Annotated in this window: 72 protein-coding genes, 3 tRNA genes, 1 pseudogene and 1 riboswitch (1 of these 77 only partly in view); of the genes and pseudogenes, 17 read left to right on the top strand and 59 right to left on the bottom strand. The window is 73.8% G+C overall.

The annotated features are described in order from the left end of the window. Both ACLWS4_RS25060 and ACLWS4_RS25055 read left to right on the top strand, forming a co-directional pair. A pseudogene (locus ACLWS4_RS25060) lies at positions 1-79 on the top strand (ABC transporter ATP-binding protein); the annotation flags it as partial. Between the two features lie 48 nt (positions 80-127). Beyond that, on the top strand, positions 128-2,683 hold the full coding sequence (locus ACLWS4_RS25055; RefSeq protein WP_380781680.1) for an ABC transporter permease: 2,556 nt from the start codon (positions 128-130) through the stop codon (positions 2,681-2,683). Between the two features lie 177 nt (positions 2,684-2,860). Here ACLWS4_RS25055 and ACLWS4_RS25050 read toward each other — a convergent pair whose 3' ends face one another. The 7 genes from ACLWS4_RS25050 to ACLWS4_RS25020 form a co-directional block, all read right to left on the bottom strand. After that, positions 2,861-4,228 (bottom strand): NAD(P)/FAD-dependent oxidoreductase, encoded by a 1,368-nt coding sequence (locus ACLWS4_RS25050; RefSeq protein ID WP_049651966.1) that lies wholly within the window; start codon positions 4,226-4,228, stop codon positions 2,861-2,863. A 428-nt stretch (positions 4,229-4,656) separates the two neighbouring features. Continuing rightward, complete coding sequence (locus tag ACLWS4_RS25045) at positions 4,657-5,598, bottom strand: Ppx/GppA phosphatase family protein (RefSeq protein ID WP_074001299.1); 942 nt, start codon at positions 5,596-5,598, stop codon at positions 4,657-4,659. Further along, positions 5,595-6,266, bottom strand: a complete 672-nt coding sequence (locus ACLWS4_RS25040) for a DUF501 domain-containing protein (RefSeq protein WP_079271855.1) — start codon at positions 6,264-6,266, stop codon at positions 5,595-5,597. The genes ACLWS4_RS25045 and ACLWS4_RS25040 overlap by 4 nt, the downstream gene beginning before the upstream one ends. Beyond that, a complete protein-coding gene (locus ACLWS4_RS25035; RefSeq protein WP_079271918.1) occupies positions 6,238-6,759 on the bottom strand; it encodes an FtsB family cell division protein in 522 nt (173 codons plus the stop codon). The genes ACLWS4_RS25040 and ACLWS4_RS25035 overlap by 29 nt, the downstream gene beginning before the upstream one ends. Positions 6,760-6,853: 94 nt before the next feature. Continuing rightward, entirely contained in the window at positions 6,854-8,140 is a 1,287-nt protein-coding gene (gene eno / locus ACLWS4_RS25030) for a phosphopyruvate hydratase (RefSeq protein WP_049651968.1), read from the bottom strand. Between the two features lie 355 nt (positions 8,141-8,495). Continuing rightward, positions 8,496-9,401, bottom strand: a complete 906-nt coding sequence (locus ACLWS4_RS25025; protein WP_074001297.1) for a transglycosylase family protein — start codon at positions 9,399-9,401, stop codon at positions 8,496-8,498. A gap of 5 nt (positions 9,402-9,406) precedes the next feature. Beyond that, positions 9,407-9,576, bottom strand: a riboswitch (cyclic di-AMP (ydaO/yuaA leader). A gap of 221 nt (positions 9,577-9,797) precedes the next feature. Beyond that, positions 9,798-11,135: a cytochrome P450 family protein gene (locus ACLWS4_RS25020; RefSeq protein WP_074001296.1), complete on the bottom strand. Its 1,338-nt coding sequence runs from the start codon at positions 11,133-11,135 to the stop codon at positions 9,798-9,800. Between the two features lie 288 nt (positions 11,136-11,423). Between ACLWS4_RS25020 and ACLWS4_RS25015 the strand changes: the two genes are divergently transcribed. Beyond that, positions 11,424-11,846: an SDR family NAD(P)-dependent oxidoreductase gene (locus ACLWS4_RS25015; RefSeq protein ID WP_049651970.1), complete on the top strand. Its 423-nt coding sequence runs from the start codon at positions 11,424-11,426 to the stop codon at positions 11,844-11,846. A gap of 4 nt (positions 11,847-11,850) precedes the next feature. On the opposite strand, the gene ACLWS4_RS25010 is transcribed toward ACLWS4_RS25015, so the two are convergent. The 4 genes from ACLWS4_RS25010 to ACLWS4_RS24995 all read right to left on the bottom strand — a co-directional run bounded on the left by ACLWS4_RS25010 (position 11,851) and on the right by ACLWS4_RS24995 (position 19,641). Then, complete coding sequence (locus ACLWS4_RS25010; RefSeq protein WP_241852759.1) at positions 11,851-12,894, bottom strand: MazG family protein; 1,044 nt, start codon at positions 12,892-12,894, stop codon at positions 11,851-11,853. 1,940 nt (positions 12,895-14,834) lie between these two features. Next, positions 14,835-16,490: a serine/threonine-protein kinase gene (locus tag ACLWS4_RS25005; protein ID WP_416875269.1), complete on the bottom strand. Its 1,656-nt coding sequence runs from the start codon at positions 16,488-16,490 to the stop codon at positions 14,835-14,837. Beyond that, a complete protein-coding gene (locus ACLWS4_RS25000; RefSeq protein ID WP_416875268.1) occupies positions 16,487-17,170 on the bottom strand; it encodes a hypothetical protein in 684 nt (227 codons plus the stop codon). The genes ACLWS4_RS25005 and ACLWS4_RS25000 overlap by 4 nt, the downstream gene beginning before the upstream one ends. 305 nt (positions 17,171-17,475) lie before the next feature. Continuing rightward, complete coding sequence (locus ACLWS4_RS24995) at positions 17,476-19,641, bottom strand: N-6 DNA methylase (protein ID WP_416875267.1); 2,166 nt, start codon at positions 19,639-19,641, stop codon at positions 17,476-17,478. A 243-nt stretch (positions 19,642-19,884) separates the two neighbouring features. Between ACLWS4_RS24995 and ACLWS4_RS24990 the strand changes: the two genes are divergently transcribed. After that, a complete protein-coding gene (locus ACLWS4_RS24990) occupies positions 19,885-20,475 on the top strand; it encodes a DUF4352 domain-containing protein (RefSeq protein WP_375877760.1) in 591 nt (196 codons plus the stop codon). Positions 20,476-20,592: 117 nt separating this feature from the next. Here ACLWS4_RS24990 and mfd read toward each other — a convergent pair whose 3' ends face one another. From mfd to ACLWS4_RS24960, 6 genes are all read right to left on the bottom strand, one after another. Beyond that, positions 20,593-24,222, bottom strand: coding sequence for a transcription-repair coupling factor (gene mfd / locus ACLWS4_RS24985; RefSeq protein WP_074001293.1), 3,630 nt, complete (start codon positions 24,220-24,222; stop codon positions 20,593-20,595). Between the two features lie 730 nt (positions 24,223-24,952). Beyond that, a complete protein-coding gene (locus ACLWS4_RS24980; RefSeq protein ID WP_416875266.1) occupies positions 24,953-26,317 on the bottom strand; it encodes a hypothetical protein in 1,365 nt (454 codons plus the stop codon). Positions 26,318-26,582: 265 nt separating this feature from the next. Further along, positions 26,583-29,279 carry an SUKH-4 family immunity protein gene (locus ACLWS4_RS24975; protein ID WP_416875265.1) on the bottom strand — a complete coding sequence of 899 codons (2,697 nt, stop codon included), beginning with the start codon at positions 29,277-29,279 and terminating at the stop codon, positions 26,583-26,585. 103 nt (positions 29,280-29,382) lie between these two features. Beyond that, positions 29,383-30,384, bottom strand: coding sequence for an SMI1/KNR4 family protein (locus ACLWS4_RS24970; RefSeq protein WP_049660184.1), 1,002 nt, complete (start codon positions 30,382-30,384; stop codon positions 29,383-29,385). A gap of 343 nt (positions 30,385-30,727) precedes the next feature. Further along, positions 30,728-31,876, bottom strand: coding sequence for a DegT/DnrJ/EryC1/StrS family aminotransferase (locus ACLWS4_RS24965; protein ID WP_416875264.1), 1,149 nt, complete (start codon positions 31,874-31,876; stop codon positions 30,728-30,730). Beyond that, positions 31,873-33,033, bottom strand: coding sequence for a Gfo/Idh/MocA family protein (locus ACLWS4_RS24960; RefSeq protein WP_416875263.1), 1,161 nt, complete (start codon positions 33,031-33,033; stop codon positions 31,873-31,875). The genes ACLWS4_RS24965 and ACLWS4_RS24960 overlap by 4 nt, the downstream gene beginning before the upstream one ends. 387 nt (positions 33,034-33,420) lie before the next feature. Between ACLWS4_RS24960 and ACLWS4_RS24955 the strand changes: the two genes are divergently transcribed. Both ACLWS4_RS24955 and ACLWS4_RS24950 read left to right on the top strand, forming a co-directional pair. Further along, positions 33,421-33,882 carry a YwqJ-related putative deaminase gene (locus ACLWS4_RS24955; RefSeq protein ID WP_049653632.1) on the top strand — a complete coding sequence of 154 codons (462 nt, stop codon included), beginning with the start codon at positions 33,421-33,423 and terminating at the stop codon, positions 33,880-33,882. 76 nt (positions 33,883-33,958) lie between these two features. Next, on the top strand, positions 33,959-34,486 hold the full coding sequence (locus tag ACLWS4_RS24950; RefSeq protein ID WP_049653631.1) for an SUKH-3 domain-containing protein: 528 nt from the start codon (positions 33,959-33,961) through the stop codon (positions 34,484-34,486). A gap of 67 nt (positions 34,487-34,553) precedes the next feature. On the opposite strand, the gene ACLWS4_RS24945 is transcribed toward ACLWS4_RS24950, so the two are convergent. Next, positions 34,554-35,822 (bottom strand): sensor histidine kinase, encoded by a 1,269-nt coding sequence (locus ACLWS4_RS24945; RefSeq protein WP_049653628.1) that lies wholly within the window; start codon positions 35,820-35,822, stop codon positions 34,554-34,556. Positions 35,823-36,081: 259 nt separating this feature from the next. Here ACLWS4_RS24945 and ppc point away from each other — a divergent pair, with 259 nt between their 5' ends. Then, positions 36,082-38,886, top strand: a complete 2,805-nt coding sequence (gene ppc / locus ACLWS4_RS24940; protein ID WP_049653627.1) for a phosphoenolpyruvate carboxylase — start codon at positions 36,082-36,084, stop codon at positions 38,884-38,886. A gap of 67 nt (positions 38,887-38,953) precedes the next feature. On the opposite strand, the gene ACLWS4_RS24935 is transcribed toward ppc, so the two are convergent. The 6 genes from ACLWS4_RS24935 to ACLWS4_RS24910 form a co-directional block, all read right to left on the bottom strand. Beyond that, complete coding sequence (locus ACLWS4_RS24935) at positions 38,954-39,277, bottom strand: hypothetical protein (RefSeq protein WP_143204483.1); 324 nt, start codon at positions 39,275-39,277, stop codon at positions 38,954-38,956. 145 nt (positions 39,278-39,422) lie between these two features. After that, the gene (pth, locus tag ACLWS4_RS24930) at positions 39,423-40,001 is read right to left on the bottom strand and encodes an aminoacyl-tRNA hydrolase (RefSeq protein ID WP_416875262.1); all 579 of its coding nucleotides are present in this window, start codon (positions 39,999-40,001) and stop codon (positions 39,423-39,425) included. A gap of 108 nt (positions 40,002-40,109) precedes the next feature. Continuing rightward, positions 40,110-40,697 (bottom strand): 50S ribosomal protein L25/general stress protein Ctc, encoded by a 588-nt coding sequence (locus tag ACLWS4_RS24925; protein ID WP_049653621.1) that lies wholly within the window; start codon positions 40,695-40,697, stop codon positions 40,110-40,112. 278 nt (positions 40,698-40,975) lie between these two features. Continuing rightward, positions 40,976-41,953: a ribose-phosphate diphosphokinase gene (locus ACLWS4_RS24920; protein ID WP_049653615.1), complete on the bottom strand. Its 978-nt coding sequence runs from the start codon at positions 41,951-41,953 to the stop codon at positions 40,976-40,978. 201 nt (positions 41,954-42,154) lie between these two features. Next, positions 42,155-43,609 carry a bifunctional UDP-N-acetylglucosamine diphosphorylase/glucosamine-1-phosphate N-acetyltransferase GlmU gene (gene glmU / locus ACLWS4_RS24915; protein ID WP_375876031.1) on the bottom strand — a complete coding sequence of 485 codons (1,455 nt, stop codon included), beginning with the start codon at positions 43,607-43,609 and terminating at the stop codon, positions 42,155-42,157. A gap of 143 nt (positions 43,610-43,752) precedes the next feature. Continuing rightward, positions 43,753-43,823, bottom strand: a tRNA-Gln gene (locus tag ACLWS4_RS24910). 248 nt (positions 43,824-44,071) lie between these two features. Here ACLWS4_RS24910 and ACLWS4_RS24905 point away from each other — a divergent pair. Next, positions 44,072-45,151 (top strand): fatty acid desaturase, encoded by a 1,080-nt coding sequence (locus ACLWS4_RS24905; protein WP_079271852.1) that lies wholly within the window; start codon positions 44,072-44,074, stop codon positions 45,149-45,151. 212 nt (positions 45,152-45,363) lie between these two features. Continuing rightward, positions 45,364-45,966, top strand: coding sequence for a TetR/AcrR family transcriptional regulator (locus tag ACLWS4_RS24900; protein WP_063780418.1), 603 nt, complete (start codon positions 45,364-45,366; stop codon positions 45,964-45,966). Between the two features lie 44 nt (positions 45,967-46,010). Here ACLWS4_RS24900 and ACLWS4_RS24895 read toward each other — a convergent pair whose 3' ends face one another. Further along, entirely contained in the window at positions 46,011-46,811 is an 801-nt protein-coding gene (locus tag ACLWS4_RS24895) for a methyltransferase domain-containing protein (protein WP_416875261.1), read from the bottom strand. 111 nt (positions 46,812-46,922) lie between these two features. Between ACLWS4_RS24895 and ACLWS4_RS24890 the strand changes: the two genes are divergently transcribed. Then, positions 46,923-47,420: a MarR family winged helix-turn-helix transcriptional regulator gene (locus tag ACLWS4_RS24890; protein WP_049660288.1), complete on the top strand. Its 498-nt coding sequence runs from the start codon at positions 46,923-46,925 to the stop codon at positions 47,418-47,420. A gap of 38 nt (positions 47,421-47,458) precedes the next feature. On the opposite strand, the gene ACLWS4_RS24885 is transcribed toward ACLWS4_RS24890, so the two are convergent. From ACLWS4_RS24885 to ACLWS4_RS24865, 5 genes are all read right to left on the bottom strand, one after another. Next, positions 47,459-48,460, bottom strand: coding sequence for a LuxR C-terminal-related transcriptional regulator (locus ACLWS4_RS24885; protein ID WP_416875260.1), 1,002 nt, complete (start codon positions 48,458-48,460; stop codon positions 47,459-47,461). A gap of 282 nt (positions 48,461-48,742) precedes the next feature. Next, entirely contained in the window at positions 48,743-49,705 is a 963-nt protein-coding gene (gene galE / locus ACLWS4_RS24880) for a UDP-glucose 4-epimerase GalE (RefSeq protein WP_049653698.1), read from the bottom strand. A gap of 141 nt (positions 49,706-49,846) precedes the next feature. Continuing rightward, positions 49,847-50,515, bottom strand: a complete 669-nt coding sequence (locus tag ACLWS4_RS24875) for a response regulator transcription factor (protein WP_049653699.1) — start codon at positions 50,513-50,515, stop codon at positions 49,847-49,849. A gap of 169 nt (positions 50,516-50,684) precedes the next feature. After that, positions 50,685-50,760: transfer RNA gene (locus ACLWS4_RS24870), tRNA-Thr, on the bottom strand. A 143-nt stretch (positions 50,761-50,903) separates the two neighbouring features. After that, complete coding sequence (locus ACLWS4_RS24865; protein ID WP_416875259.1) at positions 50,904-51,410, bottom strand: winged helix-turn-helix transcriptional regulator; 507 nt, start codon at positions 51,408-51,410, stop codon at positions 50,904-50,906. Between the two features lie 177 nt (positions 51,411-51,587). Here ACLWS4_RS24865 and ACLWS4_RS24860 point away from each other — a divergent pair, with 177 nt between their 5' ends. Next, a complete protein-coding gene (locus ACLWS4_RS24860; protein ID WP_049653702.1) occupies positions 51,588-52,184 on the top strand; it encodes a flavodoxin family protein in 597 nt (198 codons plus the stop codon). Positions 52,185-52,196: 12 nt separating this feature from the next. Here ACLWS4_RS24860 and ACLWS4_RS24855 read toward each other — a convergent pair whose 3' ends face one another. From ACLWS4_RS24855 to ACLWS4_RS24830, 6 genes are all read right to left on the bottom strand, one after another. After that, complete coding sequence (locus tag ACLWS4_RS24855) at positions 52,197-53,603, bottom strand: MFS transporter (protein ID WP_416875258.1); 1,407 nt, start codon at positions 53,601-53,603, stop codon at positions 52,197-52,199. A 171-nt stretch (positions 53,604-53,774) separates the two neighbouring features. Continuing rightward, positions 53,775-54,983, bottom strand: a complete 1,209-nt coding sequence (locus ACLWS4_RS24850) for a S8 family serine peptidase (protein ID WP_416875257.1) — start codon at positions 54,981-54,983, stop codon at positions 53,775-53,777. Positions 54,984-55,139: 156 nt separating this feature from the next. Further along, positions 55,140-56,411: a S8 family serine peptidase gene (locus ACLWS4_RS24845; protein WP_416875256.1), complete on the bottom strand. Its 1,272-nt coding sequence runs from the start codon at positions 56,409-56,411 to the stop codon at positions 55,140-55,142. 57 nt (positions 56,412-56,468) lie between these two features. Then, positions 56,469-57,863: a S8 family serine peptidase gene (locus ACLWS4_RS24840; RefSeq protein WP_416875255.1), complete on the bottom strand. Its 1,395-nt coding sequence runs from the start codon at positions 57,861-57,863 to the stop codon at positions 56,469-56,471. A 98-nt stretch (positions 57,864-57,961) separates the two neighbouring features. Continuing rightward, positions 57,962-59,593: a WXG100 family type VII secretion target gene (locus tag ACLWS4_RS24835; RefSeq protein ID WP_416875254.1), complete on the bottom strand. Its 1,632-nt coding sequence runs from the start codon at positions 59,591-59,593 to the stop codon at positions 57,962-57,964. A 70-nt stretch (positions 59,594-59,663) separates the two neighbouring features. After that, a complete protein-coding gene (locus ACLWS4_RS24830) occupies positions 59,664-60,146 on the bottom strand; it encodes a hypothetical protein (RefSeq protein ID WP_117489285.1) in 483 nt (160 codons plus the stop codon). Positions 60,147-60,688: 542 nt separating this feature from the next. On the opposite strand from ACLWS4_RS24830, the gene ACLWS4_RS24825 reads away from it, so the two are divergent. Further along, on the top strand, positions 60,689-62,716 hold the full coding sequence (locus ACLWS4_RS24825) for an FUSC family protein (RefSeq protein WP_416875253.1): 2,028 nt from the start codon (positions 60,689-60,691) through the stop codon (positions 62,714-62,716). Between the two features lies 1 nt (position 62,717). On the opposite strand, the gene ACLWS4_RS24820 is transcribed toward ACLWS4_RS24825, so the two are convergent. The 7 genes from ACLWS4_RS24820 to rsmI form a co-directional block, all read right to left on the bottom strand. Continuing rightward, positions 62,718-64,556: an ABC-F family ATP-binding cassette domain-containing protein gene (locus ACLWS4_RS24820; RefSeq protein ID WP_375876020.1), complete on the bottom strand. Its 1,839-nt coding sequence runs from the start codon at positions 64,554-64,556 to the stop codon at positions 62,718-62,720. A 120-nt stretch (positions 64,557-64,676) separates the two neighbouring features. After that, a complete protein-coding gene (locus ACLWS4_RS24815) occupies positions 64,677-65,594 on the bottom strand; it encodes a 4-(cytidine 5'-diphospho)-2-C-methyl-D-erythritol kinase (RefSeq protein WP_074001277.1) in 918 nt (305 codons plus the stop codon). Then, on the bottom strand, positions 65,591-66,655 hold the full coding sequence (gene rsmA / locus ACLWS4_RS24810) for a 16S rRNA (adenine(1518)-N(6)/adenine(1519)-N(6))-dimethyltransferase RsmA (protein WP_380740786.1): 1,065 nt from the start codon (positions 66,653-66,655) through the stop codon (positions 65,591-65,593). Before rsmA ends, ACLWS4_RS24815 begins: the two co-directional genes overlap by 4 nt. A gap of 117 nt (positions 66,656-66,772) precedes the next feature. Next, a complete protein-coding gene (locus tag ACLWS4_RS24805; protein WP_416875252.1) occupies positions 66,773-67,651 on the bottom strand; it encodes a TatD family hydrolase in 879 nt (292 codons plus the stop codon). A gap of 1 nt (position 67,652) precedes the next feature. Continuing rightward, positions 67,653-69,275, bottom strand: a complete 1,623-nt coding sequence (gene metG, locus ACLWS4_RS24800; RefSeq protein WP_375876017.1) for a methionine--tRNA ligase — start codon at positions 69,273-69,275, stop codon at positions 67,653-67,655. A gap of 85 nt (positions 69,276-69,360) precedes the next feature. Further along, positions 69,361-69,786: a hypothetical protein gene (locus ACLWS4_RS24795; protein ID WP_181970659.1), complete on the bottom strand. Its 426-nt coding sequence runs from the start codon at positions 69,784-69,786 to the stop codon at positions 69,361-69,363. A gap of 235 nt (positions 69,787-70,021) precedes the next feature. Beyond that, a complete protein-coding gene (rsmI, locus tag ACLWS4_RS24790; RefSeq protein WP_416875251.1) occupies positions 70,022-70,891 on the bottom strand; it encodes a 16S rRNA (cytidine(1402)-2'-O)-methyltransferase in 870 nt (289 codons plus the stop codon). 106 nt (positions 70,892-70,997) lie between these two features. Here rsmI and ACLWS4_RS24785 point away from each other — a divergent pair, with 106 nt between their 5' ends. After that, the gene (locus tag ACLWS4_RS24785) at positions 70,998-72,779 is read left to right on the top strand and encodes a dolichyl-phosphate-mannose--protein mannosyltransferase (RefSeq protein WP_082345966.1); all 1,782 of its coding nucleotides are present in this window, start codon (positions 70,998-71,000) and stop codon (positions 72,777-72,779) included. A gap of 186 nt (positions 72,780-72,965) precedes the next feature. Further along, positions 72,966-74,735 carry a penicillin-binding transpeptidase domain-containing protein gene (locus tag ACLWS4_RS24780; RefSeq protein ID WP_074001273.1) on the top strand — a complete coding sequence of 590 codons (1,770 nt, stop codon included), beginning with the start codon at positions 72,966-72,968 and terminating at the stop codon, positions 74,733-74,735. Between the two features lie 52 nt (positions 74,736-74,787). Here ACLWS4_RS24780 and ACLWS4_RS24775 read toward each other — a convergent pair whose 3' ends face one another. The 6 genes from ACLWS4_RS24775 to ACLWS4_RS24750 all read right to left on the bottom strand — a co-directional run bounded on the left by ACLWS4_RS24775 (position 74,788) and on the right by ACLWS4_RS24750 (position 82,651). Then, entirely contained in the window at positions 74,788-76,224 is a 1,437-nt protein-coding gene (locus ACLWS4_RS24775; protein ID WP_416875250.1) for a glycosyltransferase 87 family protein, read from the bottom strand. 128 nt (positions 76,225-76,352) lie between these two features. Further along, positions 76,353-77,912 (bottom strand): amino acid permease, encoded by a 1,560-nt coding sequence (locus ACLWS4_RS24770; protein ID WP_416875249.1) that lies wholly within the window; start codon positions 77,910-77,912, stop codon positions 76,353-76,355. 178 nt (positions 77,913-78,090) lie between these two features. After that, positions 78,091-79,599 (bottom strand): penicillin-binding transpeptidase domain-containing protein, encoded by a 1,509-nt coding sequence (locus tag ACLWS4_RS24765; RefSeq protein ID WP_082346127.1) that lies wholly within the window; start codon positions 79,597-79,599, stop codon positions 78,091-78,093. Next, the gene (locus ACLWS4_RS24760; protein ID WP_380775264.1) at positions 79,599-80,930 is read right to left on the bottom strand and encodes an FtsW/RodA/SpoVE family cell cycle protein; all 1,332 of its coding nucleotides are present in this window, start codon (positions 80,928-80,930) and stop codon (positions 79,599-79,601) included. The genes ACLWS4_RS24765 and ACLWS4_RS24760 overlap by 1 nt, the downstream gene beginning before the upstream one ends. 186 nt (positions 80,931-81,116) lie before the next feature. After that, positions 81,117-81,803, bottom strand: coding sequence for an ABC transporter (locus ACLWS4_RS24755; RefSeq protein ID WP_416875248.1), 687 nt, complete (start codon positions 81,801-81,803; stop codon positions 81,117-81,119). Further along, positions 81,800-82,651 (bottom strand): ATP-binding cassette domain-containing protein, encoded by an 852-nt coding sequence (locus ACLWS4_RS24750; protein WP_416875247.1) that lies wholly within the window; start codon positions 82,649-82,651, stop codon positions 81,800-81,802. The genes ACLWS4_RS24755 and ACLWS4_RS24750 overlap by 4 nt, the downstream gene beginning before the upstream one ends. Before the next feature lie 331 nt (positions 82,652-82,982). On the opposite strand from ACLWS4_RS24750, the gene ACLWS4_RS24745 reads away from it, so the two are divergent. Next, positions 82,983-84,311 (top strand): VWA domain-containing protein, encoded by a 1,329-nt coding sequence (locus ACLWS4_RS24745; RefSeq protein ID WP_074001269.1) that lies wholly within the window; start codon positions 82,983-82,985, stop codon positions 84,309-84,311. A 2-nt stretch (positions 84,312-84,313) separates the two neighbouring features. Further along, complete coding sequence (locus ACLWS4_RS24740) at positions 84,314-85,186, top strand: peptidase (RefSeq protein ID WP_416875246.1); 873 nt, start codon at positions 84,314-84,316, stop codon at positions 85,184-85,186. Between the two features lie 64 nt (positions 85,187-85,250). On the opposite strand, the gene ACLWS4_RS24735 is transcribed toward ACLWS4_RS24740, so the two are convergent. The 10 genes from ACLWS4_RS24735 to ACLWS4_RS24690 form a co-directional block, all read right to left on the bottom strand. Continuing rightward, positions 85,251-86,870 carry a DUF2079 domain-containing protein gene (locus ACLWS4_RS24735; protein WP_416875245.1) on the bottom strand — a complete coding sequence of 540 codons (1,620 nt, stop codon included), beginning with the start codon at positions 86,868-86,870 and terminating at the stop codon, positions 85,251-85,253. Positions 86,871-86,914: 44 nt separating this feature from the next. Next, the gene (locus ACLWS4_RS24730; protein WP_375876008.1) at positions 86,915-88,117 is read right to left on the bottom strand and encodes a glycosyltransferase 87 family protein; all 1,203 of its coding nucleotides are present in this window, start codon (positions 88,115-88,117) and stop codon (positions 86,915-86,917) included. 351 nt (positions 88,118-88,468) lie between these two features. Beyond that, positions 88,469-88,542 (bottom strand) — tRNA-Ala (locus tag ACLWS4_RS24725). A gap of 185 nt (positions 88,543-88,727) precedes the next feature. Beyond that, positions 88,728-89,723 (bottom strand): hypothetical protein, encoded by a 996-nt coding sequence (locus ACLWS4_RS24720; RefSeq protein ID WP_416875244.1) that lies wholly within the window; start codon positions 89,721-89,723, stop codon positions 88,728-88,730. 150 nt (positions 89,724-89,873) lie between these two features. After that, the gene (locus tag ACLWS4_RS24715; protein ID WP_369808369.1) at positions 89,874-90,458 is read right to left on the bottom strand and encodes a GNAT family N-acetyltransferase; all 585 of its coding nucleotides are present in this window, start codon (positions 90,456-90,458) and stop codon (positions 89,874-89,876) included. Between the two features lie 38 nt (positions 90,459-90,496). Continuing rightward, positions 90,497-91,015, bottom strand: a complete 519-nt coding sequence (locus tag ACLWS4_RS24710) for a MogA/MoaB family molybdenum cofactor biosynthesis protein (RefSeq protein ID WP_049660037.1) — start codon at positions 91,013-91,015, stop codon at positions 90,497-90,499. Further along, entirely contained in the window at positions 91,012-91,452 is a 441-nt protein-coding gene (moaC, locus tag ACLWS4_RS24705; RefSeq protein ID WP_241852779.1) for a cyclic pyranopterin monophosphate synthase MoaC, read from the bottom strand. Before moaC ends, ACLWS4_RS24710 begins: the two co-directional genes overlap by 4 nt. Positions 91,453-91,579: 127 nt before the next feature. Continuing rightward, complete coding sequence (gene glp / locus ACLWS4_RS24700) at positions 91,580-92,917, bottom strand: gephyrin-like molybdotransferase Glp (protein ID WP_416875243.1); 1,338 nt, start codon at positions 92,915-92,917, stop codon at positions 91,580-91,582. A 32-nt stretch (positions 92,918-92,949) separates the two neighbouring features. Next, a complete protein-coding gene (gene galU, locus ACLWS4_RS24695; RefSeq protein ID WP_416875242.1) occupies positions 92,950-93,870 on the bottom strand; it encodes a UTP--glucose-1-phosphate uridylyltransferase GalU in 921 nt (306 codons plus the stop codon). A gap of 51 nt (positions 93,871-93,921) precedes the next feature. Next, positions 93,922-94,842 (bottom strand): GGDEF domain-containing protein, encoded by a 921-nt coding sequence (locus tag ACLWS4_RS24690; RefSeq protein WP_074001263.1) that lies wholly within the window; start codon positions 94,840-94,842, stop codon positions 93,922-93,924. 63 nt (positions 94,843-94,905) lie between these two features. On the opposite strand from ACLWS4_RS24690, the gene ACLWS4_RS24685 reads away from it, so the two are divergent. Then, positions 94,906-94,965, top strand: partial view of a 5-formyltetrahydrofolate cyclo-ligase gene (locus tag ACLWS4_RS24685; RefSeq protein ID WP_074001262.1) — the 5' portion only. It continues 531 nt past the right edge of the window; 60 of the gene's 591 nt are visible here — the first part of the coding sequence; it begins with the start codon at positions 94,906-94,908; its stop codon lies beyond the right edge, outside the window.

The following is a 94,965-nucleotide window of genomic DNA, read 5'->3' as shown; positions in this document are numbered from 1 at the left end:
CGACGAACTCCACCAGCCCACCGCCGACACCGTCCTGGACCGCATGCGCCGCTTCGACGCCAAGGGCCGCACCAGCTAGTCCGGCGCAGCAGTCGCAGCCCGCTCACCGACCTTCCCAGGACACCCCATGTATCGCACCGCACTGCGCAACGTGCTGGCCCACAAGGGCCGGCTGCTGATGACGGCCCTGGCCGTCATGCTCGGCACCGCCTTCGTGGCCGGCACCATGGTCTTCTCCGACACCTTCGGCAAGGCCATGCGGGACAGCAACTCCAAGAGCTACTCGGACGTCTCGGTCCAGGTGGTGGACCGCGCGGCCGGCTCCAACGCCTCCGCCCGGCAGAAGAGCGAGGGCGGCTCCGCCACCCTCACCGACGCCACCGTCCAGCAGCTGGCCGCCCTGCCGGGCACCGCCGGCGCCCGCGGCGTGGTCAGCGGCTTCACCGGCGTGGCCGACAAGAAGGGCAACCTGATCGGCCAGGTCTGGGCCGCCAAGGGCGCCAACTTCGCACCCGGCCAGGACGGCAAGGACCCGCGCTACCCGATGGCCGAGGGCCAGGGCCCGAAGGCCGCCAAGGAGGTCGCGCTCGACCGCAAGACCGCCGACAAGGCGGGCTACAAGGTCGGCGACACCGTCCGGGTCGCCGCCAACGGACCGGTGATCGAGGCGAAGCTCACCGGGATCTTCACCACCGACGACCCGGTGGTGAACACCGGCGGCTCGCTCACCCTGTTCGACCGGGCCACCGCCCAGCAGACCCTGCTGGAGCCCGGCCGCTACAGCAGCGTCGTGCTCACCGCCAAGCCCGGCACCAGCCAGGACGCGCTGCTCGCCCAGGCCCAGCCCGTGGTGCCCTCCGGCCACCAGTTCGACATCGAGACCGGCGCCAAGCTCAAGGCCGACGAGCAGGAGATGATCACCAGGAGCACCAGCAGCATGCGCACGATGCTCCTGGTCTTCGCCTTCATCTCGCTCTTCGTCGGCATCTTCATCATCGCCAACACCTTCACCATGCTGGTCGCCCAGCGCACCAAGGAGCTGGCCCTGATGCGGGCCATCGGTGCCAGCCGCAAGCAGGTCACCCGGTCCGTGCTGATCGAGGCGCTGCTGATCGGTACCGTCTCCGCGGTGGCCGGTCTGGTCGCCGGCATCGGGATCGGCGCCGGGATGCAGTCGCTGATCGGCGCGATGAACGAGAACATGCCGAACGGCTCGCTGGTGATCAAGCCGCTCACCGTCGTGGTGACGGTCGTGGTCGGCGTCCTGGTGACGGTCACGTCGGCCCTGCTGCCCGCCATGCGCGCCTCCCGGATCGCCCCGGTGGCCGCGATGAGCAGCGGCGACCAGCCGGTCTCCCAGAAGAGCCTGGTGGTCCGCAACACGATCGGCTCGGTGCTCGCCGGCGGCGGCCTCGCCCTGATCGGCTACGGCGCCTCCACCGGCAACGACAGCGGCCGGCTGCCGGTCGGCCTGGGCGCCTTCCTGGCCCTGATCGGCGTGTTCGTCCTGCTGCCGCTGCTCTCCCGTCCGGTGGTCGCGCTGGTCGGCCCGCTGCTGCGGCTCGGCGGCACCCCGGGCAGGCTCGCCCAGCGGAACGCGGTGCGCAACCCGCGCCGCACCGCGGCCACCGCCGCCGCGCTGACCATCGGTCTGACCCTGGTCACCGGGCTCACCGTGATCGGCGCCTCGGTCAACGACACCATCGACCGGGCCGTCACCGGCTCGATGAAGGCCGACTTCATCGTCGGGGCCGCCAACGGCATGAGCCTGTCCGCGCAGGTGCCCGCCCAGATCGCCAAGGCCCCCGGGGTGGCCGCCTCCTCGGCGATGACGACCGCGTACTGGGAGCTCGACGGCACCAGCAGGACGGTCAACGGCCTGGACGCCGCCGTCCTGGACCAGCTCGCCGACGTCGAGCTGACCAGCGGCTCCACCGCCGGCTTCGGCCAGGGCCAGCTGCTGCTCGACGAGGACGCCGCCAAGAAGCTGAACGTCACCACCGGCTCGGTGCTGACCGTGGCCTACCCGGACGAGTCCACCGGCAAGGTCACCGTCGGCGGCGTGTACAAGACCGGCGGCATGCTCGGCCCGGTCATGCTGGCCAACAGCGAGATCGCCAAGCACGAGCCGAAGCCGTACATCTCCGACGTCCTGGTCAAGGGCAAGGACGGCGCCACCGACGGCCTCAAGCAGGCCCTCAAGGACGCCACCGGCGCCAACCCGGTGATCGAGGTGAAGTCCAAGCAGGACGTCCGGGACGAGTTCAGCCAGACCATCACCTTCGCGCTGAACCTGATGTACGGCCTGCTGGGGATGGCGGTCCTGATCGCGATCCTGGGCGTGGTCAACACGCTGGCGATGTCGGTCTTCGAGCGCAAGCGCGAGATCGGGATGCTGCGGGCGATCGGCCTGGACCGCGGCGGCATCAAGCGGATGGTCCGTCTGGAGTCCGTGGTGATCTCGCTGTTCGGCGCCGGCATCGGCCTGCTGCTCGGCTGCTTCATCGCCTGGGCGATCAACGGCACCCTGAAGTCCAGCCTCTCCGGCCTGACCACGGTCCTGCCGTTCGGCCAGCTGGCGCTGTTCCTGGCGCTGGCCGGGGTGGTCGGCCTGGTGGCCGCGATCTGGCCGGCCCGCCGGGCGTCCAAGCTGGACATCCTGGAGAGCATCAAGACCGACTGACCGGTCCCGCAACGAGAGAGGTCCCCTGCCGGAGGGTTCGGCAGGGGACCTTCTACTTCTGTACTCCGCCCGGTCGCACGGCCGGCTGAGCACCACGGAGGTCGTGGTCCGGCAACGCTGCCGGGCGGAGAGCCTCCGACTCATACCCCGGTGCTCCCACACCGGGGTCTCAGTCGCTTACTTGCTGGCGAGTTCCTTGTCGGCGGCCGGCTTGGCGGCCTCGACGGGCTTGGTGGGCGGAGTGACCTCCTGGATGGGAAGCTGCGGCTTCTCCATCTGGGCGAGGCCGACCATCTCGCGCTTGAGGAACATCGCGAGGGTCCAGTCGGTGAAGACGCGGACCTTGCGGTTGAAGGTCGGCACCATCGCACCGTGGTACAGGCGGTGGAACCACCAGGCCGGACGGCCCTTCAGCTTGTACTTGCCGAAGAGGATCGCCACGCCCTTGTGCAGGCCGAGACCGGCGACCGCACCCAGGTTCTTGTGCTTGTACTCCTTCTGCGGGAAGCCGCGCATGCCGGAGATCACGTTGTCGCCGAGGACGACGGCCTGACGGCTGGCGTGCTGGGCGTTCGGCGGGCACCAGGCGCCCTCGCCCGCGGCGAGGTCCGGCACCTGGGCGTTGTCGCCGGCGGACCAGACGTAGTCGAAGCCCTGGACCTGGAGGGTCGGCGCGGTGTCGACGTGGCCGCGCGGGCCCAGCGGCAGGCCGAAGTTGGCCAGCACCGGGTTCGGCTTCACGCCGGCCGTCCACACGATGGTGGAGGCGTCCATCTCCATGCCGTTCTTCAGCATGACGTGGCCGTCGACGCAGGAGTCCATCGAGGTCTCGATGTAGACCTCGATGTTGCGCTCCTCGAGCTTCTCCTTGGTCCACAGACCGAGGTCCGGGCCCATCTCGGGGAGGATGCGGTTGGCCGCCTCGACCACCACGAAGCGCATGTCCTCGCGGCTGACGGTCTTGTACAGCTTGGCCGCGTCGCGGGCCATGTCCTCGACCTCGGCGACGGTCTCGATGCCGGCGAAGCCGCCACCGATCACCACGAAGGTCAGCGCCTTGCGGCGGATGTCCTCGTCCGTGGTGGACTCGGCCTTGTCGAGCTGGGCCATGACGTGGTTGCGGAGGCCGATGGCCTCCTCGACCGTCTTCATGCCGAGGCCGTTCTCCGCCAGACCCGGGATCGGGAAGGTGCGGGAGACCGAGCCGGTCGCGACGACCAGGTACTCGAAGGGCAGCTCGTAGCTGTCACCGGCCGCGGGCTGGATGGTGGCAACCTTGCGGGCGTGGTCGATGCCGGTGACGGACCCGGTCAGCACCTCCGCCTTCTTCAGGGTGCTGCGCAGCGGCGCGATGAGGTTGCGAGGCGCGACACTGCCGCCGGCCGCCTCGGGGAGGAAGGGCAGGTACGTCATGTACGACCGCGGGTCGACGACCGTGACGGTCGCTTCGCCGTAACGCATCTTCTTGAGGATGCGCATCGCGGCATACAGGCCGACGTAACCACCGCCGACAATGAGGATGCGAGGACGCTCCGTGGTGCTCATATCCGAAAGTATCCAGCACCGTCCGGAGCAGCCTTCGTGAGCCCGGTCACAAGTTGACGGACCCCCCGTGCTACACTGCGCGGCCGCAAAACCGGGCCCGGCGCGGTGGCCCCCACCCCTGGGCGGCCCCGCGCGAACGCACGGCGGAGCACCACCGGCCTGAGCAGCAACGATCCGCACAACGCCCGGGTTCCCGCACGTGATTTCGATTTTCAAACCTCAAACGAGGCCTGACCTGCGATCCCATGGGCCACCCGGCCGACGGGCCTTCGGTCCCACATTTCGGACGTAGTGGGCGGGCCGGTGCGGCGAATGGCCGGATCCCCATGTGAAGAAATTCACGAACTTTCCCACCCGCGCTCGGGCGCGCCCCGGCCCCGGCCCCCCGAAAGGGGTGCCGGGGCCGGTCGGGTAAGCCCCGCACGGGGTCAGGAGGCGATACCGAAGGCGATTCCGTCCAGGATGTCGTGCTCGCTCACGACCACCTCGGCGGCGCCGGTGCGCTCCATGATCTCCAGCAGTTCCAGCGCCCCGGCCGCGATCACGTCCACCCGGCCCGGGTGCATCGACGGGATGGCCGCGCGCTCGGCGTGGGTGGCGGCCAGCAGCTCCCGGGCGATCCCGGCGACCCGCTCCCGGCTGATCCGCGAGTGGTGGATCGCCGCCGAGTCGTAGCCGGGCAGGCCCTGGGCGATCGCGGACACCGTGGTGACCGTCCCGGCCAGGCCCACCAGGGTGGCCGCGCCGGTCAGCGGGACGACCTCCTCGGCCCGGTCCAGCTCGGCCCGCACGTGCGCCCGGGCGGCCTCGACCTGCGCCTCGGAGGGCAGCTCGGCGTCGCCGAAGTACCGCTCGGTGAGCCGCACGCAGCCGATGTCCACCGAGCGCGCCGCCTGCACGTCGTCCGTGCCGAGCACGAACTCGGTGGAGCCGCCGCCGAGGTCGAACACCAGGTACGGGCCGGGGAACTGACCGCCGGTCAGCTCCTTGGTGGCGCCCACGAAGGACAGCCGTGCCTCCTCCTCGCCACTCACCACCTCGGGCTCGACGCCCAGGATGTCGCGCACGCCCTTGACGTACTCGTCGCTGTTCTCGGCGTCCCGGGAGGCGCTGGTGGCGACGAAGCGGACCCGCTCGGGGCCGACCCCGAAACCGGAGATGACCTCCTGGTACTCCCGGCAGGCCGCGAAGGTGCGGGCCAGCGCGTCCGGGTGCAGCCGGCCGGTCCGGTCCACGCCCTGGCCCAGCCGGTTGACGATCATCCGGCGGTCCAGGTCGGTGATCTCCCCGGTCTCCGGGTCGAGGTCGGCGACCAGCAGGCGGATCGAGTTGGTGCCGCAGTCGATCGCGGCCACCCGGGTCGCGCTCACTCGGACTCCCGCTCCGCCGCGGCGTCCTCGGCGGCCCGCTTCTTCGCGGCGCGCTCGGCGGCCTTCTGCTGCTTGGCGGCGATCACGGCCTCGTGGTCCTGCTCCTTGGCGCGGTTGCGGGCGACCCGCTCACCGGCCGCCTCGACCTCGGCCGGGGAGACGCACGGGCCCTTGGCCCACCAGTCCTCCAGCATGCCGATCGCCTCGTCGCCGAGCGGGTTGACGCCCTCGCCGGCCGCCAGCGAGTGGCCGACCAGCACGTGCAGGCACTTCACCCGGTCCGGCATGCCGCCGGCGCTCGGGAAGCCCTCCAGCACCTCGATCGCGTCGCGCCGGGCGATGTAGTCCTCGTGCGCCTTCTGGTAGGCGGCGGCCAGCTCCGGGTCCTCGGCGAGCCGGGCGCTCTGGTCCTTCATCACGCCCTCCGCCTCCAGGGTGCCGATCAGCGAGGCGGCCTTGGGGCAGGTCAGGTAGTAGAGCGTGGGGAACGGCGTGCCGTCCGGCAGCCGGGGAGCCGTCTCCACGACGTCCGGGTTGCCGCAGGGGCAGCGGTGCGCCACGCCGCGCAGGCCGCGCGGCACCCGGCCGAGCTGGGCGGCGATGGCCGCGACGTCGGCGTCGGAGACGGTGGGGTGGTTCTCAGTGGTCATGGGGGGAGGTGTCTCCAACGGGGGACGGTGGGAGGGGAAGGGGGGTGGCGGGGGCCGCCGCGGCGGTGTCGGCGGCGTCCACCGAGTCCCAGATGCTGGCGTACCAGGGCTTGGCGGCCTTCGCCTGGCCGGCGGCGCCGCCGGGCGCCGCATTCGGCCCGGAGGCGGCCCCGCCCGCGGACGAGGAGGTCCTGGCGGAGGCCTGGCCGGCCGGGTCCACCGCGATGTACGGGGTCTCCCCCGGCACCGCGTAGTGCAGCCGGGCGCGGGCCTGCGCCTTGACGTACTCCGGGTCCTGCCAGCGGGCCTTCTCCCGGCGCAGCTGCTCGACCTGCTGGCGCGCGTGGTCGGCCTTCGCCCGCTGGGCGGAGATCTCGGCGCGCTGGGAGATGAACTGCCGCGTCGGGTAGGCGAGGATCGCCACCAGCGAGCAGAGCACCAGGACGAGGACGGTCGCCCGGCTCGTGAACCGGGGCCGGGCCGCCAAGCCCGGGATCCTCCAGCCAGCCATCTCCCGTATCCCCTCCTGGTCGCGACGGTGCCCCGCCGTCCACCCTACGGGGTGAACGGCGGGGCACCGGTCAGGCGTGCGCTACCGGGAGCGCTCAGCCCTCGTGGCGGAAGCGCGGGAAGGCGCCGCGGCCGGCGTACTCGGCGGCGTCGTCGAGGATCTCCTCGATGCGCAGCAGCTGGTTGTACTTGGCGACGCGCTCGGAGCGGGCCGGGGCACCGGTCTTGATCTGGCCGCAGTTGGTGGCGACGGCCAGGTCGGCGATGGTGACGTCCTCGGTCTCGCCGGAGCGGTGCGACATCATGCAGCGGTAGCCGTTGCGCTGGGCCAGCTCGACGGCGTCCAGGGTCTCGGTCAGCGAACCGATCTGGTTCACCTTCACCAGCAGCGCGTTGGCGGTGCCGGTCTCGATGCCGCGGGCCAGACGGGCCGGGTTGGTGACGAACAGGTCGTCGCCGACCAGCTGGACCTTGTCGCCCAGCTTGTCGGTCATGGCCTTCCAGCCGGCCCAGTCCGACTCGTCCAGCGGGTCCTCGATGGAGACCAGCGGGTAGGCGGCGACCAGCTCGGCGTAGTACTCGATGAGCTCGGCGGCGGTGAGGTCCTTGCCCTCGAACCGGTAGGCGCCGTCCTCGTAGAACTCGGAGGAGGCGACGTCCAGGGCCAGCGCGACGTCACGGCCGGGCACGTAGCCGGCCTTCTCGATGGCCTCGACGATGAGGTCCAGGGCCTCGCGGTTGGAGTCCAGGTTCGGGGCGAAGCCGCCCTCGTCGCCCAGACCGGTGGACAGGCCGCGCTCCTTCAGCACGCCCTTGAGCGTGTGGTAGACCTCGACGCCCCAGCGGACGGCCTCGGAGAAGGACTCCGCGCCGATCGGGGCGATCATGAACTCCTGGATGTCGACGTTGGAGTCCGCGTGCGACCCGCCGTTGAGGATGTTCATCATCGGGACCGGCAGGACGTGCGCGTTCGGGCCGCCCAGGTAGCGGAACAGCGGCAGGTCGCTGGCCTCGGAGGCGGCGTGCGCGACGGCCAGCGAGACGCCCAGGATGGCGTTGGCGCCGAGCGAGGACTTGTCCGGGGTGGCGTCCAGGTCCAGCATGGCCTGGTCGATCAGGCGCTGCTCGGTGGCGTCGTAGCCGACCAGCTCCGGGCCGATCTGCTCGATGACGGCCAGGACGGCCTTCTCGACGCCCTTGCCGAAGTAGCGGTTCTTGTCGCCGTCGCGCAGCTCCAGCGCCTCGAAGGCACCGGTGGAGGCACCCGACGGGACAGCGGCACGACCCGTGCTGCCGTCGTCGAGGCCGACCTCGACCTCGACCGTGGGGTTGCCGCGGGAGTCGAGGATCTCACGGGCTACGACGACATCGATGGACGGCACGAGGCATCTCCTTGCGAGAGCAGGGTCCGGTCTGACGGTGGTGCTGCCAGCAGGACGATTGCGGAGTCGTTACGACCAGAGCCTAACCGCCCGGGCTGCCGTGGCCGCGTCGGCCTCGGTCCCGTCTCACCGTGTGGCCCTGCTACCCACCGGTAGTTCACCTGCTTGTCCCAGCTTGTCCCACCGGAGCGGGCGAATGCGGACGAAGGGGACCGGTAGGACCGGCCCCCTTCGGACGGCGGGGTGGAGCGGCGTCGGCGCCGAGCGCTCCGGCGCGGCGGCGGGCGCCCCCGGCGGGCACCCCGGTCTCGGGGTACTGCCGGCCGCGGGCGCTCCCGGCGTCGGGCGGGGCGGCTCAGCCGAGGTGCAGCACCTGGCCGGGCATGATCAGGTTCGGGTCGCCGCCGACGGTGGAGTGGTTCTGCTCGTACAGCGCGCTCCAGCCGCCGGACACGCCCTGGGCGGCGGCGATGGTCGACAGGGTGTCACCGGCACGGACGGTGTAGTCGTGGCCGGCGGCCTGCGGGGCCTGCTGCGCGGCGCGCGGGGCGTACTGCGGCTGGGCGGCGGCCTGGCCGGCGTACTGCTGGTAGACGCTCTGGTGGCTGGTCCAGTACCAGCCGCCGTTGTTCTGGTACCAGTACACCTTGGCGTCGGCGTCCCAGCCGGCCTTGCCGGAGAAGCCCGGGGTCTGCGGCTGCGCCTGCTGCTGCGGGGCGACCTGCTGGACCGGCTGCGCGGCGGGCTTCTGGGCCGGCTTCTGGGCGGCGGGCTTCTGCGCGACCGGCTTCTCGGCGGGCTTGGCGGCGGGCTTCGGGGCCTGCTGCTTGGGGGCGGACTGCGGCTTGGCGTCCGAGGAGGTGTCGACCGAGGCCGGGGCACCGCCCTTGGTCAGACCGGCCTTCTGGGAGCAGACCGGCCAGGCGCCCGGACCCTGCGAGGCCAGCACCTTCTCGGCGACCGAGATCTGCTGGGCCTTGCTGGCCTGGTTGGCCTGCGCCGCGTAGGCGGTGCCGCCGTACGCCTTCCAGGTGCTGGACGTGAACTGGAGGCCGCCGTAGAAGCCGTTGCCGGTGTTGATGCTCCAGTTGCCGCCGCTCTCGCACTGGGCGACGGAGTCCCAGGTGGAGGCCGGGGCGGCGGAGGCGCCGGTGGCGGTGAGGAGCGGCATCGCGAGTCCGACGCCGGCCACACCGGCGACGGCGATGGCCTTCTCGGCCTGGGTGCGACGACGGTGACGGCCAGTTCCAACGAACAGCATGAAGAGGTCCCTCTCCGTACGCCTGCGAGGTGAGCTGTCGGGTTCGGACCGGGAGGTGGCCCGGCCGCCGTACGCGGAAACGATTTCCGCTCGGGCGGCTTCACCCCAAGCCGTGGGGAGACGGCAACAAACCTGGTTCCCCCGCCCCTGCCCAGGGTTCTGGTCGGTTTCCCGTGACGCGGCGGGCAGGATTCGGCGTTCCGCGTACGAGGTCCGCAGCTGCGAACTCCAGGGAGAGTAGACAGATCATCAGACCAATCACAAGCTCATATCACCGATATCACACAACAATTACGGCCCGTGTCCGATCGCCTACCAACAGCGGCGTTATGTCCGGATTGATGGGTGTTCACACCCCCGTCGGCGGGCGATCGGCGACGTCCCGTCAGCGTGATCTCAGCAGGTCGGAGGCGTCGAAGAGGCATCCGGAACGGGGTGCGGAGGGGCGTGCGGGGAACGGCTCTCCGGACTGAATTCCACCGGGAGTTCGCGCAGGCCACGCATGATCAGACCACCCCGCCAGCGCAGATTCTCCGGGCTTTCCGCGAGCCGCAGATCGGGCAGCCGGGAAAGCAGCGTGGCCAGCGCGGCACGCCCTTCGAGCCGCGCCAGCGGAGCGCCGATGCAGTAGTGGATGCCGTGCCCGAAGCCCAGGTGGGGGTTGTCCTTCCGGGCCAGGTCCAGGGTGTTCTCCGCCGCGAACCGGGCCGGGTCGCGGTCCGCCGCGGCCAGCACCACCAGCACCGGGTCGCCGACCGGGATGTCCACCCCGCCGATGGTCAGCGGACGGGTCGCGAACCGCCAGGTCGCCAGCTCCACCGGCCCGTCGTAGCGCAGGAGTTCCTCGATCCCGGTCTCTAGCAGCGCGCTCTCCCCGCGCACCACCGACTCCTGCAGCAGCCGGCGCTGCTCCGGATTGCGCAGCAGCGCGTAGGTGCCGTTGCCGATCAGGTTCACGGTGGTCTCGAAACCCGCGAACAGGAGGATGAAGGCCATCGCCGCGGCCTCGTTCTCGGTCAGGTGCTCACCGTGGTCGCCGGCCCGGATCAGGCCCGAGATCAGGTCGTCCCCGAGGTCCGCCCGCTTGCGGTGGATCAGCTCCAGCAGGTACGCCCGCATCCGCTTCACCGCCCGCCCCACGCCGCCGCGTTGGCCCCCGCCGTGGCGGATCATCATCCCGGCCCAGTCGCGGAAGTCGTCCTGGTCCTCGGCCGGCACCCCGAGCATGTCGCAGATCGCGTAGATGGGGAGCGGGAACGCGAACTCGTGGATCAGGTCCGCCGAACCGCGCTGCGCGAAGCCGTCGATCAGCCGGTCGGTGAGCTGCTGCACCCGCGGCTCGAACTCGGCCACCCGGCGCGGGGTGAACGCCTTCGACACCAGCCGGCGCAACCGGGTGTGGTCCGGCGGGTCGATGTTCAGCAGGTGGGTCATCAGGTCCGCCTGCCGCTCCCCCGGGATGCCCACCCGGCCGGTGCGGTGCGCCTGCCCGCTGTGGTGCGCCGGGTTCTTCGACAGCCGGCTGTCCGCGAGCGCCTGCCGGGCGTCCGCGTACCTGGTCACCAGCCAGGCCTCCACCCCGCTCGGCAGGGTGGTGCGGTGCACCGGGGAGTGCTCGCGCAACCAGGCGTAGGCGGGGTACGGGTCGGCGGCGAACTCCCAGGTGAACAGCTGCGGAGCGGGGGCGTCGGACGACGGGGCGGCGGGCCGGGCGGGGACGGGCTGAGCTGGCATGGACCGACCGTATCCGGTGCGACGGGCGCGCCCTCCCTCCGGCGGGGCGCCGCTTCCCCGCCACTCCTCCGCCGCGCTTCCGCCGCGCTTCCGCAACCGGACGCGTCGGGCGCGCCAACACTCCGTGGCCGGTCCGTGGACAGCTCTTGGCCGACTCTTGGCCGCGGGGCGGGCGTGAGCCTGGTCACCTGAGGGGTAATCCCTGTTGCGGAGGGTCAGGACGTGCCTACGATCCTCCGCAGTACGCGTGGGCGCCGGTGCGGTGTCGCCCACAGGGAGGAGCAGACCATGCGGGTCAGCGGGTCAGTCGTCGTCATCGCGGTCCTCGACGGCGGGTCGGGCGCGGGCCTCGCCCGCCGGTTCGCCGCCGCCGGCACCGCCGGAATGCTCATCGCCGACCAGTACGCCGGCATCGCCGAGGACCTCGCCGCCGAACTCGACCGGCCGGGCTGCCCCGTCGTCGGCGTCTGCGGCGACATCCGCCGCCCCAGCGACGTCGCCGCCCTCGTGGACACCGCCGAGAAGCACCTCGGGCCGATCGACCTGTTCGCCGTGGCCGGCCCCGACGGCGAGCGGATCATCTCGCTGGCGGACCTGCCCGACCACCTCGACCTGGAGCGGCTCGCCGAACTCGTCCTCCTCGTCGGCGAGGCCATCGGCGAACTCGTCCCGCCGCAGCGGCGCCCCGAGCGCACCGCCACGGCGGCCTGAGCGCCTACTCCCCGACCGGACCGAGGCCCTCGGCCGCGCGCACCGCGTCCCGGTAACCGCGCGCGGCCGACCGCAGCGCGGCGTCCACGTCCACCCCCGCGTCGTGCGCCCGCTGCACCACCGCGAGCAGCAGCCGGCCCGCCGAATCGGCCGTCAGCTCGGCCGGCAGCCCGTACGCCTCGTCCGGTACCCCCGTGAAACCCGCCCGGCGCACCCGCGACACCAGCTTCGCCGCGTACGCCAGCGAGGGCAGCCCGGCCGGCACGCCGTCCAGCACCGACTCGCGGTCCGCCTTCTCGGCCGCCTTCAGCTGCTCCCAGTTCGCCTCCGCCTCCGTGGCGCCCTCGACCTCGACGTTCCCGAACACGTGCGGGTGCCGGTACATCAGCTTCTCGACGATGTCCCCGGCCACGTCGTCGACGGTGAACGGCTCCGTCGGGTGGTCCTCGGCGATCCGGGAGTGGAAGAACACCTGGAACAGGACGTCGCCCAGCTCCTCGCGCAGCGTCTCCCGGTCCCCCGCCTCGATCGCCTCGACCAGCTCGTACGCCTCCTCGACCAGGTACTTCACCAGGCTCTCGTGCGTCTGCTCGGCGTCCCAGGGGCAACCGCCCGGGGAGCGCAGCCGGTCCATCACCGTCACCAGGTCCAGCAGCCGCGACCCCGGCAGGTCGTACGAGCCGGGCAGCACCTCGATCTCCGGCACCTCGCCGGCGTGCTCCACCGCCAGCCGCGCCAGCGCGTCGGTCAGCCCCGGGTCCCCGTCCGGGCTGCCCAGCCACACCGTCGGCCCGGCCCCCGCGGGCTGCCCCGTCAGCAGCCGCGCCAACGCGGGCGCCGACCCGGCCGGCACCGCCTCCACGACCACCCCGGCCTGCCGCACCGCCGCCACCTGCGGATGCCCCTCGTCCCCCACCAGCACCCGCCCCGCCGACCGCAACGCCTCCCACGCCGGCCACGCCAGCAGGCCGGGAGCCACCCGGTGGGTGGTGGTCAGCAGGATCAACTTCGCGCCCGGAGTCTCCGTCGGCACAGCATTCGTCGTCACCCCCCGAACCTACCCCCGCACCCCCACCCCGGGCCGGGCCGGGAAGCCACCACTCCGCTGTCCCCCACCCCGCCCGGACGAGCACGGGAAGTCGACCCGGCCGACTTCCCACTTCCCCAAACCGGCCAGACCACCATCCCCGAGGCCCCCCACACACCCACGCGAGCACAGGAAGTCGACCCGGCCGACTTCCCACTCCCGCACCCCCACCCCGCGCCGGGAGGCGCCGCCCAGGGAAACACCACATCCACACGGTCGTCCGGCGGCCGGTGAGCCCGAGCCGCAACCAGCCACGACGGACGCCGTCCAGGGCAGCGCGGGAAGCCACCGCCCCGCTGGCCTCCCCTGCCCCCTCCTGCCGTCCCCCACCACGCCCACACGAGCACAGGAAGTCGACCCGGCCGACTTCCCACTCCCAGCCGCCCCGCACCGGTCGGCGCCCGCCCAGGGAAACACCACATCCACACGGTCGTCCGGCGGCCGGTGAGCCCGAGCCGCAACCAGCTACTGGAGACGGCATCCCAGGCAGCGCGGAAAGCCAACCTCAGCCGCCGCTACCCGACGCCCCAGCCCTGCCGTCCCCCACCACGCCCGCACAAGCACAGGAAGTCGACCCGGCCGACTTCCCACTCCCAGCCGCCCCGCACCGGTCGGCGCCCGCACGGGGAACGCCACGCCCACGCGGTCATCCGGCGGCCGGTGCGCCAGAGCCGAACCGGCCACGGAGGACGGCGTCCAGGAGGGGGAAGGCGCCGGGTGCTGGCGTGGCGGTTGCTGGCGGTTGGCGTGACAGCCGACGGCATGCACACGGCGCCTCGAACCCGGCCCGGCGCAGCCGACGGACCCAGCCGCCTTGCCAGTCACCGCGACGGCCCCAACAGCGCGGAGCCACCTCCCGGCATGACAGCCGACGGCACGCCCCGGCCGCCAACCGTCACACGGCGCTCCGGATTCGAATCGGCGCAGCCGACCGGACCCGACCCCCGTGCGGGCCATCGCGACGAACCCAACGATGCGAGCCGCCGGTCGGCATGACGCTCCTGACCACCAGCCGCCACATGCCGCTCCGAGCCCCGCACGGCACGGCACGGCACGGCCGACCGGACCCGCTCCCGTTGCGGGCCGCCACGGGTGGGCCCGCCGATGCGAGCCGTCGATCGCCGCCCGCGACCGGTCCACGTCACCGACACGGTGCTGCCCGGTCGACGGCAGCTGCGGCGGCCGCTCCCCCGTCCCGGTGCGTGCCAGTACCGAAGCCGCACTCCTGCGGCAGATGGCTCCGGTCCTCCAACGGCGGGCGGCCGGATCCGTGGAGCCGCCGCTGCCGCACCGGCAGCGGCGGATCGGTCCTGCCCCACAGGTCGTCCGGCACCGACCACGGCGGTCCCCTCTCCACAGCCCGCCCGACACCCCGCCCCCTCAGCGGCGGGATGGGAGCCAGGGGGCGGCGGTGAGAGTAAGGGTGAAGCGGTCCCCTCCCCACAGCCCGCCCGACACCCCGCCCTCTCAGCGGCGGGATGGGAGCCAGGGGGCGGCGGTGAGGGTGAGGGTGGCGCGGTCTCCTCCCCATGGCCTGCCCGATGCCCCGCTCGCTCAGCGGCGGGGCGGGGGCCGGGGAGTGGCAGTGAAAGTGAGGACGAAGCAGTCCCCTCCCCACAGCCCACCCGACGCCGCGCCCCCTCAGAGACGGGGCGCGGTCCAGGAAGCGGCGGTGAAAGTGAGGGTGAAGCGGTCCCCACCCCACGGCCCGCCCGACGAGCCACCGCCTCGGCGGCGGGATGGGAGCCAGGGGCGGCGGTGGGAGTGGGGGTGGAACGGTCTCCTCTCCACGGCCTGCCCGATGCCCCGCCCCTCAGGGACGGAATGGGGGCCAAGGGGCGGCGGTGGGGGTGAGGGCGAAGCGGTCTCCTCCCACACGGCCCGCCCGACGAGCCACCGCCTCAGAGGCGGGGTGGGGGCCAGGGGGTGGCGGTGGGGGTGAGGGTGGAGAGGGATTGGCGGAGGCGGCGGACGGTGGGGTGGTGGGGGCCGTCGCGGCGTTCGCGTTCGAGGAGGAGGGGGAGGAGCCACTGCCAGGCGTTCTGGGGGGCTCCGGTGGCGGCGAGGTGGAGGCCGATGCGTTCGCGGAGGTCGTAGCCGCGCTCGGGGTCGGTGTCGAGGCCGGATTCGAGGCGGGTGGTGTGGGCGGTGAGGAGGGCCTGGTACTCGGCGAGGGCTTCGGGGCCGTGGCCGAGCCGGTCGAGGCAGATCGCGGCGCGGTAGCGGTGGTCGAGGCCCTGGAGGCCGTGCGGGCCGCCGTCGGCGGTGGCGGCGAGGCGGCGGTACTCGGGGAGGGCCTGCTGGGGGTGGCCCTCGTGCAGGAGGGTGCGGGCGTAGATGCTGCGGATGGTGCGCACCAGGGGCGCGGCGTCGCCGAGTTCGGCCTCGGCCCGGGGCAGCAGGCGGGCGGCGAGGCCGAGTACCTCGGTGTGGCGGCCGGCGTCGACCAGGTCGGAGAGCCGGGCGCACTCGGCGCCGAGGTCCGGGCCCGCGGGAACCGGGGGTGGGGTCGGAGGGGTCGAAGGCGCGGGCGGGATGAGGAAGGGTCGCGGCTCGGAGCGGACCACCGACGGCGGGGCGGCCGGGGCAACCGGGGCGACCGCCTCGGCCGGCGGCTGCGGCTGGTGCGGGTAGCGGAAGGGCCGGGCCGGGTCCGGCAGCGGGGTGTAGCGGGGCTGCGGGGCGCCGTCGGCCGGGGGCAGCAGCGGGAGCAGCCGCGCGTACACGGTCCGGGCGTCGGCCGGGCGGTCGGCGGGCTGCTTGGCGAGCAGGTCGAGCACCAGCTGTTCCAGCGGCTGCGGCACCTCGGGGCGCAACTCCCGCAGCGGGACGGGCGGTTCGTCGACGTGCCGGCGCAGGACGCCGAGCGCGGTGGGGGCCCGGAACGGCTCCTCCCCGGCCAGCATCTCGTGCAGCAGGCAGCCGAGTGCGTAGAGGTCGCTGCGCGGGTCGGTGGTGGCGGCGAGGGCCTGTTCGGGGGCCATGTAGGAGGGGCTGCCGACGGGCACGCCGGTGAGGGTGAGCCGGGTGGTCTCGGTGTCGAGGGCGGTGGCGATACCGAGGTCGAGCAGGACGGTGCGGCCGTCCTCGCGGACCATGACGTTGCTCGGCTTGAGGTCGCGGTGGACCACCGGGATGGCGTGGACGGCGGCCAGCGCGGTGCACAGCTGCGCGGCGACGGCCGCCGCGCGCTCGATCGGGAAGGGCGCGTCCTCGGCGATGAGGTCGGCCAGGCTGACGCCGGGGATGCGCTGCATGACGAGGTAGAGCTCGCCCTCGTCCTCGCCCGCGTCGAAGACGGTGACCAGCCCGGGGTGGTCGAGCGCGGCCGTGACCCGGCACTCGCGCAGGAAGCGGCGGCGCAACTCGTCACCGTGGCGGGCCCGTTCGCCGCCGGAGCCGGTCCCGCCGGGGACCAGGTGCTCGGGGCGGAGCAGCTTGACCGCGACCGGACGGTACAGCCGTTCGTCCTGGCCGGCCCAGACCTGGCCCATGCCGCCGTGGCCGATCTTCTCGGTGAGCCGGTAACGGCCGGCGATCAGCCGGGTGGCGGTCACGGCCGGTCCTCGCGGGCCTGGCGGCGCAGCAACTCGCCCAGCTCGCGCAGGTCGTGGGCGGTCTCGGGGGCCGGGGTCACCGGGCCCTGGGCGGCGGGAGCGGGCACGCCGTACCCCGGCACGGTCGCCGCGTACGGCGAGACGTCGGGCACCGCGTACGGCGAAACGGCCTGCGGTACGCCCGGCGGTACGGCCCGCGGCGCCGGCCGCCCGGCCAGCCAGACCGCGCGGCTGTCCATCACCAGGAAGTGCGCCGTCGGCAGGAGCCAGAGCACGGCCAGAGTGATCGAGCCGGTGGTGTCGGCGGCCGGATTCTTCAGGGTGCCCGCGATCCCGGCGGAGACGATCATGGTGAGCAGCAGCGCGCAGAACACCGCCGCGCCGAGGATGTCGTACGCCCGTCGGCGCCGGACCGCCAGCAGCAGCGAGGGGACGGCCCCGAGCAGGCCGAAGGTGAGCAGTGGGGCCAGCGCGCAGAGCACCCGCGCGACCACCCCGAACCGCCCGGGTACCGGAGCCTGTCCGGCCACCGCCACCGGCCGGGGCAGCCCACCCGGCAGTCCGCCCGGCACCGTTCCCGGCGCCGTTCCCGGCGCGTACCCCGGCCCCTGCCCCGGCCCCGGCCCGTACGGCGTTCCGCCGGGCGGCGGTCCGAACTGCCCGGGGTACTGCCCTGACATGCGCGCTCCTGAGCTGGTGAGGACCGGCACCGACGGACGGTGCGAACGGCTGCGCCCACCGTACCGCCAGGCCCGGTCGCCCCGGAGGGCTTCCGTCCGCCTGCTGCCGCATCGGTATCACGCCGGTACCGCGCCGGTACTGAGCCGTGGTCACCTCCGGGAACGGACCCCTTCCCTCCCTCGGCCACCGCCGTCCACCGGAGCGGACGCGACGCCTACCCGAGGACGGGCCCCGGGGCGGGACCAGTCGTCCACGCCGGAGCCGCACGCGGCCTCGGGGTGCGTGCACCGCTGGGAGGTGTGCCCTACTCCGGCGGCGCCAGGGCGCCGGTCGCCAGGGCGTCGGTGGCGGCCCGGGTGAGGCCGCGGCCGAGGGCGGCGGCCTGGGTGAGGGCGGCGTCGAAGGCGGCGAGGCGGGCGAAGGCGGTGCCGAGGCGGTGCTGGGCGGGGAGGGGGAGGCGGGGCAGTTCGACGCGGCGGATGTCGAGGCGGGCGGTGGTGGTGGCGTGGCTGGCGGCGCGTCGGGTGCCGGCGGTGGAGCGGAACTGGCCGGCCAGGAACTCGGGGTCGAGGGCGGCGGGGTCGGGCCGCAGGAGGTGGAGTTGGCGGCCGAGGGCGGCGCCGACCAGCGGGCCCTCGGCGGGGACGACCCGGGCGGTGCCGCCGCCGAGGGCGGGGACCAGGACGTCGCCGGGGCGGGTGCGGACGTCCCCGGCCGGGCCGGGGCCGGTGGCGAGGACGGCGCTGGGGTCGGCTCCGGTGGCGAGGTCCTGGTCGGTGACGACGGGGGTGCCGCCCGAACCGGCCGGCCGGGTGGCGGCGCCGGTGCCGGAGGAGTACACCTCCAGCGCGCCGCCGCGGACCAGCTCGCCGATGGTGACCACCCCGACGGGCGCGGCACCGGAGGCGCCGTCGGTCGCGGCGCCCGGCCGCGGCAGCAGCGTGACCGGGTCGGGCAGGTCGGCCAGCAGTTCGGCGAGCCGGCCGCCGAGGTGGGAGAGTTCGGCCGCGCCGCCGAGCGGGGCGGCGGGCGGGACGTGCCGGGCCGGGGAGAGGTCGGTCTCGTCGTCGAGCAGGTCGATGGCGGCCATCACCCGGTGGACGCCGGGGCGGTCGGCGGGGACGGGCAGGCCCTCGCGCGCGGCGAGGTCGAAGCCGCGCCAGGCGTCCAGGACGGTGCGGCGCAGCCCGGTCCAGTCGACCTTGTCCCGGCCCCCCTCGGCGGCCTGCGCCCCGGCGGCCCCGCCCGGTCCGGTGGGCACCGGGCCGGAGGCCGACGCCCCGGCGTCCAGCATCAGCACCTGGCGGAAGTCGCTCCCCGGCAGGGGCGCGCGCAGCACCCACAGGTGCAGCGGGACGCCGTACGGCGGGGCGGCGCCGGCCGGCAGCGCGATGACGGCCCGCAGCGCGCCGGAGCGGAGCAGTTCGGCCCGGATGCGGCGGCCGGCCCGGCGGGCGGCGACGGTCGGCGGGAGCAGCAGCGCGGCGAGGCCGCCGGGGCGGGTGTGGGCGAGGCAGTGCAGCACCCAGGCGAGTTCGGACTCGCCGCGCGGCGGGACGAGCCCGCCGGGCCAGCGGGTGTCGTACTGCAGCTCGTCGTGGCCCCAGTCGCGCTCGTTGTACGGGGGCTGGCAGAGCACCGCCTCGAAGGTGTCGCCGGGGAAGCCGTCGGCGCGCAGGGCGTCGCCGGCCCGCAGGTCGAGCGGCAGCGGGCCGGGCTCGTCGGCGGGGGTGTGCAGGGCGATCCGGAGCCGGGCGAGGGCGGCGGCGACCGGGTCGGCGTCCTGGCCGTAGCGGCCGGTGGTCGGCGGGTGGGCGAGCAGGACGGAGCCGAGGCCGACGGCCGGGTCGAGCACGGTGGCGGGGACGCCGGCGACGGCGGCGAGCAGCTCGGCGGCCTCCGGCGGGGTGGGGCTGAGCTGGCGGGTGTTGGCCTCGGCGTACCGGGTGAGCAGCTGCTCGTACGCGCCGACCGGGCCGGCCTGGGCGGCGAGTTCGGCGAGCAGCCGGGCGAGGTCCAGCTGGGTGCTGCCGAGCAGGCCGGGGAGGCCGAGGGTGCGGGCGCCGTCCGGGCCGAAGGCGTGCACGGCGGTGCCGGCGACGGCCCGGGGCAGTGCGAGGGCGAGCCGGGTGTCGGGCCGGTCGGCGAGTTCGGCCCACTGTCCGGGCTCGCGGTGCAGCAGCAGGAGCAGGGCGCCCGCCTCGACCAGCGGGGCGGCGGGGTGGCCGGCCGGGTCGCGGAGGGTGTCGACGAGCTGCCAGACCCGCTCCAGCAGCGGGAGTTCGGCGATCTTGCCCTGGGCGCGCAGCCAGGACTCGACCTCGGCGAGCGCGAAGGCCGGGCTGGCGTCGGTGCCGCCGACCGGGCGCGGGAAGTCGGGGTGGCGGCGGCGCCAGTTGCTGACCGCGGCCCGGCCGACGCCGGCCAGCCGGGCGATCTCGGCGGCGGTCACTTCGGGACGGTCCGGCACGGGGGCTCCTTCGGTGGGGCTGCGACCGCACGGCGGGCGGGGGCTGGGCGCCGGGCCGGGGGTGGGCGGCTCGGGGCTGTGACCGCACAGCATAGCGACGCGCCCCTCGATCCCAGTTCACATGTGAACAGAGCTCTTTTGTGAAATCGCATTGACATGGTTCACGCCCGAGTGGTGTGATCTCTCCGTCGCCACCGAACGGGGGCGGCGCCAGGAAGACCACCGATCACCGGGAGAACACCCATGTCCGCGACCACCCGCCGCCGCACCGCCTCCCTGCTGCTGGGCGCCGCCCTGATCACGCTCACCGCGACGGCGTGCAACTCCACCGGCGGCCCGTCCGTCGCCACCGAGCCCAAGCAGAGCGCCGCCGCGAGCGCGCCCGCCGGCGGCGGCAAGCCGGCCGACGCCCCCAAGGTGGCGCAGGTCGGCGACACCATCCCGCTCAAGGGCAACGACCCGGCCGACACCGCCGAGGTGACGCTGGTGAAGGTGGTCGACAACGCCGAGGCCGACAACGAGTACGTCCACCCGGCCGACGGCAAGCGCTTCGTCGCGGTCCAGTTCCGGATCAAGGCCAGCGGCAAGAAGGCCTACAGCGACGCCCCGGGCAACGGCGCCAAGGTGCTGGACGCCCAGGGCCAGGCCTTCGGCACCACGGTCGCCGACACCAAGGCCGGCCCGAGCTTCCAGGTCCCGGCCACCATCGCCCCCGGCGAGAGCGCCCTCGGCTTCGTCACCTTCGAGGTCCCGAAGGACGTCAAGCTCGACAAGGCCCAGTTCGGCCTGGACAGCGGCTTCGCCCCGCAGACCGGCCAGTGGAAGATCGGCTGACAGCCCTGTTCACAGCCCCAGTCCCACCCCGCTCAGGCGGACGGACAGACAGGCAGACACGAAACGGCGGCCCCGGGCAGAGCCCGAGACCGCCGTGGACCACCCGAGGGGCGGACGCTACTTCTTCGCCCCCGCCAGGTCGTCGAACATCGCCGACAGGAACTCGCTGCACCAGCCCAGCAGCTCCCGCCCGACCAGCGGCTTGCCGCCGATCCGCCCGGTGCTCGGGCGCGGCACCAGCAGCTGCTGGGCCGCCGCCTTCACCTGGCTGCGCGGGTAGAGCCGGTTCAGCCGCAGCTGCTGGGACTCCCGCAGCTCCACCGGCCCGAAGCGGACGTTGGAGCCCTGGAGGGTGATGTCCGAGATCCCGCACCGCCGGGCGTACAGCCGCAGCGCCGCGACCAGCAGCAGGTTCTCCACCGGCTCGGGCAGCTTGCCGTAGCGGTCCACCAGCTCGTCCCGGACCTGCTGGATGTCCTCCTCCGAGTTGACCGCGGCGATCGAGCGGTACGCCTGCAGCCGCAGCCGCTCGCCGGGCGCGTAGTCGTGCGGCACGTGGGCGTCGACCGGCAGCTCGATCTTCACCTCCAGCGGCTCCTCCTCCGCCTCCCCGCCGCCGGCCAGCGACTCGCGGAACTCCGCCACCGCCTCGCCGACCATCCGCATGTAGAGGTCGAAGCCGACGCCCGCGATGTGCCCGGACTGCTCGCCGCCGAGCAGGTTGCCCGCGCCGCGGATCTCCAGGTCCTTCATCGCGACGTACATGCCCGCGCCCATCTCGGTGTGCTGGGCGATGGTGGCCAGCCGCTCGTGCGCGGTCTCGGTGAGCGGCTTCTCCGGCGGGTACAGCATGTACGCGTAGCCGCGCTCGCGGCCGCGGCCGACCCGGCCGCGCAGCTGGTGCAGCTGGGAGAGGCCGAAGGTGTCGCCGCGCTCCACGATCAGGGTGTTGGCGTTGGAGATGTCGATGCCGGACTCCACGATCGTGGTCGACACCAGGACGTCGAACTCCTTCTCCCAGAAGTCGACGACGACCTTCTCCAGCTGGGTCTCCCCCATCTGCCCGTGCGCGGTGGCGATCCGCGCCTCGGGCACCAGGTCCTTCAGCCGGGCGGCCGCCTTGTCGATCGACTCCACCCGGTTGTGGATGTAGAACACCTGGCCCTCGCGCAGGAGTTCACGCCGGATCGCGGCCGAGATCTGCTTCTCGTCGTACGGCCCGACGAAGGTCAGCACCGGGTGCCGCTCCTCCGGCGGGGTGGTGATGGTGGACATCTCGCGGATGCCGGTGACCGCCATCTCCAGGGTGCGCGGGATCGGGGTCGCGGACATGGTGAGCACGTCCACGTTGGCGCGCAGCTTCTTCAGCTGCTCCTTGTGCTCGACGCCGAAGCGCTGCTCCTCGTCGACGATGACCAGGCCGAGGTCCTTGAACCTGGTCTCGGAGGAGAACAGCCGGTGGGTGCCGATGACGACGTCCACCGAGCCCTCGAACAGCCCCTCCAGGACGGCCTTGGCCTCGCTGTCGGTCTGGAAGCGGGACAGCGCCTTCACCGTCACCGGGAAGTTGGCGTAGCGCTCGGCGAAGGTCGAGAAGTGCTGCTGCACCAGCAGCGTGGTCGGCACCAGCACCGCCACCTGCTTGCCGTCCTGCACGGCCTTGAACGCGGCCCGCACCGCGATCTCGGTCTTGCCGTAGCCGACGTCGCCGCAGATCAGCCGGTCCATCGGGACGGACTTCTCCATGTCGGACTTGACCTCGGCGATGGTGGTCAGCTGGTCGGGCGTCTCCGCGTACGGGAAGGCGTCCTCCAGCTCGCGCTGCCACGGGGTGTCCGGGCCGAAGGTGTGGCCGGGGGCGGCCATCCGGGCCGAGTACAGCTTGATCAGGTCGGCGGCGATCTCCTTGACCGCCTTCTTGGCCCGCTGCTTGGTCTTCGCCCAGTCCGCGCCGCCGAGCCGGTGCAGCGTCGGGGCCTCGCCGCCGACGTACTTGGTGACCTGGTCGAGCTGGTCGGTCGGCACGAACAGCCGGTCGCCGGGGTGGCCGCGCTTGGCCGGGGCGTACTCCAGCACCAGGTACTCGCGGGTGGCACCCTGGACGGTGCGCTGCACCATCTCGACGTACTTGCCGACGCCGTGCGCCTCGTGGACGACGTAGTCGCCGGCCACCAGCGCCAGCGGGTCGATCGCGTTGCGGCGGCGCGAGGGCATCCGGCGCATGTCCTTGGTGGAGGACTTCTGGCCGGACAGGTCGGTCTCGGTGATGACCGTGAGCTTCAGGTCCTCGTCGACGAAGCCGTGCTCGATCGAGCCGCAGGAGACGTGGACGACGTCCCGGGTGGGCGCCTCGGCGAGGTCGGCGACCAGGCGGGCCGGGATCCCCTCGTTGCCCAGCACCTCGGCGAGCCGGGAGGCCGGGCCGTGCCCCTCGGTCACCATGACGACCCGCCAGTCGGCGGCCAGCCGCTCCTTGGCGTCGGCGATCGCCCGGGCGGTGTCGCCCCGGTAGGCCTCGACGGCGTGCATGCCGAGGGTCAGCGTGTTGGCGTCGAACTCCAGAATGCCGTCGACGGTCGACTCGCTGGTCGCGAACGGGCTGACCGACCACCAGGGCAGTCCGATCTCGGCGGCGTGCTCGCGCACCTCGGCGAGCGAGCGCAGCGAGGCGGCGGAGACGTCGATGGCCTCCAGGTCGATCGGCCGGTCCCCGCCCGCCGCGGCCGCGACCCAGGACGCGTGCAGGAACTCCTGGCTGGTCGCGACCAGGTCGGCGGCCCGGGTGCGGACCCGCTCCGGGTCGCAGACCACCGTGACGGAGCCGAGCGGCAGCACGTCCAGCAGCAGCTCCATGTCGTCCACCAGCACCGGCGCCAGCGACTCCATGCCCTCGACCGCGATCCCCTCGGCGATCCGGTCGAGGATCTCGGCCAGCCCGGGGTGCTCGGCGGCCAGCTCGGCGGCCCGGGCCCGCACCTCGTCGGTGAGCAACAGCTCCCGGCAGGGCGGCGCCCACAGGCCGTGCTCGGCGATCTCCAGCGAGCGCTGGTCGGCGACCTTGAAGTACCGGACCTCCTCGACCTCGTCGCCCCAGAACTCCACCCGCAGCGGGTGCTCCTCGGTCGGCGGGAAGACGTCCAGGATGCCGCCGCGGACGGCGAACTCGCCGCGCTTCTCGACCAGTTCGACGCGCGCGTAGGCGGCGGCGGAGAGCCGGCGGGCCACCTCCTCCAGGTCGTACGACTCACCGCGCCGGACGGCCACCGGCTCCAGCTCGGCCAGCCCCTTGACCTGCGGCTGGAGCACCGAGCGGACCGGGGCGACGATCACCTGGACCGGCCCCGCCGCCGGGTCGTCCGCCCGCGGGTGCACGATCCGGCGCAGCACGGCCAGCCGGCGCCCGACGGTGTCCGAGCGGGGCGACAGCCGTTCGTGCGGCAGGGTCTCCCAGGCCGGGAACTCGGCGACGGCGTCGGCGGGCAGCAGCGAGCGCAGCGAGGCCGCGAGGTCCTCGGCCTCCCGGCCGGTCGCGGTGACGGCGAGCACCGGACGGCCCCGTTCCCCGGCGGCCTGCCCGGCGAGCGCGCGGGCCAGCGCGGCGATGGCGAACGGCCGGGCGGCGGGCGGCCCGACCAGGTCCAGGTGGCGGCGTCCGCCGGCCGCGGCTCCGGTGGCGGTGGCCGCCTCGATGGCCTCGGCGAGCGCCGCGTCCCGCGCGACGACATCGAGCAGTCCGGTCAGACTCATCTGGGGTCTCTTCTTCGTCCCGTGGCTGGTGCTGTCCCGGGGCGGCGAAGGCCCGCCGGGGCAACGCGAACGGCCCGGCACGCCGAGCGGCCGGGGGTCTCCAGCCTACGCCGCGGCACGGACACGCACGCGGTCCACGGCTCCGGCGGGGCCGGACCCGAGCCGGACCGGGGGCCACGCCAGGACCGCGCCGGGGCCGTACCGGGGCCCGGGACGTCGACCCCCCACTCGCCCGCCCCCCAAGTTTTGTCAGGAACACATCCGGGAACGAACGGCTGGACGGACCACCGGTCCGGCCGGTGGACGAACCGACCGGAACCCGCACCGAACCGGGCACGGCCATCCGCCACGAACTGGACATACTCCTGTCACTGGCCGTCCATGGAGATCGCGCACCATGGTGAACGTGCCCGCCGCACCCAACCGTGGGGGATGGCTGTGGGGGCACTGTCGCACCCCCGATGGGGGTCGGAGGTGCGAGGCCGGGCGGCCCTGGGTGGGGGCGCCCGCCCAAGCGCCGGGAACCGTGGCGCCCTTTCCTGGAGGGCGCCACGGGTCTCGGCCTCTTTCGTTCCCGGGGCCTACCCCGTCGGCCGCCGTCCTATCCCGAACCCGGCCCCCTGTTCCGCCCCGCCCCGCCCCGGCACGACCGGTACCCCGGCACGACGAAGGCCCCGGCCCGCCCGGTGGGGGCGGTCGGGGCCTTCGCGGCGCGCGGTCGGGCGCCCGGTCAGCGGCGGTTGTAGCTCACCGTGTGCGGGGTCGCGTAGTCGCTGCCGTCGTCCACGATGATGATCTTCGGGACGATCCGGGTCTCGTCCTCCGACGGCTTCCCGGCGCCCTTCTCCACCGCGGCCGTCCCGTCGGCGGTCCCGCCGACCGTCTCCTCGGCGGGCGGCGCGGCCGGCTTCGGCGGCACCGGGCCGGTCGCCACGGGCCCGCCGATGGCCCTGGTGGCACTGCTGCCGACCACCGGCGTCCGCAGCACGGTCGCCGCCCCCTCCCGGGCGGCGGGGGCCTTGGCCCCGGCCGGAGCCGCGGGGGCCAGGGCCTTGCGCAGGTTCGCCACCGGGATCTCCCCGGTGTCCGCCTCCGAGTCCACCGGCGCGGCGTCGACGACGGCGTCCGCGACGGCGTCCCGCGGCGCGGGGGTCGTGGCGGCCGCGCCGGAGGCCTGGACGGCCGCGGCGGCCGCGGCCGCCACCTCGGGCTCGATCTGGCCGACCGCCGCCCCGGTGAGCGAGGCCAGCGTGGCCTTGATGTGGTCCAGGTGCTGCTGCACCGTGTCCAGCCGGGTGTCGAACTCGCGCTGCTCGCGCTCGCTCTCCGCGTTGATCTTCTCGGCCTCCCGGCGGGCCTGCTCGATCAGCTGGTCGGCCTTGGCCTGGGCGTCCGTCTCCAGCTGCTTGATCCGGTTCAGCACGGTCTCCCGCTGCTGCTCCGCCTCCTTGACCCGGCGCTCGGCGGTCGCCGAGACCTCGGTGTCCTCGGCGTCGGCCTTGGCCTGGGCGGCGGCGAAGGTCTCGTCGGCCTTGCGGCGCCGGGTGGCCAGCTCGGCCTCGGCCTGCTCGCTGGCCTCGGCGGCGGCCACCCGCACCTTGGCGGCGTAGGCGGTGGCGGCGTCCCGGGCGGAACGGCTCTCCCGGTCGGCGTCGGACCGGATGCCCTCGGCCTCGGCCCGGGTCCGCTCCTCGGTGCGGCGGGCGGCCGCGTCGGCGTCGGTACGGGTCGTGGTGCCGTACTCCTTGGCGGCGCGGTCGGCGGCCTGGCCGGCCTCGTAGACCTCGTCCCGCAGGTCCTCGGCGAAGCGCTCGGCCTTCTCCCGGACGGCGCGCGCCTCGTTCTCGGCCATCGCGGCCAGTCCGGCGGCCTGCTCGCTGAGCACCTGGTAGTCGGGCTCCGGGGCGTCCTCGGCGGTCCGGCGGATGTCGGCCAGTCGGGCCTCCATCTGCCGGATGCCTGCGCCCAGGACGCTCAGCCGCTCCCACGCCTCGTCACGCTGCGCGGTGAGGGCGGCCAGGGCTCGGTCGACCTGCTCGGGCACGTAGCCACGGCGGGCCTGGGTGAAGCCGTACTGGGGGACGGCGTCGCTCATGGGCTCTTCCCCTCGTTTCGCGGGCTGCGGAGCCCATGATCGGACGGAACGGACGGATCCGGAACCGGTTCGGAGGCCGGGGCCGGATTCCGCCGTCGTACGGACCGGAATGTGTCGAGGACCGGACGAATAGACCCATCCTCTTGACCTATTTTGCGCAGATCCGGGCGAAACCCCAACGAGGCACGGCTGCGTCGGCATGCCGAAGGGGTCGTTCCGGACACCGGAACGACCCCTCCCACCTGCGAGGATCAGCGACGACCCGCTACAGCAGGCCGTCCCAGAACTGCTCCAGCAGCACGGCCCACCACGTGTCCGCGTTCTGCAGGGCCGCCGGGTCGATCGCGGCGAGCTGGGCCTGGAAGTCGGTCGTCCATCGACCGGCCTGGTCCGGCGTCAGCCCGTACCGGAGCCGCCACATCCGGCCCAGCAGGGCCAGCGAACGGACGAACTCCGGTACACCGCTGTTGACGAACCGGGGCGGCTGGCCGGTTCCATCGATGTCCACGGCCACCACGTGCGCGGTGCCGTACTGGACGCACAGCTGGCGGCCGTAGTCGTTGCCCAGCACCAGGTAGCCGCCGAAGTCCGGGCCCGCGGCGAGGCCGCGCTCGGCGGCCAGCTCGGCGAGCGTCGGGATCGGACGGCCCTCCTGCGCCTGCGCCCAGAAGAACGGCCCGAAGTCGCGCGGCAGCCCGGCCCACATCAGGGTCTGGGACACCGGCTCGGGCACGCCCTGGCGGGAGACGGCGCGCTGCTCGTAGCGGAACAGGTTCTGCCCGAAGGCGGCCCCGGTCTCCTGGGCGAGCTGCTGCGGCGGGAGCGGCGGCAGCGCCTGGACCGTCCCCGGCGCGGGCGGCGGCACCCGGAACGGGCGGACCCGCTGGGCGCCGGACGCCAGCTGGTGCAGCTCGTCCAGGTGGTCGAGCAGCTCGGCCATCCCGGCCTGCCGGGACGCGTGGTCGCGGCCGTACGGGGCGGTGTGGGTGAGCCGGACGTTCGGCCAGGACGCGGCGATCATGCGGTTGCAGTAGCCGCCCGGCAGGTCGCAGGACTCCAGCTCGGTGTAGAGCTCCAGCACCTGCTCCGGCGGCACGTTGAGCCGGCGCAGGTCCTGGAGGATCTTCCACTCCGGGTGCGGGGTGCCGGGCTCGCTGCGGTGCAGCAGCTTCTGCTCCGAGCCGTCCGGGCCCCGGTAGCTGAGCGCGGCGAAGTACCCCGGGCCGACCGCGGGCACGCCCGGCGGCACCGGCGCGGGCGGCGGCGAACCCGGCACCACCGCCGGCGGGACGACCCCGGCGGCGCCGGGCGCGTTCGGGTAGCCGTAGCCGGCCGCGGGCGCGGCGGGGGCCGCCGGACCGCCGGGCGGCGGCGGGACGGCGGGGCCGCCGGACGGCGGGGTGCCCGGGTCCGCCGGGGCGCCCAGCAGCGCCGGGTCGATCGCGCCCGCCAGCTGGGTCGCCTCGTACGACGGACCGGACGCGGCCGGGCCGGCGGCCTGCGCGGCCTGCGGGGCCACCGGGGCCTCGCCGCCCCGCAGGCCCGCCGGGGGCGGGGGCGGCGGGGCGGAGGCGGCGCCACGACCACCGGGGTGGGCGGCGGGCGTGCCGGAGCCCGGGGTGTGCTTCAGCCCGGCGGGCGGAGGCGGCGGCGGACCCGAACCCGCACCGCGCCCCAGCCCGGCGGAGGCGGCGGGGCCGGGGGAACCGGCGGGGCCACCGCGCAGCGCGGCCGGCGGGGGCGGCGGCGGACCCGAACCCGCGCCACGGCCCAACCCGCCCTGCGGCGCGGCGGCCTCCGGGGCGACGGGGACCGGGGCGCCGGGAGCCGGCACACCGGGGGCCGGAGCGCCCGGGGCCGGAGCACCGGGCAGCCCGGCGAGACCGGGCAGACCACCGGGCGGGGCCAGCATCGTCGGCGCGTGCTCCACCTGCGGACCACCGGCGGGCGGACCACCGGCGGGCGGGGCCACCGGGGCACCCGGCAGGCCCATCAGCCCGGGCATGGCGTCCGGCGAGGCGAGCAGCGTGGGCGCCGGCTCGGCGGCCGGGGCGGGCGCCGGCACTGGCGCCGGTCCCGGGGCCGGCGGCGCGACGGGCGGCGCCGGGGGCTGCGCGGCGGGCGGCTGGGCGGCGGGCGGCGCGACCGGGGGCATGCCGTAGCCGCCACCCGTCGGCGGCATCAGCATGGTCGCGGCCTCGGCACCCGCCGACGCGGCGGGCTCGGGCAGGTCCGAGCCGGTGGTCCGCAGCCCTTCCGACATCAGGACGGTCGCGGCCTCGCCCTCGACCGGCGGCCGGCCGGGCACCCCAGGCGCGACGGGCGCGACGGGAGCCGCGACCGGCGGCACCGGCGCGACGGCCGGCTCGTCGTGCCCGGCCGGCGGCGCGAGCATGGTCGGCGCGTCCCCGGCGGGCCGGTCGGAGACCGGCGGCTCGGTCAGCACGGCCGGCCCGGGCCGCGGCGCCGCGGCGGGCGGCTCCTCGACGGGCGCGACAGCCGGAACGGGAGCGGGCGCGGCAGCGGCGGCAACAGCGGCCGGAGCCGTCCCGAGCCGCTCCGCCTCCGCCGCGATCGCCGCGGCCCCCGCCTCCTGGAGCCACTGCGGCGGGCTGAGCAGGAAGGAGGTCGCCTCCACCGGCCCGGGCGCGGGCTTCGCCGCCCCCGCCGGGTTGGCCGCCACCGGCCGCCCGTAGACCTCCTCGTACTGCCGGACCACCTCGTTGACGGGCAGCGCGGGCCAGAGCGTGCTGGCGCCGGAGTCCCGGGCGATCACCAGCCGCGCCTCCCCCGAGCCGCCGCCCGCACCGCCCGAGCCGTCGGCCGGGCCCGTGGGCGCCACCGCCCAGCAGACGAAGCCCAGGTCGAACTCCCGGACCCGCACCTCGCGCTGCTGCGAGCGCGGCACCCCGCCGTTGATCCACTCCTCGGCGAGCTCCTGCGCCTGCGCGTACGTCACCACGCCCGGTTCACCCCTGTCCGCATCCTCTTCGTCCCCCGTTCCACCGCGACCACCTCGGCCACCGACACCACCGCGAGCACCACGAGCACCGCGCCCACGCGCCTCAGCCGACCGGGACGGCCCGGGCGAACCCGCCGTCCACCATCAGCTCCGCGACCGTCTCCAGCTCCGGCGGGCTGCCGGCCAGCCGCAGCAGGAAGGCGTCGAAGTCCTCGCCGCAGGGCAGCAGCAGCCGGGCGCAGCGGTCCTCCGGCGCCTCCGGGCCGCCGGCGTCGCGGGCGTCGTCGTACAGGTGGAACCAGACCGAGCCGGTCCGCTCGCCGCGCACCTTGAGCGCGACCAGGCCGCCCTGCGCGTAGGCGATGCCCAGGTAGTCCTTGGTGAGGTGGTCGCGCAGGCACTTGTTGGCGTACACGACGTCGTCGGTGCCGTACTCCTCGGTGAGCGTCAGGAACGGCTGGTCGAGCAGCAGTCCGAGCTCGGTGTCCAGCGCCACGCCGACCGGGGCGCGGCCGCCGCCCAGCTTGAGGAAGGTGCGGTAGGCGTCGGGCAGCCGGTAGCCGAGGCGCTCCTCGGCGCGCTGCACCAGGTCCTCGGGGACGCCGATCGGGTCGCCGCCGTCCCCGGCCAGCGAGAAGTGCACCGGCCGGCGCTCCTGCAGCGGGCGGGTGCCGCGGCGGGTGTGGTCGGCGGCGGAGGTGGCCAGGCCGCCGTGGTGCCGCAGCAGCGCCTTGACCTCGACCGGGACGAGCTCCATCCGCCGCCAGCCGGGGGCGGCCCGGCCGACCGCGTGGTGCCAGGTCCAGCCGGGCGGGGTGGCGACGGCGGTCGGGAGGTCGGCCCAGAGCGGGTGGCCCTGGGTGTAGAGCGCGGCGTTGGCCGAGACGTAGTCGGTCAGCCGCAGTTCGTCCACGCCGAAGCCCGCCGGCGGGTCGGCCACCTCGGCCGCGGCGGCGGCGTACGGACCGAAGTCCGGGAAGCCGTACTCGTCCACCCTGACCCCGGCGGGGTGCCGCTCCGCGCGGACCGGGTCCGGGAACTGCACCACCTGACCTGCGTACGCCGCGTTCGGTGCGGCGGCGACGCCGGGCCGACCTGTCGTCATCTGGGAGCCCCCACTGGCTGCTGCAAAATACGGTGCTTGCTGGGCACCAGCCTAGGGCCTGCCCTCGAACTCCCGTCGTCCGCCCGGAGGGCGGGCGGGGCGGCGTTGGGGTGTGTGCATCGCAAGGCGGAGGAGGGAGCCACTGCGGTGGGGGCACCTCCCGGCCGAAGGCTGGGGGCCATTGGCGACCGACGACAACGCGGCGAGGTGCGTGCCCCAACGCCGCCCCGCAGACGCGAGTTCGAAGGCAGGCCCCCTGTGGCCTGCCCTCAACCCCCGGTCAGCCAGGCGGACGACGGGCTCCTGCCCCGGAGAGCCCGGAGCGCAGGCAGTGCCCCCGCCGTCACAGCCGCCCGCCCAGCGCCCGCGCCAGCGCCTCGGCCACCCGCAGCTGCCGGGCCTCGGTGAGGTGCGGGTGCAGCGGCAGGCTGAGCAGTTCGCGGGCGGCCCGCTCGGCGACCGGGAACGTCCCCTCGCGGTGGCCGAGGTGACGGAACGCGGGTTGCAGGTGGACCGGCACCGGGTAGTGCACCCCGGCGCCGATCCCGGCGGCGTGCAGCGCGGCCAGCACCGCGTCGCGGTCCCGGCCGGGGCCGATCCGCACCGGGTACAGGTGCCGGACGTGCTCGTTGCCGGGCGCGGTACGGGGCAGGGCGAGTCCGTCCAGCCCGCCCAGCAGCGCGTCGTAGCGGGCGGCGGCGGCCCGGCGGGCGGCGTTCCAGGCGGGCAGCCGGCGCAGTTTGGCGCGCAGCACGACGGCCTGCAGCGCGTCCAGCCGGGAGTTGCAGCCGAACCGTTCGTGCCGGTACCGGTCGCGGGCGCCGTGGTCGCCGGTCAGCCGGACGGCGTCGGCCAGGGCGTCGTCGTCGGTGAGCACCGCCCCGGCGTCGCCGTAGGCGCCGAGGTTCTTGCCCGGGTAGAAGCTGGTGGCCGCGATCCGCCCGTACCAGGTGCGCCCGTGCTGCCGGGCGCCCTGGGACTGCGCCGCGTCCTCCACCACCGGACGGCCGTCGGCCGCCGCCAGCAGCGGGCCCATCGGGGCGAGTTGGCCGAAGAGGTGGACGGGCAGCAGCGCGACCGCGCCGGGCAGCGCAGCGGCGGCCCGTTCCGGGTCCATCAGCAGGTACTCCGGGTCGGCGTCGACGAGCACCGGGCGCAGCCCGGCCCGCAGCACCGCCTCGGCGGTGGCGACGAAGGTGTTGGCGGGCAGCACCACCCCGCCGCCGGGCGGCAGGTCCAGGGCGCGCAGGGCCAGTTCGAGCGCGTCGGTGCCGTTGGCGGCGCCCACGCAGTGCCGGACGCCGACGAAGGCCGCGTACTCCCGCTCGAAGGCGGCCACTTCGGGGCCCTTGACGAAGGCTCCGGAGGCGAGCACCCGGTCGAAGCCGGCCCGCACCTCCTGCGCCACCTCGGCGTGCGCCGCCGCCAGATCGACCAGCGGGACGCCGTCCCCCGCCGCGCCGCTCCCCGAACCGTGCACCACCCCGCTCACCGCGCCTCCGCCCCGGCCCGGACCGCCGCGCCCACTGGCACGGTGACCCCGCCGAGTTCGAGGCTGAGCGAGGCCGCCTCCAGCAGCTGCAGCACCCGCACCCCGGCCCGGCCGTCGGTGAGCGGGGCCCGGCCCTCGGTGATGGCGGCGGCGAACTCGGCCATCACGTTGCGCAGCGCCTCCTGCTCGACCAGCGCCGGCGCGACCATCTCGCCGACCCGGTAGGAGATCAGCGCCCGGTGCCGGATCTCGTCGGTGAGCTGGTCGGGCGGGGTGAGGTCGACGCCCCGGTCGTGCACCGCCAGCCGGGCCTGCGGGTTGAGGTCGTCCCAGACCAGGGTGCGCCGCGAGCCGCCGATCAGGGTGGTGCGGACCTTGGTCGGGGAGAGCCAGTTGACGTGGCAGTGCGCGAGCGCGCCGTTGCTGAGCCGGACCGTCAGGTACGCGACGCAGGCGCGGCCGGCCCCGATCGGGTCGGCGCCCTGGGCGGACACCCCGACCGGTTCGACCCCGGGCGGCAGCACGAAGTCCAGGATCGACAGGTCGTGCGGGGCGAGGTCCCACAGCACGTCGACGTCCGGCTGCACCAGGCCGAGGTTGATCCGCACCGAGTCGAAGAACTGGACGTCCCCGATCTCCCCGCCGTGGACCAGCTCGCGGATCCGCCGCACCGCCGGGGTGTAGCAGAAGGTGTGGTCGCACATCAGCACCAGCCCGCGCCGCTCGGCCAGGTCGACCAGCTCCTCGGCCTCGGCGGCGGAGGTGGTGATCGGCTTCTCCACCAGGACGTGCTTGCCGGCCTCCAGCGCCGCCCGCACCAGCGTGTAGTGGGCGCCCGCCGGTGTGGCCACCGCGACCGCGCCGACCCGTTCGTCCGCCAGCACCCGCCGGTAGCTGGCGGTCGCCCCGACGGTGCTGTACTCCCCCAGCACCGCGCGGGCCTTGGCCTCGTCCAGGTCGCACAGCCAGTGCAGCCGCAGCGCCCGGGTCTGCTGCGCGTTGCGGACCAGCTTCGGGCCCCAGTAGCCGGCCCCGACCACGGCCAGCCCGACGGGGCGCGCGGGCACCGGCCGGGGCGGCTCGTCCGGTGCGGGTACGTGGCCGCCGGGTGCCTGGTTGGCGGCCTGCCAGTGGTCGTCCTGCGGTTCCGACGTCATCGCACGGGCCCCTTCGCTCAGCGCCGGGGTGGGCGGCAGGCCCTCCCCGGTGGCCTCAACGTCCGGCGCGGGCACGGGAGTCGGGCCCGCCCGGCGGTTGCTCCGCGCGGTCGGCCGCGTCCCCCTTCGGCTCGCTGCCGGAACGGTACCGGCCGCGTACCGGCCTCCGGGGCTGTTTCGGTAAATCGGCGGACAAGTCGTGACGGACGCGTGCGCGTTCGGCCAGCATCGGGTGACCGCCGGGCCGGTCCGTGGCGCCACCGGCCGCCGCCGCACCCCGGTTGCGCGGTTGTCAGTGCCGTTTGACAGGCTTGCCCCTGAACAGGCTTGCCCCGGACGGGCCCGGTCACTCCGGCCGACACCGGGTTACCAGGAGGAGGACGACGGATGACCACCGGTGAGCCGGCGGGCCCGCCCGTGCTGCGCCACCACCGCGACAGCCTGCTGCCCGCCGTCGCCGCCGCGCTGTCGCTCAAGGGCGGCGAGGTGCACACCCTGGCGGGCGACAAGGACCCGCGCCGCCCGGTGCTGCACCACCTGGTCGCCGATTTCCTGGACGCCCTGCCGACGGAGGCCCGCGAGCGGTTCACCGGCCGCTGCCCGGAGGCCGTCCTGCTCTCCCAGCACCTGGCCGCGGTCGACGGACGGCGCTCCAAGCGCGCCGCCCGCAAGCCGATGACGCTGCACGAGGCCCGCAAGGCGCTCAAGGGCTCCCGGATGACGACCGTCCGCATCCGCGAGGAGGGGGATCCGGCGCACGGCAGCCACGCGCCGCCCTGCCGCTCCTGCGCTCCGATGCTGGAGCACTTCACCGTGCGCAGCGTCGCCGTCGGGCCGCCCGCGCACTGACCGCCCGCGCACCGGCCGGCCGAGCCGCCGGCACGTCCCCCGTCCCCCAGCCCTGGAGCCCGCCCTGAACCCGCCCATCCCGCCCGCACCGGCCACCCTCTCCCCCGCCGGCGCCCGGACCCGCCCGCGCTTCCCCGCCGACGTCGCCGCCGAGCTCAAGGCGGCCGGCTGGCACCCCGGCCGCTGGCAGATCCGGCAGGCCGAGGAGTGGGCCGACGCCCTGGTCGGGTACGGCGCGCCCACCGGTGTGACGCACGCGGTGTTCCCGGCGGCGGTGGAGGCCTGGGCCGAGTTCGGCGGCCTCGCCTTCGACCTGTCCGGCCCGGGCCGCCAGCTGGCCCGCACCCCGTTCCTGATCGACCCGCTGTGCGGCCTGCACCAGCCGCGCACCCTGCTCGACCTCGGCCGGGCGCTGGGCACCCGGCTGGCCCCGCTCGGCGAGGAGGCGTACGGGCAGGCGCTGCTGGCCGTCGACGAGGAGGGCCGGGTCTACAGCCTGGACCACACCGGCGAGTGGTTCCTCGGGCACGGCATCGACCAGGCGGTCTCCGCCCTGGTCCTGGGCACGGCCCCGGAGCGGCTGCGGACCCCGGACGAGTACTGACGAGTACTGACGGGCACCGAGGCGTACGGAGGAGGAGCACCGGGAGCGCCGGAGTGCCGGGCCCGGCTCAGCGCAGCCGCTCGGCCCGCACCGCCAGCCGGGACGGCAGCACCGCCTCGATCCGGAACCCGCCGTCCGCCTCCGGCCCGGAGGAGAAGGTGCCGCCCAGCGCGATCACCCGTTCCCGCATCCCGACCAGCCCGTTGCCCCCGCTGGGCAGCTTCGCCGCGCCCCGCTCCCCGCCCGGGCAGGCGTTCACCACGGCCACCCGCACCCCGTTCGGCGCGTACGAGAGCAGGACGGACACCTGGGCGCCGCCCGCGTGCTTGTGCGCGTTGGTCAGGCCCTCCTGGACGACCCGGTAGGCGGTCTGCTCGGCCTCGCCGGTGAACTCCTGCCGGCTGCCGCTGACCGTCAGGGTCACCGCCATCCCGGCCACCCGGGACTGGTCCACCAGCCGCGGCAGCCCGGCCAGCGAGTCCGGCTCCGGCTGCCGCTCGTCGTCCATCCGCAGCACCCCGAGGATCTCGCGCAGTTCGTTCAGCGCCTGCCGGCCGACCTCGCCCATCAGCTTGGCGCTCTGCGCCGCCTTCTCCGGGTCCTTGCCGACGATCCGCTCCAGCGCCCCGGCGTGCACCACCATCAGCGACACCCGGTGCGCCACCACGTCGTGCATCTCCCGGGCGATCCGGGTGCGCTCCTCCAGCCGGGCCCGGCGGGCGCGCTCCTGCGCCTGCTCGGCCAGCAGGTCCAGTTCGGTCTCCAGGCCGTGCGCGCGGTCCTTGAGCGACTCGATCAGCCGCCGCCGCGCGCCGACGTACAGTCCGGTCAGCACCGGGGCGACCGTCAGCCCGACCGCCACCAGCAGCGACAGCAGGATCTGACCCCACAGCGGCGGCGGGTCCACCGGCCCGTCCCCGGGCGTCATCAGCGACACCGCCATCACGGCGGCCGCCTCGGCGAAGGCCAGCGCGGACAGCGCGACCACCCGGCGGCGCCGCGAGGGCCACTCCCAGGTCGACGCCAGCGTGTACAGCGCCACCACCAGCAGCACCACGCCCAGCATTCCGGGCATCACCAGCAGCGTCACCAGCACCGGGACGGCCGGCCAGCGCCGGCGCACCACCAGGGAGCCGCCGGCCAGCGTGCCGAGCACGGCTATCCCGACCGCTCCCGCGGTGCTGACGTGGATCCGGGCGGAAAGGAAGGCGATCGTGCTGGCCGCGCACTCGACGGCGGCGAGCAACGCCAGCCCGATGTCCAGGAAAGCGCTGCGCGGCCGCTTCCACCACAAGAACGACCGGACCGGCACGCGCTCCCCAGGCGAGTTGCTCATGCCCCACAGCGTAAGCGGCAACCCCCTCCCCTCCCCACCGGGATCTCCCCGTACACCCCCCTAGGCCGTCAAGTGGTCCAGACCACAGGTGGTTTTCGGCAGCCCTGTCCGCCATCCGGCCACGTCGCGGACAGCACCCTCCCCGACACCTATGCTGGTCGCGTCGGACAGCGCGGTCCGCACGCGTCACACCCGCCACACGCGTGTGGACCTGTGACGATGAGCCGTTGCCGAACCCCACCACCACAGGGAGACAGCCGTGACCGCTCCGGTCCCCACCCCGGCGGACAGCCCCACGCCCGTCGTCGCCGATCCCGACAACGCCGCCCTGCGTGCGGACATCCGCCGCCTCGGCGACCTGCTCGGCGAGACGCTGGTCCGCCAGGAGGGCCCCCAGCTGCTGGGCCTGGTCGAACAGGTCCGCCTGCTGAGCCGCACCGACGGCGAGGCCACCGCCGAACTCCTCTCCGACATCGACCTGGACACCGCCGCGAAGCTGGTCCGGGCGTTCTCCACCTACTTCCACCTCGCCAACGTCACCGAGCAGGTGCACCGCGGCCGCGAGTTCGCCACCCGCCGCGCCCGCGAGGGCTCGCTGCTCGCGCAGACCGCCGACCTGCTCGCCGAGGCCGACGCCAAGCACCTCCAGGACACCCTGGCCCACCTCGCGGTCCGCCCGGTCTTCACCGCGCACCCCACCGAGGCCGCCCGCCGCAGCGTCCTCAACAAGCTGCGCCGGATCGGCGAACTCCTCGACCGCATCCACCGCGACGAGGTCACCTCCGGCCTGGCCGCCGCCGACCAGGCCCGCACCAGCAGCGCCAAGCGCTCCGCCGACCGCCGCCTGGCCGAGGTCATCGACCTGCTCTGGCAGACCGACGAGCTGCGCATCGCCCGCCCCGAGCCCACCGACGAGGCCCGCAACGCCGTCTACTACCTGGACGAGCTCTACCGCGAGGCCGTCCCCGAGGTCCTGGAGGAGTTGCACGAGGAGCTCGCCCGGGTCGGCCTGAGCCTGCCCGACGGCGTGCGCCCGCTCACCTTCGGCACCTGGATCGGCGGCGACCGCGACGGCAACCCCAACGTCACCCCGCAGGTCACCTGGGACGTCCTCAACCTCCAGCACGAGTACGGCATCAAGGACGCGCTCGCCGCGATCGACGACCTGCGCAACACCCTCTCCACCTCCGAGCGGCTGGCCGGCGCCTCGGTCGAGCTGCTCGCCTCGCTCAACACCGACCTGCACCTGCTCCCCGAACTCAGCCCGCGCTACAAGCGGATGAACGCCGAGGAGCCCTACCGCCTCAAGGCCACCTGCATCCGGCTCAAGCTGGAGAACACCCGCGAGCGGCTGGCCGGCGGCACCCCGCACGTCGAGGGCCGCGACTACCTCGGCACCCGCGAGCTGATCGCCGACCTGCGGCTGATCCAGGACTCGCTGCGCTCCCACCGCGGCGAGCTCATCGCCGACGGCCGCCTCGCCCGCGCCATCCGCACCGTCGAGGCCTTCGGCCTCCAGCTCGCCACCATGGACGTGCGCGAGCACGCCGAGGCCCACCACCACGCCCTCGGCCAGCTCTTCGACCGGCTCGGCGAGGAGGCCTGGCGCTACGCCGACATGCCCCGCGAGTACCGGCAGAAGCTGCTCGCCAAGGAGCTCCGCTCGCGCCGCCCGCTCGCCCCCACCCCGGCCCCGCTGGACGAGGCCGGCACCAAGACCCTCGGCGTCTTCAACACCGTCCGCCAGGGCTTCGAGCGCTTCGGCGACGAGATTGTCGAGAGCTACATCATCTCGATGTGCCAGGGCGCCGACGACGTCTTCGCCGCCACCGTGCTGGCCCGCGAGGCCGGCCTGATCGACCTGCACGCCGGCATCGCCAAGATCGGCATCGTGCCGCTGCTGGAGACCACCGACGAGCTCCAGCAGGCCGACCGCATCCTCGACGAGATGCTCTCCGACCCGTCCTACCGCCTGCTCGTCTCGCTGCGCGGCGACGTCCAGGAGGTCATGCTCGGCTACTCCGACTCCTCCAAGTTCGGCGGCATCACCACCTCCCAGTGGGAGATCCACCGCGCCCAGCGCCGGCTGCGCGACGTCGCCCACCGCTACGGCATCCGGCTGCGCCTGTTCCACGGCCGCGGCGGCACCGTCGGCCGCGGCGGCGGCCCCTCGCACGAGGCCATCCTGGCCCAGCCCTGGGGCACCCTGGAGGGCGAGATCAAGGTCACCGAGCAGGGCGAGGTCATCTCCGACAAGTACCTGCTCCCCTCGCTGGCCCGGGAGAACCTGGAGCTGACCCTCTCCGCCACGCTCTCCGCCTCCGCGCTGCACACCGCCCCGCGCCAGGCCCCCGAGTCGCTGGCCCGCTGGGACGCCGCGATGGACCAGGTCTCCGAGGCCGCCCACACCGCCTACCGCGGCCTGGTCGAGCAGGAGGACCTGCCGAAGTACTTCTTCGCCTCCACCCCGGTCGACCAGCTCGCCTCGCTGCACCTGGGCTCCCGCCCGTCCCGCCGCCCCGACTCCGGCGCCGGCCTGGACGGCCTGCGGGCCATCCCGTGGGTGTTCGGCTGGACCCAGTCCCGGCAGATCGTCCCCGGCTGGTACGGCGTCGGCTCCGGCCTCGCCGCCGCCCGCGCGGCCGGCCTCGGCGACGTGCTGGACGAGATGTACGGCGAGTGGCACTTCTTCCGCAACTTCCTGTCCAACGTCGCCATGACGCTGGCCAAGACCGACCTGCGGATCGCCCGCCACTACGTCGAGCAGCTGGTGCCCGGCGAGCTGCACCACGTCTTCGACGAGATCAAGGCCGAGCACGCGCTCACCCTGCGCGAGGTGCTCCGGCTCACCGGCGAGAGCGAACTGCTGGAGCACAACCCGGTGTTGAAGCAGACCTTCGCCGTCCGCGACGCCTACCTCGACCCGATCTCCTACCTCCAGGTCGCGCTGCTGCGCCGCCAGCGCGAGGAGCTCTCGGCCGGGCGCCAGGACGACCCGCTGCGCGCCCGCGCGCTGCTGCTGACCGTCAACGGCATCGCCGCCGGCCTGCGCAACACCGGCTGACGGCCGGCCCGAGAACGGCCGAGGGCCGGTGTCCCGTCGGGGACACCGGCCCTCGGCCGTGAGGTTCCTACTCCGCGGTCTCGCCCGCGCGCTTGCGCTTCAGCCACAGCGCCGCGCCGCCGGCCGCCACCACCAGGCCGCCGCCGACCGCCAGCAGCCCCGCGTCGGGGCCCATCGAGTCACCGAGCACCGGGCCGAACTGCGCCGCCGCCGGCTCCGGGGAGACCGCCGGGTCCGACTCGGCGACCGGCTCCGCGTGCGCCACCGCACCGCCCGACAGCAGGACGCCGGCCACCCCCAGTGCACCGGCCGTACCGACCCGCCGGCCGAGCCGCCTCAGCTCGACCCCCCGGCTCCACCGCACTCGGCGGTCCGGACGCAATTCCCGCATCGAGAACTCCCCAGGACTCGTTCGCGTACCAGGCCGACGCTATCCGATCCCGCACAGGTTTCTCACACCGATTCAGGTTTGACGGGCCAAGCGTTGTACGACCGTTGCGTACCCCGCGCAGGGTCCTGACGGACGGTCAGGAGGCTCAGGAGTTGTACGTCCCCTGGGCCCGCTCCAGCCCCTCGGACAGCAGCGCCTCCACCGCGTCCGCCGAGCGGTCCACGAACCACTCCAGCTCCTTGCGCTCGGTCGCGGAGAAGTCCTTCAGCACGAAGTCCGCGACCTCCATCCGGCCCGGCGGGCGGCCGATCCCGCAGCGCACCCGGTGGTAGTCCGGGCCCAGCGACTTGGTGATCGACTTCAGCCCGTTGTGGCCGTTGTCGCCGCCGCCCAGCTTCAGCCGCAGCGTCGCGTAGTCGATGTCCAGCTCGTCGTGGACGGCGACCAGCGCCGAGGCCGGCGCCTTGTAGAAGTCGCGCAGCGCCGTCACCGGCCCGCCGGAGAGGTTCATGAAGGACATCGGCTTGGCCAGCACCACCCGCCTGCCCGCCAGCCGTCCCTCGGCCACCTGCGCCCGGCTCTTGTGCGCCTTGAACCTGGCACCCACCCGCTGCGCCAGCAGATCCACCACCATGAAGCCGATGTTGTGCCGGTTCCGGGCGTACTGCTCCCCGGGGTTGCCCAGCCCGACCACCAGCCACGGGCCCTCGTACTCGTCCGCCATGCCGTCCTTCCTCTCCTTCGCGCTCGTCGTCATCATCCCGGACACGCCGCTGCCCCGGGCGCTCCGACGGGAGCGACCGGGGCAGCGGTCCGACTAACGGGGCGAGGCTCAGGCCTCGGTGCCCTCGGCCTCGGCGGCCTCGTCCTCGGCCGGGGCGGCCTGGGCGCCGATGACCTGCAGCACGACGGCGTCGGCGTCGACGGCCAGGGTGACGCCGGCCGGCAGGACGATGTCCTTGGCGTGGATGGCCGCGCCGGCCTCCAGGCCCTCGACCGAGACGGTGACCGACTCGGGCAGGTGGGTGGCCTCGGCCTCGATCGGGAGCGCGTTCAGGACGTGCTCGAGCAGGTTGCCGCCGGCGGCCAGCTCGCCCTCGGTGTGGACCGGGATCTCGACGGTGACCTTCTCGCCGCGCTTGACCAGCAGCAGGTCGACGTGCTCGATGGTGCGCTTGATGGCCTCGCGCTGGACGGCCTTCGGCAGGACGTACTCGTCCTTGCCCTCGATCGGGACGACCAGCAGGGCGTTCGGGGTCTTCAGGGCCATCATCAGGTCGTGGCCGGGCAGGTTCAGGTGAACCGGGGCGTGGCCGTGGCCGTAGACGACACCGGGGACGAAGCCGGCGCGGCGGGCGCGACGGGCGGCACCCTTGCCGAACTCGGAACGGGTCTCAGCGGCAATACGGATCTCGGACACGACTGCACTCCTCGTGGAAATGGCGCGGGGGTGCAGGCAATGCGAAAACCGCCGGGACCACACCCTCAGTACGTTCGGGGGTCACTCGGCGGCAACGGCCTGCCGGTGGACGGGAGTCCGGCACCGGCAGCGCGTCGATCACGGAGCGGGCACCCGGCAAGCAGGCGCACGGCATCCCTCGCCGAGCAGTTTCACGAGTCTAACCGCACGAGCGGCCTCCCGCGAAATCGGCGGCGGCCCCGGTCCGATCGGACCGGGGCCGCCTGCACGGGCCTTCGTCAGTGCACGCCCTCGAAGAGGCTGGTCACGGAGCCCTCCTCGAAGACCTCGCGGATCGCGGCGGCGATCGACGGGGCGATGGACAGCGTGGTGATCTTGTCCAGCTGGATCGAGGCCGGGGTGGGCAGCGTGTTGGTGAACACGAACTCGCTCACCCGCGAGTTCTTCAGCCGGTCCGCGGCCGGACCGGAGAGCACACCGTGGGTGGCGGCCACCACGACATCCGCGGCGCCGTTGTCGAACAGCGCGTCGGCCGCGGCGCAGATGGTGCCGGCGGTGTCGATCATGTCGTCGACCAGCACGCAGACCCGGCCCTTGACGTCACCGACGACGTCGGCCGACAGGATGGTGTTGGCCTGGGTGATGTCGCGGCGCTTGTGGATGATCGCCAGCGGGGCGTCCAGCCGGTCGCACCACTGGTCGGCGACCTTCACGCGGCCGGCGTCCGGGGAGACGACCGTCAGCTTGTCGCGGTCGACCTTCCCGCCGATGTAGTCGGCCAGCAGCGGCAGCGCGAACAGGTGGTCCACCGGGCCGTCGAAGAAGCCCTGGATCTGCGCGGTGTGCAGGTCCACGGCCATCAGGCGGTCGGCACCGGCCTGGCGCAGCAGGTCGGCGACCAGGCGGGCCGAGATGGGCTCGCGGCCGAGGTGCTTCTTGTCCTGGCGGGCGTACCCGTAGAACGGCAGGATCGCGGTGATGCTCTTGGCGGAGGCCCGCTTCAGAGCATCGATCATGATCAGCTGTTCCATGATCCACTGGTTGATGGGAGCCGTGTGGCTCTGCATCACGAAGCAGTCCGCGCCGCGCGCGGAGTCCAGGAAGCGGACGTAGATCTCGCCGTTGGCGAAGTCCAGGGCCTTGGTGGGGACCAGCTCGGTCCCGAGCGCCTCGGCCACCTCCTTCGCCAGCTCCGGGTGGGCACGGCCGGAGAAGAGCTTCAGCTTCTTCTCACCCGACGTCGTGATCCCGCTCACTGCACCGTCTCCTCGCGTTGCGAACGCTGAACCCTCGACCCGGTGGCGGGCAGGCAGGGCCCGCTCGCGGTACGGGTTGGGGAATTGTCGGTACGCCTGGACACGGGCGGTAAGCCCTGTGGCGCACGTATGTCCCCAAGGTTACGCGCCCGCGCAGAAACCGTCCGCCTCGGGACCGTCCCCCGGCCCCGGCCCGCCCGCTCAGGCCTGCTCGGCCCCGTCCGCCGCCGCCTTCGCGGCCTGCGCGGACACCGTCCCGGGGCGCTTGCGCTCGACCCAGCCCTCGATGTTGCGCTGCGTGGCCCGGTTCACACCGAGCGCCCCGGCCGGGACGTCGTTGGTGATCACCGAGCCGGCGCCGGTGTAGGCGCCGTCACCGACGGTGACCGGGGCGATGAACATGTTGTCCGAACCGGTGCGGCAGTGCGCGCCGATGACCGTGCGGTGCTTGTTCACGCCGTCGTAGTTCACGGTGACGGAGGCCGCGCCGATGTTGGTGCCCTCGCCGATCGTGGCGTCGCCGATGTAGGACAGGTGCGGCACCTTGGCGCCCTCGCCCAGCTCGGAGTTCTTCACCTCGACGTAGGTGCCGACCTTCGCCTTGCGGCCCAGCCGGGCACCCGGCCGCAGGTAGGCGTACGGGCCGGCGGTGGCCAGCTCGCCGATCTCGGCGCGGTCGGCCGTGGTGTTGCTCACCCGGGCGCCGACACCGACCAGGGTGTCCTTGAGGGTCGAGTTCGGGCCGACCTCGCAGCCCTCGCCCAGGTGCGTGGCGCCCTGGAGCTGGGTGTTCGGCAGCACCACGGCGTCCGGCTCGTACGTGACCTGCACGTCGAACCAGGTGGTCGCCGGGTCCACCACGGTGACGCCCTCGCGCATCGCCCGCTCCAGCAGGCGGTCGTTCAGCAGCCGACGGGCCTGCGCCAGCTGGACCCGGTCGTTGATGCCCAGGATGTCCCGGTGGTCCTCGGCCACCACGGCGCCGACCCGGTGGCCCGCCGTGCGCAGGATCTCCAGGGTGTCGGTCAGGTACTCCTCGCCCTGCGAGTTGTCCGTGGTGAGCTCGCCCAGCGCCGCGGTGAGCAGCTTGGCGTCGAAGGCGAAGACGCCGGAGTTGATCTCGGTGATCGCGCGCTGGGTGGCGCTGGCGTCGCGCTCCTCGACGATCGCGGCGACGGTGCCGTCCTCGTCCCGCAGGATGCGGCCGTAGCCGAAGGGCTCCGGGACGACGGCGGTCAGCACGGTGACGCCGTTCTGCTGGGCGGTGTGCGCGTCGGCCAGCCGGCGCAGCGTCTCCCCGGTCAGCAGCGGCGAGTCGCCGGCGGTGACGATCACGGTGCCGTCCAGCACGGCGCCGTCGGCGGCCAGCGACTCCAGCGCGGTGCGCACCGCGTGCCCGGTGCCGTTCTGCTCCGCCTGCACCGCGGTGCGGGTGGCCGGGTAGTGCTCCGTCAGGTGCGCCACGACCAGCTCGCGCTGGTGGCCGACCACGACGACCAGCTGGCCGGGCGTCAGTTCCCGGGCCGCCGAGACCGCGTGACCCACCAACGAGCGGCCGCACACCTCGTGCAGCACCTTGGGCAGCTTGTTCGACTTCATCCGGGTCCCGCCACCGGCGGCGAGCACGACAACGGCGGCAAGCGAATTGGCACCCATGCGGGGAGGCTCCTCGGTAGGTTCACAGAGAGGGCAGAGCAGGCCCGGCCCGGACCCAGGCCGGTCGCCATTCGCACAGTCCGCCGAGCAGCACCGACAATACCGGCGCCACGGATAACGCCCGAACCCGAGGCGTGCAGAGGCTCCGCCGCTAGGATTCGAACCCAGACAAAGGCCTCCAAAGGGCCCTGTGCTGCCATTACACCACGGCGGACAGTCGTGTCAGACCCTACCCGAGAGGGCCCTGCCGTGGGTATCGACTTGACCGATCCACGGCCCGGATTCCAGCCCCGGCGGCCGAACCCGCCGGCCCCCCGGTTCATCCATCCAGTCGGGTGAATTCACTCAAGCGCCGCGCGGCGGTGTGTTCCCCTGGACACGGAGCGCAACCTACGATGCCGTAGGTTACGCCAACGTAGCTCCGCTTCGCTCCCGTTCCGGGACGCCGCACAAGGGACGCCCATGACCATCCAGGCAGGCGAGGCGCGCGCGGGGAACGCCGCGTCCCGCACTCCGTCTCCCGACCCCGAACCCGCCGAACCCACCGACCCCGCCGCACCCGTGGAGACCGACGACGCCGTGGAGACCGCCGACCAGACCGCCGGGACCGGCGACTCCGACACCGCCGCCACCCGGCTGTCCGCCACCCGCGGCGGCGAGAAGCAGGGCCCGGCCGAGCGGATCGCGCTCTCCCTGTTCATCCTCGTGCCGTTCGCCGCCCTGGTCGCCGCCGTCCCGGTGGCCTGGGGCCGGGGGCTGGGCTGGACGGACCTCGCGATCACCGTCGGCATGTACTACCTCACCTGCCACGGCATCACCATCGGCTACCACCGCTACTTCACCCACGGCGCCTTCAAGGCCGGCCGCCCGATGCGCCTGGCGCTGGCGATCGCCGGGAGCCTCGCCGTCGAGGGCCCGCTGGTGCGCTGGGTGGCCGACCACCGCAAGCACCACCGGTTCAGCGACAAGGACGGCGACCCGCACTCGCCGTGGCGCTACGGGGAGAGCGTCCCGGCGCTGATGAAGGGCCTCTGGTGGGCCCACATGGGCTGGATGTTCGACGAGGAGCAGACCCCGCAGCTCACGTACGCCCCGGACCTGGTGCGCGACCCGGCCCTGCGGCGGATCTCCCGGCTGTTCTGGCTCTGGACCACCATCTCGCTGCTGCTGCCCGCGCTGATCGGCGGCCTGGTGAGCCTGTCCTGGGAGGGCGCGCTGTCCGCCTTCTTCTGGGGTTCGCTGGTCCGGGTGGCCCTGCTGCACCACGTCACCTGGTCGATCAACTCGATCTGCCACGCCGTCGGCCGGCGCCCGTTCCGCTCCCGGGACCGCTCCGGCAACGTCTGGTGGCTGGCCGTGCTCTCCTGCGGGGAGTCCTGGCACAACCTGCACCACGCCGACCCGACCTCGGCCCGGCACGGGGTGCTCCGCGGGCAGATCGACTCCTCGGCCCGGCTGATCCGCTGGTTCGAGCTGGCCGGCTGGGTCCGGGACGTCCGCTGGCCGGACGCGCAGCGGATCGCCGCCCGCCGCGCCGCATGAGGCGGCGCTTCCAGCATGATGTAGGGGTGAACGGGAGCAGCGCAGACAGCAGGGGCGGTCACCACGGCACGCGGACGGACGCGGCGCCCGCCACGGCGCAGGCCCGTCCGCGGGCCGCCGCACCGGCGGCCGGCACCGACGACGGAGGTCCGGACCGGGGCGCCGGCGGCGGCCCGGCCCCGACGGCCCGCCGCCGGGGCGGCCGGGTCCGGATGACCGGCAAGCAGCGGCGCGAACAGCTGCTGGAGATCGGCCGGACGGTCTTCGCCGAGCGCGGCTACGACGGCACCTCGGTGGAGGAGATCGCCGAGCGCGCCGGGGTGTCGAAGCCCGTGGTGTACGAGCACTTCGGCGGCAAGGAGGGGCTGTACGCGGTGGTCGTCGACCGCGAGATGCAGCTGCTGCTGGACATGGTCACCGGGGCCCTGACCGGCGGGCACTCGCGCGAACTGCTGGAGCAGGCCGCCTTCGCGCTGATGGACTACATCGACACCTCGACGGACGGCTTCCGGATCCTGGTCCGGGACTCCCCGGTGGCCCAGTCGACCGGCACCTTCGCCTCGCTGATCAGCGACATCGCCACGCAGGTCGAGGACATCCTGGGCCTGGAGTTCAAGTCCCGCGGCTTCGACGCCCGGCTGGCCCCGATGTACTCGCAGATGCTGGTCGGGATGGTCGCGCTGACCGGGCAGTGGTGGCTGGAGGTCCGCAAGCCGGACAAGGCGACGGTGGCGGCGCACCTGGTGAACCTCGCCTGGCACGGGCTGGAGGGCCTGGAGCGGCACCCGCGGCTGGTCGGCGAGCGCAAGGGCTGACCGGCCGGGGCCGCCCCCGCGGCCTTCTCGCCCGTACGGCCGTCTCACCCCCGCGGCCGCCTGATTCCCACGGCGAAGATCCGCCGGAACGGGAAGACCGTCCCGTGCGGCCCGGCCGGGTAGGCCTCGCGCAGCAGCCGCCCGTACTCGGCCAGGAAGGCGGCCCGGTCGGCCGGGTCGGTGAGCCGGGTGAGGACCGGGCGCAGCGCGGTGCCCTTGACCCACTCCAGCACCGGGTCCGGCCCCGGCAGCAGGGTGCGGTAGGTGGTCTCCCAGACGTCCGGCAGGCAGTCGGCGGCGACCAGGGCGTCGAGGTAGCGCTCGGGCGGGTGGACGCCGGCCCGGACGGCCTCCTCGCCGAGCAGGCCCCGCCAGCGGGCGCTGCGGCGCAGGTCGGCGAGCAGGGTGTGGCTGGGGGCGTCGAAGTTGCCGGGCACCTGGAAGGCGAGCACCCCACCCGGTTCGAGGGCCGCCGCCCAGCGCGGCAGCAGCGCCAGGTGCCCGTCCACCCACTGGAGGGTGGCGTTGGAGACGATCAGGTCGGGCCCGGCCGGGGCCGGGTCGTACTCGCGGGCGTCGGCGAGCAGGTACTCGGCCGTGGGCTCGCCCTCGGTACGGGCGGTGGCCAGCATCGGGGCGGAGTTGTCGACGCCGGTGAGGCGGGCGGTCGGCCAGCGCTCGCGCAGCGCGGCGGTGGAGTTGCCGGGGCCGCAGCCGATGTCCAGGATCACCTCGGCACCGGGGTGCGGGAGGGCGGGGACGCGGGCGAGCAGTTCGCGCAGCGGACGGTTGCGTTCGTCGGCGAAGCGCAGGTACTGCTCCGGGTCCCAGACGGGGGTGGTCATGGTTCACCTCACAGGTATCTCGATATCAAGATATCCAGCGTTAGCCTTGCTGGCACATTTCTCGATGTCAAGAGACTTCACATCGACACATCCACCGATACACTGATCGTCATGGAGGACGAGGTCGACAGGCTGGTCGCAGCGTGGCGCCGGGAGCGCCCCGACCTCGACGTGGAGCCGCTGGAGGTGCTCAGCCGGGTCAGCCGGCTCGCCCGGCACCTGGACCGCGCCCGCCGCACCGCCTTCGCCGAGCACGGGCTGGAGCCCTGGGAGTTCGACGTCCTGACCGCCCTGCGGCGGGCCGGCTCCCCGTACCAGCTCTCCCCCGGCCAGCTGCTCACCCAGACCCTGGTCACCTCCGGCACCATGACCAACCGGATCGACCGCCTCACCGGCAAGGGCCTGGTCAAGCGCCTGCCCGACCCGGACGACCGTCGCGGCGTGCTGGTCAGGCTCACCGACGACGGCCGCGACCGCGCCGACCAGGCGCTCGCCGGACTGCTCGCGCACGAACGCGAACTGCTCGCCCAGCTCACCTCCGGCCAGCAGACCGAACTCGCCGCGCTGCTGCGCGTGCTGGTCGCCCCGTTCGACAACATCCCCGGCTGACGGCTCCGGGCTGACGGCTCCGGGCCCGGGCTTGCGGGTCAGGGCCGTTCGACGGTGCCGACCACCGGGGACGGCGGGGGCGCGGCCGGCTCGGCCGGGCTGACCCCGGCCCGGCGGGCGACCGCGACGGCCGCCAGCGTGGAGTGCACCCCGAGCTTTCCCAGCACGTTCTGCATGTGCGTCCGGACGGTGTGCGGCGACAGGTAGAGCCGCTCCGCGACGGCCTGCCGGCCGAGGCCCGCGACCATGCAGCGCAGGATCTGCTTCTCCCGCGGCGTCAGGGTGTCCACCAGCCGCTCGCTCTCGGTGCGGTCCCGCCGGGCGGTGGTGAGCTCGCGGATCACCCCGGTGAGCAGCGCGGGCGGCAGGTGCGTCTCGTCCCGCAGCACGCCCCGGACCACCGCCAGCAGCCGGGCCAGCGAACTCTCCTTCGCCACCCAGCCGGTGGCGCCCGCGTGCAGGGCGCGGGCGGCGCGGTGCGGGTCGTCGGCGGTGGCCAGGACGACGGCGCGCAGCCCGGGGTGGGCGCGGCGGAGCCGGGCGAGCAGGGTGATGCCGTCCGGTGGCGGGGCGGCGGGTCTGAACTGATCGCCCCGCAGCGGGTCCACCGCGGCCCGCACCCCGGCCGGCAGCCCGCCCGACAGCGGAACCGGCACCCCCACCGGTACGGCCGGCCGGCGCGGCTGCGGCACGGGCGGGGCACCGCGGCCGCGCCGGGCCTCGTCGCCGTACTCCGCGCCGGGCCGACGGCGGGCCGGCACTCCGCCGCCCGCCTGCGCTCCCGGCACGCCCGCCTGGCCGCCAGTCCCGATCGTCCCGGCCGCACCGACCGTCCCGACCGGCTCGACGCCCAGGTCGGCGTCGATCAACGCCACGTCGTAGGACCGGCCCTCGCCGGCCGCCCGCTCCAAGGCCCGCTCGGCGGCGGCGGCACTGCCGGCCGCCCCCACCTCCACGTCCGGCTCGGCGGCCAGCGCCGCGGCCAGTGCCTCGGCGAAGATCCGGTGGTCGTCGACCACCAGGACGCGAATCCGCCCCATCGTCCCTCCCCCTGCTCGCACCGCCCGAGCCCGGGGGCGGGGACCGGCCCGGCATCCGCGTTCCGGACCCGCCGTTCCGCCCGCCCACCGGTGGCCGGTGAGGCCGAATGGGCGCCGGCCCCCACCGGTACCGCACTCAGCGTACGGGGCGGGATACGCGCTCGTGGCGATTCGGTGAAGTTTCGTCAGAAGGTGCGTGAGTGGCCGGACTTGGACCGTCCGACCCCCACTCCACCACTGCTCACCGGCCGTTGCTCACCGGCCTTTCTCACCGGCCTTTTCTCACCGGCCGTTCTTCGCCAGGGTGAACGTCCAGGCGTCGGCGACGATCTCGTCCAGGTTCGGGCGGCGCGGGGTCCAGCCCAGCGTCTCGTGGGCGCGGGCGGCCGAGGCCACCAGCACCGCCGGGTCGCCGGCCCGGCGGCCCGCGACCTGCACCGGGATCTCCCGGCCGGTGACGCGCTTGACCGACTCGATCACCTCGCGCACCGAGAAGCCGCTGCCGTTGCCCAGGTTGCAGATCAGGTGCTCGCCCGGCTTCGCCGCGTCCAGCGCCAGCAGGTGCGCCTCGGCCAGGTCCGCGACGTGGATGTAGTCGCGGACGCAGGTGCCGTCCGGGGTCGGGTAGTCGTCGCCGTACACCGCGATGTGCGGACGCTGCCCCAGCGCGGCCTGGAAGACCAGCGGGATCAGGTGCGACTCGGGGTCGTGCCGCTCACCGTAGGACCCGTACGCACCGGCCACGTTGAAGTAGCGCAGCGAGACGGCGGCCAGGCCGTGCGCGACGGCCTCACTGGTGATCAGGTGGTCCACCGCGAGCTTGGTGGCGCCGTAGGTGTTGGTCGGCGCGGTGCGGGCGGTCTCGGCGATCGGCACGGCCTCCGGCTCGCCGTAGGTCGCGGCGGTGGAGGAGAACACCAGCTTGCGCACGCCCGCCGCGCGCATCGCGCTGATCAGCTCCAGCGAGCCGGCCACGTTGTTGCGCCAGTACTTCTCCGGGTCCGCGACCGACTCGCCCACCTGCGAGGAGGCGGCGAAGTGCAGCACGCCGTCGAAGGAACCGTCCAGCACCTTGTCGGCCTCCTGGATCCGGCCCTCGACGAACTCGGCACCGGCCGGGACGCCCTCGCGGAAACCGGTGGAGAGGTCGTCCAGGACGGTCACCCGGTGCCCCGCCTCCAGCAGGTGGGCGGCGACCACACTGCCGACATAGCCGGCGCCACCCGTGACCAGGTACTTACTCATGTTGCGACCTCCAGCGAACGACGGTCCGCCCGGTCGGGCGGAAGCCGTCGACGGAATCCGTACGACTGGGGTCATTCTCCCAATCCCACCGGGGTGCTCCGCGCCACCCGGACGACTGCTTCCAGCCTTCTCACCAACTCCTCAGCCGCCGGCCATCCGCTCCAGCAGACCGGTGCGCGCCGCCACCGCGGCCGCCTCCAGCCGGGTCCGTGCGCCGAGCTTCATCAGCACCCGCTGGACGTGCGTCCGGGCGGTGCTGGCGGCGATCCGCATCCCGGCGGCGATCGCCGCGGTGTCCTCACCGTCCGCGATCCTGGCCAGCACCTGCACCTCACGGCGGGTCAGCAGCCGCAGCAGCCGGACGGCCTCGTCGTCCGGTTCGGCCGCCGGGCGCAGCAGTTGGTCGAAGGCGCCGCGCAGGATGTCCACCGCGACCGCGGCCTCGCCCGCGCGCGCCCGCCCGATGGCCCGCTCGACCACCTCGATCCGCTCGTCGCTGGGCACGTACCCGGCCGCGCCGGCCGCGAACGCCCCTGCCACTCCGCGCAGTTCGCCCACCGGACCGAGCACGATCACGGCCACCTCAGGGCGCTCCCGACGGATCCGGCGCAGCCCGTCGAAGGCACCCGACTCCCCCGGCGCGGCCACCCCCAGCAGACACACCTCGGGCCGCCGCCCGACCACCAGATCGGCGGCGACACCGGCCGGGGAGCCGACCGCCAGCACCCGGTGGCCGCGCAGCTGAAGTGCGGTGGCCAGCGCTTCGGCCAGCAGCCGGTGGTCGTCCACCACGACGAGTCGAACACCCATGACACCCTCCCGGTCGGGGTTCGGCTCGCGCCCGCACCCCTCGGGCGGGCGGCCGATGACGCACCATCACAGCGCATTCCGTACCCGACCCGCTAGGCCGTGGCGTGTCGGGCCGCGGAACCGGTCGGGAAACGCGAAAGACCCCCGCCGTGAGGCGAGGGTCTTTCAGTGGAGCCCCCATGCGGAATCGAACCGCAGACCTTCTCCTTACCATGGAGACGCTCTACCGACTGAGCTATAGGGGCTTGCCGGGCTTTTCACCGGGCCGGTCGAACAAGGAAGACATTACACGGCTCCGGGCCCGGAAGGGAAATCGGCCTCCGGCCTCCGCCGCCGGCCGGCCCGGACCTCGCCGCACCGGCCCTCCCGGCCGTCGCCACGCGCCGGCTCAGTCCTCGCCGTGCACCGCGTCGAACTCCTCGCGGGCCGCCACCATCCGCCTGGCGCGGTGCTCCGTCCACCGGCCGACCGGCGCGAGCAGCTCGGCCAGTTCGCGACCGAGCGGCAGCAGGTCGTAGACCACCCGCGGCGGCGTCTCCGGGAAGACCGTACGGAGCACCAGCCCGCTGCGCTCCAGGTTGCGCAGCGACTGGGTGAGCATCTTGCGGCTGACCCCGCCGACCCCGCGCTGGAGTTCGGAGAAGCGCTGCGGCCCGCAGCCGAGGAGGCTCATCAGGATCAGCATCGACCACTTGTCGGCCAGCTCGGCGAAGACCGCGCGACTGGGACAGAGCTGGGCGAACACGTCGTACTCCGGCTCGCCCGGTCCGTCCGGCTCCCCCCGTGCGTCCCGCGCTTCCTTCGCGTCCCGTGCTTCCTGCGCGGTCCGCACTTCCTTCGCGTCCTGCTCCGCGGGTTGTCCGGTCCGGGTCCGGGCCGCTTGCTCCGTCGTCATGCGTCCAGGGTAGCTCTGCGGTCTCCAATCCACTCTTGGTAACCAATGGAGACCTGGTCTATATTGGAGACCAACGGAGCCGGGGCCCGCCGCCACCGCGGTGCGCCCGCCCCGTCCCGTCCCCACGCCTGCCCGCCGGCCACCGCGCCGGCCCGCACCCGTCCCCTGGAGCGCCGCATGACCGCCGTCCGTCCGACCGTCGCCCTCGCCTACCACTCCGGCTACGGCCACACCGCCGTGATCGCCGAGGCCGTCGCCCGTGGCGCCGCCGCCGCGGGTGCCGAGGTCGTCACGATCGCTGTCGACACCATCACCGAGGAGCAGTGGGCCCAGCTGGACGCCGCCGACGCGATCGTCTTCGGCTCCCCCACCTACATGGGCACCGCCTCCGGCGCCTTCCACGTCTTCGCCGAGGCCACCAGCAAGCGCTGGTTCTCCGACTCCTGGAAGGACAAGGTCGCGGCCGGCTTCACCAACTCCGCCTCCAAGAGCGGCGACAAGGCCGGCACCCTCTTCTTCTTCCAGACCCTCGCCGCCCAGCACGGCATGAGCTGGGTCAACCTCGGCCTCAAGCCCGGCTGGAACGCCACCACCGCCTCCGAGGACGACCTCAACCGGCTCGGCTTCTCCAACGGCGCCGCCGCGTCCTCCCCGGCCGACGCCGGCCCGGAGGCCGTCCACAAGTCCGACATCGCCACCGCCGAGCACCTCGGCGACCGCGTCGCCCGGCACACCGCCGTCGTGCTGGCCGGCCGCGCCGCCCTGGCCGGCTGAGCCCACCCCTCGTCAGGCCGCCGGATCCGTCCCCAACCGGGGCGCCCGGCGGCCTCCGCCGTCCACCGGGCCGTCCGCCGAACCGAGTTCGGCACCGTCCGCCGCACCGCCCGCCACACCGCCCGCCACACCGTCCAGCGAACCGAGCTCCGCACCGGTGTTCTCCGGCAGCATCCGCAGGCACCCCAGGGCCAGCACACCCAGCACCGCCAGGTACCAGCCCACCGGCTGCGCCGTCCCGTACGCCCCGGTCAGCCGGGTGGCCACCAGCGGCGTCGTCGCACCGCCGACCACACCGCCCAGGTTGTACGTCAGCGCCGCGCCCGTGTAGCGCACCCGGGTCGGGAACAGCTCCGGCAGGAACGCCGCCAACGGCCCGAACATGCAGCCCAGCACCACCATCGCCCCCGCCAGCCCGACGAACATCAGCGGCCGGCTCACCGTCTCCAACAGCGGGAACAGCACCGGCGACCAGACCGCGGCCAGAGCCGTCGCCCACCGCAAGGTCCGCCGCCGCCCCCAACGGTCACTGCGCGAGGCGCTCAACCACACCGTCGCGGCCATGCCCGCCGCCCCGACCAGCAGCATCGACAGCACCACCGTGCTCGCCACCCCGAGCCCGGTCGTCGCGTACGCCAGCGCGTACGTCGTGGTCAGGTAGAACAGCGCGTACCCCACCGTGATCGCCCCGCCGCCCGCCAGCACCGGACGCCAGTGCCCCCGCAGCACCTCCAGCACCGGCAGCCGCTCCCGCCGCCCCTCCGTCCGGAACAGCGGCGACTCCTCGACCCGCAGCCGCACGAACAGCCCCACCGCGACCAGGACGAACGAGGCCAGGAACGGCACCCGCCAACCCCACGCGCGGAACGCCCCCTCGTCCAGGCCGAGTTGCAGCGCCAGGAACACCCCGTTCGCCAGCACGAACCCGATCGTCGGCCCCAGCTGCAGGAACCCCCCGTACCGCCCCCGCCGCCCGGCCGGCGCGTTCTCCGCGATCAGCAGCGCCGCCCCGCCCCACTCCCCGCCCAACCCGACGCCCTGGCACACCCGCAGCACCACCAGCACCGCCGGCGCCCACCACCCCCACGCCCCGAACCCCGGCAACAGCCCCACCGCCGCCGTCGCCAACCCCATCAGCAGCAGCGACACCACCAGCGTCGCCTTCCGCCCCACCCGGTCCCCGAAGTGCCCGAACACCACCGCCCCCACCGGCCGGGCCAGGAACGCCACCGCGTACACCGAGAACGCCGCCAACAGCGCCCCCACCGTGCCCAATCCGGGAAAGAACACCGGCCCGAACACCAACGCGGCCGCCGTCCCGTAAATGAAGAAGTCGTAGAACTCGATCGCCGTCCCGATCAGCGCCGCAGCCGCCGCCCGCCGCACCTGCCCGACCCGCCAAGCACCCTCCGCATCCATACCACCACCCTCGCCACCCCCACCCCGCCCCCACCAGCCTCCACCCGAGTGACCCCGGCGCACACCCACCGCCCCACGCCCCCGACACGCGCGAGGGCGCCAGGATGCACCTGACGCCCTCACACCTCTGCCGACCCGCCTGCGCGGCTGCCCGGCAACGCGGCAACCCGGCTACCTCGCGTACGGGTTGTCCTCCGGCGGCACCTGCGGCCGGTACGACGGCAGGTCCGGCGGCGGCACCAGCGACACCTGAGCCACCCGAGGCCGCACAGCCGACTTCCGCCGCCGCACCACCGCGAACACCACCCCCGCCACCAACACCAACCCGGCCACCACCCCCGCGACGACCGGCACCGCACCACTGCCCGAACCCGACGCCACCTCAGCCTTCGGCGGCGCCGACGGCACACCAACGGCCACCTCGGCCGGACTCGGCAGCACTGGCGCAGGAGCGGGCGCACTCGCCGAAGGCGACGGAGCCACCGACGGCACAACCGCGTCAGCCGGAAGCGGCGACACGTCAGCGGGGCCGGGATCCCCCGGATCCGTCAACGCGATACGCGGCCGCACCGCACCCCAGCCGGCATCGTCCGTGCGAACCGTTCCCCCGTTCGGCCTGCTCGCCGTATTGATGAGGACCCGCAGGACCTGGTTGGGAGACCAGTCCGGATGCACCGACCAGATCAACGCCGCCGAAGCGGAAGCCAGCGCGGTCGCATCCGATGAGCCGTGGCCCTTGCAGTACCCGGACGGCGTCGTACAGGCCCCGATCGTGTCCATCCCCGGGGCGACAAGAGCCACCTGCGGCCCGTAGGAGGATTCCGACGTGACGGTTCCGTTGCGGTCGATCGCACCGATGCCGACGACGTTCGGAAGAGCCCCGGGATAGTCGACCGGATTCCCCGACTGCGCCTCATTCCCGGCAGCCGCGAAGACCAGTGATCCCTTCGCCCTCGCAGACGCAAGAATGCGATTCAGCTTGGCCACATTCTCCTCAGTGGCGGTGACCGAGTTCATCCCTTGGGAAATGCTGATGATCTTGGCCCCCTGGCTGGCAGCGAAGTCGACGGCCTTCCCGACCTGGTCCAGAAAATCAGCCGAGACAAGACTCCCCACCGAGCCGTTATTGATCTTCAGGGGAAGGATCTTGGCTCCTGGCACCAAGCCGTACGCGCCTTTGCCCCCGTTGGCCTTTCCTGTCCCCGCAATGAGACCTGCCATCAGCGTGCCATGGGGATCACCATAAGAACCGACCCCGCCTGCACTCCCACTGAAATCCTGCCCCGGCAGGAACTGCCCTGCCAAATCCGGGTGATCCAACTTGAAGCCGCCGTCGATCACCGCAACTGTGATGTTCGCCCCTTGGGAGACCTTCCACATCTCCGGAGCGTGCATCGCGTCCAGGTGCCACTGATCAGCACGAATCGAGCCATCTGCGACAGCCGGCGGCACCGCGGCCCCCACCACGCACAGGCTCACAGCCCCCAGAGCCACAAGCCGACGAACCCACATCCCGTACTCCCCCAACAACGTGACCTACCTCGCGTACGGGTTGCCCTCCGACTGCACCCGAACCGCCTCGGGCTGTACGGCCGGCTTCCGGCGCCGCACCACTGCGAACACCACACCGGCCACCAACACCAACCCGGCCGCCACACCCCCCACGATCGGCAACGCACTGCCCGAACCCGACGATGCCTCAGCCTTCGGCCGCGCCGATGGCGCACCGGCAGCCACATCGGTCGGGCTTCCGGCCTGGCCTGGAACAGCAGATGCGGCAGCCGAGGCGGTTGCCGAAGGCGACGGAACCGACGATGGTGTCGCCGCATCACCCGGAACCGGCGAAACATCCGCCGGACCCGGGTCCCCCGGATCCGTCAACGCGATACGCGGCCGGACAACGCCATAACCAATGATGTTGTTGCGATCGGAACCGTCGTTCGGCTTCCCCGCGGTATTAATGAGGACCCGCAGGACCTGATTCGCGGTCCAGTCCTTGTGCACGGACCAGATCAATGCGGCCGAGGCTGAAGCCAGAGCAGAAGAGTCCGATGTGCCATGGCCCTTGCAGTACCCGGTATTCCCGGTGCATGCCTCGACGATGTCAACACCAGGCGCGGAGAGAATGACCTGCGCCCCCTGCTGGGACTCCAAAGTCACGGTGGCGTTGCGGTCGATCGCGCCCACCCCGACCACGTTCGGCAGGCCGCTCGGATACTCGAGAAGATTTCCTGACTGGTAGGAGTTACCCACACTGGAGAACACCAGAACACCCTTCGCCCGCGCCCAGGCCAGGGTCTTGCTCAGCTTCTCCGCGTCAGCAGGAGATGCGGTGACGGCAGAGATTCCCTGCGAGATATTGACGACCTTGGCACCCTGCTCGACCGCATACGTGACAGCCTGCCCGATCTGCCCCAGAAAATCCGTCGAAACCACGGCCCCTACGGACCCGTTATTGATTTTCAGTGGAAGGACCTTGGCAGCAGGAGCAAGGCCGTACGCCCCCGTGCCGCCACTGGCCTTTCCGGATCCTGCGACGAGGCCCGCCATCGCCGTACCGTGACCGTCAGCGTACGAGCCGACGCCGCCCGGGCTCTCACTGAAGTCCTTACCAGGGAGGAGCTGTCCCACGAGGTCCGGATGGTCCAGCTTGAACCCGCCATCGATCACCGCGACAGTGATGCCCTGGCCCCTGGAAACCTTCCACACCTCAGGTGCGTGCATCGCGTCCAGGTGCCACTGATCAGCACGAATCGAGCCATCGGCGGCAGCCGGTGTCACCGCACTCCCCACCACGCTCAGGCTCACAACCCCCAGGGCCACAAGCCGACGACCCCACATCCCGCGTTCCCCCAACAACGTGAACTACCTCGCGTACGGATTGTCCTCCGGCGGCACCGGCGGCTGGTACGACGGCGGAGCCGGCGGCATCGCCCCCATCGGCTGCTGCGACGGCAGCGGCGGCACCTGGGCCACGTCCGGCTGCGCGGCCGACTTCCGACGCCGCACCACCGCGAACACCACACCGGCCACCAGCACCAACCCGGCCACCACACCCGCCACGATCGGCAACGCACTGCCGGAACCCGAGGACGCCTCAGCCTTCGGCTGCACCGACGGCGCACCGGCGGCCACATCGGTCGGAGTCTCGACCGGGATCGGCACCGCAGACCCAGCAGCAGGCGCGGTCGCCGAAGGCGACGGGGCCCCCGACGGTGCAGGCGTGCCAACCGGGAGCGGTGACACGTTCGCGGGACCAGGATCTCCCGGATCCGTCAAAGCAATACGCGGCCGCACCGCACCGAAACCGATGAGGTCATTGCGACCGGACCCGTCATTCGCCTTCCCTGCGGTATTGATGAGCACCCGCAGGACCTGGTTCCCCGTCCAGTCCGGATGCGCCGCCCACACCAATGCCGCCGAGGCCGACACCATCGCGGTCGAGTCAGAGGTCCCGTGACTCTTGCAATAGCCCGTGGGTGAGGTGCAAGCCGCGATCATATCCATGCCAGGCGCGACAAACACCACCTGGGGGCCCCGTTCGGACTCCGCCGTAACAGTGCCATTTCGATCCGAAGCTCCCACGCCGACCACCCCGGGAAGCGCTCCGGGATACTCGACCGGATTCCCCTTCTCGGCTTCATTTCCGACGCTGGCGAATACTAGGACTCCCTTGTCCCTGGCTGCCGCGATGATCCCGTTCAGTTTCGTGACGTCCGCCGGGTAGGCCGTTACCGCGTCAATCCCCTGCGAAATATTGATGACCTTGGCGCCCTGATCGACCGCATAGCTGATGGCCTGCCCGATCTGACCAAGGAAATCAGTCGAGACGATTGAGCCGACCTTGCCGGTGTTGATCTTCAACGGAAGTACCTTGACACCCGGCGCCAACCCCAGCGCACCCGTCCCCCCGTTTCCCTTGCCCGTTCCGGCGATGAGGCTGGACATACCCGTGCCATGGCCGTCCGCGGCCGAACCCACACCTCCGGGGCTTCCGCTGAAGTCCTGGCCCGGCAGGAACTGCCCCTCCAGGTCAGGATGATCCAGCTTGAACCCGCTGTCGATCACCGCGACAGTGATGCCCCGCCCCTTGGTGACCTTCCACATCTCCGGAGCGTGCATCGCCTCCAGATGCCACTGCTGCTGCTGGATCGTGTCCTCGGCAACCGCGGGTGCTGCGACCGGGCCGACCACGATTCCCGCCGCCAGAAGCGCCGCAGCAGCAGCCCGCCAACGCGCCCGCGCGTTCGTCCGCCCCATCACAACTCCTCGTCAATGTCCCCGTCAGCAAGACCAGTGCCCTGAACGTGACTGCCCGGCCACTGGGGATGCCCAGTGGCCGGGCAGTCGTTGCCGTCCTACTCAATCACGTCCGGATTGCTGTGCGGCGTACCGCTGGTCCAGGTCTCCTCGTCCTCGTGCAGGTAGTCGGCCCGCTGGCGGCGGTCGCGCTCCTTCCGGCCGCCGTGGCCCGCCGCTCCGGGGGCCATCATGCCGTTCTGCCTGGCCTGGGGGCCGCCCTCGCCAGCACCCGCCGCGCGGTTGCGCAGACCGGTACCACCCGGCGTGAACTCCCCGCCGGCCGCCGGGCCCTTGCGGCCACCGACCGTGCCACCCGTGGTCGAGGACAGGCCCCGGCCGCGCGAGCCTCCGCCGGCGCCGACCGCACCGCCGTGGGCACCGCCCATGCCGGGGTGCATGCCGCCACCCATGCCCCCGGGACCACCGACCCGGCCGCCGCCGCCCGGCCCCGCCTCACGGGCGCCGAAGACCGTCCCACTGGGCAGGCCGGGGGTGCCGCTCCTCCCCTGCCCGGGGCCGCCACCGAACGGGGTCGTGCGCACCGGGATCTGGCCGCCGCCCTTGCCCGGGACGTACCCGCTGCCGCCGCCCTTGGTCGGGACGGTGCCGCCGCCCGGTCCACCCGGGAAGCCCGTGACCGGGCCGCCACCGGGAACGCCGGGCCCGCCGCCCGGGCCACTCGGCCCGTTCGGGTAGCCGGGCAGGGTGGTCGGTCCGTCCGTCGGCAGCTGGCCGCCGCCGGGGCCGTACGGGCCGGTCTGCGTGGGCAGGGTCGGCAGGGTGGGCAGGCTGTTGAGGTCGGTGCCCGGACGGTTGACCGGGTCCGACGGGTACGACGGCGGGGTCGAGGTCCCCGGGTCCTGCGGCGCGGGCGGCAGCTGGCCGCCGCCACCGTGCGGCGGGGGCGGGGTGTTGCCCGGGTTGGACGGGCCGGGGCCGTCCGAGCCCGGGTCACGGGGCAGGACCTTTCCGCCGCCGTAGCCGCCCCCACCGGACGGGTCGGAGCCACCGCCGACGTTTCCGCCGCCCGAACGCGGATTGCGGACGGGGCCGCCAGAGCCTACCGAGCCACCGCTGCCACCCGTAACAGTTGACGCATCGTCCTTGCCGGTGCCGTCACCAGGTGTCCCGGGCAGCACCACGTCCGACGGAATCCCGTTCAGCGTCGTCGTCGCCGCGCTGTACGCCTGGGCCAGCTTCTCCATCTGGAGAACGGCCTCCTGGTGCTCCTTCTCGACCTTCGCCTTCGCCTGGACGTACTCCGTCGACGTCACCCACTTGGGGTTGACCGTCTTCATGTACTCGTCGACGGTCTGGCCGACGGCAAGCTGGGGAACATTGAGCAGGTTCGACTGGCTGTTGTGCCTGTCGACCGCCTGGATCTCCGTCTGCGGAGGCTCCGGCACAGCGACCTTGGCGGTGCTGAGTGCCTCCCCGGCCTGGTGCATCGCATCGCCCGCGGTCGTGGCGTGGTCACCGATGATCTGCGCCGACTGCTGGAGGTTGTTCACCCAGGTCTTGAAGCTCTCGGCAGCCGGACCTTCCCAGGTGACGTTGCCGACATGCGACTTGAGCGCCGCGCTCAGTTCCTTCAGCACCCGCCCGGCCGACTGCAGCTGGGTGCCGCGACTGAGGACCGTCGTCGGGTCCGTGCTGTCCACCATCTTCCGCAGGTGGGCGTGTTCCATGCTTTCGAAGTTCGTGCTGCCTGACACTACTTGCTCCCCGTCTCCCCGTAGGACTCTCCCCAGACCGCCATCAGTACTTTCCGTCGCCCGATCCAGGTGCCGACGTGGTGACACCCGCGTTCTTCGCGACGGCATTCTGCGCGGCCGTCGTGTGGTCCTCGTTGGTCGCGTAGATGCTGGCCGTCCGCGTAACCGCCGTCTGCATCGCCTGGATCTGCGACACGAAGTCCTTGTGCAGCTGGACGAGCTGGGCGTGCACCTTCCCGTAGGCGGTGGTCAGCGCCGTCGCCTCGGCGAACTCCGCGCTCGCGAAGCTCTTGCCCGTCAGCTTCTGCTCCTGGAGCTTGTACGGCGCGGCCGGCGAGCCCTCCATCGCGGCGAGCAGGGCCTCGATCTTGCCCACGAACGTCGTGAGCGTGTCGAGCTCGACCTGGACGTTCTGCTTCCCGAAGGCCGCCACCAGGTCACTGGCGCTGACGTTGGTCTGCACCGTGCTGACGACGGGGGCGATGTTGATCCCGCCCAGCGGCCACGGGAGCTTCTGGTCCAGCATGAACGGTGCCGAGTCGTTCGCAGGCGCCTGGCTGCCCGGGTCGGTCCCCGACGCGCTGGGCGCGGGGTTGGCCGAAGGGCTGGGCGCGGCAGTCGTCGTAGGGCTCGGGGCCGGGCTCGGCGACGGGCTGGGCGTAGGACTCGCCGAGGGTGTCGGCGTAGGACTGGGCGACGGACTCGCTGACGGAGTCGGCGTCCCCGAACTAGTTGCACCATTGCCTGCCACGGCAGTTCACCTCTCCCCCGTACGGCCCGCCGCGCCCGGGGCGTCCCGGGCGGCCGCGTTCCGCAACACACCGTCAACTTCTGGGTCGTACCGTCCTGGTCGGTACACCGTCCGCCCTGTGGACGGTTTCCGCCTCCGTCATCGTAGCCATCGCCTCTGTCGGACCGGCAGGGACCTTGGCCCGCCCGTACGCGATCGGTACGAACTTGACATGTGGGAGCCGCCGCGGACGGCCTGGGTAGACTGACCCGGTACGCCCCATCTGCCGCGCAATGTCGCACAGCAGCGACCCCAGGCCGCAGAACGGACGTGACCGCGTGAGCTCTCCCGACGTCTCCCCTTCCCCCTGGTGGGCCCGTGCCGCGCGGCCCGCGCGGCCGCCGGTGCCGGTGGCGCTGATGGTGCGGGCGGCGGTGGGCATGGCGGTGCCGTTGGCGGTGGGGCTGCTGGTGCACCGGCTGGATCTGGGGGTGTTCGCGGGGCTCGGGGCGATGCACGCGACGATGAACGACCGGGCCGAGCCGGGCAGGTTGCGGGCCGCCCGGATCGGGACGGCGGTCCTCGCCTCGGCGCTCGGCATGCTGATCGGCACCGCGCTCCAGCACGCGGACGCGGACGGCCTCGTCCTGGGTGTCGTGCTGACACTGACCGCTTTCGCCTCGGGTGCGCTGAGTGCGACCGGTCCGCGCGGTTCGGCGGCGGGGATGCTGCTGCTGGTGTCGGCGGCGCTGGGCAGTGGGATGCCGTTGCCGCAGCCGTGGTGGGCGGCGGCGCCGATGCTGCCGGTCGGGGCCGCGTTCGTGGTGCTGCTCGGGCTGCCGGCGGGTGCGCCGAACCGGCCTGCCGCGGATCCGCGCAACCGGGCGCTGGCCGCCGCGTACAACGCGCTCGGCCGTACTCTCGCCGACCTGGGCGGCCCGCGGGCGGGGGCCTCGCGCCAGGTGTTGACGGCCCGCCTGAACCAGCTCCAGGACCTCCTCGGCACGCATCGGAGTGACCGCCGGGAACGGCAGGACCGCCGAAGCAGGCAGGACCGCCGGGCCCGGATGTACGAGGCGGCCCTCGCCGCCACCGAGGCGGCGACCGGCCTGCTGTGGGCGCGCCGCCCGGTCCCGCCCGAGGTGGCCGAGGTGCCGAACCGGCTGGCGGCCGCCGTGCGGCGGGGCGGCGGCGAGGTCGCCGTCCCCGACTGGCGGCCCGACACCCCCTCGCGGCAGGCCCTGGACGTGGCCCTGCGCGCCGCCGCCGATACCGTGGCCGGCCGCGACACCCGGCTCGGCACCGCCCCCGCGCCGCCGCCGGACCCCTGGCGGCTGCGGGTGCGGCTGCTGTCCCGGGGGTCGGTCCGGTACGGGCTGCGGGTCGCGCTGTGCATCGCGGTCGGTTCGGCGGTCACCGCCAACTACCCGCTCAGCAAGAGCTACTGGGTGCCGATGACGATCGCCTTCGTGCTGAAGCCGGACCTCGGCTCGGTGTTCCTGCGCGCGGTGAGCCGCTCGGTCGGCACGGTGCTCGGGGTGGCGGTGACCGCGGCTCTGCTCATGGCCACCACCGACGAGTGGGCGCTGACCGCGATGGCCGCCGGCTGCGTGGCCCTGCTCCCGTACGCCACGGCGGCGCACTACGGGCTGAACACCGTGGTGATGACGCCGATGGCGCTGGTCCTGCTCCAGCTCGGCGGGCAGAGCAGCGCCGCCGAGTTCTGGCCCCGGGTCCTGGACACCGTGCTGGCCAGCGCGATCGTGCTGCTCTTCGGCTACCTGCTGTGGCCGGAGCGCCCGCGCCACCGGATCGAGCCCAGGCTGGTCGACGCGACGACGGCGCTGCGGGCCTACCTGGACGCCGTCGTCCGCGGCGCCGGCCAGGACGACGGCCCGGACGACGGCCCGAACAGCGGCCAGGACGGCGGCCGGACCGGAACCGCCCAGGTGTGGCTGCGCCGTACGGCCTACCGGGCGCTGGCGGATGCCCGCCGGGAGGTGCAGCAGGGGCTGGCCGAGCCGCCGCCCACCGGCCGGCTGGCCGAGCGGTGGCTGCCGGCGACGGCGGCGCTGGAGCGGCTGGGCGGCGCGGTGGCGGCCTTCGCGGCGCAGATCCGGTACGGCGGCCGGGTGCCGGACCCGGCCGAGGTCGACCGGGTGCGGCGCGCGTTGGACGAACTGACCGCCAGCGCCCGCGCGCACCGCCCGCCGACGGCCCCAAGCGCGCCGACACCCCCGACGTCCCCGGCAGCCACGGCGACCCCGACAGTCGCAACACCCGCCCCGCACGACCCGACGCGCAGCGCACTGGGCCGTGCGGCGGAGGAGCTCGAAGCGCTCCTCCGTACCCGACCGGACGACTAGCTCAGACCTGCTCGGCCAGCTCCAGCCAGCCCATCTCCAGCTCCTCCTTCTCGTCCCGGACCGCACGCAGCTGCGCGTCCAGCTCCGCGACCTTGGAGAAGTCGGCGGCGTGCTCGGCGAGTTGGGCGTGCAGCTTGGACTCCTTCTCGTCCAGCTTGGCGATCTGCCGCTCCAGCTTCTGCATCTCCTTCTTCGCCGCCCGCAGGTCCCCGCCGGACAGCGCGGGGGCCGCGCCCCCGTCCTCCGCGACGGCCGTGGCGGTCGGGGCGGCGGCGCCGGCCTGAGCGGCGGCGGTGGCCGCGGCGGCCATCCTGGCCCGGCGCTCCAGGTACTCGTCGACGCCGTTCGGCAGCATCCGCATCTTCTTGTCGCCGAGCAGCGCGTGGACGGTGTCCGTGGTGCGCTCGATGAAGAAGCGGTCGTGGCTGATGACGACCATCGAGCCGGGCCAGCCGTCGAGGAGGTCCTCCAGCTGGTTGAGCGTCTCGATGTCCAGGTCGTTGGTGGGCTCGTCCAGGAACAGCACGTTGGGCTCGTCCATCAGCAGCCGCAGCAGCTGGAGGCGGCGCCGCTCGCCACCGGACAGGTCGCCGACCGGCGTCCACTGCTTGTCCTTGCCGAAGCCGAACTGCTCGCACAGCTGGCCGGCGCTCATCTCCCGGCCCTTGCCGAGGTCGACCCGCGAGCGGACCTGCTCGACGGCCTGGAGCACCCGGGTCGCCGGGTCCAGTTCGGCGACCTCCTGCGACAGGTAGGCCAGCCGCACGGTCTTGCCGACCTTGATGACGCCCGACGTCGGCTGGACGTCGCCCTCGGAGGCGTACGCGTCGCGCATCGCGCGCAGCAGCGAGGTCTTGCCGGCGCCGTTGACGCCGAGCAGGCCGATCCGGTCGCCGGGGCCGAGCTGCCAGGTGAGGTTCTCCAGCAGCAGCTTCGGGCCGGCCGTGACGGTCACACCCTCCAGCTCGAAGACGGTCTTCCCGAGCCGCGCGTTGGCGAACTTCATCAGCTCGGACTTGTCGCGCGGGTCCGGCACGTCCGCGATCAGGGCGTTGGCGGCCTCGATCCGGTAGCGCGGCTTGGAGGTGCGGGCGGGGGCGCCGCGGCGCAGCCAGGCCAGCTCCTTGCGGGCCATGTTCTGGCGCTTCTGCTCCTCGACGGCCTCGATCCGGGAGCGCTCGGCGCGGGCGAAGACGTAGTCGGAGTAGCCGCCCTCGTACTCGTGCACCTCGCCGTTCTGGACGTCCCACATCCGGGTGCAGACCTGGTCGAGGAACCAGCGGTCGTGGGTGACGCAGACGAGCGCGGAGCGGCGCTTCTGCAGGTGCTGGGCGAGCCAGTTGATGCCCTCAACGTCGAGGTGGTTGGTGGGCTCGTCCAGGATGATCAGCTCGGGCGAGCCGAGCAGCAGCTTGGCGAGGGCGATCCGGCGGCGCTCGCCGCCGGAGAGCGGGCCGATGACGGTGTCCAGGCCGTCGGCGAAGCCGGGCAGGTCGAGGCCGCCGAAGAGGCCTTCGATGATGTCGCGGATGCGGGCGTCGCCGAGCCACTCGTGGTCGGCCCGGCCGGCGATCACCTCGTGCCGGATGGTGGCCTTCGGGTCGAGCGAGTCGTGCTGGGTGAGGACGGCCGGTTCGAGGCCGCCGTTCCAGGTGATCCGGCCGCCGTCGGGCTCCTCCAGCTTGGCGAGCATCCGGATCAGGGTGGTCTTGCCGTCGCCGTTGCGGCCGACGACGCCGATCCGGTCGCCCTCGCTGACGCCCAGGCTGACCGCGTCCAGCAGGGCGCGGGTGCCGTAGACCTTCGTGACGGACTCGATGGTGGCGAGGTTGACGGCCACGTGTGCTGCGCTCCAGGGTTCGGCGGTCGCGGGGCGGCCCGCCGCTCGACGGCCGGATGCCCCTCTCGGGACACCCCGATCTCCCCAGCCTAATGGGCCCGCCGCAGCGGCCTCACCGCGTCAGCCCGCGACGGACGCCCCCGGGACCGGCCCGTGGGTGGCGTGCGCGGTCCGGCAGGTGCCGGAGGCCCGCAGCGCCCCGGCGACCGCGGCGGCGGCCTCGGCGTCCTTGACCAGGAAGGCGCAGGTCGGCCCGGAGCCGGAGACCAGTGCCCCGAGTGCGCCCGCCTCGGTGCCGGCCCGCAGGGTGGCGGCGAGTGCGGGGCGCAGCGAGAGCGCGGCGGGCTGGAGGTCGTTGGCGAGGGCGGCGGCCAGGGCGACGGGGTCGCCCTCGGCGAGGGCGGCGAGCAGCGCCGGGTCGGCGTCCGGGGTGGGGACGTCGGTGTCGCTGGAGCCGGTGCCGGCCTCCTCGCGCAGCCGGTCGCACTCGCGGAACACGGCGGGGGTGGACAGGCCGCCCTCGGCGACCGCGAAGACCCAGTGGAAGGTGCCCTCGACGGCCAGCGGCTCCAGGATCTCGCCGCGGCCGCGGCCGAGGGCGACGCCGCCGACCAGGGCGAACGGCACGTCGGAGCCGAGTTCGGCGGCCAGCTCCAGCAGCACCGGGAGCGGGGTGTCCAGCTGCCAGAGCGCGTCGCAGGCGACCAGCGCGGCAGCGCCGTCGGCGCTGCCCCCGGCCATGCCGCCGGCCACCGGGATGGCCTTGGCGATGTGCAGGTGCACGCCCGGGTCGGCGATGCCGTGGTGGGCGGCGAGCAGCCGGGCGGCGCGGGCGGCGAGGTTGCTGTCGTCCAGCGGGACGGCGGCGGCGTCCGGCCCGGAGCAGCTCAGCGTCACGCCCTGCGCCGCGGTGGCGGTGACCTCGTCCCCGAGGGCGACGGCGAAGAAGACGTTGGCCAGGTCGTGGAAGCCGTCGGCGCGCAGCCCGCCGACCCCCAGCTGGACGTTGACCTTGGCCGGTACCCGTACGGTGATCACTCGCTGTCCTCGGTCGTCTGCTCGGCGGACGCGGGCGCCGGCTCAGCGGGCTCGGCGGCCCCGGGCTCGGCGGCCCCGGGCTCGGCAGCCGCGGACCGGACCGGCTTGCGCTCGGCGGCCCCGGCCCGGCCGGTCCGCTGCCCGGCCCCCTCGGCCCCCTCGGCCTGGGCGGGCTTGTGCTCGGCGATCGCGGCGAACTGCTCCACCGTCAGCATCTCGCCGCGCAGCCTGTGGTCGATGCCGGCCGCCGCGAGCGCCTGCTCGGCCCCGGCGGCGGAGCCCGCCCAGCCGGCCAGCGCGGCGCGCAGGGTCTTGCGCCGCTGGGCGAACGCGGCGTCGACCACCGCGAACACCTCCTCGCGGCTGGCGGTGGTCTTCGGCGGCTCGCGGCGGATCAGCGAGACCAGCCCGGAGTCGACGTTGGGGGCGGGCCAGAACACGTTCCGCCCGATGGCGCCGGCCCGCTTCACCTCGGCGTACCAGTTGGCCTTGACCGACGGGACGCCGTACACCTTGTTGCCCGGCTTGGCGGCGAGCCGGTCGGCGACCTCGCTCTGCACCATCACCAGGGTCCGCTCGATGCTGGGGAAGGTCGCCAGCATGTGCAGCAGGACGGGCACCGCGACGTTGTACGGGAGGTTGGCGACGAGCGCGGTGGGCGCCGGGCCGGGCAGCTCGGTGACCTCCATGGCGTCGCTGAACACCAGGTCGAAGGCGTCCGCCTTGCCGGGCATCCGGGCGGCGACGGTGTCCGGCAGGTGCCGCGCCAGCACCGGGTCGATCTCGACCGCGGTCACGTGCCGCGCGACCTCCAGCAGCGCCAGCGTGAGCGAGCCGAGCCCGGGCCCGACCTCCACCACCGCGTCCTGCTCCGTCACCTCGGCGGCCCGGACGATCCGCCGCACGGTGTTGCCGTCGATGACGAAGTTCTGCCCGCGCTGCTTGGTCGGCTTCACGCCGAACGCGGCCGCCAGCTCCCGGATGTCGGCACTGCCCAGCAAGGGGGTCCCCCCGGCCGGAGGCTGGGGGCGGCTGTCAGAGGTGGGGTCGGTGGTGCTCACGCGCCAAGGATACGGGCGCCGGGGCCGCCGTCCGGACGCGCCGATCCGGACGGGGCCCGACCACGCGCCGATCCGGACGCGGCCCCGAGCGCGCGCTCGGGCCCCGGGGCCCCGGCGTCAGTACCCGAAGGCCCGGGCGGTGTTCGCCGCGATGGCCGTGGACAGCTCGTCCTCGGCCAGGCCCAGGGTGGCCGCCATCGAGCGCACCGTGACCGGGATCAGGTACGGGGCGTTCGGGCGGCCGCGGTACGGGTGCGGGGTGAGGAAGGGGGCGTCGGTCTCGACCAGGACCCGGTCCAGCGGGGTGGCGAGCAGGGCGTCGCGCAGCGGCTGGTTGGCCTTGAAGGTGACCGGGCCGGCGAAGGAGAGGTACCAGCCGTGCTCGGCGCAGGTCTTCGCCATCTGCGCGTCGCCGGAGTAGCAGTGGAAGACCGTCCGCTCCGGGGCGCCCTCCGCCAGCAGGACGGCGATGACGTCCTCGTGGGCGTCCCGGTCGTGGATGACCAGGGCCTTGCCGTGCCGCTTGGCCATCTCGATGTGGCGGCGGAACGACTCCTTCTGGATGTCCACGCCCTCCGGCCCGGTGCGGAAGTAGTCCAGGCCGGTCTCGCCGACCGCCACCACCTGCGGCAGTGCGGCGAGCCGGTCGATCTCGGCGAGCGCCTCGTCGAGCGCGGCGGCGCCGCCGGCCTTCCGCTGCTGGCCGGACCAGCCGTCCGCGTCGCCGAGGAAGATCCGCGGCGCCTCGTTCGGGTGCAGGGCGACGGCCGCGTGCACCTGCTCGTACCGCGCCGCCAGTTCGGCGGCCCAGCGCGAGCCGGGCACGTCGCAGCCCACCTGGACCACCGTGGTGACCCCGACCGAGGCGGCCTTCGCCAGGCCCTCGGCGGGGGTGCCGGACTGCATGTCGAGGTGGGTGTGCGAGTCGGCCACCGCCACTGCCAGGGGTTCCGGCAGCGGCGGCGGGGTCGACCGGGCGTCGTCCTTGGCGGCCATGTCAGGCGGTCGGCTTCTCTTCGAGGCGCGGGAAGAGGATCTCGCCCTTGGTGACGGTGGCACCGGCGGGCAGCCGGCCCCAGTCGGCGACGGTGGCGACGGTCTGCGCGGAGAGCGCGCCCAGCCCGGCGGCCTCGGCGCCCAGCGAGACCCACAGCTTCTCGGCGGTGGTCGGCATCACCGGGTTGAGCAGCACGGCGGTGGCGCGCAGCGCCTCGGCGGCGGTGTAGAGGATGGTGGCCAGGCGGGCCCGGCCCTCGGCCGAGTCGTCCTTGGCGACCTTCCAGGGCTCCTGCTCGGTGAGGTAGCCGTTGACCTGCTTGACGAACTCGAAGATCGCCGCGAGGCCGCCGGCGAAGTCCAGCTCCTCGCCGATCTTCCGGTCGGCCGTCTCGACGGCCCTGGTCAGCCCGTCGGCGACGGCCTGCTCGGCGTCGCCCGCGGCGGTGGCGGCGGGCAGCACCCCGTCGAAGTACTTGCCGACCATCGCGGCGACCCGGGAGGCCAGGTTGCCGAAGTCGTTGGCCAGCTCGGAGGTGTACCGGGCGGTGAAGTCCTCCCAGGAGAACGAGCCGTCGGTGCCGAACGGGATCGCCCGCAGGAAGTAGTAGCGGTACGCGTCCACGCCGAAGTGCGAGGTGAGGTCGGTGGGCGCGATGCCGGTCAGGTTGGACTTGGACATCTTCTCGCCGCCGACCATCAGCCAGCCGTTGGCGACGACCCGCTTGGGCAGCGGCAGCCCGGCGGCCATCAGCATGGCGGGCCAGATGACGGCGTGGAACCGCAGGATGTCCTTGCCGACGAGGTGGACCGAGGCGGGCCACAGCTCGGCGAAGCGCTCCGGGTCGCTGCCGTAGCCGGCCGCGGTGATGTAGTTCTGCAGCGCGTCGACCCACACGTAGAGGACGTGCTTCTCGTCCCAGGGCAGCGGCACGCCCCAGTCGAAGGTGGAGCGGGAGATCGAGAGGTCCTTGAGGTCCTGCTCGACGAAGCGCAGCACCTCGTTGCGGGCCGAGGCGGGCTGGATGAAGTCCGGGTTCGCCGCGTAGAACTCCAGCAGCTGCGGGCCGTAGGCGGAGAGGCGGAAGAAGTAGTTCTCCTCCTCCAGCCACTCGACGGGCCGCTTGTGCACGGAGCAGAGCTTCTCGTCCTCGGTGGCGCCGTCGAGCAGCTCGGAGGGGAGCTTGAACTCCTCGCAGCCGACGCAGTACGGGCCGGAGTAGCCGCCCTTGTAGATCTCGCCCTTGTCGTACAGGTCCTGGACGAACTCCTGCACCCGGGCGGTGTGCCGCTCCTCGGTGGTGCGGATGAAGTCGTCGTTGGCGATCTCCAGGTGCTGCCAGAGCGGCTTCCAGGCCTCCTCGACCAGCTTGTCGCACCACTCCTGCGGGCTGACGCCGTTCGCCTCGGCGGTCCGCATGATCTTCTGACCGTGCTCGTCGGTGCCGGTCAGGTACCACACCTTCTCGCCGCGCTGGCGGTGCCAGCGGGTGAGGACGTCGCCCGCCACGGTGGTGTACGCGTGGCCGAGGTGCGGGCGATCGTTGACGTAGTAGATCGGGGTGGAAACGTAGTACGCCGGGGTGCTCGCCCCGGTGGTGCTGTGGTCTGCAGTGGCCGCCATGGTCGGAAAGCTTAGTCGGGCACGCGGACCGCCCTCGACCGAGTTGTTCCCGGCCGGGGGCGGTCCCCGTTCCGTCGCCCCGGTGTCAGCCCAGCAGCCGCGACCAGAACCGGGCCCAGCGTCCGCGCGGCCGGGTGGGCTCGGCCGCCGCGGGCGCCCCGGCCGGCTCGGCGTGCGCCGGGTAGCCGGGGGCGTGCTGCCAGGCCTGGTCGGCGGAGGCGACCCGGCCCTCGCGCATGATCCGCACGGTGTGGCCGCCGCAGCCCGGGCAGGTCGGCTTGAGCAGCGGGGACGGCACCCGGACGCCGTTGGCGTGGTACTCGAACACGACGTGCCCGTCGTTGGCCACGTGGTGTTCGATGTCGTACGCCTGCTCCCAGCCGTACCCGCAGCGCAGGCACGCGAAGGAGTAGGCCTCCCGTACGGTCTCGACGGGAGTGTGCGGCCGGCCGGCCAGACCGGCGGTGCTCAGTGCGCTGCCACTGCGGGGGGTACCGACTACATCGCTCATGGCCGTCTCCCAGCGCCCGCCGGACGCTCGTCCGGCTGGGTCTTTCCCTTCCAGGAAATGCCCGGACCGCCCCGGCCGATGCCCGGCTTGTGAAGACTTGGATGCGCGTTGGTCAGACCTATACGAAAATCCTCGCAGGGTCCGGGAAGCGCGGCCGAAACTTCAGCTCAGCTGGTGTTTACCGGGGCCTTCTCTCCACGGTACGACTCCCCGTGAGCAACGCAACCCCCGGAATTCACCCCTTTCCCAGGCCGCTTTCCAGGCCTTCCCGCTTCGCCGCCACGACCGCGTCGAAGACCTCCCGCTTGGGCAGCGAGAGCTCCACCGCGACGGCCGCGATGGCCTCCTTGCGGCGCTCCCCGGCCTCCTCGCGGACGGCCACCAGCCGGGCCAGCTCGGCCGGGGTGAGCTCCTGGGGCGCGGCCGGCGGGGCGCCGGAGACCACGACGGTGATCTCGCCCCTGACGCCCTCGGCCGCCCAGGCGGCCAGCTCGCCGATCGGCCCGCGCTTGACCTCCTCGTAGGTCTTGGTGAGCTCGCGGCAGACGGCGGCCGGCCGCTCCGGCCCGAACGCCCCGGCCATCGCGGTCAGCGCCTCGGCGATCCGGTGCGGCGCCTCGAAGAAGACCATGGTGCGCGGTTCGGCGGCGATCGAGGCGAGCTGCCGGGCCCGGTCGCCGCTCTTGCGCGGCAGGAAGCCCTCGAAGGTGAAGCGGTCCACCGGCAGGCCGGACAGCGCGAGGGCGGTGAGCACCGCCGAGGGCCCGGGCACCGCGGTGACCTTGACGTCGGCGGCCACGGCGGCGGCGACCAGCCGGTAGCCGGGGTCGGAGACCGAGGGCATGCCGGCGTCGGTGACCAGCAGCACCCGGGCGCCGCCGAGCAGCGCCTCGACCAGTTCGGGGGTGCGGCCGACCTCGTTCCCCTCGAAGTAGGAGACCACCCGGCCCGCCGGGGTCACCCCGAGTGCCTGGGTGAGCCGGCGCAGCCGCCGGGTGTCCTCGGCCGCGATCACGTCCGCCGTGGCCAGTTCGTCGACGAGCCGGGGCGGGGCGTCCGAGACGTCGCCGATGGGGGTGCCTGCGAGAACGAGTACTCCTGTCACGGTCCCCATCCTCGCAGCTGTCGGGCGCCCGGGGTTTTTGGTGACGATTCGGTCAGCTTCCGAGGGAGCGGACACGCGTGCGAAGAGCGCCCCTACGATGTGGCGGATGAACGGCGACACGGCGGCCCAGGCGCCCACTGGTACGGACCACTCCGCGTACGGCGGCGTCGGCCTGCCGTCCCCCCGCCCACCGCAGGACGGGCCGGCCGGCTGGCGCGAGCGCCTGGCCCGGTTCGGCTACACGGCCCGCCCCACCGGGACGCTCACCGAGCGCCTGGCCCCGCCGATGCCGGACGGCCCCCGGGTGACGCCCCGGGACGTGCCGCAGTCGCCGCTGCTGCTGCGGCTGGGCGTCTCGCTGCCGCAGGGCCTGTGGTTCTTCCTCTGCCGCTGGGCCGGCTGGCTGGGTCCGGTCGCGGTGGCGGTCTTCGCCGGCCTCCTGCGGTTCACGAACCTGGGGCAGCCGCACGCGATCATCTTCGACGAGACGTACTACGCCAAGGACGCGTACGCGCTCTGGCACGGCGGCTACGAGATCAACTGGCCGGAGGACGCCAACACCACGATCATGACGCCGGGCGCGGCCGTCCCGTACCGGGCGACGCCCTCGTACGTGGTGCACCCGCCGGTCGGCAAGTGGATCATCGGCCTGGGCGAGCAGCTGTTCGGCATGAACCCCTTCGGCTGGCGGTTCGCGGTGGCCCTGCTCGGCACCCTGTCGGTGCTGATGGTGGCCCGGATCGCCCGCCGGATGTTCCGCTCCACCCTGCTGGGCTGCGTGGCGGGCCTGCTGCTCGCGGTGGACGGCCTGCACCTGGTGCTCAGCCGGGCCGCCCTGCTCGACCTGGTGGTGATGTTCTGGACCCTCGCCGCCTTCGGCTTCCTGCTGCTGGACCGCGACCGCACCCGGGCCCTGCTGGCCCGGCGGCTGGGCGGGGTCGAGGACGCCCGGCTCGCCCAGCGGCTGGGCCTGGGCTGGCGCCCGTACCGGATCGCGGCCGGCGTCTGCGTCGGCCTGACCTGCGCCACCAAGTGGAGCGGCCTGTACGTCGCGGCGGCCTTCGGGCTGCTCACGGTGCTCTGGGACGTCGGCGCCCGCCGCCTGGCCGGCGCCCCGCGCCCGTTCGTGGCGGTGCTCGCCCGGGACGTGCTGCCGGCCTTCGTCTCGGTGGTCGTGGTCGCGGTCGCGGTCTACATCGCGTCCTGGTGGGGCTGGTTCGCCAGCAGCACCGCTCCCGGCCAGGGCGGCTGGGGCCGGGACTGGGCGGTCGGCCGCTCCACCGACTTCCCGTGGATACCCGAGGCCCTGCGCTCGCTGTGGCACTACCACACCACGGTCTACGAGTTCCACGTCGGCCTGAGCGACCCGCACACCTACCAGTCCAACCCGTGGTCCTGGCTGGTGCTGGGCCGGCCGGTGTCCTTCTTCTACGAGTCCCCCAAGTACGGCCAGGCCGGCTGCACCGCCGCCGACTGCGCCCGCGAGGTGCTGGGCATCGGCACCCCGCTGCTGTGGTGGACGGGCATCGCGGCGCTGGCCTACTGCCTGTGGCGCTGGGCGGCCCGGCGGGACTGGCGGGCCGGCGCGCTGCTCTGCGGCCTGGCCGCCGGCTACCTGCCCTGGTTCGCCTACCAGCAGCGGACGATCTTCCTCTTCTACGCGGTGGTCTTCGTCCCGTTCCTGGTGCTCGCGGTGACGATGCTGATCGGCGCCCTGATCGGGCCGGCCGGCGCCTCCCGGGACCGCCGGATCATCGGCTCCGCGGCGGCCGGACTGCTGGTCCTGCTGATCGTCTGGAACTTCCTCTTCTTCTATCCGCTGTTCACCGGGCAGACCATCCCGCTGGAGGACTGGCGCCGCCGGATGTGGTTCAACACCTGGATCTGACCCGCTGCCCCGGACACACCGCGTTCCCGCGAACCGTCCGTATGCGGTGCACAACACGTACCAGATCCGTCACAAGTGCCGGGCGATTCGCCGGCGCACCGATCCGCGCTGCCTAGGGTGGAGGGGTACCGCGTTTCCGGCCCCGCCGGTTGCGCCCGGCCGCGAGACCCCTGGGGGACCTGCACCATGCGCAGTGGCGCGAAGATCGGCATCATCACCGGCGTGTCCATCGCCGTCCTCGCGGGCGGCGGCTACGGCGTGTACAGCCTGGTGAGCGAGTCGGACGGCGTATCCGGTGGCAAGAAGCCGCGCACCGTGGTCGCCGAGCCGCCGACCGCCGACCAGGCGACGGCCGGACTGAAGGACTTCCTGACGGCCTGGGCGGCCGGCGACATCGCCAAGGCGGCCTCGCTGACCGACGACCCGGCCGCGGCCACCGCCGGTCTGACCGCCTTCCGGGACCAGGTCAAGCCGAGCGCGCTGACCCTCACCCCCTTCGGCCCGACCACCCAGCAGGTCTTCTCCGCCGCCACCGGCACCCCCGCCCCGGCCGCCAAGCCGACCGCCGGGGCCTCCGCGACCCCGGGCGCCACCGGCACGCCGGGCGCCGGCGACTCGCCGTCCGCGGCCGCCACGCCCGCGCCCACCGGCACGCTGATGTCCTACAAGGCGCGCGCCGAGTTCGCGGGCACCAACCGGGCCTGGGACTACCAGGGCTTCCTGGGCGTCGTGAAGATGAGCGACAACACCCCGGCCGTGCACTGGGCGCCGTCGGTGATCCACCCCCACCTGTCCGGCAACGAGACCATCGCCGTCCAGCCGGTCTTCGCCCCGCCGTCCACCGTGGTCGACCGCAACGGCAAGCCGGTCCAGGGCGCCTCGCTCACCCAGTCGCTGCTGACCACCCTCCAGGACAACGCCAACAAGCTGCTGCCGCCGGACCCGGCCAAGGACCAGGACGCGGGCAGCGCGGTGGTGATCTCCGACCCGGCCGGCAAGGGCCCCCAGGACAAGCTGTTCACGATCGTCGAGCCGAAGCCCGGCAAGCCGTTCAAGCTCACCATCGACAACACCCTCCAGGCCGCCGCCGAGAAGGCGATGACCGACCTGGCGGGCAAGCCCGGCTCCATCGTCGCGATCGAGCCGAGCACCGGTCAGGTGCTGGCCTTCGCCAACTCGCCGGCCACCGGCCAGAACCGGGCCTTCGCCGGGCTGCTCGCCCCGGGCTCGACGATGAAGATCGTCACCTCGGCGGCGCTGCTGGAGAACGGCGTCAACCCGGACACCGTGGTGGCCTGCCCGGAGAAGAGCAGCAACCCGCACGCGATCCCGAACTCGTTCCCGGGCGCCTTCCCGAACAACACGCTCCAGCAGGACTTCATGATGTCCTGCAACACCGCCTTCATCAACCAGGGCCTGACCAGCCTCAAGCCCGAGACGCTGAACGGCACGGCCAAGGACGTGTTCGGCATCGGCCTGGAGTGGAAGACCGGCCTGCCGAACACCGACGGCAAGGTTCCGGCGGCGCCGGGCAGCAAGGACGAGCAGGCCATGAACTACATCGGCCAGGGCAAGGTCCAGATGAACCCGCTGGCCATCGCCTCGGTCACCGCCACCGTGCAGAGCGGCGAGTTCAAGCAGCCGATCCTGGTCGCCGAGCTGCCGCAGCAGAAGGCCGCCCGCCCGCTCTCCCCGGACGTCGACGCCAAGCTGAAGGCGATGATGGCGGCCACCGCCACCGGCGGCACCGCCAGGGACGTGATGGCCGGCATCACCGACAACGCGGGTGCCAAGACCGGCTCCGCCGAGGTCGCCGGGGTCGACGTCACCAACAGCTGGTTCACCGCCTACCGCGGCAACGTCGCGGTGGCCGCCGAGGTGCAGGGCGGCGGCCACGGCGTGGACGCGGCCGGCCCGGCCGTCGCCTCCATCCTGAAGGCCGCCGGCGGCCGCTGAGCCCCCGCAAGCCCCCGCCCGCCCGGATCCGGGCGGGCCGCCGACAGCCCGCTCAGCCTCGCGGCAGGGCGGGCTGCGGCCTTCCCCGCCGCACCCGGCCCGGCGGGACCGGGCGCCGGCTGCTCCAGCGCCGGGCCGCCAGCCGGGGCCAGATCACCAGCACCGCCGGCAGCGCCAGGTACCCGAACCGCCCGGCCGGGGCCAGCATGAAGGCGATCGCGAGCCCGGCGGCCAGCAGGTCGGCCGCGGCGATCGCGGAGACCGGCGGCCGGGCCAGCAGCCAGATCGCCACCGCGACCAGGGCCACGGTCATCAGCGCCAGCGAGATCGCGTGCCCGGTCGGCCCGAAGCCGGCCAGCACCTTGCCGGGCAGCGGGCTGCCCGCCGGGGTGCGGATCGCCGTCATCCCGAGCGGGAAGCGCACCACCTGTTCGCGCAGCGCGTCGGCCTGGGTCAGCGCGGAGGGCAGGATCACCAGCGCGCTCACCCCGACACCGATCAGCGCGGTCCGGGCCGCCGGGCGCCGGCCGTACAGCCGCCAGAGCAGCAGGACGGCCACCGGCAGCGCGGGCCAGGCCGTCCACTTCAGGGTGCAGGCGAGGGCGAGCACCAGCCCGGCGGCGACCGTGCGGTCCCGCTCGGCGAGCGCCATGGCCAGGCAGCAGACGCCGATCAGCGGCAGGTCCACCCCGCCGACCACCAGGGCGAGCGCGATCAGCGGCGAGGCGGTGAGGACGGCCAGCGGCAGCAGCGGCGCGCGCCCGTCACCGCCGCCGGGGCGGGCGGGCCGCAGCAGCCGCCAGGCGGCCAGCATGCAGACGAAGAAGGTCAGCGCGAACCAGATCCGGGCGTCCCCGGCGACCCGCGCGAAAGCGGTGGAGTCGCCGAACAGCTGGCGCGGCATCCCGAACAGGGACATCGCCGGCAGGTACGGGTTGTAGTCGGTGACCACCGCCGGGTGCGGCAGGTACGCGGTGCCGGTGGTGAGCAGCAGGTGGGCCGAGCGTTCGACCACCATGACCTCGGACTGGTGGCGGCCCTGCAGGGCGAGCAGCCCGAGCGGCACCAGGACGGCCCCGACCAGGGCGACCGAGGCGGCCGCCTTGGCCGCGAAGCGGCGCGGCAGGGTCAGGCAGAGCACTCCGGCCAGCACGTAGCCGGGGGCCGCGATCAGGCCCCACTGCCGCTGGTTGGGCAGGTCGGAGACGAGCGGGAAGGCGGCGGCCCAGCCGGCCGCGACGAGGCAGCCGAGCAGTTGGACGGTCCGTGTCGAGGCGAGCCCGGCCAGCCGGGCGGTGTTCAGCCGGGCGGGCGTGGGCGGAAACGTGCTCTCGCCGCGCTGGCGGGGGAAGGGCCGGACGGAGAGGCCGCGCTGCGGCCGTCGTGGCCTGGCCGGCGCCTCGGTCGTGGAGGTCTGGGCCGGCGTTCCGCCGCGGCCGGTGAAGCGGCCGCGCGGGCGGGGGTAGCCGGGCGTGCGGGTGCTCACCATGGTGGAAGGTTATGGGTGGGAGCCGGGCCCTGTCGCCATGGTGTCGGACACCGGACGGGCGTTGGCGTGAAAAGGGCCGCCGGACGCGGTGGCGGTCGGCGGCCCTTCACACGGGGTTTGCCTCCGGGTCAGCCGGCGGCGCTGTCCGAGGGCGCGGACTGCGGCTCGGCCTGCTCCAGTCGGGAGTGCTTGATGCTGTAGCCGAAGTAGACGACCACGGCGACGACGAGGGCGATCGCCCCGGCCCGGAAGGTGTCGGCGTGCAGGCCGGTGATCAGGTAGACGCAGAAGCCGACGCTGATCAGCGGGACGACGGGGTAGCCGGGCACCTTGAAGCCGCGCGGCAGGTCGGGCTGGGTGCGGCGCAGCACGATCACGCCGATCGAGACCACCGAGAAGGCGATGAGCGTTCCGAGGCTGGTGATGTCGGCCAGGACCCGCAGCGGGATGAACGCGGCCAGCGCGCCGACGCCGAGGCCCACCACGACGGTGTTCCAGACCGGGGTGCCGCTGCGCGGGGAGAGCTTGGCGAAGCGCTTGGGCAGCATGCCGTCGCGGCCCATCGAGTACAGGATGCGGGTCTGGCCGTAGATCACCACGAGGGTGATGCTGAAGATCGAGACGATCGCGCCGATCGCGAAGACGATCGCGGGCCAGCTCTGGCCGGTGATGTCCTGGAGGATCTGGGCGAGGCCGGCCTCCTGGCCGTCGAACTTGGTCCACGGCTGGGCGCCGATGCCGGCCAGCGCGACCAGGATGTAGAGCAGGGTCACCACGACCAGCGAGATGATGATCGCCAGCGGCAGGGTGCGGCGCGGGTTCTTGACCTCCTCACCGGCGGTGGACACGGCGTCCAGGCCGATGAAGGAGAAGAAGATGCTGGACGCGGCGATCTGCACGCCGCTGATGCCGAGCGGCATGAACGGGGTCAGGTTGCCGGAGTGGAAGCCGGTGAGCGCGATGCCGATGAACATCAGCAGGATCGCGATCTTGATCGCGACCATCACCGCGTTGACCTTGACCGACTCGCTGACGCCGCGGATCAGCAGGAAGCAGACCATGAAGACCAGCAGCAGCGCCGGCAGGTTGAACCAGTGGCCGCTGTCCGGCGCCCCGGAGAGCTGCTCGGGGATCGTGACCCCGAAGGTCAGGTCGAGGAACTTGTTCAGGTACTCGGCCCAGGTCACCGCGATCGCGGAGGCGGAGACGCCGTACTCCATCAGCAGGCAGATGCCGACGGCGAAGGCGACGCCCTCGCCGAGGGTGGCGTAGGCGTAGGAGTACGAGGAGCCGGAGACCGGGATCGCGGAGGCCATCTCGGCGTAGCAGAGCGCGGTGAGTCCGGCGGTGACCGCGGCGATCACGAAGGACAGGATGACGGCCGGGCCGGCCGAGGGCACCGCGGTGTTCAGCACGAAGAAGATGCCGGTGCCGATGGTCGCGCCGATGCCGATCGAGGACAGCTGCCACAGGCCGATCGAGCGGCGCAGGTGGATGCCGGAGCGCCCGCCCTCCTCGGGTGCGCCGGCCGGGAGGACGTCCTCGCCTTCGGTCTCGGCGATCAGTGTCGAGACGGGCTTGCGTCGCAGCAGACGCGCACCGATGGTGTTGCTGGCCAAAACCACGGTCCTTCTGGGCGGGGGAGGGTGTCCTTGCAGTCGGTCACCCGACATGCCAGGGGGTGTCATCGGGGACCAACCGAACAAACATGGGACAGTACCCCGCGAAAGCACCAGTGTCGCAAACGAACAGTCCCAACCAGCGCATTGTACGAATCGGCGCATATCGATGTACAAACCGGACACTTCGCAAACGGCGCATCCTCCGCCCGGTCGCTAAAGCAGCAGCTCAGCGCACCTGCGGAGATCATCCGCCGAGCACCGCCCGCATCACCGACCGGGCGATCGGCGCCGCCAGCGCGCCACCCGTGACGTCCGTGGCCCCGCTGTCCTCGACCACCACGGCGACCGCCACCGGCGGCACCGCGTCCGAGCCGGCCGGCGCCGCCCAGGCGATGAACCAGGCGTACGGCGTCCCGCTGTTGCCCACCCCGTGCTGGGCCGTCCCGGTCTTGCCGCCGACCACCGCCCCGGCGATCCGGGCGTTGCCGCCGGTGCCGTTCTCCACCACGCCGGTCATCAGCCCGCGCACCTGCCCGGCCACCGCCGGGGTCATCGCCCGCCGGTACACGGCCGGCTTCATCAGCTGCACCGTGGTGCCGTCGCTCCTGGTCAGCCGGTCCACGAGCTGTGGCCGCATCACCGTCCCGTCGTTGGCCACCCCGGCCGCGACCATCGCCATCGTCAGCGGGGTGGCCGCCGTGTCGAACTGCCCGATCGAGGAGAGCGCCAGCTGCGACTCGTCCATCCGGGTGTCGAAGTTCGACCGGGCCGCCCGCACCGGGACGTCCAGCCTCGCGTCGTTGAAGCCGAGGTTCCCGGCCATCTCGGCCATCCGGTCCAGCCCGGTCCGCACCCCCAGGTAGCCGAGCACGCTGTTGCAGCTGGCGGTCATCGCGGCGGCCAGCGACAGGTCGGCCCGGTCGCAGGCCGGGGTGTCGTTGACCAGCGGCGTGGTCGTGCCGGGCAGCACGTACGGGAAGGGCGCCCCGGTCGGCGCGGCCGGGTCGGTGACCACCCCGGCCGCCAGCGCGGCCGCGGCGGTGACCACCTTGAAGGTCGAACCCGGCGGGTAGGTCTGGCGCAGCGCCCGGTTGAGCATCGGCTGGTCGGCGTCGGCCTGCAGCCGGTTCCAGGCCTCCTGGTCGTCGGCGCCGTACCCGGCGAAGGAGCCCGGGTCGTAGGAGGGCGTGCTGGCCAGCGCCAGGATCCGCCCGGTGGCCGGCTCGATCGCGGCGACCGCGCCCTTCTGGTCGCCGAGCCCGCGCATCGCGGCCTGCTGGGCGGCCCGGTTCAGCGTGGTGTGGACGTCCCCGCCGGGGTTCTGCCGGCGCGAGACGGCGTCCCAGACCGACCAGCCCGCCAGCCGTCCGTCGGTGCCGGTCAGCAGCTCGTCCTCGGTCCCCTCCAGCTGGGTGGTGCCGTACGCCTGCGAGGCGAAGCCGGTGACCGCCGCGTAGGTCGGGCCGTCGGTGTAGCCGCGCTTGTACGCGTACCGGCCGCCGGTCGGCTCGGAACCGGTCACCGGGTCCGGGCCGACCAGGATGTCGCCGCGCGGCTGGGCGTACCGCTCGACGGTGAGCCGCTGGTTGGCGCTGTTGCGGTCGAGGTCCTGCGCCTGGAACACCTGCACCCGGGTGGCCTGCACGCACAGCGCCGCGACCAGCAGCAGGCAGAAGGTGCCCGCCCGGCGCCCGGTGACCGAGATGCCGGGCAGCCCCTGCGGGCCGTTGCCCCTGGCCCGGACGCGCGCCATCAGACCTCCCCGGTCACGGGCCGGCGGGCGTCGTCGCTCATCCGCACGAGCAGCGCGACGATGATCCAGTTGGTGACCACCGAGGAGCCGCCCTGGGCGATGAACGGCATGGTCATCCCGGTCAGCGGGATCAGCGCGAGCACCCCGCCCGCCACCACGAACACCTGGAGGCCGACGATCGCGGCCAGCCCGATCGCCAGCAGCCGCCCGAACGGGTCGCGCAGCGCGATGCCGGTCCGGAAGCCCCGCGAGACCAGCGCCGCGTACAGCAGGAACACCGCGGTCAGCCCGGTCAGCCCGAGCTCCTCGCCGATCGTGGCGAGGATGAAGTCCGACTTGGCGGCGAAGCCGATCAGCACCGAGTGCCCGTTGCCGAGCCCGGTGCCCAGCTCGCCGCCCCAGGCGAAGGCGAACAGCGACTGGGCGATCTGGTTGGCGCCCCGGCCCGCCTCGATCGAGCCCAGCGGGTCCAGCCAGTCCGCGACCCGGCTGTGCACGTGCGGCGAGAGCCAGCCCACCGTCACCGCCCCGACGGCGGCCAGGCCGAGGCCGATCGCGATCCAGCCGGTGCGCGCGGTCGCCACGTAGAGCATCACCACGAACAGGCCGAAGAACAGCAGCGAGGTGCCGAGGTCGGTCTCCAGCACCAGGACGCCGACGAACGCCGCCCAGATCAGCAGCACCGGCCCGAGCACCCGCCCGCGCGGCAGCTGCCAGCGCCAGACCCGGCGGCCGGTCAGCGCCAGCGCGTCCCGGTGCACCGCCAGGTACGCGGCGAAGAAGACCGCCAGCAGGATCTTGGCGAACTCCCCGGGCTGGAAGGAGAGCGGCCCGATCACGACCCAGATCCGGGAGCCGTACACCGGCGGGAAGAAGATCGGCAGCACCAGCAGGACCAGCGCCACCAGCGCCCCGACGTACGCGTAGCGCCGCAGCCGCCGGTGGTCGCGCACCAGCAGCACCACCGCGATGAACAGCGCCACCCCCAGCGCCGACCAGAGCAGTTGGGTGGAGGCGGCGCCGCGCCCCGGGGTGGCCCGGTCGAGCCGGTAGATCACCACCAGCCCGATCCCGTTCAGCAGCACCGCGATCGGCAGCAGCAGCGGGTCCGCGTACCGGGCCCGCCACCGGACCACGGCGTGCGCCGCCAGGGCGAGCACGCCCAGCGCGGCGCCGTACTCGGCCGCGTCGGCCGGGACGTGGCCGTCCAGGTTGACGCCGACCTCGACGTAGCCGAACACGGCGATCAGGACGGCGCCGACCACCAGGACGAGCTCGGTGGTGCGCCTGGTCGGCACCGGCCGGCTCGGCCCGGCGGCGGATCTCGGCACGGCGGAGGGTGTCGCCACGGACCGTCCTGGGGGTCGCGGTCTAGCGGGGAGGGTCCGGGCGCCGGTGCGGCGGCGCCCGTGTCCCGGTTCGTCACCCTAACGAGTGCTATCCGTATTTTTGACACTCCGCCACGGTGTGTCCGCCGATGCCCGAATCACCCGGGCCCGCCGATCCGCCCCCGGCCCTCACTCCGGCCGCCGCCCGGCCAGCGCCGCCACCCCCGCGCCGACCGCCGCCAGCAGGACGGCGGCGGCCAGCAGGCTCGGCCACGGCACCGTGACCCGGCCGGTCCGGGCTGCCGACACCAGCCCGCGCACCGCCGCGTTGGCCGGCGAGGCCGGCACCACCAGCAGCAGCGTGGCCAGCCCCAGCGCCGCCGGGATGCCGTACTGCGCGTGGACCAGCACCGGACGGTTCGCCACCGCCCCGGCCAGCACCCCCAGCAGCGCGCAGACCACGGAGGCCACCAGCCCGGCCAGCACCGCCGGCCCGGTCCCCGGTTCCTGCCGCGCCCCCTGGCCGACCACCGGCCCGCTGGTCCACCAGACCGCCGCCACCTGACCGACCGCCAGCACCAGCGACACCGTCAGCGCCGCCAGCAGCGCCCCCAGGTGGACCCGGACCGGGCCCGCCGCCGCCACCAGGCAGGCCCGCGAGGCCGGCGGCTCCGCGCTCAGCGCACTGCGCACGTACCAGGCGCTCACCGGCAGCAGCACCCCCGCGCCGAAGCCGAGGCCGCCCAGCAGCGGGTCCCCCGCCGCCACCCCGACCACCAGCAGCACCGCGTACGCCAGGAACGGCGGCAGCCAGGCGTGCGAGCGCAGCAGCAGCTCCAGGTGGTACCGGGTCAGCGCACCGATCCGCGCCGTCACCGCTCCCCCTCCTCGCGCCGACGCACCGCCAGCACCCGGACGGCCGGGCGGCCCAGCAGCAGCCGGCGCAGCAGCGCGTCCGAGTGCGCGGCCGGCACCGCCAGCCGCACCGCCGTCCCGGCCAGCGCGGTGACCTCCGGCGCCCCCGGCAGCGCCGTGGGCAGCGGGGCGCCGTCCGGGACGTCCACCTCGACCTCCATCACCGGGCCGCCCGCCGCCGGCTCCGGCACCCCGTCCTCGACCGGCCGCAGCACGCCGTCCGTACCGACCCGGTACGCGGCGCTGGTCGACCCGGCCAGCCGGGCCGGGTCGTGGTCGACGAACAGCACCGTGCCGCCCGCCGCCGCCCGCTCGGCGGCGGCCTCGTCCAGCACCGCCCGGGCCTCCGGGTCCAGCCCGGTCCACGCCTCGTCCAGCAGCAGCACCCGCGCCTCGGGGAGCAGCGCCTGGGCGACCGCGACCTTCTGGCAGGTGCCCTTCGACAGCCGGCTCAACGGCGTGCCCGCCCGGTCCGCGACACCGAACCGGTCCAGCAGCTCCCCCGCCCGCCGCCGCGCCCGCTCCGCCGACAGCCCGTGCACCCGCCCCACCCGCAGCAGGTAGGAGGCGGCGTCGAAGGGCAGCGCCGGCGGGAAGCGCTCGGGCACGTACGCCGCCGGGCCGGGCCGCGCCACCCGCCCCGTGCTCGGCCGCTCGATCCCGGCGACCAGCCGCAGCAGCGTCGACTTGCCGCTCCCGTTCCGCCCGGCGATCCGCACCAGCTCGCCCGGCCCGACCGCCAGGTCGACCCCGCGCAGGATCCACCGCTCCCGCCGCCCGTACCGCTTGCCGACCGCCGTCAGCTCCATCGCTCCCCCCGCTCCAGTCCGTCGTGAAAGGAAGGCTATCCACGCCGCGTAAGACCGCCGTGAACGTACGGATTCCCCAACTGTGCACCGGAGTTCGCGCCGGGGCTGGTTGAGGCACGATCCGGACTCGTTTCGCCATGGCGAACTGATGATCCCCAGGGCGTGTCCGACAATTGGCGTCGGATCAGGGCGCGGCGTCGGGGTGCGTGCATCGCAAGGCGGAGGAGGGAGTCCATGCGGAGCATCGGCGACCGACGACAACGCGGCGAGGTGCGTGCACCGGCGTCGCGCACCCGGCGGGAATTGTCGGACACGCCCTAGGATCGGCCGGGTGACTACCGGACGACGACCACAGACCAGGCTCGGCAGCCTGCTGGCAGCAGTGGCGATAACGGGCGCCTCGCTGCTCCTCGGCCTGCCCGCCCACGCCGACGAACCATCAGCCGGCGCCGCTCCCGCGACCAAGGAGGCGCCCCGGGTCGACCTCGTCCTGGACGTCAGCGGCTCCATGCGCGAGGCGGACATCCAGGGCAAGAGCCGCATCGCGGTGGCCCAGCAGTCGCTGAACGAGGTGATCGACGCGCTGCCCGCGGAGACCGAGTTCGGCATCCGCACCCTGGGGGCGAACTACCCCGGCAACGACAAGGCCCAGGGCTGCCAGGACACCAAGCAGCTGTACCCGGTCGGCAAGACCAACAAGGTCGAGGCCAAGACCGCCGTCGCCACCCTGCGCCCCACCGGCTGGACCCCGATCGGCCTGGCGCTGCGCGGCGCCGCCCAGGACCTCGGCAAGGGCGAGACCACCCGCCGGGTGGTGCTGATCACCGACGGCGAGGACACCTGCACCCCGCCCGACCCCTGTGACGTCGCCCGCGAACTCGCCTCCCAGGGCATCCACCTGGTGGTCGACACCCTGGGCCTGGCCCACGACGACAAGACCCGCCAGCAGCTGCTCTGCATCGCCAACGCGACCGGCGGCACCTACACCGACGTCCGCACCCAGGAGCAGCTCACCGACAAGGTGAAGCAGCTGGTCGACCGCTCCAACGACACCTACACGGTGACCCCGGTCAAGACCACCGGCACCGACAAGTGCGAGAGCGCCCCGGTGCTCGCCCCGGGCGTCTACACCGACCGCGAGAAGTTCTCCGAGCACCGCGTCTACAAGGTCCCGGTCAAGTCCGGCCAGGAGCTGCGCGCCTCGGTCAGCGTCGCCCTCGACCGCCCGGTGGCCCGCGACTACGGGGTGCTGCTCCAGGCCACCAGCGCGACCGGCCAGGAACTGGTCCGCGGCACCGACGCCGGCAGCAGCCGCACCGACGTGGTCTCCACCGGCCTGCGCTGGTCCACCGACGACTCCAAGGGCTACGTCACCGCGAGCCCCACGGCCACCAAGGACTCCAAGGAGAAGCCGGAGACCACGGTCTGCCTGGTCGTCAGCAACTCGCTGGCCCCGCAGGCCGGCGTGCTGGCCGACCCCGGCCTGCCGCTGGAGCTGACCGTCGACCTGGCCTCCGCCTCGCCCGCCCCGGAGGGCGCCGCGATGGGCCTCGGCCGCGGCTGGATCCTGCTGCTCACCCTCACCCTGGCCGGCCTGGCCTTCGGTCTGGTCTTCGGCTGGATCGCGCGCTGGCGGATCGCCGTCTGGCGGGAGAACTGACCATGCGTACGACGATCCGCGGCGCCCTCGCCGCCCTCGCCCTGCTGCCCGCCCTGGCCCTGGGCGCCCCGGCCGCCTCGGCCGCCTCGCCGTCCCCCTCGGCCAGTGCGAGCGGCACCCCGGCCCCGGCCACCAAGGCCGGCACCTCCTTCCTGACCGCGGTCAACCTCTCGCCCAACCAGGACGCCAACGTCTCCGTCTCCACCGGTGACTACCTGTACTGGGCGTTCGGCGCCGCCGAGGGCCAGACCCCGACGGTCAACCTGACCGTCGGCCTGGCCCCCTCGGCGGACCGGCACGGCCCGCAGACCTGGTCCGTCGAGGTCTTCGACGGGCTGCGCCGCCGCCAGGCGTGCACCGCCGGCACCCAGAACGCCACCGCCGAGCAGAGCGCCGGCTCGCTGGCGCTGAACTGCACCCTGCGCGAGGTCCGCACCTGGGCCGAGCCGTGGTCCGGCGACCCGCTGCCCGGCACCTACTACGTGCGGCTGTCGGTCAGCGACGTCCCGCAGCCGGACCTCGGCCTGGCCTCCTCGGTGCAGCTGCACGTCGCCGCCAAGGGCGACGCGGACAACGCCCAGCCGGAGGGCGGCGAGCTGAAGGCCCCGCTGGTCCCGCCGGCCGGCGGCGGCGCGAGCACGGCCAAGGCGGCCGCCCCGGTGGCCCAGGAGGAGCACTGGTACACCGGCTGGTTCTCCGGCTGGAACAGCCGCTGGTACTGGACGATCGGCGGCGGCTTCCTGGCCGCGCTGGCCGGCATCCTCGGCTACCGGCTGACCCGGCACCCGCGCGGCCACCGGCCCGGCCACTACGGCGCCGTCCCGTCCCAGAGCTCCCACCAGAGCGGCCACTACACCGGCTCGGACCGCCCCTGACCCGTCCCGGAGGGCCGGCCGGACGTCGTTCCGGCCGGCCCTCCGGCGTGTCCGGGCCCCGCGCTCAGCCGCGGAACAGGTTGTGTCCGACGTCGGTCGGGACCTCGTCCTGGACCGGCTTGCTGCCCGGCCCCGGCACGTGCTCGCCGGGGACCGGCTCGTCGCCCTCCCGGTGCAGCAGCACGACCCCGTCCTCGGCCCACAGCTGCCGGTAGCCGTGCGCCAGCAGCAGCTGGATCCGCTCGGCCTGCTCCTTGTCCGTCTTGAACGGGAAGGACCGCTTGTCGCCCCGGGTGAGCACGTACTCGCGCCCGCGCGGTGTGCCGTCCACCAGCACCACGTCCGTCCGGGCGGTCAGCCGCGGCGCGATCTGGTTGTCCGCCTCGACGGACGCCCCGTCCGGGATCAGCGCGGCCGCCCGGACCAGCGCCGCCTCGCTCGGCTTGGGCGCCCAGGAGGACGGCAGGACCAGCGGCACCAGCCCGATCGGCACCGCGGCCACCAGCGCGATGCCGGCCGCGCCGAGGCCCAGCCGGCGGGCCCGCCGCAGGCTCCGCTCCGGCCGCCCGGTGGCGCTCAGCCGGCCCAGCACCTCGATCGCGGCGGTGAGCAGGACCGGCCACAGCAGCGCGTCGTAGTGCCGGGCGATCGACCAGTGGTTGGGGTTGCTGGACAGGATCCGTTCGGCCAGCAGCGGCACCGCGCACAGCACGGTGGCCGAGCGCAGCGGCAGCAGCAGCATGGTGCCGAACAGCCACAGCAGCAGCAGCGGCTTGAGCGGCTGGTCGAAGGCGGCCTGCACCAGCAGGAACGGGTCGTGCAGCAGGTTGCGCAGCGCGTCGCCGCCGTCCGTGCCGAGCGAGCCGTAGTTCCAGTAGTAGCCCGGCTCCCCGCCCATCGCCGGGATCAGCCAGGTGATGGCGGCGGCCGAGGCGACCGGCCCGCCCAGCAGCAGTCCCAGCCCGGTGCGGCGGCCCGCCCGGTCGTCGGTGCGGCGGGTGCGCAGCAGCAGCACCAGCCCGTACGCCCCGACCAGCAGGCCGAGGTCCTCCTTGGTGCAGCACAGCAGCAGGGCGGCGAGCAGCACCGTGCCGTACCGGCGGGCCAGCCCGCGCTCCAGCATCAGCAGGGTCAGCGGGACCGCGAAGGCGACCTCGTGGAAGCCCACCCGGGCGGCGACCAGCAGCGGCCAGCCGAGCCCGTAGACCAGGCCGGCCAGGTCGGCGGCCCGGCGGGCGGTGCGCGGCTCGGCGCCGGCGAAGGCGTACCCGGCGATCCGCCGGATCAGCGGCACGCCGGCCGCGAACAGCAGCGACTGTCCGATGATCAGCGAGCGCGGGTCGTCCCAGATCCAGTACAGCGGCGCGAGCAGCGCCAGCACCGGCGAGAAGTGGTCGCCCAGCAGCGAGAAGCCGGGCGGGAACTCGTGGTGGAAGCTCTTCAGCGTCGAGACGGGCAGCCCGAAGTGGGCGTAGCCGCGCACGCCCTGGTCGAAGATGCCGAGGTCGAAGCCGCCGAGCGAGACGGACGTCCAGCCCTGCAGGCCGATGGCGCAGGTCACCGCGAAGCAGAGCGCGGTGAGCAGCGCGGTGCGCCGGGCGGGGCCGAGCAGGACGGCGGCGGCCATCCGGCGGACGGCGGGCCCGGCGGCGGCCGGCGGCGGGGGTGCGGTCTGGGTGGTCACGTCTGGTCTGGTCCGTCCGGTCTGGGGTCCGTGGGTCCGGTCCGTCAGGTCCGGTTCGTCAGCGCGGGGTCGCGGTCCAGCCTGGCGGTCAGCAGGGTCAGGGCCCCGCCGCCTGCGGCGTCCACGGCCTGCCGCCGGGCGCGGTACAGCCGCACGCCCAGGACGACCAGGACGGCGATCGCGATCGGCGGGTAGATCGCGCCGGGCAGCTGCCAGTACCAGGCGACCCCGCGGCCCCAGCGGTGCGGCACCGCCCACATCACGTGGGAGAGGAAGACCGCCGCGGTCACGCCGAACAGCACCCGCCGGGCCGTGGTCCTGGCCTCCACCGCCAGCAGGGCGAGCAGCGGGATACACCAGACCCAGTGGTGGGTCCAGCTGATCGGCGAGACCAGCAGCGCGGTGAGCGCGGCGCAGACCGCGCCCCAGGCGTCGGCTCGCCGCAGCACCCGCGCCGAGCGGCCGGCCAGCACCGCCACCCCGAGCCCGAACACCGCGACCAGCGCCGAGGCGACGACCCCGACCAGGCCCGGGTCGTTGACGTCGAGCAGCCGGCAGACGGCGCCGCGCAGCGACTGGTTGTCCACCAGGACGGTCACGCCGACCCGGCTCGGGTCCCAGAGGTAGGTGGTCCAGAACCCGTACGAGGCGTCGGGCAGGAGGGCCCAGCCGATCAGGCCCGCCGCCAGGAAGGTGCCGGCCGAGACGAAGGCGGCCCGGACCCGGCCGGTCAGGAACAGGTAGACGGCGAACAGGCCCGGGGTGATCTTGATGGCGGTGGCCAGGCCGATGCCCACGCCCTTGAGGCGGTGGCTGTCCGGCCGGGTCAGGTCCCACAGGACCAGGCAGAGTATGCCGAGGTTGACCTGGCCGTACTGGAAGGTGGTGAAGACCGGCTCCAGCCAGACGCCGAGGCCGGTGGCCAGGACCACCACGGCCGCGCGGTGCTGCTTGGGCCAGCCGGCCAGCTTGAGCGACAGGTGCACGGCCGCGGCGAGCAGCGCGTAGTTGAGGAGCATCACCAGGACGCGCAGGGTGCTCACGTCGAACCAGGTGCTCGGCACGAAGAGCATCGCCGCGAACGGCGGGTAGGTGGCCGGCAGGTCCCAGCCGGGCAGCCGCATCGCGTACAGGTCCTCGCCGCGGACCACCGCCTGGCCCTCGGCCCGGTAGACCAGCATGTCGACCATGGTGGCCCCGTGGACGTGCCGGAACCAGGCGAACACCGCCAGTGAAACCGCCGCCACACAGGCCGCCGGAAGGGTCCAGGAATTCGGCCTTCCGGTTTCCGCCGCGTCGCCGGACCCTTCCGGACCGGACCGCCGCACCCACCGTTTCAGACCGAACTCGCGCACCGCGATGGCACCCCGTCGAGATAGACCAGATCGTTCCCTCGTCGCCGTCTGGGCCCACCCACCATAACCGACCCCCCTGAGCCCCAAACCGCGTCAGAAACGGGCCCGGAGGGGCGATGTGACCTCCCCCACAACGGGCCCCGGGTCGGGGTCGGCACCGGGCCCGGACCCCAAAACGCGAAATCCCGCCGGGAGTTGCCTCCCGGCGGGATTTCGTCGACCGGCCGGAGCCGGTCTGTTGGGTGGAGCTGAGGGGATTCGAACCCCTGACCCCCTCGATGCGAACGAGGTGCGCTACCGGACTGCGCCACAGCCCCAACGAGAAGAAACTCTAGCACCTTTCGGAGGGGGTCCGTGACCACCCCCGGATCACGGTGCCGGCCGGGGTGGCCAGGGGCTCGCCCCGAACGCGGACCGCCCCGCCCGCGGTGGCGGGCGGGGCGGCATCGGGCGGGTGCGTCGCGGCGTACAGGCGGGTCCGGGGGCCGGCCCCCGGACCCCGTCACTCGTTGGCCGCGCGCGGGCGCGACTCGGGAGCCTGGGGCTCGGCGTACTGGTCGAAGAGCGGGGTCTTGCGGGACTCGGCGGGGCGCCCGGCGGTCCAGGTCCCGGGGGCCGACAGGTCGAGGCCGCGGGAGACCCGGGGGGCGACCGGGGCGGTCACGTAGGTCGGCAGCGGGACGGGCACCGGCTCCCAGGAGTCCGGCCCGGCCGCGCCGCGCTCGCGCATGCCGTCGACCCACTCCTCGTGCTCGGTCGCCTCGGCCACCGCGGAGGCGGAGGGCACCGAGACGGTGGCCTGCTCGGGGTCGGCGGCCAGCCGCAGGTGGGAACGGCGCGCGGGCCGCTCCCCGGCGGGCGCGGCCGGGGCCGGCTCCGCGGCGGGGGCCTCGGCCGGGGCGCCGGCCGGCGGCCGGGCCTCGGCGCGCTGCTGCTCGCGCTTGCGCAGCCGCTCGGCGGCCTGGGCGGCCCGGACCCGGTCGAGCTTCACCTCGTACCGCTGGCGCTCCAGCCGGCGCAGGTGGCCGATGTACAGGGTGAGGAGGACCGCCGGGACCGCCGGGACCCAGAGGAAGGCGAGTCCGGCCACCGCGGCGACCACCGCGCCGAGCGCGAAGGAGAGGAAGAGGGCGGTGACCATCCGGCGCCGGCGGGCCAGCAGCCGCGCCCGGCGCTCGGTCCCGACCCGCGGTTCGGGGCCCGGCCGCTCGGCCGGGCGCTGCACCGGGGGTTCGGGCTCCCGTGCGGGGTCGCCGGAGGCGGTCTCGTCCCGTTCGGGAGGACCGTCGTCGCTCTGCTCGTCACGCGGTTCGTCACCCAGGGCCCGGGCTGCCCGCCGCTCCAGCCCCGAACGCCCGGCCAGCAGGCGGATCGCGGTGCTGAAGCGTTCCGTCGGGCGCGCCTCGTTGAGTTCGTCCTGCCTGCGGAGCCACATCGGCACCAGATAGGCGGCCCAGGCCCCTACGATGACGGCGTAGATAAGGCCGCTACTGCTCACGATTCACACCGTACGGGCGCCGGGGAAGGCCTGGCAGCAATTTGGTGCGGCGTGTCGTGTGATCAAGCTGATTCTCCGACTATTTTGCCGCTATTTGTGCGGGTCCGGTGCCCCGGCGATGCCATATCGATATTTCTTTCGAACATACATTCAATTACGTGTCCCGCGCCCGGAACTGAGCGCGCGCCAGCGCTCCAGCATCCCCTCCGGGACCTCCTCGTCGGTCAGCGCGTAGACGAGGTGGTCGCGCCAGTCGCCGTCGATGTGGAGATAGCGCGGACGGATTCCCTCCGAGCGGAAGCCGAGCTTTTCCACCACCCGTCGGCTCGGGCCGTTCTCCGGGCGGATGCAGACCTCGATCCGGTGCAGTCCGAGCGTGCGGAAGCAGTAGTTCACCGAAAGGGCCACGGCGGTCGGGATGATGCCCCGGCCGGCCACCTCCTCGTCCACCCAGTACCCGATGTTCGCCGAGCACATCGATCCCCAGGTGATCCCGCCGACGGTCAACTGGCCGACCAGCTGGCCCTTGTGGACCACGACGAAGGGCAGCATCCGGCCGGCCGAGGCCTCGCCGCGCAGGAAGCGGACCATCTGCCGGTAGGTCGGCCGGGCGCCGGCCGCCTGGCCCGCCGGGCCGGGCGGCACGGTGGCCTCCCAGCGGCGCAGCCAGTCCCGGTTGCGGCGGCTCACCTCCTGCCACTCGCGCTGGTCGCGGGCCCGGATGGGGCGCAGCACGACCTCCCCCTCGTGGAGTTCTACCGGCCAGCCGGCGTTCAGTGCCCTCTCCTGGATGCTGGAGCCCCGGGTGCCGGGGCGTCGGTCCGGGGGTGGTCCCCGCCGCCGAGCTGGTCGACGGCGTGGGCGAGCAGCGGCTCCAGGACGGCGAGGCCGTCCCTGACGCCGCCGGTCGAGCCCGGCAGGTTGACGATCAGGGTACGTCCGGCGAGGCCGGCGAGCCCGCGGGAGAGCGCCGAGGTCGGCACCTTCTCCCGGCCGTACGCACGGACGGCCTCGGCGATGCCGGGGACCTGGCGGTCGATCACCCGGGCGGTCATCTCGGGGGTGAGGTCCATCGGCGAGATGCCGGTGCCGCCGGTGGTCAGCACCACGTCGTAGCCGGCCGCGACGGCCTCGCGCAGCACGGCCTCCACCGGCTCGCCGTCCGGGACGACCCGGGGGCCGTCGGCGGTGAAGCCCATCGCGGTCAGGCCGGCCACCAGCAGCGGGCCGCCCCGGTCCTCGTACACCCCGGCCGAGGCCCGGTTGGAGACGGTGACCGCCAGGGCCCTCACTGCGCCACCTCCGGGGCGAACCAGTCGCCGCTCTTGCCGCCGGTCTTGCTCAGCACCCGGACGGACTCGATCGTGGCGCCCTTGTCCACCGCCTTGACCATGTCGACGACGGTCAGCCCGGCCACCGCGACGGCGGTCAGCGCCTCCATCTCGACGCCGGTGCGGTCGGCGGTCTTCACGGTGGCGGTGATCTCGACCGCGTCGTCCGCGACGGCGAGGTCGACCTTGACGCCGGAGACCGCGATCGGGTGGCAGAGCGGGATCAGCTCCGGGGTCTTCTTGGCGCCCATGATCCCGGCGATCCGGGCCACCGCGAGGGCGTCGCCCTTGGGCACGCCCTCGCCGCGCAGCAGGTGGACCACCTGCGGGGAGACCCGCACCCGGCCGGCCGCCACGGCGGTGCGCGCGGTGGCGGCCTTCTCGGACACGTCGACCATCCGGGCCGCGCCCTGGTCGTCGACGTGGGTGAGGCGGTCGCCGGGGGGAGGTGTCGTCACGGGTAACTCCAGGGGCGCGCAGGTCGAATACCGCGCTACCGTACCGTTCCCCGGTCCCGGGGGCCGATCAGGCGTCCAGCAACACCACGTCCACCTCGCTGCCGGCCGGCAGTTCGGTGGTCTCCTCGGGGACGGTGATCAGGCAGTCGGCCCGGGCCAGCGCGCCCACCAGGTGCGACCCGGCGCCGCCGACCGGCTCGACCGTGCCGTCGGCCGCCGAGTAGCGGCCGCGCAGGAACTGTCGGCGGCCGGCCGGGGAGCGCAGCGGGGACGGGCAGAGCGCGCGGACGACCGGGCGGTGCACGTCGGCGGCGCCGAGCATGGTGCGGATGACCGGGCGGACGAAGAGCTCGAAGGAGATGTAGGCGCTCACCGGGTTGCCGGGCAGGGCGAGCAGCGGCACCCCGGCCGCGCCGCCGATCCGGCCGAAGCCCTGCGGCTTGCCGGGCTGCATCCGCAGCCGCCGGAAGTCGACCCCGCCGTAGGACTCGAAGACCTCCTTGACCACGTCGTACGCGCCGACGCTGACCCCGCCGCTGGTGACGATCAGGTCGGCCCGGCCGAGCTGGTCCTCCAGGACGGCGCGCAGCCGGTCGGCGTCGTCCGGGACGGCGCCGACCCGGAAGGCGATGGCGCCGGCGTCCTGGGCGGCCGCGGTGAGGGCGAAGCTGTTGGAGTCGGCGATCTGCCCGGGGCCGACCGGCTCGCCGGGCTGGACCAGCTCGCTGCCGGTGGACAGCACCACGACCCGGGGGCGGGGGCGGACCTTCACGGTGGGCCGGCCGATCGCGGCGAGCAGGCCGAGCTGGGCGGGGCCGAGCCGGGTGCCGGCCTCCAGCACCCGGACGCCGGCCGCGACGTCGCTGCCGCGGCGGCGGATGTGCGCGCCCGCGGCGACCGGGCGCAGCACCCGGACCTCCTCGTCCGGGACCGGCGCGGTCATCGCGGCGGCGGCCACCCCGGTGCCGGTGCCGCCGTCGGTCCACTCGACCGGGGCGACGGCCTGGGCGCCGGGCGGCATCGGGGCGCCGGTCATGATCCGGGCGGCCTGGCCGGGGCCGACCCTGGGCAGCACGTCGGCGCCGGCCGCGATGTCGCCGACCACCGAGAGCACCGACGGGTAGGTGTCGGTGGCGCCCTCGGTGTCGGCGGTGCGGACCGCGTAGCCGTCCATCGAGCTGTTGTCGAAGGGCGGCAGGTCGCCGTCGGCGACCACGTCCTCCTCGAGCCGGCAGCCGCGGGCCTCCAGCAGCTGGAGCTCGATCGCGGGCAGCGGGCCGACCGCGGCCAGCACGTCGGCGAGGTGCTCGTCCACCGTCCAGAGGCGGGGGGCCGCCGGGGCCGGGTCCGCTCCGGCGTCGCAGCAGGCGCTGGGCATGGTGCTGTGCTCGGTGGACCCGGTCATCGGCGGCTCGCTCCCTCGGTCGTGGTCCTGCGTCAGTCCTGCATCTCGGAGCCGACGAACTCCCGCAGCCAGGAGCGGAACTCCGGGCCCAGGTCCTCGCGTTCGGCGGCCAGACGGACGATAGCGCGCAGGTAGTCGGCGCGGTCGCCGGTGTCGTAGCGGCGGCCCTTGAAGAGCACGCCGTGCACCTGCCCGCCGTCCGCCGCCTCGCGGTTGGTCAGCTCGCGCAGGGCGTCGGTCAGTTGGATCTCGCCGCCGCGGCCGGGCGGGGTCTCCCGCAGCACGTCGAAGACCAGCGGGTCGAGGATGTAGCGGCCGATCACGGCGTAGCTCGACGGGGCCTCGCCGGGCTCGGGCTTCTCGACCAGGTCGGTCACCTGGAAGACGTCCTCGCCGAAGCCGTTCGCCTTGACGGCGGCGCAGCCGTAGAGGTGGATCTGGGAGGGGTCGACCTCCATCAGGGCGACGACCGAGCCGCCGAGCTGCTGCTGCACCTCGATCATCCGGGAGAGCAGCGGGTCGCGCGGGTCGATCAGGTCGTCGCCGAGCAGGACGGCGAAGGGCTGGCCGGCGACGTGCTGCTCGGCGACCGAGACGGCGTGGCCGAGGCCCTTCGGGTCGCCCTGGCGGACGTAGTGCATGTTGGCCAGCTCGACGGACTCGCGGACCCGGGCCAGGCGCTGCTCGTCGCCCTTGCGGACCAGCAGCTCCTCCAGCTCGTAGGCGCGGTCGAAGTGGTCCTCCAGGGCCCGCTTGTTGCGCCCGGTGACCATCAGTATGTCGGACAGGCCCGCGGCGGAGGCCTCCTCGACGACGTACTGGATCGCCGGCTTGTCGACGACCGGGAGCATCTCCTTCGGGGTGGCCTTGGTCGCCGGAAGGAAGCGGGTGCCCAGTCCGGCCGCGGGCACCACGGCCTTGGTCACCGGAACTCGGGGGTTGGTCGTCGTCATGCGTTCACCTTACTCAGGCACGTTTTCGCCCGGCCGAGTACGGGCGGACGGCTAGGACAGCACGTCGCTGGGCCCGGCCGCGGTGGCAGTCGTATGGGTCGCGACCGGCTGGGCGAACGGGTCCCGGCCGACACAGGCCGACACACTACCCGCCTTTTCCGTACGGTCACGTTCGGCATCCGTTCCGTGATCGGGCGTGCGAGCGGCCTGTTCGGAGCGGTCGGCGCGGGGCTCCCCGGACTCCCCGGGCGGCCGGGCCGAGAGCCGCCAGCAGTCGCCGCCGGCCGCCCGGGCCGCGGCGAGCGCCGTGTCGGCGGCGCGCAGCAGGACGGCCGCGTGGGTGCCGTTCTCGGGCAGCACGGCGATGCCGGCGGCGGCGGTCAGGCCGTTGCCGGCGGCGGGGCGGGACTCGCGCGGGCCGGAGGACCAGTCCAGCAGCAGGTGCCGGCGGACCGACCAGACCAGCCGCTCGGCGACCTGCGCGGCGCCCTCGGCGCCGGTGTCCGGCAGCACCACCAGGAACTCCTCGCCGCCGTAGCGGCCGAGGGTGTCGGCCCGGCGGATCTCCATCGCGAGCCGCTGGGCGAGGTCGCGCAGCACCGCGCCCGCCCGGCCCCGGCCGTGCTCGGCGACGACCGCGTCGAAGCCGCTGATGGCGAGCATCAGCACGGCGAGCGGGCGCGGGCCGTCGGCCTGTCCGGTGTGCTCGGCGCGGCGGGCCCGTTCGATCTCCCGGTCCAGGGTGAGCTGGAGGTGGCGGTAGTTCCACACGCCGGTGAGCGGGTCGCAGGAGGCGGTGCGCTCCAGGTCGGCGCAGCGCTCCTCCAGTTCGGCGATCCGCCCGCGCAGCCGCTGCGCCCCGGCGGCGGCCCGGGCCCGCTCCCGGCGGCCGCGCAGTCCGAGGGCGGTGGCGCCGGCCAGTGCGGGGACGCCGAGTGCGGCCAGGGCCTGGACCAGCAGCGGGGTGGTCAATGGGGGGTGCCCCTTCGCGTGTCAGGCTCTGCGCGTCGGCGGTGCGGAGGCCAGGAGGATCGGATGAACGAGGATCGGATGCCCAACGAGAAGAGCGGCCTGAGGACACGGCTGTTGTCGCGG

Origin of the sequence: Kitasatospora sp. SC0581 (assembly GCF_048159585.1) — a bacterium.
In the GTDB taxonomy this organism is placed as follows: Bacteria; Actinomycetota; Actinomycetes; order Streptomycetales; family Streptomycetaceae; genus Kitasatospora.
The sequence above is the reverse complement of the archived record's forward strand: the minus strand, read 5'-3'. Positions and strand labels throughout refer to the sequence as shown.

What these genes read in the sequence shown, in the direction of transcription:
- ACLWS4_RS25055 (WP_380781680.1), top strand. Translation starts at nt 128, where the DNA reads ATGTATCGCACCGCACTGCGCAACGTGCTGGCCCACAAGGGCCGGCTG.
- ACLWS4_RS25050 (WP_049651966.1), bottom strand. Translation starts at nt 4,228, where the DNA reads ATGAGCACCACGGAGCGTCCTCGCATCCTCATTGTCGGCGGTGGTTAC.
- ACLWS4_RS25035 (WP_079271918.1), bottom strand. Translation starts at nt 6,759, where the DNA reads ATGGCTGGCTGGAGGATCCCGGGCTTGGCGGCCCGGCCCCGGTTCACG.
- ACLWS4_RS25025 (WP_074001297.1), bottom strand. Translation starts at nt 9,401, where the DNA reads ATGCTGTTCGTTGGAACTGGCCGTCACCGTCGTCGCACCCAGGCCGAG.
- ACLWS4_RS25020 (WP_074001296.1), bottom strand. Translation starts at nt 11,135, where the DNA reads ATGCCAGCTCAGCCCGTCCCCGCCCGGCCCGCCGCCCCGTCGTCCGAC.
- ACLWS4_RS25015 (WP_049651970.1), top strand. Translation starts at nt 11,424, where the DNA reads ATGCGGGTCAGCGGGTCAGTCGTCGTCATCGCGGTCCTCGACGGCGGG.
- ACLWS4_RS25000 (WP_416875268.1), bottom strand. Translation starts at nt 17,170, where the DNA reads ATGTCAGGGCAGTACCCCGGGCAGTTCGGACCGCCGCCCGGCGGAACG.
- ACLWS4_RS24990 (WP_375877760.1), top strand. Translation starts at nt 19,885, where the DNA reads ATGTCCGCGACCACCCGCCGCCGCACCGCCTCCCTGCTGCTGGGCGCC.
- mfd (WP_074001293.1), bottom strand. Translation starts at nt 24,222, where the DNA reads ATGAGTCTGACCGGACTGCTCGATGTCGTCGCGCGGGACGCGGCGCTC.
- ACLWS4_RS24980 (WP_416875266.1), bottom strand. Translation starts at nt 26,317, where the DNA reads ATGAGCGACGCCGTCCCCCAGTACGGCTTCACCCAGGCCCGCCGTGGC.
- ACLWS4_RS24970 (WP_049660184.1), bottom strand. Translation starts at nt 30,384, where the DNA reads ATGACGACAGGTCGGCCCGGCGTCGCCGCCGCACCGAACGCGGCGTAC.
- ACLWS4_RS24960 (WP_416875263.1), bottom strand. Translation starts at nt 33,033, where the DNA reads ATGACGTCGGAACCGCAGGACGACCACTGGCAGGCCGCCAACCAGGCA.
- ACLWS4_RS24955 (WP_049653632.1), top strand. Translation starts at nt 33,421, where the DNA reads ATGACCACCGGTGAGCCGGCGGGCCCGCCCGTGCTGCGCCACCACCGC.
- ACLWS4_RS24945 (WP_049653628.1), bottom strand. Translation starts at nt 35,822, where the DNA reads ATGAGCAACTCGCCTGGGGAGCGCGTGCCGGTCCGGTCGTTCTTGTGG.
- ACLWS4_RS24935 (WP_143204483.1), bottom strand. Translation starts at nt 39,277, where the DNA reads ATGCGGGAATTGCGTCCGGACCGCCGAGTGCGGTGGAGCCGGGGGGTC.
- pth (WP_416875262.1), bottom strand. Translation starts at nt 40,001, where the DNA reads ATGGCGGACGAGTACGAGGGCCCGTGGCTGGTGGTCGGGCTGGGCAAC.
- glmU (WP_375876031.1), bottom strand. Translation starts at nt 43,609, where the DNA reads ATGGGTGCCAATTCGCTTGCCGCCGTTGTCGTGCTCGCCGCCGGTGGC.
- ACLWS4_RS24905 (WP_079271852.1), top strand. Translation starts at nt 44,072, where the DNA reads ATGACCATCCAGGCAGGCGAGGCGCGCGCGGGGAACGCCGCGTCCCGC.
- ACLWS4_RS24900 (WP_063780418.1), top strand. Translation starts at nt 45,364, where the DNA reads ATGACCGGCAAGCAGCGGCGCGAACAGCTGCTGGAGATCGGCCGGACG.
- ACLWS4_RS24895 (WP_416875261.1), bottom strand. Translation starts at nt 46,811, where the DNA reads ATGACCACCCCCGTCTGGGACCCGGAGCAGTACCTGCGCTTCGCCGAC.
- ACLWS4_RS24890 (WP_049660288.1), top strand. Translation starts at nt 46,923, where the DNA reads ATGGAGGACGAGGTCGACAGGCTGGTCGCAGCGTGGCGCCGGGAGCGC.
- ACLWS4_RS24885 (WP_416875260.1), bottom strand. Translation starts at nt 48,460, where the DNA reads ATGGGGCGGATTCGCGTCCTGGTGGTCGACGACCACCGGATCTTCGCC.
- galE (WP_049653698.1), bottom strand. Translation starts at nt 49,705, where the DNA reads ATGAGTAAGTACCTGGTCACGGGTGGCGCCGGCTATGTCGGCAGTGTG.
- ACLWS4_RS24875 (WP_049653699.1), bottom strand. Translation starts at nt 50,515, where the DNA reads ATGGGTGTTCGACTCGTCGTGGTGGACGACCACCGGCTGCTGGCCGAA.
- ACLWS4_RS24865 (WP_416875259.1), bottom strand. Translation starts at nt 51,410, where the DNA reads ATGACGACGGAGCAAGCGGCCCGGACCCGGACCGGACAACCCGCGGAG.
- ACLWS4_RS24860 (WP_049653702.1), top strand. Translation starts at nt 51,588, where the DNA reads ATGACCGCCGTCCGTCCGACCGTCGCCCTCGCCTACCACTCCGGCTAC.
- ACLWS4_RS24855 (WP_416875258.1), bottom strand. Translation starts at nt 53,603, where the DNA reads ATGGATGCGGAGGGTGCTTGGCGGGTCGGGCAGGTGCGGCGGGCGGCG.
- ACLWS4_RS24850 (WP_416875257.1), bottom strand. Translation starts at nt 54,983, where the DNA reads ATGTGGAAGGTCTCCCAAGGGGCGAACATCACAGTTGCGGTGATCGAC.
- ACLWS4_RS24840 (WP_416875255.1), bottom strand. Translation starts at nt 57,863, where the DNA reads ATGGGGCGGACGAACGCGCGGGCGCGTTGGCGGGCTGCTGCTGCGGCG.
- ACLWS4_RS24835 (WP_416875254.1), bottom strand. Translation starts at nt 59,593, where the DNA reads ATGGAACACGCCCACCTGCGGAAGATGGTGGACAGCACGGACCCGACG.
- ACLWS4_RS24830 (WP_117489285.1), bottom strand. Translation starts at nt 60,146, where the DNA reads ATGCTGGACCAGAAGCTCCCGTGGCCGCTGGGCGGGATCAACATCGCC.
- ACLWS4_RS24805 (WP_416875252.1), bottom strand. Translation starts at nt 67,651, where the DNA reads ATGGCCGCCAAGGACGACGCCCGGTCGACCCCGCCGCCGCTGCCGGAA.
- metG (WP_375876017.1), bottom strand. Translation starts at nt 69,275, where the DNA reads ATGGCGGCCACTGCAGACCACAGCACCACCGGGGCGAGCACCCCGGCG.
- ACLWS4_RS24795 (WP_181970659.1), bottom strand. Translation starts at nt 69,786, where the DNA reads ATGAGCGATGTAGTCGGTACCCCCCGCAGTGGCAGCGCACTGAGCACC.
- ACLWS4_RS24785 (WP_082345966.1), top strand. Translation starts at nt 70,998, where the DNA reads ATGAACGGCGACACGGCGGCCCAGGCGCCCACTGGTACGGACCACTCC.
- ACLWS4_RS24780 (WP_074001273.1), top strand. Translation starts at nt 72,966, where the DNA reads ATGCGCAGTGGCGCGAAGATCGGCATCATCACCGGCGTGTCCATCGCC.
- ACLWS4_RS24775 (WP_416875250.1), bottom strand. Translation starts at nt 76,224, where the DNA reads ATGGTGAGCACCCGCACGCCCGGCTACCCCCGCCCGCGCGGCCGCTTC.
- ACLWS4_RS24770 (WP_416875249.1), bottom strand. Translation starts at nt 77,912, where the DNA reads ATGACACCCCCTGGCATGTCGGGTGACCGACTGCAAGGACACCCTCCC.
- ACLWS4_RS24765 (WP_082346127.1), bottom strand. Translation starts at nt 79,599, where the DNA reads ATGGCGCGCGTCCGGGCCAGGGGCAACGGCCCGCAGGGGCTGCCCGGC.
- ACLWS4_RS24750 (WP_416875247.1), bottom strand. Translation starts at nt 82,651, where the DNA reads ATGGAGCTGACGGCGGTCGGCAAGCGGTACGGGCGGCGGGAGCGGTGG.
- ACLWS4_RS24740 (WP_416875246.1), top strand. Translation starts at nt 84,314, where the DNA reads ATGCGTACGACGATCCGCGGCGCCCTCGCCGCCCTCGCCCTGCTGCCC.
- moaC (WP_241852779.1), bottom strand. Translation starts at nt 91,452, where the DNA reads ATGGTCGACGTGTCCGAGAAGGCCGCCACCGCGCGCACCGCCGTGGCG.
- glp (WP_416875243.1), bottom strand. Translation starts at nt 92,917, where the DNA reads ATGACCGGGTCCACCGAGCACAGCACCATGCCCAGCGCCTGCTGCGAC.
- galU (WP_416875242.1), bottom strand. Translation starts at nt 93,870, where the DNA reads ATGACGACGACCAACCCCCGAGTTCCGGTGACCAAGGCCGTGGTGCCC.